Raw genomic sequence first — 115343 nt, forward strand, 5'->3', positions numbered from 1 at the left:
GAAAAAAGCTCCTATGTGAGTTTAGAAACCAATGTAAACCTATCGGAGCATCCGGTTGATATTTACGCAAGGCTATTGAGCAGTCTTAATCCTGGTAGCTGGGATGTGATTGGTTTTAATTCGGCTAAAAATACTGACGGGTTCCCTGCACATTTGTGTTTGGGGAGTTGCTCGCTTGCGACTGAGCAAGGGTACGAGGTTAATTTTAGTCACTATCAGCAACTTTGTCATGAAGTGCTGATACCAGAATATTTGTAGTTATTGGCGTTTCGCCTTTACGGAGAGTTGTATGAGCACTTTTGCTGAAAAAGCAGATTATTCATTGTATTCCAATGCGTTTGGTTACTTACGTCAGCCGCTTAACTTTAAGCCGACTGAAACGGATGCAGATGTCGTTGTTATTGGACTACCGTTTGATATGGCAACAACGGGACGCTCGGGCGGTCGTATGGGGCCTGATGCTATTCGTCGTGCATCAGTAAACCTTGCATGGGAAGAAACACGCTGGCCGTGGGATTTTTCAATCAGCGAGACTATCAATATCGTTGATGCGGGTGATTTAGTGTTTGATTGTGGTGATCAAGAAGATTTCACTACACGGCTTGAAGGGTTTGCAACCCGTATACTTGATAGTGACAAAGCATTATTAAGCTTTGGTGGCGATCATTTTGTTACTTTACCTTTATTGCGCGCGCATTATAAAAAGTACGGCAAAATGGCTTTGTTGCACTTTGATGCGCACACAGATACTTATAGCCAAGGTAGCAAGTATGATCATGGTACGATGTTTTTTCATGCGCCGAATGAAGGCTTAATTGCACCTGAAAATTCAATTCAAGTTGGTATTCGAACTGAATACAATACCGCTGACCATGCTTTTAAAGTGATTGATGCAGCCACAGCCAACGATCTAACTGCGGCGCAAATTGTAGAACAAATTAAGCAGCGTGTTGGTGATATGCCTCTTTACGTTACGTTTGATATTGATTGTCTCGATCCTGCCTATGCACCTGGTACTGGTACGCCAGTTTGTGGTGGTTTAACCAGTGACAAAGCAATGAAAATCATCCGTGGTCTTCGTGGCATGAATATCGTGGGTATGGATGTTGTCGAAGTCGCCCCAGCTTATGATTCAGCAGATATTACGGCGCTTGCTGGTGCGACCTTAGGTCTTGAGTTGCTTCATGTGTGGGCAGAAGGCAAAGGTTTAGTTAAAAAGTAAGTTTACTTACTGACCTTATTTGAAAACCAACGGTTATCGTTGGTTTTTTTATGCCTACTTTTTGCAATTAATGCTTATAAGCATAATTATCAGCAATGTCATGATCATATATCAGCAACTGTGAGTATAATGACAGTAATTAAAGAGGTATCTAAATGAATGATTTAACTGATATCCGCCGAGAATATACTCAAGGTGGATTACGCCGTAACGATTTGCCTGAAAACCCAATGGATTTGTTTACCCAATGGATTGAGCAAGCGAAACAAGCAGAGTTGACCGACCCTACTGCAATGTGTGTTGCAACAGTAGATGAACATGGGCAACCTTTTCAGCGTATCGTGTTACTCAAAAAGTTTGATGATGATGGCTTTGTTTTCTTCACTAATTTAGAAAGCCGCAAAGCGATACACCTAGCGCAAAATGCCAAGACCAGCCTACTGTTTCCATGGCATCCGCTAGAAAGACAAGTGGCGGTAACGGGTGAAGCAGAACCATTATCTATGATGGAAGTGACTAAGTACTTTATGAGTCGCCCCAAAGACAGCCAAATCGCCGCGTGGGTGTCGAAACAATCGAGTAAAATCAGTGCTCGCCAAGCACTAGAAGGCAAATTTAATGAGATGAAAAATAAATTTGCCAAGGGCGAAGTACCACTGCCTAAATTCTGGGGTGGCTACCGCATCAAACCTGAAAGTATTGAGTTTTGGCAAGGCGGAGAGCGTAGGTTACATGACCGCTTTGTTTATCAAAAGAATCCCTCGGGCTGGAATATTGATCGATTAGCGCCGTAAGTGGTGTTAATGACGTAACAAATTTAATTTGCTGAGATAATGTAATGAGTAAAACAATCTGGGTCGATGCCGATGCATGTCCCAACCCAGTTAAAGAAATGCTTTTTCGTGCTGCCGATAGAAAATCGGTGCCGTTAATTTTGGTGGCTAATCAGCTTATTAGAGTGCCTGCTTCACCTAATATTTCCGTCGTCAGAGTAAGCTCAGGTTTTGATGAAGCTGACAATTATATTGTTGAGCAATTAAAAGACGGTGACTTAGTGATTACTGGGGATATTCCGCTAGCTTCAGATGCGATTGAAAAAGGTGCGATGGTGTTTAACCCTCGTGGCGATATCTATACGGTTGATAATATAAAGCAGCGCTTAACCATGCGTGATTTTATGGAAGAGCTAAGAAGTAGTGGTGTGCATACTGCTGGGCCAAATAGCTTTTCGCAAGCAGACAAACATGCTTTTGCACAGGCACTTGATAAATGGCTAAGTCGTTTATAGTCAGTGTTATCTATGTATTTATGACTTTTAGCTGCTAATGTAGCAAGATTGAATTAACTCAACGTTTGGATAGCCTACGAGTTAATTAATTTTAATCTATAATTTAACTGTTTTTATTCACAAAAGGGATTAATGATGAAAAAATGGCTCAAAGTGTTACCCATTGCGTTACTGTCTACTTCTTTGATGTCTGCGGCGAGCTTTGCAGCCGACTGGCAAGTTAAACAGGGGCACTCAAAAGTCAGTTTTATCTCAATTAAGAAAGGCGATATTGCTGAAGTTCATGACTTTAAGAAAGTAAGTGGTAGTCTAACGCCAGAGGGTGCGTTTAATTTATCGATTGATTTGGTCAGCGTTGACACGGGTGTTGAAATTCGTGATGAACGAATGCAAACCATGTTATTTGAAGTGGCTAAATTTCCAGAACTTGGGTTATCAGCAGTCGTTAATCCTAAATTATTGGCTGATTTGAGCGTAGGTTCAACATTAGTTACACAAATTGATGGCACAATAGAGCTACACGGTAAAAGTCGTCAAATAACATTTGATGTTTTAGTCGCTAAGTTATCGGATAAAAAAATGGTGGTGAGCAGTATGGCTCCTGTCATAATTCAAGCAAATGATTTTGATCTTGTTGAAGGGGTCAATAAGCTCCGTGAAGTCGCAGGATTAAGCAGCATTAGTTTAGCTGTTCCAGTCTCTTTTGTTTTGACTCTATCCCAATAACTGACGATGTTGCTTATTTAGAAAATTAACGAGTGGCTTTTGCAGTTCAAAAGCCACGTATACAGGGGACATAATGGTCACTGATAAAGATGGTTACATTCATTTAATTCAATATTTAACTGAGCATTTAGGGCTGTTTGAAGCATCAGAAGATAACAGTATAAATAGCCAAACTATAATGGAATTATTCGAAGACCAACTATCAGCCCAAATCATTATGGTTTGTGGCCAGAATCCAAACCTATCATTTGCTCAGCGCAATAAAGTCATTCGTGAAATTGATGCTATTGTCTATGATCTTGAAGAGATTTTAGCTAGTGTTGCAAGCCATAATGCAACGCCAGATCAAAGTGTGTTTATCACAGAGTTTTCTGGTTTGATCAAAAACTTGTTTGATAAAGAAATCGAACAAATCCTTAGATAATTTCATTATAAAACTTTAACTCATCTTACTTGCAGGACTTTTGCATGTTCAAAACAATCATTAATGCTACCTTCATTTGTTGTATTTCATTTTCAAGTATGGCGGCTGAGAAAGAAGTACTAGGCCAAACTGAAATGATGTCAGTTAGTCAAAATGGAGTTGTATTTGAAGCACGAATGGATACAGGCGCAGTTAACTCGTCATTGCATGCTCTAGATATTAACGTCGAAGGTGGCAGTGCGAAAAAAATGAAAGACAACATAGGTAAAAATGTGTCTTTCACGACTTTTAATGAGAAAGGCGAGCAAGAAAAAATTACTGCTGAAATTGTCGGCGTGTCAACGGTGAGTAACTCTCAAGGCACTGAAACCCGTTATGCGGTTAAATTACCTATTACCTTTGGCGAAAGCACCCGTAAGGTCAAAGTAAATTTAAAAAATAGAACCACAATGGACTATAAATTACTGATTGGCCGCAATTGGTTAAAGAGCCGCTATGTGGTTGACGTATCTGAAAAGAAATTTATCGGGCCAACTGCTGGGATCAGTATTGTCGAGTCTGGTTTGATATTTGATACTCGTATCGATACTGGTGCAGTAGAAAACTCCTTGCATGCCGTAAATTTAAGAATTAAAGATGAAGATAAAACCAACATGGATAATAATGTTGGTAAAGATGTGACATTTACAACAATGAATGAAAAAAATGAAACGGTAGATGTCACAGCCCGTATTCATAGCACTTCTTTAATTCGTAATGCACAGGGGAGTGAGATCCGCTACATGGTGACATTAACAATCGGCGAACCCGGTGAAGAATTTAAAGTTGATGTTAACCTACGTGATCGCAGTAAGATGACGTACAAGCTACTGATTGGCCGTAACTGGCTGCAAGGCCACTATATTGTTGATGTTAATATGTAAGGCATTCCAACATTAAAAGCCGCTCATTTGAGCGGTTTTTTTGTGCCTTAATTTGACTTGTTTTCTTCATTAATACGAAAGACTTATTCGAGAGCACTGTATCGATATGTAATTGAATCTTAACAAATGTGCAACCCTTGCTGTTTATAGTCTTGGGTAGTTTTGGATTAAACCAAAATGATAAAAATACTATAAACACATAAAGATAGATTAATAAATCTAGGGGTTACACATGTTTTGCAAACTGAATAAGTTCAATTTTTCGTTATTAGCTTTATCCATATCTACTGTATCTATGGCGACTTTAGCAGCCAAAAGCTATGCGGATGATTTAATCATCTCTGAATACATTGAAGGAAGCAGCAATAATAAGGCGATTGAACTATACAATCCCACTAATGAAGCAGTCGATCTTTCAGGTTATCAACTTCAGTTCTTCTTCAATGGTAATAGTAACAGTGGCGGCGCTATCAGTTTAACTGGTGAGATTGATGTGGGTGCAACTTTTGTTATTGCAGATGATGATGCGTCTTCTGAGATACTAGCAAAAGCTCAGCAGTTATCTACAACGAGTTTTTTTAATGGTGATGATGCCATTGTACTCTTTAATCAAACAACGATTGTCGACTCACTGGGTCAAGTAGGAGTGGATCCTGGCTCTGAGTGGGGCTCAGGTGATTTGTCGACGAAAGATAATACTTTAAGACGCAATCACGATGGCATCATTGCCGACACAAATCCTGATGATGCAGTTTCTTTAGATAACTGGTTTGGATTTGCAAAAGATGATTTCAGTGATCTTGGCAGTTTTAATGGTTCCGTGACAGACCCAACTGACCCAACTGACCCAACTGACCCAACTGACCCAACTGACCCAACAGACCCAACTGAGCCAGTTGAGCTGATTTGTGGTGATTCATTTACTGCAATTCATACCATTCAAGGTAGCAGTGATATCAGTCCATTAGTAAGCGAGACGGTCATTGTAGAAGGTATTGTCACCAGTGATATGCAAGCGGGTCTAAAAGGTTTTTACTTACAAATGGCTGATAATGAGATTGATGCCGACCCGAACACTTCTGAAGGCATATTTGTTTATACAGATTCACAACCAATCGCTGTCAATATGGGCGATAGAGTCAGATTACAAGCGACAGTAAAAGAGTATAACAATCTCACAGAACTCGCTGATATTAGTGGCAGTATCGTGTGTGATACTCAGCAAGTATTACCTCAAGTATCTTTAATAAGTTTACCCGTACAAAGCACACTTTCACTTGAAGCTTACGAGGGAATGTTAATCGGTTTTGAGCAAGCTTTAGTGGTGAATACTGTCGCCAACTTAGGTCGATATGGTGAGGCAGAATTAGGTAGCGAACGTCATTATACAGGGACACAAGTTGCAAATCCTGGTGCTGATGCGTTAGCACTAGAAGCAAGTTATGACTTAGACCGCATCATCCTAGATGATGGCGCAACCATTCAAAACCCAGATGTCGTGCCTTATCCTGCGCCGCAATTATCTGCTTATAACAGTCTTCGTGCAGGTGATTCTATCTCATCTATCACTGGGGTTTTGCATTACAGCTTTAATGAATATCGAGTGATGCCAACTCACACTGTCAATGTTATTGCTAGTAACTCTCGTACAACGACACCAGAGCTTGTGGGAACCGGCGATGTCATTGTGGCAAGTTTCAACGTACTAAATTACTTTAACGGTGATGGACAGGGTAACGGGTTTCCAACATCACGGGGAGCAGATTCCCTCAGTGAGTTTGAACGTCAACAAGCTAAGATTGTAAATGCGTTAGCTGCCATGAATGCTGATGTCGTTGGTTTAATGGAAATCGAAAATGATGGCTATTCAGACCTGTCTGCTATCGCAAACTTAGTCAGTGCTTTAAATGATGCAACGGTTGCCAACCGTTATGATTATATTGCTGCAAGTGACACCACTGTCGGCACAGATGAAATAGCCGTAGGGTTAATCTACCAAGTTGACCGCGTTTTACCTGTAGGTGATGCCAAAGTGCTAAACACGAGTAACTCACCATTAGATGAACAAGACTTGCCCTTATTTGATGACAGTAAAAACCGCCCAATGGTGACTCAGTTATTTGCTGATGCTGCTACTGGGGATGAGTTTGTTGTTGCAGTAAACCACCTTAAATCTAAAGGCAGTAACTGTAATAGCGTAGGGGATCCTGATGTAGGTGATGGTCAAGGTAACTGTAACCTCACTCGTACTAGGGCTGCTCAAGCTATGATGCCTTGGCTGGCAGCGCAATATGATGTTAATGGTGAACAAGCCAAAGTACTGATTATTGGTGATTTAAATGCTTACGCCAAAGAAGACCCCGTGACTGCATTAACCGAGAATGGTTTTACTGAGTTGTTTAACCACTTTGGTATTTCGGATGCTTATTCTTATGTTTACTCAGGTAAAGCTGGTCAGTTAGACCATGCATTAGTGAATGATGCATTACTTGATAATGTGTTGAATGTGACTGATTGGCATATTAATGCTGATGAACCTTCAATTTTGGATTATAACCAAGAATATAAATCGGATACCCAGCTTGTTAATTACTATGCTGCTGATGCTTATCGCTCTTCAGATCACGACCCTATGGTTGTCGAGTTACAATTCACTCCTGCAAATCAAGTCCCTGTCGCAAGCTTTACATGGGCAATAAATGGTGCGCAGTTAGAAGTTGTTTCTACTTCTACTGATGACAATCAAGATGGGTTAACACACCAATGGCAGTTCGGTGATGAAAGCACTGCCACAGGGATGTCTGCAAGTCATGCGTTTACAAGTAATGGCGTTTACCAAGTCAGCTTAACGGTAACAGATGCAGAAGGTGAGTCAGATAGTTCGACGCAAACAGTCGAGGTGACTGATATTCCTGAAAATGCTGCTCCAACAGCCGCGATTCAATACATAAATTTGTGGTTCTTTGAAGTGTTTATTTCACGAAGTGTCGATGAAGATGGACGAATTACATCGCAATCATGGTTGTTTAATGATGGCCATCAGTCGAATCGCCGTATTGTACTTAAACGTGCAGGGCAAGCGAATGAGGTGCAGTTAACCGTGACTGATAATGAAGATGCGACAGATACAGTGTCATTGCAGTTTTAAGTATCTGAAATCTATATCAGAGTTAAAGCAAAAGACTGCTTTGATTTAGAAAAAATTTATCATGAGTAAACACAACAAAGGTGGCTTAATTGCCACCTTTTTATTACCATTCTTGCCTTAATAAATACCTAAGGCTGTGATGACAGAATTTATTGCCCCACCATGCGCTGAACAGATTTCCATCCTATATCAAGATGAGCATTTATTGTTGATCAATAAACCCAGTGGTTTACTGAGTTTATCGGGTAAGAACCCGCTTAATAAGGACTCTGTTCATTATCGTTTAGTGCAAGATTTTCCGACGGCAACACTGGTTCATCGTCTCGATTTTGGCACCTCTGGCATTATGCTGGTGGCATTAAATAAAACGATCAATGGCCAACTAACCAAGCAGTTTCAAGATAAAACCATTAATAAACGTTATCACGCAGTGCTGCATGGTCATTTATCAGATGAGTTAAAAAGCACGGGTGTGATTAACGCCGCAATTGCGAAGGATGTCGATAATTTTCCGTATATGAAAATCTGTAGCGATACAGGTAAACAAGCGCTAACAGAGTTTGAGGTGATTGAGGAGAGCTTTGTTAACGCCAATGCTAATGTTGGCGCCAGTATTAATGTCTATGCCAATATCAACGTCAATGTCGAAAAGTCCGAGCAAAAAGTGCCAGTGACGCGGGTAAAATTCACGCCGATTACCGGTCGTACACACCAATTAAGGATCCACAGTCAACATATTGGTCACCCGATTCTGGGATGCGATTTATACCGCAATGCAATATCAGAAACCCTAGCATCAAGGCTATTACTGCATGCCAGTTATTTAAGCTTCACTCATCCAGTGACAGGGATTCGATTTGAAATAGACTGCGATATTCCGTTTTAATAAGCGCCTTTTTAAGAAACGCTATTTTAAGAAACCCTATTGTAAGAAGCACCTTTTTAAAGGGACGTGCATTTTTAAAAAAGTGGAATAAGTTCAGAACGTAAAAAGCCCGCTGTTAAAAACAGCGGGCTTTTTTATTTACCAAGAATAAGGCTTCATTAGCCGTATTCGTTAAAGCACACCACGTTTCATTTGGTCACGTTCAATAGACTCAAATAACGCTTTGAAGTTACCTTCACCAAATCCTAAGTTATTCTTACGTTGAATAATTTCAATGAAAATAGGACCAAATAAGTTTTTGGTGAAAATTTGTAATAAGTAACCATCGTCATCACCATCGACTAAGATTTGGTGATGCTTAATACGGTCATGATCTTCAGTCACTTGTGGCAACTTATCGAAAATGGTGTCGTAATATTCAGGAATAATATCTAGCGTCTTAATTGCAGTGCCTTCCATTGCGTCTAATGAACCTACGATATCGCGGCTTCTAAATGCTAAATGTTGTACACCTGGGCCGTTATACTCGCCTAAGTATTCATCAATTTGGTTGTTATTGTTGCCTTTACCTTCATTGATTGGAATGCAGAAACTGCCATCTGGAGAGCGAAGCGCATAAGATACCAATGCGGTTTGTGCGCCGCTGATGTCAAAGTAGCGCACTTCAGTAAAGGCAAAAATGTCTTTATAAAAGTTAGCCCATTTTTCCATGGTGCCTTTGTAAACGTTGTTGGTTAAGTGATCGACTTCCATAAAGCCTTTCTCTTCAACAATCATTGGCTCTGCTAAGTCTTCAAAATCATTGATGTAGATATTTTGCGCTTCACCGAATACGTCGATGAAATAAATTAAGCTGTCACCGATGCCGTAAATTGCAGGGTATGCCATGTCTTTTGCTGCATCATCAGCAGGTTTTGCACCACGAGCAACGGCTTCGTTAAATGCAAACTCAGCATCTTCAACACGCCAGCCCATAGAACAAATTGCAGGTCCATGAGACTTAGCAAAATCAGCAGAGAAACCTTGCTTAGATTTGTTCAGTAAGAAATTAATATCGTTTTGTTTGTAATAAACAATATCGTTCGCTTTTGCTTTTTTAAGCATAGAAAAACCGAAGTCAATAAACACTTGATGCATAAAATCAGTGTCAGGGCTGGCAAATTCTGTAAATTCAATGCCTAAAAGACCAAGTGGGTTTGTTTCGCTCGCCATTGTGTTTTCCTTAATTTTATTTGCTTTGAGCGTCACTCTTTGGTGACGTTTAAACTGAGTACAGGTGAATCAAATTTTGTTGTTATGATTCAATCCATGAACGGTTGTAATCATCACTCATGCAGTTTTTTACATGAGCGGTTAATTTAAGTGGTGCAAAGGTATCTACCATTACCGCATATTCGTAGGTTTCTGTTTTGCCGATTGATGCTTCGGTTTTTCCTGGTTGCGGCCCATGAGGCACACCTTTTTGATGCAGGGTCATATAACCGGCTTCAATCCCTGTACGGCTCATGAAATCGCCATCAACGTAATATAGGACTTCGTCACTATCGATATTGTTGTGGTAATAAGGCGCTGGAATAGATTGAGGGTGGAAGTCATAAAGCCGTGGCACAAAGTTGCATACTACAAAGTTGTTAGCTGTGAATACGATATGGTCAGAAGGCGGTAAATGAATTTTGCCGACCTTAGGAGCATACTCGGTGATATTAAATGCCCACGGGTAAACACAACCGTCCCAGCCAACAAGATCAAATGGGTGCCACTCTAGTGTTGTCACTTGATATTTATCACCAAACTTACTCACTAGCGGAAACTCACCTTGTTCAACAACGGCTTCAGTTAATACAGGTGTTCTAAAGTCGCGCTCGCAATAAGGCGCAGACTCAAGCATCTGCCCGTATTCATTTCTAAAATGCTTAGGCACTTCAACCATTGAGAATGACTCAATGACAAACAAGCGAACGTTGGCGTAATCATCAAACTTAAGTTGATAAGTCGTACCGCGTGGGATAATTAAATAGTCCCATTGCTTAACTTCAAGTTCGCCATACTCACTGAGCAATTTACCCGAACCATTGTGAATAAAGACAATTTCGTCTGCATAAGCATTACGATAAAACTCAGCGGTATCTTCAGAGACTTTTGCGGTGTACATAGCGACATCGCTATTAAAGAATATTTTATTACGGGCACTAAAAAAGTTGCCTTCACAATCAGCTTGGCGTGAGTCCAGCTTGTAGTTTTGGATTAATGAATCCTGCCAAGTTTCACCATGGTCAACTGAGTAAGGTGCAACAGCCAGTGCTTTAGTTGGCATGTTGTGATGATATTTGTTGGAGTAAATATTAGAAAAACCGTGAGTTGAAAATAATTCCTCACGATATAACTCGCCCGATTCTTTTTCGAAAGCGATATGACGTTTAGCAGGTATCTGACCTTGCTGAACATATACAGGCATACTGACTCCTTAAGCTAATTTACTCTTTAAATGGTATTTAATTTGATACTGGCGCTGTTTTTGTTGGTGTTTTCTAGCGCAATAAAATCAAACACTTTGTGATCTAGTTATCAATTTAGTTGCTAGAATGGACAAAAAAAAGAATAATAAACCACGTAACTTAATCAATTTTTTAGATGGTATTGGTTTGTTTACAATAGTGTCACAGCAATTGGACAGAGCTTGCGAGAGGGTAAAAAATGAAAATTGATGTAGAAGCCTTTAATGTTCTGCAAGTGCTTGTTGAAGAAGGAAGTTTTTCTAAAGCGTCAGAGCGATTACACAAAGCACAGTCAGCGGTAAGCTATCAAGTTAAAAAGCTTGAGCAGCATTTAGGGGTGCAATTATTTAATCGAGATCAATACCGTGCTGAGTTAACCCCTGAAGGCAAAGTCATTTTGGCTGAAGGACAGCGATTACTGCAGCATTTATCGAATATTGAACATTTGGCCAGCCGATTTAGTGAAGGATGGGAGCCAAAGCTTGAGTTGGTCATTGATGGCGCTTTACCGATGGAGCCCATCATGACCGCGCTTAAGCGTATGTCTGAGAATAATGTTCCTACTAAAGTGCAGCTGAATATGGAGTTCTTAGGCGGGGTTCAGCATCGATTTGAGCGTGATAAAGCTGATTTAATGTTGGTCAAAGATTATGTTGCTGCGCCATATTTCTCTGCAAAACAATTACCCACAGTGACCAGCATTTTAGTGTGTTCAGCGCAGCATCCTTTAGCCACCATGTCATCGGTGAGTTTATCTGAATTGCAGCAACATGTTGAACTGACCATCGAAGATTCTGCACCGACAAAACAGCGAGATGAGTTACAATTTGGTGGCGATAAAGTGTTTTATTTATCAGGGTTTATCATGAAGAAGAATGCGTTACTAAAAGGATTAGGCTTTGGCTGGATGCCAGAATATTTGATTGCTGAAGAGCTCGACAGCACTCAGCTAGCGATTGTTGATTTTGTTGGTGGTCATCGTTTTCGTTTCACACCGCAGTTAGTGTCGACACTTGAGCGACCATTAGGCCGAGCAGGGCAGTTATTCACAGATTTAATTTTAGAAGAATTCGCTTTGTTTGATGAAAGCTAGAAAAATAGGAACGAGATATGGCTTATTGGTTAATGAAATCTGAACCTGATGAGTTCAGTATTGATGATTTACAGCAATGCAAAAATAAAACAGAAACTTGGGATGGGATCAGAAACTATCAAGCTCGTAATTTTTTACGGGATAAAGTAAAGCTCGGCGATACAGTCTTTTTTTATCATTCAAGCTGTAAAGTGCCAGGCATAGTGGGTTTAGCAACAGTATCATCAGAGCCTTATATTGACCAAAGTGCTTTTGATCAAACTTCAACCTACTTTGATGCTAAATCTTCCATTGATAATCCACGCTGGGTAGCAGTAGATTTAACCTATAAATCAAAATTTAAACGCATCATTACGCTGGCTGAATTAAAAGCAGATCCTAATCTGGCTAAAATGCTATTAGTCAGCAAGGGAGCAAGACTTAGTGTACAACCTGTCACTCAGCAAGAGTTTGATTACATATTGTCCCTTGAGTAAAGGTCTTAAAATTGCGATTCCTATTATTAATATCAGTTATAAAAGTGGATACCAAAAAGGAACTCAATTGAGTTCCTTTTTGGTAAGTGTCTAGGGCCTGTTGATCGTTTTTACTGCGTTATCGACTTTTTATGTAGAATAAGCTTTTTATGAAGAACTACACCACAAAGTCTCTGCCTTGTACAAATGACCAACAATTCGCTGCAAAAACAACCTCAAAAGTTCAACAGGCCCTATCTATACGCTTGATGCCATCCGCATTGTGTTGTTTCAGTTAGTCACTCTTTTTAGCTAGATTAGTAACTTTCTTTAGCTACAATTGTTTGGCCGATAGGCGTGAGGCTTAATAGTGCTAATTTGACATGTTGTATCGCAAACGGAATACCGATAATAGTCACAAAACAAGCCAGAGCATGGGTAAGGTGACCAATAGCTAACCAAATACCACAGAATAAGAACCAAATAACATTACCGACCATACCTAATGGGCCCGTACCAAAGTCTTCAATTCCTGATAAATGTTTGCGATTGACATTTTCTTGTCCAAAAGGCCAAAAAGCCATTTCGCCAATCACAAAGCAAGCACGTCCAAAAGGAATACCAACAATACTGATAAAACATAATAGCCCTGCTAACCACCACGCAAGTCCCATTACAAACCCGCCCATGATGAACCACGCAATATTAAATATTAATCTCAACACTGACATTGATAATCCCTTAGTTTCGAATGAATAAAATTGTTAAGTCTTTTTTAAGTCTTATGTTTAGATAGCTAGAAATGTGCCAATAATTTTTCATTGCTTATATTTTAAAGTGGGAGTTATCTTAGTTTATGTTTTATATCGATTTTATTCATTTATGCAGCTTGACCTTATCAAACAAATATATCCAACAAGGCTCATGGAATGTTATTGAATACGTTCTAGGATAAGTTCGAGATAGCGGTTCTCACTAATTTTTAGGTAAAATAGTCATTAAGGTTTTTAATCATTGAATAAGTGAATCATTATGTTTGCGCCCACGCCCGTCGAGACCATGACATTTGCGCAGCGAGAAATATTTGTTAAACGTGACGACCTGATCCATCCAGACTTTAGTGGCAACAAAGCCCGCAAGTTTCAGTATTTTCTTGAAAAAGAATATCCTGAAATCACTAAGCTGGTGGGTTATGGTTCTGCGCAAGCCAACTCTTTGCATTCGCTTGCTGTGTTGGCAAAAATGCGCGGCTGGCAGTTGGATTATTATGTTGACCATATCGCCAATTACTTACAGCAAAACCCACAAGGTAATTATTTGGCGGCACTTGAGAATGGTGCCAATATCATCGAAAAGCCTGAGCATGTCACTGAAAGCATTGATAGCTATGTGACAGAGCTTGCCAAATCAGCGTTAGACAATGAATTGTATATTCCAGAGGGCGGTCGCTGTGAGTATGCCGCTATTGGCCTTGAACAACTAGGTCAACAAATTCTCGACTGGATACATGAAAAACACTATTCAACCCTAAACCTATTTTTACCATCAGGCACTGGCACCACAGCATTATTCTTACAACGCTTCTTTAAGATAAAGCGATTTGAGCATGAAGATTTACCAGAAGTGAATGTACTGACTTGCAGCTGCGTTGGTGGTGATGATTACCTAAGGTTGCAGTTCAATCAGTTAAGCGAAAATGCGCTTCATCACCCACGTATTATCTCTAATGGCAATAAATATCACTTTGGAAAGTTAAAACGTGAGTGTTATGAGATGTGGCAGCGCGTGTGTGCAAGTGGCATTGAATTTGAGCTGCTATACGATCCTGTGGGTTTTATTATGCTTGAACATTTTTTTACGCAATCAAGTACCGTGGATAATATAGATAACACTGCGCCGCTAATGTATTTGCATCAAGGTGGCGTGTTAGGTAATCCAAGCATGTTAGCCAGGTATCAACGCAAGTATCAGGCAAAGTAACATCGGAAGTATCAGGCAAAGTAACACTCAAATAAGACTGATGAGGAAGTATGTCAGTTCAGGTTTTGTATTTATCGTTATTTATATTTTGGTGGGGTATTGTGCGTAAAACTGAAATTGACAAACTAGGTAAGTGATTCTGAGAACAGGTTAGTGGTTCGAGAGAGGGTTCTTTTCATATTGCTCAGTTCTAATAAACGTCCGGTAATGTGTGAGAGGAAATACCGAGAAGCGATGTTTATTGAGTAACTGAGCAAATGAATAACGCAAGCGTTATAGAAAGTGTTACTTGTTAGCCGTAATCAACCATTTCATAAATTTTAACGCTTCAGTGCGCTTTGAAAAAGTTGTTTTAGTTTTACCTTGGCTGTCAGTAAAAGCTATTGAGTTTTTGTTTGATGATATTGAGTTTACAGGGAAATTAACTGTAATTTCATGACCATTAATGTTGTATGACATGTGCCACACTCCTTGTTTAAAATTTCACCTAATGGTGAGTAAGTAATAACAATAAATATCCTTAAGCAGTTGTGTTGCGTAAGTTTCTTTGTGTATTGGTTTAGTTTTGTCTGCTTAAGTTAATTGTGTTCATTACACTTACAAGTAGGCTTAAATTGATTAATTGTTTTAATCGCCAACATACTTGCTTTGAATAGTTGAACATAGCCATATGACAAACTAATGACAATTATCGACAATGTTGAACTTTGCAAAATGACTTGTAGTGTGGGTTTACTGGTGCAGTTATATGACTAACAGAAGGGTAAACGAATAAATACAAGTTAACTTAATAACATAACGGATAATATGCGTATATTTTTTATATAGCAATACATTTTTTTCAAAATAGAACAGTTTCAGACTAAAAGGTGAACTAATCAGTGTTTTTTCGGGGATAAATTCACCGAAAAATGTAAAACAACAGCAATAGTTACCAAACACTATATTTGTCGATAACTATCGCTGTGCTTTTACTGTAAATGATTTGGTGTAAATAACTCACAGTGCTTAATTCATTTAAGCAAATTACTGGTTCTATCTCGCTTTAGTAAATCAACTCACCGATAGGGTTGAGCAACTTGCTAATGCCTTTGGTGAAATACAAAGGTGCATCTACAACGGTATAACATAAACAACCTTCTACTGTTTTAGGGCTGTGTTCATGTTCGCCATTAAGTAAAATGAAATCGCCTGCAGTGTAAGTGTTGTATTCATCACTGAACTCGCCAGCTAACAACAAGGTTAACTCTTCACCTTTGTGGCTGTGTTGTGGTATCTCGCCATTTTCAGCAATGTGTAGCAAACTAGCACGAGCTTGATTTTCACCAGTGTCTAAGCGTAAACGACTGACTTTGCCAATTCCTTGCCAGTGATTAACCACTTGCTGCCTGAATGCGCGGGGTAAGGTGTAATCCTGCCCTTTAACATTGGTACTGATATTTGCCGAAGCGCTTATGTTTTCTGAAGCACCTATAGTCGCTGCTGGAGCGTTATCAAGTACGCTATCGTCTGACATCATATCAGCTAGCAATGCTTCAAGATCTGCATCTAATGCCGCGTTCATTTGAGTGTTATCAGTTGATACCTGTGACATCGCAAAATTTTCATCAGACGCCGCTAATGTTAGTGCAGTGACTTTTTCAGTACATTCAGCACAAAGTTCACAGTGGGCTGAAACAGCAATTGAAAGAGATAAAGGAAGCTCGCCTTTTGCATGGAGTGTTAACAAGTCCTGATTGGGGTGATACTTAATCATAATGTTTCTCCATGAAGCCTTTTAACTTTTCTAAACCGAGTCTTAATCTTGATTTTACCGTACCAATGGGCACTTTAAGTTTGTCTGCAAGCTCTTGTTGAGTCAGCTCTTGCATATAGATCCCTTGTACCACTTGTTTTTGAAGTGGTGGCAAGTCATCAACGTGTTTGAGTAATGTCGCTGAAAGTTTAAAGTCGTTATCTGTTTCATCGCTTTCATCTGATTCGAACAAAGGCCAAATGTCATCACCATAAGCATCTTCACGGTTATTTTGCACTTTACGCAGCATATCAAAGCACTGATTTCTCATTACAGTAAACACCCAGGTACTTACGGCTGCTTTGTCTGCATTATATAGATGTGCTTTGGTCCACACACGAGTCATGGTTTCTTGAACCAAGTCCATTGCTAGACCTTGTTGACTTAACCTCTGCATACCGAATGCACGGATCTTAGGAGAAAAGTGTGCAAACAATTTTGCAAACGCAGCTTTGCTGCGATCATTAGCGACTTGCATCATAAGTTCTGCAAGGTACTGCGCTTCGTTGTCACTAGAATCGTTTGTGGTCATGGCACTATTATTTTTAGATAACATACCTTTATCATAACGATTTTGTGGCGTTTGTGATTGAAAATTTTCCATTTATTTTCACTCGCGTCTACAAATGAAGTCTTATAAATAAACTTCGAAAAATACAGATGTTCACTTTTCTTTTGAGATGATTAAAACGGTGAACATGCGACTTGAATATTGATACGCAAACCAGAATAGAAAAGATCATAAATTTATTAAATTTTGTTGAACTTGTTTTGTTATGAGCTTAATCGGGTTTTGGAGGGTGAAAAAAAGGGAGTGAGGTAATGAGTCAATGTCGTACTCATGGCATGATGAATAAACCAAGCATCATTACTTAATGATGCTTGTAATCAACTCTTGGGTCATTTCATGGTTATGGCTATTGATGCATTGATACTTTTCTTCAGCCGTAATCGGCATAATCTCTAACCAACGCTGACAAACCCAAGAAATGTTTTCAAAGTCGTCTTTGTTATAATGAGACAAGTGAGTCGGGTATTGCTCAAGAATTTGCAGCAGTGACTCACTCAGGAATTGCTGATTAGGGATTAAATCACTGCTTGGCCAATCAGGGAGTAAAGTAACATCACCGCGCTTAAGGCCATCAGTTTCAACGTCAAACTGATTGACTTTAAAACGTTGTCGACCTTCAATGCTGATCCCTAGCAAGCCATCATCTAATGTTTCAAAGTCAATGATGTGTACCCAAGTGCCAATGGGCATCAGTTCGTTGCTACTGTTGAGCATACATAAGCCAAATCCTTCACCAGACTTTAAAGATTCGGTGACCAAACGCTTGTAGCGAGGCTCAAAAATTCTTAGTTGCGTAAAGCCTTGTGGCAGTAGACAAATTGACAGTGGAAACAAGGGTAAAATCATAACTGCACCTATATGATGATTGACTCAATGTGAGAGACAAGGTTTATTGTTAAATCAGGTATGTATACGACCTTGTCCCACGTGATGATCACTATTTATTGCTCGTTTTGCTTAACCCAAATTAATTCTTGTTCTTTAATACCTAAAGTATTCATTTTTTCAACAAAGCGTTGCTTTACTTCGGCAGAAATACTGGTGCTACGGGCTAAAATCCAGGCATATTCATTATTGGGCCCAATAACGAGTGAGGCTTGGTAATTTCCTTGCTCATCAGTCGTAATGTCATGCACTTGATAAGCGCCATAGAAAGGGCCAAAAAAGGACACTTTTAAACGGGCGATATCATTCGATTCCATAAAGTAAGCTTTACCTTCAGCTTCTTTCCAACGAGATTTTTGTTCAGAAAACCCTTTATTAATGACCACAACTTTGTCGCCTTCTAAAGAGTAGGTTGCGGTAACTTGGCTTAAACCTCTTTCAAACGAATGGTCTAACCTGGCAATTTCATGCCAAGTACCAAGATAATTATCTAGATTAAAGTCATCAATAACAGCCACTTTGGTGTCAAGCATAGTGCAGGCGCTGGTAGATAAAAGTAATAAAGCAGAAGCGATTATTTTTACTGTTTTTTTGCGCATCTTATTTCCTTTATAGGGATGTTTTTTCGATGATTCAAAGCCTTGACTGCGGCTTGTTGATTTATAGCTAATGATACGGCGTTTCGTGCCGATAAGATCTTAATAAAATTATAATTGTTGTAAATTTATACTAAATAGAAATAATTTTGGAACGAGACTGTTTTATTACGATGAACTTTACAGTTTTTTTATCTAAATCAATTATAATTTAACCAAATCGATGTTGAGTTAACTGAGACACCATAATGAAGAAAGTTCTTGATACTGTAGATCAACGCACCCAATTAGTGGGCGAAAACCGGTTGGAATTACTACTGTTCAAAATAAATGCAACTCAATTATTTGCGATTAATGTTTTTAAAGTAAAAGAAGTGGTTAAGTTACCCGCGTTAAGTGCGATTCCCGGTAGCAAATCCAATATAAGTGGTGTGGCCAATATTCGCGGACTGTCGATTCCGGTGATCAATCTTAGAGGGGCGATTGGGTTTAGCCCAATGCCAGTGTCTGATGATTGTAATTTAATTATCACAGAATATAACCGCAGCGTGCAGGGTTTTTTAGTTGGTAAAGTCGAGCACATTGTTAATATGACATGGAGCGACATTATGCCGCCACCAAAGTCAGCAGGCCCTAATAATTACTTAACAGCAATTACCAAGTTGCAGGATAATGATGTCGAACGTTTGGTATCGATTATTGATGTGGAAAAGGTACTTGCCGAAATTATTGACTATGACATTACCCTTTCAGAAGGTGTGTTAGATGAACAACTTGCATCCCAAATGCCAGGCAAGAAAATACTGATTGTGGATGACTCTTCAACCGCAAGAAAGCAGGTTAGAGATACCCTAAGTCAGCTGGGCATTGAGATTATTGAAGCCTCGGATGGATTACAAGCGCTACAATTACTACAGCGCTGGGCAGATGAAGGTAAAGACGTATCAACTGAGTTATTAATGATGATAACGGATGCTGAAATGCCAGAGATGGATGGCTATAAACTCACCTCTGAGATACGCGCCGATAAACGCATGTCATCCTTATTTATCACACTAAACACATCACTTAGCGGCAGCTTTAACCATGCTATGGTCGAAAAGGTCGGTTGTGATGAGTTTATCTCTAAGTTTCAACCTGATTTATTAGTGGGTGTGGTGCAGAAACGATTAAAGACTGTATTGGAGTCGTAGACTAATTAAGTGACACGAATCTATACTCGCTGATTAAGACGCTTACATTAAGTTAGTTAATGTTAGTGTCTTTTTTACAGCGTTTAACTGAGTCAAATTATTATCTGTCTAAAACACTATCTTTTAAAAACACTAGCTGTCTGAATAATTACCTGTCTACAGAGCTTAAGGTATGTCTGAAATGACGGCCAATATCATGAGTTTAAAGCTTAGTGTTTTATAAATCTCAATGCCTAGCAATTCCTGCACTAGTTGAATATCCGCTGCCTTTTGTCATTATTGCGTTGTAAAGGTATGCCGAAAAGGTGATTTTACTTGTTTCGGTAGTTTACTGATTAGCAGCGCTTTCTTAATTGTTCCCTAAAAGATGTTTCATGAATAGGACACCGACAGAGATATCCATCATAGTGACAGATGCACCTAGTTGAGGGCGAGAACACATATTGCCACGATAAATCTTTAGTAGATTAACCATATATTTATAGAGATAAGCTTGTCACTGCACGCTTAGAAAATGATATTCAATCAGGCAACATATGATAAATGGGGGTTATGATATTTTCTTATTTTTCATAAAAATCTAAACGCTACAAATAAACGATGAAGTGAATATTATATTTAAGTGAAAAGGACTACAATCAGTGCTACGTTCACTTTATTTTAGATACTCTTATATGTTTGATATCAATACCAATATCAATACCAACTGGATGATCTTAAGTATTCTGATTGTGGCGCTGGCACTCACTATGATTGCATCTAACATTCATGCGAAAAGCAACGAAACAGAATTGTCATCAGAAGCCACAATCCCCCTGAGTGAGCAAATAAACAATGCGCTAAGCAAGGCAAAATCACTGATATCCCAAAAAGATTACCATGCTGCTGAAGTTATTATTAATCAGTTGCTTACAGATGATTTTGGCTCGCAAAACACAAGCGTGTTAGTCGATATCTATACCACAGCGGGAAAGCTTAACTATAAACAGAAAAAGTTTAATAACGCCGTTGTGCAGTTCGAAAAAGTTATCCCGTTGATTACTGGCAACGACGATGACTCAAAAAAACAATTAGCAGCCATATATCATGAAATTGCGCAGTGTTATAAGCACCTAAAAGATATCCCCGAATCTATTGCTAATTATCAAAAATCACTAGTTATTCAGCAGGGTAGAGAGGATGCTCTAGCGGTAGCCATTGCCTTAAAAAATATTGCAATGGCTGAAAATAAGCAGAGAAACTATATCAGAGCACTTGATCATGCCCGCCGAAGTTTAAACATCCTGTCTTCGATCAGTCCATCAACATCGCGTTATGCACAAGTCGCACTGGCTTCAGGTATTATTTATCGCAACATAGGCCATTACGAGAAATCTTTAGATTATATTCAACAAGCAAAGCATATTTATGAGCAAGAAAATGATTTACGCCACTTAGCTGAAGTAGACAATCAAATCGGCCTAATCTATACCAAGTTAGATCAGTTAAATAATGCAAAATCTTTTTACTCTCAAACTATTGCTTTGCCAAAAGATAAAGTGAAACCTGAAACGCGCGCAGCGGCATTTCGTGAATTAGGGGTTATTCATTATTATCAAAATGACTTAGCAAAATCGATTAATATGCTAACGACAGCACTGCAGCTCTATCAATCAATGAACAGTTATTCAAAAACAACCCGCATCCATTTTTTGCTAGGAACCAATTACCTAAAACAAGAAAAGGCCGCCATAGCGACAGGTTATTTTAAGCAATCTCTCGCATTAGCAATTGAATACAAGCAAGCTGAATTTCAAGTCCAATCCCTTAATTACTTAGGCAAAGCTGTGCTCGAAAAAGATGTCGAGAAAGCGATTTCATTTTTGGAACAAGCATTGCTACTGTCTTCTGAGGTTGATGATAAAGAAAATATATTGATGACCTACCATTGGTTAAAAGAAGCAGAAAAAATCAAAGGAAACTTAACAAAATCTCTGCTGTACTCAGAGGAAAAATATCAATTATCACAAATTATCCAAAAAGAACGAGAGGCATTTGATTTCACAAAAAACCAAGTCATTTTGGCATCTTACAAGCTAGAAACTGAATTAGATGCTTTGCGTGAAGATGCAGAGTTAAGTGCTCTTAAATTAGACCAACAACAAACTCAAATTGCGCTCATGCTTCAGTCGCAAAAAATTACTGAATTAGAGATAAAAAAGAAACGTTTTTCCATATTTTTACTCATCACGACACTATCGGTTTTTGTCATCCTGGTTTTTTATATCCTCTATCGATACAAGAATACCCGTGCAATAAACAGAGAACTCGATTACTTAGCGTCGAGAGACCCGTTAACCAACTGCTATAATCGTCGTATATTATACCAGCGCTTTAACGAAAGCTTCGAGCCGTCAAAGATGCCCATACAATACTCTGTGCTACTGGCGGATATAGACTCCTTTAAGACCATCAACGATACCTACGGTCATACCTCTGGCGACAAAGTGTTACAAGGCATCGCAAAAGTGTTGATGAATAACGCCAGTGAAGCGGATACGGTGGCGAGGTTCGGGGGCGAAGAGTTCTGTATCTTATTACCCGACTCAAGCGAGAAAGAAGCAGAACAAATTGCAGAACAAATGCGACAAGGTATTGAAAGTAGTCAATTTGAATCAATTACAGTCACTTGTAGCTTCGGTGTAGCCTCATTTAGCGTTGATGTTGAATGCAACCTAACCTTAATTGAACGTGCAGACATGGCGTTATATCAATCAAAATACCAAGGCAGAAACAGAGTCACTCGATGGGAATCCAAAAGCATGAAACACGATTAACGCTTATGTAGAGTGCTATATTAAGTCTAACTGCAAAAATAGGCCTTTCCGTTCTGATGTTATAACCTTTCATTCTCATCTGTTGCCGCATGTCAGTTATAAATGGACTTTTAGTCGCCATGAATAAACATCTTTGTCTTTACTACTAAACTGTATGCTTACACAGTGTTATTGGGGGGCCTTTTTTCAAGTAAATTATTAAACTTTATTTGCGCACTTAATTTTTTGTCATTCATTTCTAATTCATAAAATCATAAAATCATAAAATCATAAAATCAATCGTTAATGTCTGGATTATTGCGTAAGATAGATGCCCATGCGCATTTTGACAGCTGGAATATGGATGTTTTTTTGAGTAATGTAATTAAATTATTTAGTGTTGCGCACTTTCACAGGTCTGATGTGATAAATGTGCATGCTCACTATACAGTTGTTATATGCAAAGGAAGGTTTTGTGACACTCGAAGCTACTTGCTGTTGTAAGCAAATTTCTATATCCCTCTCAGGTGAGCCTGAAATGAACTCAGTTTGTAATTGTACAAACTGTAAACAACGTACTGGAAGCGCTTTTGGTATCTCTACTTATTTTAAAACTGATGCAGTATTAAAAAAATCAGGTGATACTAAAATTTATAAATTATGGCATAAAGAGCAAAATCACGAACAAAATCGTCACTTTTGCACTAAATGTGGCACAACGCTTTATTGGACTATATCAACATTGCCTCATTTAATTGGTGTTGCTGGTGGGTGTTTCGCCGAATCTGAAATTTTAGAGCCAACTCATACATTGAATAGCTCTAAAAAATGTAATTGGGTCATTTTGCCTGAGAATTGGCAAGTTCAGGGGTGAGTCGCACATAACAAGCTAATAAATAAGAACAAATTACGGTTAATTTTTGCTCCTTCGTCGAGTATTTAGACCAACTACAATTTACCCATTATTAGGCGTTAAATACATGGAGGTTTGGTGATAAACGTATATCTTTTTGATTGGGGCGACACTTTGATGGTTGATTTCCCTGGTGTTACAGGAAAAATGTGTAACTGGGAAATTGTTGAGCCTGTCACTGGAGCTAAAGAAGCTTTAGAAGTGCTATCTAAAAATGCTCAAATCTATATTGCTACAGGTGCTGCCGATTCAACTGAGTTAGAAATTCAACAGGCTTTTGAACGTGTGGGTTTGAGCCAATTCATATCAGGTTATTTTTGCAGAGCTAACTTGGGGTTACCTAAAGGAAGCCCTGAATTTCTCAATTCTATTTTGGATAAATTAAAAGTCCATTCAGAAAATGTGGCTATGGTTGGTGATAACTTTGATAAAGATATTAAACCTGCAATAGCCACTGGCATTCAACCATTCTGGTTCACTTCAAAACATATAGAGTCAGCTACAGATAATATTAAATTAATTAGAGAGTTAAGTGAGTTGTACTTATAGTAAGCTGTTTAAAACGGGACAAATAACAGTTAGTTTGTTTCGCTCTGCTTCACATTTTAGGCAACTACAATTGAGAGCTTTATGCGGGAGGCTGAGTGTTGGTTAATATCGAAGTTGCGTTGGTAAACTCATTTACAATAAATGAAAAAGGTGGAAACCCTGCAGGTGTTGTCTTGAATGCCGACCAACTATCGGATGCTAAAAAACTCAAAATTGCACAAGCAGTAGGATATTCAGAAACGGCTTTTGTTTCCAGTGATGACGAAGCTGATTGTGAAGTCTCTTTCTTTACTACAACAGGCGAAGTTGACTTTTGCGGTCACGCTACATTAGCAACTTTTTATATTCTGTACCAAAAGGGTATTCTTGCAGCAGGCTCTTATGTTCAACGCACGAAAGTTGGAATGTTACCAGTGATCATCGAGCCAAATGGTAAAGTAGTGATGGAGCTGCAATTGCCGCAAAAGTTAGATACCTTCTCATACCAAGAAATTTCAAAAGTTATTGGCATTGAAAGCAATATTTTAGAAAGCACGAAGTTACCTATTGAAGTTATTTCAACGGGACTACCTGATGTGATTATTCCTGTTCCTAACGGATATTTAGATGTAATAGAACCAGATGATGAACTAATCGCTAACTTTTGTGAAAATCATAAAGTTGTTGGTTTTCATGTTTTTGAGCTTTGTGACGCTGAAAGTAAACTTACAGCAAGCTGTCGTAATTTTGCTCCATTATTTGGTATCTCAGAAGAATCAGCTACGGGCAGTTCTAGTGGTGCTTTAGCATGTTATCTCACAGAGTATCTAGCTTTGGGATGTGACTATGTTTTTGAGCAAGGTAGATCTATGGGTTGTACTTCTATAATTACAGCATCTGTTAAATCTGATAACTCTAGTGTAATCAATGTGAAAGTGGGTGGCTTTGCGAGTATCGTCGGTAAGTTGGTAATTCCCGTATAACAGGGCATTCAAACGGGCTAATAACAGTTGGCTTTCCGTTCGTGCCTCACTTATTGTAATCAAACTGTCATTAGCCCCTTTAATGGGCGTTGTATGTTTCGGAGAAACCGTGGAAGTATCTGATATAAAGAGTCTATGTTTGAGCCTTACTGATGCAACAGTAGCAGAAAGTGGTGAGCCTTCGAACGTACTTACATATAAAGTACGGGCTCGAAACTTTGCTTACTTTAAAACAAGCGAACCAGAACGTTGGCGTTTTAGTATCCGTGTATCCCCTGAAAGGTTTTTGGAACTAACGGATCAACCAGGTGTAAAACCTGCTCGCTACATGCATCGGTTTCATTGGATTACTATTGTCAACGTTAGCGAATTTGATCCAACGTATTTAACAGAGTTAGTTGGTTGGTCTTATCGTAAGGCTTGTTCAACATTAAGTAAAAAAGCACAACGTGAGTTAAACATAAAACAAGAAAATTAACAGGACTATGCTCTTCCCCCAGTTTAGTCATCAGTTGGATAGGTTTTCTCTCGATTCATAATTTAACCAACTGTTTTTGTTTGATTAAGTGGGCGTTGTACTTCAATCAGGTTATTGGGGATATCGGAAATATTGGCAATATGGAAATAAACAAAGATTCTGATCTTATGGCCTTACATCGAGTAATCGTTGAAGCTAAATTTACTGCGAATAATATGGCCATATATTGCATGTTTAATTACAAGACTGACAAATTATAATTGGCTTTTCATTAGTGCCTTAATTATTGTAGCCAACGGCAATTTACTGCTTTAAACAGCGTTAAGTCACAAGGAGGTACAGTGGAAAGTTTAAAAAAATATCCCATCTCGCTTCATGAGATATATAAAGCTAAAAAGGTTGTTTCAGCTTATATAAATCGGTCACCTCTGATTAAGTATGATGGTTTATCCAAGCTGCTTGGTTGTGAGGTGTATGTGAAGCATGAGAATCAAAATATAACCGGCAGTTTTAAAATCAGAGGAGGCATAAACATTATGTCACACCTCAAAAAGCTAACGTGAACGGGGTTGTTACTTTCTCTACGGGTAATCATGGTTTATCTGTTGCCACTTCAGCGAAGATGTTTGGCATTCCTGCAATTGTCGTTGTGCCTGTCGGATCTAATCCTGTGAAAATTAAATTAATTAAAAATGCAGGTGCTGACGTGATTGAGTCAGGTGAAAATTTTGACGAAGCGGCTAAAGTTGTAACTGAAATTAACCAAACTAGAGGTTATTACTACGTTCATCCAGCAAACGAGCCACTTGTAGTAAATGGTGTTGGTACAGAGTTTCTCGAAATAATCGAAGATATTCCAGATATTGATGCTGTGATTTTACCTTTAGGTGGTGGTAGCGAAGTGGCATCAGCGGTTACTGTACTAAAATCAATATCTCCTCGAATCAGTATCTATGCTGTCCAAGCAGAATTATCTTCGGCAGCTTATCAATCATGGTCTAGCAAGGAAATTGTCGCAAGCTCAAATCAAACTTTTGCAGGTGGTTTTGCCACAGGTACAGCCTACGAAACTACTTTTAATATTTATCGTGATAAATTAGATGACTTTGTTCTTCTATCAGAGCAAGAAATTTTGCAAGGTATAGCCTTAGCTGCTCACCATACCAAGAATTTAGTGGAAGGCGCGGGGAGTTCAACAATTATGGCAGCATGGAAGTTAAGAAAGCAGTTAGCGGGTAAGAAGATTGTACTTCAGTTTAGCGGCTCAAATGCATCACCTGATGAGTTAGAAAAGGCTTGTGAATTATCTGGTTTTCGGGATGGAAAAGTAACTTAACATTTAAGAGTGAATCGTAACGCTTGTCGTTTTCGCTTATCTCAAAGTCTAGACAAGCGCCACGTACATCTTAATGCAGCGTTAAACAACAGCTGCAGCTAAATACCTTTGCACGTGTTGAATTTTGCCAAAGTTACTGTTCAAACTCTTCTTTCACTTGCTGTAGCAGGAGTTTTTGATGTTCTTTGGTGATGCCAATATTCATTCGGCATAACCTAATGGCATAGGCAAACTTGTCTTTGCCAACAATGGTTAATAATTCGCTTAATAGATGTTTGTTAAGCATTAGCGTATCGCAATAATGGTTTATTGCTTTAGTGAGGGAGTTAAAGGTTAAACCATCAAACTCAAACTGACCGCTGTAGCCTTGTTCGATATCCACTGCATTGAGTACTAATGGCCATCCTTCTGCGTTAATACGGCCTTTAGCTATGTTGTACATCATCCATGCACTTTCTTTAAAGCCTGAAAGAATACGACAATCAAAGCCTGACTCTTCTAGTTCTTCTTCAGTCCAGTTAATCCCGATGGCTAAATCTTTATGGTAAATCTTCATTAGCTCATCTTTTACGCCGTCGCGGCAATCCCAAATCGATGTTAGCGGATTCTTTTTCGCTAAGCGGGCACATTCACTGCAAGCGGGAACCGTCAGGGAAGGGTGCGGTGTACTCGGTTTAGCGTAAAAACTAAAAACGTCATTAGACGGTTCAGCACAAAACCAACATTGATGGCGTAAATCAAAAGGGATTTCAACTAAAGGCGGTAAATGGTTCACAGCAGACCTATTGGTAAAAGAGGTTCAATAAAAAAGCTGCTGAAATTCGTTATATTTCACGAATGTTCTAGCAGCTTTATGTAGTAGCAACTATATGCTGTCGCAACTAGATGAGCAGCGATTATTCCGCTTCTACGTCAACTAATTCTTTTGCTAGTACGATTGGGTCAACTTCAATACATTCTTGATCAGCAATCCAGTCTAATCCGACTAATACGCCGTCTTCGTTTAAATCGCCAACCCAGTATTCTAAAAATTCATTTAGGCTAATTTTAACTGCTTTGTACTCAGCCCACTCTTCAGTGCAATGGCTTGATGCTGCAGATTCTGTTGACCATAAAGGCATAACATCAGTTTCTTCGAATTCAGAAGAGTCACATACAACCCAACCTTCGCCCGTTTCATCCGCTAAGCCCCATAGGACTTGATGTTCTTTAACGTTCTCAATAAAGCTTGCAACAGCAGGGGTTTGTTCAATCATGATTAGTCTCTTTGATGAATTCAATTAACGGGTCGATTATACGGTAACTCTAAACAATACAAAACACTATTACGCGAATGTGACAATATCAATTTCAAGATGAACTGAAATTAACCAGATAAACACAAAATTTCAATATTTAGGACTTAAAGGCTCTTGTTTCCTGAATCGCTATCAGTCACGATGTGAACAGTCATTATTTGTAGAAGTATTCATTTATGGTGCGTTTTAAATTTTCTCCTGTTTTTAAGTCAGTGATTTTACTTTCGAGTTGCTTTGTTAGTCTTCAATCTATCGCAGCGCCTGACAATTTTGCTCAATGTGTTGATAACCTTAAAGTCAAAGCACGCAGTGAAGGTTTGTCTGAACAAACCATTAATACCAGCGTCGCAAACCTTAAATTTATTCCTCGGGTTATAGAGCTTGATAATCAGCAACCTGAATTTAGTCAAACTTTTGGTAATTATTTTAATAAACGCGTGACAGATTGGCGCGTTAAAGAAGGCCGACGCTTACTTGCTGAAAATCGCGAGTTGCTTAACGAGTTAACTACAAAGTACGGCGTACCTGGTCAATATATTATTTCGTTCTGGGGATTAGAAACCAACTTTGGTGGCTATAAAGGCAAAATGTCGGTGCTCAACTCTTTAGCGACATTGGCGTGCGACCCAAGACGCAGTGACTATTTCACCAATGAGTTAATGCAAGCATTAAAGCTGAAAGAAAAGTATAACTTTGATGATGCCACTATGGTGGGGTCATGGGCTGGCGCAATGGGGCACACCCAGTTTATGCCTACCAATTACGCTAAGTATGCGGTTGATGGCGACGGCGATGGCAAAGTCGATTTATGGAATAGCACTGCTGATGCGCTAACTTCAGCGGCTAATTTTTTACAACAACTTGGCTGGAAAGCCAATGAACGTTGGGGACGTGAAGTTAGCTTACCTGAAAACTACGACTATCAATATTTAGGCCGTAAACATCCTCAACCGTTAACTCAGTGGGCTGAGGTTAATATTACTCAAACTAGCGGTAAAGCGTTATCAACACCTGATATGACAGCATCTTTGTATGTGCCATCTGGTCACACTGGGCCTGCATTTTTAGGTTACGACAATTTTGATGTCATTATGCGCTGGAATCGTTCAGAGTTTTACGCCATTGCTGTCGGCCATTTAGCTGACCGAATTAATGGCGCTGCGCCGCTTGCAATCAGTGCGCCTGAGCATGGCATGTTTAATCGCAGTGACATTAAAGTCATGCAAGCAAAGCTTAATGAATTAGGCTTTGATGTCGGTAAACCTGACGGCGTGTTAGGGCGTAACTCCATTGCAGGTGTACAAGCATTTCAGCGCAGTAAAAACTTGATCGCCGACGGTTTCCCTGATGAAAAAACCTTTGAAGCACTCGGTATGACGTTGAGTCAATAAGCTTTAAAGTGAGTGATGACTTCATAGTAGGGATAAGAGAGTGTCATTTCCTTTTGCTCATCACTCAGTATTAGCAGAACGTAATTAGGTTCTGCTTTTTGCTGGCAGCTTGGTAATCGATTTGTTAAGCTGCGGCAATGATAGAAATCGAAGTAAATTAAGGACATTCGATGACAGCTCAAGATAATATGGTTGTACGTTTCAACTACACACTTCGCGATGAGAAAGGCGAAGTGATTGAAACTAACGAAGGCGGATCGCCAATTGCTTACTTACATGGCCATGACAACATGATGCCAGGTATTGAAGATGCAATAACAGGTAAAGAAGCTGGGGCTAAATTCAGTGTAACGCCTCCTGCAGCAGACACTTATGGCGAACGTATGGAAGCGGCTGAGCAGCGCGTTTCGGTAAAACATTTGCAAGGTGCTAAAGTCTGGAAAGCAGGCATGCCAGCTATTGTAAATACCGAACAAGGTCAACGCCAAGTGACAGTGGTTAAAGTTGGTAAGTTCATGGCAACTATCGATACTAACCATCCTTTATCAGGCCGTGAACTGACTTTTGATATTGAAGTGGTTGATGTTCGTGAAGCAACTGATGAAGAAATCGCACACGGCCATTCACATGGTGAAGGCGGTCATCAGCACTAATATTGATTAACATCAATATTAGTGTGAATAGTTTAGTGCTATAAGCTTTGTATAATCCCAAGTGAACCCCACTTGGGATTTTTGTTTTCAGTTTGGCTAAATCGGAAATGTATTAATGATTATTGAATTTTCACAAGGCAAGTTAGTCGTGACACCATTTGAAGTGCAATGCCGCCTTAACGTGAACAGTATTGTCTTAACTGCAATGGTGGATGATATGAAGTGTATTGCAGATAGATTATTACTGATTGCAGATGCTGGTGCGGTTCGCTGGAGTTTGCAGTTGGATAATAATCAACAGTTTTATGAAGTGATTGAAATTCTGGGTATCGCACCAGAGTAAAGTCTCTGTTGGTGCGATATCCATGCTCAATCATTTATTGTTCACAAGCCACAAGCCACAAGCCACAAGCCACAAGCCACAACCGATAACTCATACTAATGAGTAAATGAATTCCCCTAGACTCGAGTTTCTAAAGTTCTGAGCGATTGTGTGGACGCATGTAATCGATAATCGGCCCTTCTGGTACTACTTGAGTTGGATTAATGTGCTGATGGCTAAAGTAATAATGCTGTTTTATGTGCTCAAAATTCACGGTGTCGGCAATCCATGGTTGTTGATATAAGTCTCGTAAATATCCCGACAGGTTTGGATAAGATTCAATCGTACGTAAGTTGGTTTTAAAATGTCCCACATAGACGCAGTCAAAACGGATAAGCGTTGTAAATAATCGCCAATCAGCTTCAGTGATTTGATTACCCAGTAAATACCTTTTGTTAGCCAATATAGCCTCTAAGGTATCAAGTGTGTCAAATAATGGCATTACAGCTTCTTCATAGGCTTTTTGAGTGGTAGCAAAGCCTGAGCGGTAAACCCCGTTATTGATGTTGGGGTAAATAAGCTCGTTTAAAGAATCTATTTCTGATTGAAGTTCTAACGGATAGTAGTCTTCTGTATTACCAGTTACTTTATTAAACACTGAGTTAAACATTCTAATGATTTCTGAAGACTCATTACTCACAATGGTATTTTGCTGCTTATCCCATAAAACAGGCACAGTCACTCGGCCGCTATAATCGGGCTTTGCTTGCAGATATATCTGATACATAAAGTCTTTATTAAACAGTTCATCAACTTGAGCACCATCAATAGCATGAGCATCTGTTGATTGATTAGGGCCTTTAAATTCCCAACCGTTTGCAAGCATATGTGGCTCAACCACAGTGACACCAATATGCGCGGTTAATTGTTTTAGCTGCCTAAATATCAAGGTTCGATGAGCCCAGGGGCAGGCTAATGATACATATAAATGATAGCGGCCAGACTCTGCTTTAAAGCCAGCACTTCCAGATAATCCGGCGCTGCCATCAGGCGTGATCCAGTTGCGAAGCTGCGCATCTTCTCGTTGAAATTTACCGCCATTTTCTTTGGTGGCATACCATTGGTCGACCCATTGTCCGTTTTGTAACAATCCCATTCCCACACCTATGACTTCAGAATAAAAATTAAGTGTAGATTACTAATTTATCGAAAATAAGCGGATTAAATTGTCATTAATTTTCTATTTTTTCGATGTTTTATGGCGTGTAAAACTGGGTCTATATCAAATCGGCTGAAAGTCAAACTGTGATCTCGGCCTTGTTGAGCAGTAATTTTATGGGGTGTTTTACTAAAAAGATAATCAGGCAAAGCACTGTTTTGCACAAAGTCATTTTAAATTAACAGATTATCACCCTTATCTTTTTATTGATTCCATTTTCGATATAACGAAGAAGTAGCGTAAAAACCATTGTTTATAAATGGTTTGTAATCAGTAGTGTAACTTATTGTTGTTATTGGGTTAAATATCACAAACTGTAATTAAAGTGACATAAAAACAGTCCAGTGTTTGCTACGATTCGGCGCAGAGCTGGGTAGCTCGTAAATATAAAAATATATTGATTAGGGGTTAGATCATGAAAAACACGTTATACAAAGGACTCGTTGCAACAGCAGTACTTGCAGCCTTATCAGGTTGTAGCAGTGACGATGATAAAGACCAAACAGCATGTGAAGCTGCGGGTGATGCTTGTACTAGCTTTACCGTTATTCATACCAATGATAACCACGGTCGCTTTTGGGAAAACAGCGACGGTGAGTATGGCATGGCTGCACGTAAAACGGTTATTGACCAAATCCGCGCAGAAGTTGAAGGTCGTGGCGACGAAACAATTCTTTTATCAGGCGGTGATATCAACACGGGTGTACCAGAATCTGATATGCAAGAAGCGATTCCTGACTTTGTTGGCATGAACTTACTTGGCTATGACGCAATGGCTGTCGGTAACCATGAGTTTGATAACCCATTAAGCACGCTAGATATGCAATCTACATTGGCTAACTTCCCAATGCTTGCTGCAAACATCTACGACAAAAATGCTGAAGAACGTTATTTTGAGCCATACCGTGTATTCGAAATTAACGGTCTTAAAGTGGCGATCATTGGTTTCACTACAGTAGATACTCCTAAAATCGTTAACCCTGAAAACGTTGAAAACTTAGAGTTTACGGATCCTCAAGTTGAGCTACCAAAAGTATTAGCTGAAATCGAAGCTAACGAAGAAGTGGATATGGTATTTGCTGTCACGCATATGGGTCACTATGCTGATGGCAACCACGGCACTGAAGCACCTGGCGATGTGATGTTGGCTCGCTCAGTTGAAGAAGGTCAATTACACGCGATTATTGGTGGTCATTCACAAAACCCGGTGTGCATGGAAGGCGATGATTACGCAGATTTTGCCCCAGGTGAAGAATGTAAACCAGATCAACAAAACGGCACTTATATCATGCAAGCCCACGAATGGGGCAAGTATGTTGGCCGTGCTGACTTTGAATATATGGATGGTGAGTTGACACTTGCGAACTACTCGCTAATTCCTATCAATTTAAAAGAAAAAGATGACAACGGTGATTTAGTTTTCATTACTGAAGAAATTGAAAAGAATCAAACCGTGTATGACATGCTTAAGCCTTACCAAGAACGTGGCCAAGAGCTACTTGATGTGGTTATCTCGTACACAGATGGCAAGTTAGAAGGTGACCGTGAGGTTGTTCGTGTTGAGCAAACTAACCTAGGTAATTTATTAACAACGGCATATTCTGAGTTTGTTACTAATAACTTCAACGTGACGGCTGATTTCGGTGTGATGAACTCAGGTGGTGTGCGTGCATCTATTGCTGAAGGTGATATCTCTTACCGTGACGTGTTAACTGTACAACCTTTCGGAAACTTCGTTGCTTACGTCACAATGACAGGGGCTGAAGTTGAAGACTATCTTGCTAATATTGCAGTTAAAACTGGTGGTGGTTACCCACAACTAAATGATGTTGCAATGGATGTTAATTGTGATGCAGGCACTGTTGATATTGCTAGCTTAGGTGGCCGTTCGTTTGATGTTGCTGAAAACTACACTTTCTCAGTGATCCACTTTAGCGCTGCTGGTGGCGATGATTACCCAGTCATCAATACACATGAAAACTACATTGATACTCAGTTAACTGATGCTGCTGTATTCCGTGAGTATTTCGTAGCGAATCCAGAAATCTCAGCTGAAGATTACGCGCCTGTAGAAGGGCAATTAAACTTCTACCGTAATGGTTCAGAAGTTAAGAGTTGTGCTCAATAATTCAATTTGAGTAACACTGTTAATCAAAAAAGGTAGCTTAGGCTACCTTTTTTATTATCTGAAAGGACAGAATTCTATTGATAGGTTAACGAGTTAAACTCTTTCAGTTAAGATAGCGGCAATAAATAATAAAGGATTAGATTATGCCGTCTGCAAGCACAGCACTTGAACGTATTACTATTGAACCGACCACAGCTGCAACCGCATGTGTTATCTGGCTTCATGGCCTTGGTGACTCTGGAGCAGGCTTTGCCCCTGTAGTGCCATTATTAGGCTTGCCACAAAATCACAGTATTCGTTTTGTATTTCCTCACGCGCCAGAACAAGCGGTGACCATTAATGGTGGCTATATCATGCGTTCTTGGTATGACATTAAAAGCATGGACTTACATGATCGTGCTGACATTAATGGCGTACTCGCATCAGAAATAGCCGTAAAAGCGCTGATTAATGAGCAAATAGAAGCAGGTATTGCCGCTGAAAATATTATTCTGGCAGGGTTTAGTCAAGGCGGTGTCATGAGCTTATTTAGTGGCTTACGTTTTGAGCACAAACTTGCTGGCATTATGGCGTTATCGTGTTATTTACCTGCCGGCGAAAGCTTACCTGATGATTTACACTCAGCAAATGCACAAACAGAATTATTGCAACATCATGGTGAGCAAGATGAAGTCGTGCCACTATTTGCCGGAAAAATGGCTTTTGATGCACTCACTAAAGCGGGCTATACATCGACTTGGAAAACCTATCCAATGCCTCATAGTGTTATTCCTGAACAGTTAACTGAAATTGGTGCGTGGATTTCGTCTAAATTGATGCGCTAATTGTTTTGTAAATAGCATAATAACTCGAGCTTAGACGATATATGCTCGGTTAAATAACCATCATAAAATAAAAGGCTTAGGGTGAAAGTTTAATAAACTTACACCCTAAGCCTTTTTTGTTTATACATTATCACTATCATTAAAAAACTCTTGTTTTTTAATGAGGACAATTGCTGCAAAATTATTGAATAAACTCTTGTTCTATAAGGTTTTGAATTCAAAAAAATGACATATAATGCTGGTATTTTGTTAAGATGGTCACTCATTTTTGTGACACAGTTTTATTGCGTATTGATTGAATTTGTCTACGCCCTGTTAAAAACGGATAGAATAATGATAAGAAAAATTCCGCACACAAAACGATTAACACAGAGCCTTAGTTTAGTTGTCGCTTGTGTCAGTTTGTTCAGTTTAAGTGGCTGCGAGCAACGCCCAACCTGTGAAGATAATAATTGCACAAAGTTTACCGTATTACATACCAATGATAACCACGGCCGTTTTTGGCAAAATAAAGCGGGTGAAGCTGGTATGGCTGCGCGCTTTACTGTGATTGATAATATCCGTAAACAAGTGGCTGCAGAAGGGGGCCATACATTGGTGCTTTCTGGCGGTGATATCAATACAGGCGTACCAGAGTCAGATTTACAAAAAGCAGTACCAGACTTTATTGGTATGAATATGATTGGTTATGATGCGATGGCAGTCGGTAACCACGAATTTGATAACCCATTGTCTGTTTTGGATGAGCAAGCTGAACTAGCAAACTTCCCAATGCTTGCCGCGAATATTTATCGTAAAGACACCAATGAGCGTTATTTTGAGCCTTATAAAGTGTTTAACCTCGGTAACATCAATATTGCTGTTGTGGGGTTAACCACCGACGATACGCCAAAATTAACGAATCCGCTTCATACCGAATCTTTAATCTTTACTAACCCGATTGAAGAAATGCAAAAGTTATTACCGCAGATTAATGCTGATGACAGTATCGATTTAGTGTTTGCGGCAACACATATGGGCCATTATCAAAATGGTGAATTTGGCAGTAATGCCCCTGGTGATGTCACTATGGCAAGAGCCCTAAACGAGGGTGATCTTGATGCTATTATTGGCGGCCATTCACAAAACCCCGTGTGTATGAGTGGGCGTAAAAGTGAGTATGATACGCGTTTTATGCCTGGGGATTCGTGTCGTCCTGACAAGCAAAATGGAACTTACATTATGCAAGCTCATGAGTGGGGGCGATATGTAGGTCGTGCAGACTTTGAGTACGTGAATGACAAGTTGTATTTAGTCGATTATCAATTAATCCCAATTAACTTAAAGCGTATGGCATTTGGTAAAAAACTAGCGTGGCCAGTTGCTGAGCCTATCGAGCGTAATGCAGATGTTGAAGCGGCGCTTAAGCCTTATCAAGATAAAGGCAGCGCAGAGCTTGATGTCATAATTGGTAAAGTGGATGGCTTACTGCAAGGCGATCGTAAAGTGGTTCGCGCGCAGCAAACCAATTTAGGGCGCTTAATTGCGAAAGTACACAGTGAAAAAGTGCGTGCTGATTTTGGCATTATGAACTCAGGTGGCGTTAGAGCATCAATTCAAGCCGGAGATGTGGCATACCGTGATGTATTAACCGTTCAGCCATTTTCAAATACGATTGGTTTTGCTGAAATGTCTGGTGAGAAGTTAGTTAAGTATTTATCTAAAGTGGCGACTAATACTCGGACCAGTGGCGCTTACGCGCAGTTTTATGGCATTGATATGACGGTGATGTGCCGCGATCAGCAGGTTGAAATACACACAATTAATAATCAGCCTTTTGACATTAATGAAAACTATACTTTCTCAATACCAAGCTTTAGCGCAGCAGGTGGTGATAACTATCCCAAGATTAATATTCTAGAAGCGGGCTATGTTGATGCGATTGAACTGTATGACTACATTAAACAGCATGAGCAGATAAATATTGCTGATTATGCGCCAAATGGAGAGCTTAAATTCAAGCAATCTAAGAGTAGTTTAGGCTGTAGTATCTATTAATTTTCAAGCTTAGTTTGAATAAATTAGTGTAGAAAACTGAAAGGCAATCGCAAGGTTGCCTTTTTTGTTGCCATTTTTATAAAATTTATTTTTAACATAAGCCACTGTATTTGTTGTGTTATAAAAAATAAATTCAAAATAAATAAAAATAATTTCCGATATTTACTTGAAAACAAAAATATCGTTCTCATATCTAGTTATAAGTTAGGCACGCTCAATAGAGGTACTAACTTCCATTACGCCGTAAGGGTAATGACAAACGCCAATAATGGCATATTTATTTTCACATATTGCTTTAGACAAGGGTATGAACATGCGCAAATTTAACTTAACTCCAGATTTAACTCCTCTTTACCGCAGTGCAATCGGTTTCGATCGTTTAGCTAAAATGGCTGAGCACGCTGCAGTGCAAAATGGTAACACTGGTTACCCTCCATACAACATCGAATTACTGGGTGAGAATCGTTACAGCATTACTATGGCTGTTGCAGGTTTCACCATGGACGAACTTGATATCACCAGCGAAGGCGACAAGTTATTAGTCAAAGGCAGCAAAGTTGCAGCCGTAAACGATGAGCGTAAATACTTACACCAAGGTATTGCTGAACGTGGATTTGAACGTACTTTCCAATTAGCTGATCACGTTAATGTCGTGGGAGCAGGCTTAGAAAATGGCCTTTTAAATATTGAATTAGTGCGTGAAATTCCTGAAGCATTGAAAGCGCGTAAGATTAAAATTAACGGCGCTAACGTAAACAATACCATCGAAAGCTAACCTTTCGACGCTATCTCTTACTCATTGCAACGAGAGGTTGATGATGAGAGATAGCAAACCTTGTAAGACATTGTTTCATCCGTGCTATTTAATTCCCCTATGCACTCATCATGCATTTTAAATAGCACAAGTTTCACATCTTCCCTGATTATTTTGCCCAACGAGAATCTATTTCCTTGTTGGGCTTTTTAGTTTTCAAATCAACATAATTACAGGTTTAATCTTGAATGAGTGCTTTATCTAAGATGACAGAGCCTACGCCATCAATGCCTAGCGCATCTTCTGGGTTGTAAATTGGACAACTCGTCATAGATAAACAACCGCAACCAATACATCCGTTTAGTGAGTCTCTGAGCTCAGTTAAATAATGAATACGCTGAGTGAGTTTATCGTGCCATGCTTGTGATAACTTAGCCCAATCTTCTTTGTTTGGCGTGCGATTATTGGGTAAGTGACTAAGGGCATGCTTGATTTCCTGTAAACTGATCCCCATTTTTTGTGCTGCTTTAATCACAGATATTCGCCGAATGACATCCCTGCGATATCGCCGTTGATTCCCTTGATTACGTAAACTGCTAATTAATCCTTTAGTTTCGTAAAAGTGCAAACTAGACACCTTAATGCCGCAACGTTTGGCGACTTGACCTACGGTTAGATCCGCTTCATTTAACATGCTTCTCCTTAGCAGTTACTACTCATCTCGTTTAAGCCTCATACATGTGAATCTTAAATATCAAAAATAAATGACAAAAAATGACTATTTAGCGCTTTACCTCAACTTAGGTTGAGGTTCTATAGTGGCTTCATCTTATATAACCCATCACTAAATTGAAACCAAAGAGTGGTTGGCGGCTCAAGGGTAAAATGGATAAGGAGATTGAATATGAGTAAACCAATATCAGTGAATCGGCCTTTAATGGATAAGAGAAGCGCTGTTTTGATCCAAGCGAACACAGCTGGCTTGGGCATTGAGTTATTGAACAAAAAAGAGGTTCAAACCCAAATAGCTATTAGAAATGTCTTTGAAAAAACGCAGCAACTATTTAGTCAAACAATGGCAAACAAATAACTCTGAGATTTTCATATTTTTAAAAGTGCCAGATAAAAAGTAATCAATTAAAAGTAATCAATTAACAGGAAGTCATTATGCGCTTAGAACATTTGAATTTAGTCGTAAACGATTTAGAAACAACACTTAAATTTTATCAAGCGGCATTTCCTCATTGGAAAGTCAGAGGTGGTGGAGAAGGGGAATGGCATGGGGTGCAGCGAAAATGGATTCATTTTGGCGATGACTATAACTACCTTTCTTTCAATGATAATGGCAAAGGAAAAATCCGCCCAGTTGAAGGCTATGATTTAGGACTTGCTCATTTCGCCTATGTGGTGACAGATTTAACAAGCTTAAATCAAAGGCTGATTGCAGCAGGTTTTGAAATCGCGATTATTGGCAGCAAAGACGCGAACTACAACAGCGTGTATTACATCGATCCTAATGGTCATGAAGTAGAGTTTGTTGAGTATTTAACGGATATCCCGAGTGAGCGTAATTTCTATTTATAGATCACTGTCTAATTGGAATAAATACTATGAGATTAAATCAAGTCACACTCCCTGTTAATGATATGGCTAAAGCCTGTGAGTTTTACCTAACCTTGGGGTTTACACAAATTGTAAGCACAGCAGCCAAAGGTAATCATTATGCACGATTTGCTTGTCCTGAAGGTGAGGCGACATTCTCTTTGTCTTTTTTGGGTGAAGAGTCTTTGCAAGGATCTGATTCTGTACAGAAGAGAGACAATAGCAGCGTGATCTACTTTGAGCACCAAGATTTAGATGTGTGGGTTGAAGCGTTAATACAACAAGGAATTATATTTGAACAGTTACCTGTTGATGAGCCTTATCTTTGGCGTGAAGCGGTGTTATTTGATCCGTCAGGGAATAAAATCAAACTGTATTGGGCGGGAGAAAACCGCTTAAATCCGCCATGGCGAGTGAATATAAAGCAGTGAACTTGTGCTAAGCGAAATAAAATATAATAGAAAATTAAATCTAAATCTAAAACTAAAACTAAAACCAAATCTAAAACAAAAAGCCTGCATCATTAATTTGAAATGCAGGCTTTAGAATTTAGATTACTGTTTCCATGGGTTCACACTGCCGCTACCATTTGGGACTGATGCAGGTTTTGACTCGGATGAACCTTGTGAACGGCGATCATCAGAAGTGCGCTGTGTACTTTTAGCGCCATAAGGTGAACTCGCTGCTTCTTCTTGGTTGAATTTTTTAGCTTTATTTTTGTTGTAGTGGTTATTCTTTGGTTTGTCAGATTTACCACGTGACATCTTAGGCTTATCTTGATCTGTTTTAGGCTTTGGCGCTTTTGGATTTTTAGGCACAAAATCTAAAATGGAAATAGGCACTTCTTTTCTTGGCGCAAAACCTTCAACCTCTTTGCGTTCAATAATATGGCTTAAACGACGCTCAATTGCGCACAGGTTTTTAAAGTCATCTTTTGACACCAATGAGACAGCAGTACCTTGTGCGCCAGCACGGCCTGTACGACCAATACGATGAACATAATCGTCAGCAGGAAATGGTAAGTCATAGTTAATGACTAATGGTAAGTCATCAATATCAATACCACGGGCAGCGACACCAGTAGCAATTAAGTAAGTGATTTTACCTGCTTTAAAGTCCGCTAATATCTGCTCGCGTATCGGCTGACTTCGACCACTATGGAAAGACTCTGCGATGATGCCTCGTTTCTCTAATTGGGTAACAAGTTTCGCTGCACCATGCTTGGTTTCAATAAAGATTAGCGCTTGTTTCCAATCATTTTCTTGGATTAAATGACTTAATAAAGCGGATTTTTTATCTTTATCAACGGTGACTAACCATTGAACAATTTTAGGCTTAGCGTCAGCATCCGTTTCAACAGAAATCTGCACCGGCGTTTTCATTGCTGTTTTAGCTAATGCGCGAACTTGATTTGATAAAGTGGCCGAAAACAACATGTTCTGACGTTCGTCAGGTAACAACTCAATAATGCGATTAATGTCTTCAATAAAGCCCATGTCGAGCATGCGATCGGCTTCATCGAGCACTAACACTTCTAGCTCGTCAAAGTGGACTGCACGTTGGGTGTACAAATCGAGTAAACGACCGGGTGTGGCAACGAGTATATCAATGCCTTCAATGAGGCGCTGTTTCTGCGGTTTGCTATCAACGCCGCCGTACATCACCATTGAATTGATGGTTAAATGCTTACTGTATTGCTGAATATTTTGCTCTACTTGTACTACTAGTTCGCGAGTTGGAGCAAGTACCAGCGCTTTAACTCGTTTACCACGTACTTTACGAGGCTCTTTGAAACGTTCAAGTATTGGCAAGACAAAGCTAGCTGTTTTACCGGTACCTGTTTGCGCTGCAGCAATGATATTTTTACCCGACAAGGCCACTGGAATTGCTTTTTGTTGAATTGGAGTCGGCGCGCTGTAGCCTAACTCATTAAGAGCAAGTGTGATGGGTTCGCTTAATCCAAGCTTGGAAAATGGCATGTGTTATCTCAGGTAAAATGTCAGTAGTGTCTGCAATGTTAGTTGATAACATTGCGACTTTGAAAAGCAGAGTATTATAGCAGAGTGGATAAAGTATAGGATAGCTGAGTTTGTGGCTAAGGATTAAAAAGGGAGCAAATGCTCCCTTTACGGTTCATGATTTAACGCTATTAAAGCGATACACTGTAAATGTTAATTTTTACAAGGTTTATGCTTTCATGGCCTTATCACCACGGGCAAGACCTACAACACCCGAACGTGATACCTCAATCACTTTAGTGACCTCAGCTAATGCACTGATAAATGCATCGATTTTATCGCTAGTGCCCGCCATTTGAATGGTATAAAGGCTTGAAGTGACATCGACAATTTGGCCACGGAAAATATCAGCAGTGCGCTTTACTTCTTCCCGTAGTTCGCCTTGAGCTTTAACTTTAACTAATGCCAGCTCACGTTCAATGTGTGCATTCTCAGTGATATTGGACACTTTTAATATATCAATGAGCTTGTGCAGTTGCTTTTCGATTTGCTCATGAACATTGGCTTCAGCATTAACGGTAATATTTAGACGCGATAATGTGGTGTCCTCTGTTGGCGCTACGGTTAAACTTTCGATGTTATAACCGCGTTGAGAGAATAAACCTACAACACGAGATAACGCGCCCGGTTGGTTTTCAAGTAATACAGAAATAATACGACGCATTAGCTTCTCTCCGTTTTGCTTAACCACATATCTTTCATTGACTCACCACGAATAAGCATTGGGTAAACGTGCTCAGTTTCATCAACACTGATATCAACAAAGACTAATTTGTCTTTCATTGCTAATGCTTCTGCAAGCTTAGACTCAAGTTCATTAGGATCGCTAATCGTCATGCCAACATGGCCATAGGCTTCTGCAATCTTGGCAAAGTTCGGTACTGAGTCCATATAAGAATGAGAGTGACGACCTGAATAAATCATGTCTTGCCACTGCTTTACCATACCTAAGAATCGGTTATTCAAGTTGATGATTTTTACTGGGGTATCATATTGCAGTGCCGTTGATAGCTCTTGAATGTTCATTTGAATTGAACCATCACCAGTTACACAAACAACGGTTTCATCTGGCATTGCCATTTTAACACCCATGGCTGCAGGTAAACCAAAGCCCATGGTGCCTAAGCCACCAGAGTTTATCCAGCGACGTGGTTTATCAAATGGATAATACAGTGCAGCAAACATTTGGTGCTGGCCAACATCAGATGTGACGTAAGCATCACCGTCGGTCAATTTATGCAGTACTTCGATCACTTGCTGCGGCTTAATACGATCGGTGGTTTTATCGTACGCCAAGCTATCACGTTCACGCCATTGATTGATATCAGTCCACCATGCATCGAGTGCTTCGCTGTCATTGGTTTTTTGAGTCTCATCAAGTAGCTTGAGCATGCTGTCTAAAATGTTTTCAGCAGAGCCAACAATTGGGATATCTACTCTGACTGTTTTTGATATCGAAGATGGATCAATATCAATATGTAAGATGGTTGCGTTAGGGCAGTACTTCTCGACATTATTCGTTGTCCGGTCATCAAAACGCACACCGATACCAAAAATAAGGTCACTGTTATGCATTGCCATGTTGGCTTCATAACGGCCGTGCATGCCAAGCATACCTAAGAATTGCGGATGACTGCCAGGGAATGCACCTAAACCCATTAATGTGTTAATCACAGGAATATTTAAGCGTTCTGCCAGTTGCAGGATTTGCTGGTCGCACTCAGAGATAATCGCGCCACCACCTACATATAAAACAGGTTTTTTAGCCGCTAACAATGCATGTAAACCACGACGGATTTGGCCCTTATGGCCTGATGTCGTTGGATTGTAAGAACGCATGTTGACTGATTCTGGATAAACGTAGTCGTGAAGAAGCTCTGGGTTTAAGCAGTCTTTTGGTAAATCGACAACCACAGGTCCTGGGCGGCCAGTTGCAGCAATAAAGAAGGCTTTTTTGATAATTTCAGGGATTTCACGGGGATCTTTCACTAAAAAGCTGTGTTTTACAATCGGGCGAGAAATACCAATCATGTCACATTCTTGGAATGCATCATTACCAATAAGGTTACTGGGTACTTGGCCTGACAAGACCACCATTGGGATAGAGTCCATGTATGCAGTAGCAATACCTGTAATCGCATTAGTTGCACCAGGACCTGAAGTGACTAGTACTACGCCAACATCACCGGTTGCGCGCGCATAGCCATCAGCCATATGGACAGCAGCTTGTTCATGTCTTACAAGAATATGTTCTACACCTGCAATTTTATGAAGAGCATCGTAGATATCAAGAACTGAGCCACCAGGGTAGCCGAATATGTGTTTTACGCCTTCGTCTATTAACGAGCGCACTATCATGCTTGCGCCGGATAATTTTTCCATTGCTAAATCCTCTTAAGTTACCGTTGTGGGTAAACAGTATCTTGTTACAACGACGGTAATCGTTCTAAAAGTAGGTTCGAATGGTAATTCGAACTCGTTTATCTTTGCAGTCGATAACCGCCTTAGATAATTGTCTTGTTTTCATTTGATATTGAGATAACACCAAGTGAAACAAGATGATTTCATCATAATTAATTTTGAACTTGATACAAGAGTGATTTTGAAATTAACTAAGAAACTTGAGTGTATTTCATGAATATTGATTAATAATGACTAATAAGTCAGAAAAACACATTAAATTAAGTGTTATTTGCAGTTTATTGAATATAACTTTTGTTATAGAGCGTACAAATAGAACATTTTAGGACGCACATATTGGCTAAAAGAACTGGAATAGGAATTGATCAATTTAATAATGAAAATGGGGTCGTGGCATTATTGAATAGAGTGATACATAGCATCACTCTTATTCATAAAATTCTAATGTGCTGGTTGAGTTCGCTGAAATAGCAAACAGACCATGACTAACATAACTGAAATCAGCATCATTGCAGAAAAAGGCACTGCAGTACCTGTGTAAAATACTGCTAGTAAAGGTCCTGCAAGAGAGCCAAACCCAAAGCGCAATGTACCAATCACGGCAGTCGCAGTTCCAGTTTCCTTTTTAAATTTCATTAATACAATCGCATCAGCATTGACTGACATAATCCCTAAACAGCCCATTAATGGAATGAGCATTGCCACTGTGTAATGGTAACTTAGGTCAATAATATTAACGATCAACAACCCAGTGGCTGAAAGCGTTGCAAACACCGTGGCCACAAACAACATTCGGCTAGAACCATAGCGACCGACAATCCTTGAATTAACAATATTAGCGAGCATTAACGCGCCAACATTAGTGCTAAACAAAATCGCGAATAGTGATTTATCTAACCCGAACACTTCCATATATATGAAAGGAGAGGCTGTTAAGTAACAGAAAAAAGCAAACGATGTGAGCACGCCACAAGTGATATTAACCTTGACGCCCTGACGAGTTAACACGGTTTTATAGGACTTAAGAAAAGACTGAGTACTGCGACTGTCTTTCGCCTTATCGCTTGGCATCTTAAGTTTAAACAACACCAGCATTAACAATACAATCGCGTAGCAGCTTTGGCTTATAAAGATCAGCGGCCATTCACCAAACTCTAAAATTAAACTGCCAAGTGTTGGTGCTAATAAAGGGGCAAGCATCATGATTAAACTGACATAAGACATGCCTTTAGCCGTGTTATCACCATAAACCTCTTTGATATAACCAGGAACAACCACAGTTGCAGCGGCGCCAATAAACGCTTGAATAAACCTCAAGGCTAAAAATGTTTCAATGCTGCTACTAAAAGAGATAAATAAACTAATTAGCGTAAAACCACTGAGGCCGAAAATGACTAAAGGCCTACGACCAAAACGATCCGCAAGTGGGCCGAATGTCAGCATGCCAAGCGCATACCCAGCTAAATAAATACTTAAAGACTGTTGTACGGTGGTGACGTGGGCATCATAGCTTATTGCAATAGCTGACATCGCTGGTAAATACATATCAATAGCTAATGGCGTGATAGCAACAATGGCCGCAAGCATTGGAATTAACATGGCAAGATGCGGAGAATTTTGTGCAGTATTATTTGAATGAGTGTTTGAAGACGGGCTCACACATACCTCAGTAATAAAAAAGAGTGAAGGCAAAAGAAGAGGAACGAAGAAAATTCCATAAAGGATTTTAACATGATTAGTGTTTGCTAATGGGAATTATTTAATAAGAACTTGTATTAAAATCTTTACTGGATCAACCAAATAGGATGTAACAATAGCTTAACAAGAGTGTCGCGTGATTGTCATTGAACTTGGGTAGCTTACCTTAAATTTTAATAACAAGTACGTAACAGGAAAGTGATGATGAAAACCAATATTTTACCCATAGCCGCTATTGTTTCTATGATGCTATTAACTGGCTGCGATGGTGACGACGGCTCTGATGGCAGCAAAGGTAGTGATGGTATTAATGGACTAACTTCGTTACTCACGACAAGTTCGTTAGCTTCTGGTCATGCTATTTGTCCTTTTGGTGGAAAGCAAATCGATACCGGCATTGATACAAATGGAAATGGCATTTTAGACAGTGACGAAATCATTTCTGCCCAAAGTCAGATTATCTGTGATGCTCAGCAAGGTGTTTTATCTTTAGGACTTATAGGTCGTTACGAGTCTGGCGTGTTTGGGAAAAGTGCTGCTGAAATTGTTGATTATCACGTAGCAAGTCATCTAGCGTTTGTGGTCAATGCTCAAAGTGGCATGGTCGATGCTATTAGCCTTGAGAGTGTTGAGACTCAAGCTGTTGATGCAGCAGAGGCCTCTACATTAAGTAACTTAGAAAAAGTATACAGTTTAGATGTTGCTACAGATGCCGAATTAACTGGTCTAGGTAGCGTTAATAGCATCAGTATTTATGGCGACCTTTTAGCTGCTGCCGTTGAAAGAGCTGATGATGCAGGCAATGCGACGCAAGGGAACGGTGTTATCGCCTTCTATCAATTATCTGATGTTGATGCGCCAAGCTTTATTAAAACTGTCAACGTAGGTGCATTACCCGATAACGTGGTGTTTACCCATGACGGTACCAAAGTGATTATAGCCAATGAAGGTGAGCCTAACGATGCTTACACGGTAGATCCCGAAGGCAGCATTTCAATTATCGAAGTGGTTGATAATATTCCTGTCGATACTGCTACCTTGATTACCTTTAACGAGTTTGATGCAGGCAATGCACGCCATGATGAATTAAGCGACCTGATTAAACTTAATGGCCCTGGTGCTTCAGTTTCTGAAGATCTAGAGCCTGAATATATTGCAGTCTCTAAAGATAACCAATATGCCTATGTCAGCCTACAAGAAAACAATGCTATTGCAGTGATTAACTTGGCTGATAATACGGTTGAAGCGATTAATGCACTTGGTCTTAAAGATTACGGGAAAGCGGGTAACGAAATCGATGCCAGTGATAAAGATGATGCTATCAACATCATGGCATACGAAGGTGTTTACGGCATGTATCAGCCAGATACGATAGCAAGTTACCAATGGCGTGATCAGGACTTTATTGTTACAGCCAATGAAGGTGACGCACGTGATTATGACGGTTTTTCAGAAGAAGAGCGGGCAGAAGACTTACTGCTAGACCCAAACCATCCACAAATTTTAGCCGCACAAGATAAGACTCAGCTAGGACGTTTAAAAATTACCACTAGCATGGGCGATGATGATGGCGACGGTGATATGGATAAAATCGTCTCATATGGCGCACGTTCATTTTCGATATGGACCCATGATGGCCAACAAGTTTTTGACAGTGCTAGCCAGTTCGAGCGCATTACAGCGGCGATCTTAGGTGATAACTTCAATAACCATAACGAAGAAAGCAAAGGCGATAGCCGTAGTGATGATAAAGGGCCAGAACCTGAAGCGTTAGCTATTGGAGAAATTGGTGATAAAAAATATGCTTTCATCGGATTAGAGCGCACGGGTGGTTTTATGGTTTACGATATTACTAACCCATTTGATGTTAGCTTTATTGATTATGTGATAAATCGAGATTTTGATATTGATTTTGAAATCGATGGTGATGATATTTCAGGTCAACCTGAGCTTGCTGGTGACTTAGGGCCTGAAGGCATGAAGTTTATCGGTGCTGATATGAATCTGACAGGCAAACCATTGTTAGTTATTGGCAATGAAGTGAGTGGCACGACAAGTGTTTATCAACTGGATTTTAATCAATAAAAGCACACTGTTGTATTAATACTCAACGGCAGCTCTCGCTGTGCAAAGCCAATACTGAAAAGTATTGGCTTTTTATTTGGTTAGCGAAAGCACCTGATGAATATTCCTGATATGGCTAACTAATACTCAGTGAACAACAGTGGCTAATACAGTTATCGTTTTATTGTATAAAAAGGAGATTTTATTCTGCTTAAGATCATGTATTCTGTATTTATGTGAGCAAGTTAACGACTGGGCGGGAGAGATAATGGCAGAAGTAAACAGTGACGCTTGCTTAATTGGTGAGCATGTCATTTTAGAACCGTTGACACTTGAGCATGTGACTGCGTTAAGTCTAGCTGCAACTGATGGGAGTTTGTGGGAATTGTGGTTTACCACTGTGCCTCACCCAGATGATATGAAGGCTTATGTGGAAAAGGCTTTAGTGCAAGAGAGTCATGGTGAAGCTTTAGCATTTGTGGTCAGAGAAAAGACTTCAGGTGAAGTCATTGGTTGTACTCGTATCTGTAATTGGGATCAACCCAATCGTCGCTTAGAAATTGGTTACACTTGGTATGCCAAAAGAGCACAGCGTACAGCGGTGAATACAGAGACTAAATTACTGATACTCACTTATGCATTTCAAACCTTGGATGTGATGGCCGTGGAGTTTAGAACCCATTGGCATAACCAAGCATCTAGACAAGCCATTATGCGCTTGGGTGCGAAACAAGATGGTGTACTGAGAAACCATAAATTATTGAAAGACGGCACAGTACGAGACACTGTGGTCTATTCGATCATCGATAGTGAATGGGCCACGGTAAAAAAACATTTAAAACATCGCCTAGATTATTATCAACAGCAAAATGCCAATGCCATTTTGCATACAGAGATAAATTACTAACCATAAATCTGAGTCAATTTAACGTTGATTGTGGTTTAAGTCGTAATCAGTTAAGTATCAGGAATAAAGGATATTTCATGTTAAACAAAGGATTTCAATTAGCTGCAGCAGTGGCTTTACTTACTGCAGCAAGCAGTAGCTATGCACAAGATAAAGCTGAAGAAGCTTTCAGTAACGAGTTAGTGCAATGCGCTGCGTATTACGAAATCGCATCTGGTGTGATCATGGGGATGGATGCACCACAGATGCAAGCCGTTGGCGGCAGACTTAAAGATTCAGGTCTTGAAGCTGAAAAGATTGCTGGACAATATATGCCTGCCGAGAAAGTAGAAGCGGCAGTTGCGACTGCAAAAGAGCAACAAATTGCCAGCCTTGGCGGCTCAAGTGGTTTAGGACCATTAATGGGTCAGTACAAAGATTTATGTAAGAAAGTGGTACTGGATCCAAAGTCTCGCCTTGAATATTGGGCGATGGTAACCATGTAATTTAGCTGTAGAGTTAATAGATGATGCGCTCAGCATCATCTATTGTTTAACAGATTTCTTAGTCACTATCTTCAAGATGCTGACTTATGTTTTAAAGCCTAAAACATATTAAATTTCTACATTGTACTTTTCTGCAATACGTTTCAATCTTCCTGAATCGCGAATTTCATTAAACCACTTTTGCACATGACTTGCCGAAACCACAGAATTCGGTTTGAGCAAGATGCTATGAGAGTACGCTTGATCCAATCTCTCTGAGATCAGTAATTGCGAGCGTGCATCAGGGTGAGTTTGCAAATAATGCATAAGGTATGAATGGGTGACAGGGGCAATATCGGCGCGACCTTTGAGAACACTTTCTATTGATGCTTTATTGGTATTAACAAACTGAATATCAAAATTGAGTGCTAACTCTTGGCTGTCGGTGTTCCAGTCTGCAAATTGATAATGATAGCCACTCACAAGACTTAATGATTTATCTTTAAAAGATGAAAAATATTCTTGGTTTTTATCATTATCTCTAAGGGTGATAAACACTTCACCGTCGACAATATCAAGTGGGATAAAGGTGGTATCAAAGTTTTGCCAACCCCAAATAGGGCTTTCAAAAATCATCATATCGAAACGACCAATGTCATATGCTTGGTAGCGATTTTCAATGCTGGTATTAACAAATTGGAAGTCGACTTCTGATTGAAGTTCATTGAACGCTGCGATTAAATCAATGGTAAACCCTTGAAACATGCCGGCCTCAGAGATATTCACATAAGGGGCAAACAAGTAACCGCCCACGTTAACGACAGGTTTAGCCTGAACAGGGTTTATTAGTATTATAAGTGCTGCAATGGCAGATAAAATCTTGTTCATATTCTCAAAGGTATATACGTCTGATGTAAAAATGACACCAGACAAAAAAATGACTTATCTCACAAATGTAACACTTTTGTTTTACGAATAAAATACCCACAAGCGCTATAAGGACACCTAAAATTTGTACAATTTAATGGCAAATTTATCAATAATAAAAAGAGAAAATTAACTTAAGAATGAGTATTGCGAATGAAAGCAAAAAGCGAGGTGATAAAGGTTAATAACAACAAGCGCTTATATGCCACATATCGTAAAGGGTGGGTGTTATGGCATAAAGTGAAATATATAATGCCATCAATTTTTATCCTAGTTTAAGTAAACTAAATTGATGATAAAAAATGATGACATTTACATTTTAAGGTGGAAGAGCACTCAAAAGTCGCTTATTTCTGCAGCCATTTCCCGGATGAATTTTGAATGAAATGATTTTTATCCGCCGCCGAAATCGCTTTTTTAGCCGCTCTATTGGCAACATCAGTGGTTGAGAGTTTATTTTTTTTAGCTATTTTTTGATAATGTTGTTTACGTTTTGCGTTAACGTCTAACATTAACTGTTTTGCAGCTTTATCATTGACGACTAGGCCTAAATAGCCATTGGTTTGCTCACCAACTAAGCCTTGGCTTTTTGCTTGCTGTAGGGTTAACGCATAAGCATTTGCTGACAATAAAAGCCCTGTTAATAAGGCTATGATGGGTAACTTCATAATGTGATTTCCTTATTAATTAAAATAACTCGTCATCTTCTAAAAGTATGTCGAGCTCTTTATCAATTCTAATAATGATTTCATGCTCGATTTTGACATTGAGGTTTATCTCAATGGGCTTGTCGGGAGGGGCTATTTTGACTGTTGGCGAGCAAGCGCTTATTAACAGACTGCTCGCGCATAAAAGCCAAAGTGTATTAATCGAATGCGTTTTCACTGAGTTGTCCTTTTACTTCACGGATCGTTCGATATCATTTTGCAGTTGGTTGCCAATCTGCGTACTTTTATATAATTGAAATAAGTTCTCTTCATGAGAGTAGTTTAAATGTATTGGCCTTTCAATATCTTGGCTTTGACCTTTCACTTGCACTTTGAGTGAAGCATCCCCATTTTCTGCCATGTCAAAACTACTACTTAGCTGGCTGTACTCTAAATGTTCTAGTGTTTGTACAACAAAATCTAAGTGTGGTTGAGTTGTTCTAATTTGCTCAAGGGCCGGGTTATTTGACACTTGAATTAAGCCTCCCGGTTTCCTTGCTGCCAAGTGTCCACCTGCAATAGTGACTTTACCATCGACTAAGCTTGCTGGTAAAACACCGTCAAAAATACCATTGGCGTAGACACCAACCTGGGGCTGTGCAGCGAGTAACGCTTCTAAGCTAATGCCATTTAAGACAAAGTAACCTTCAGATTTATCGTGTAATTTTAGATAAAACTCAGGCACTAAAAACTCTCCATCTAATAAGTCGCCACTGGCTGTTAAATTAACATCAGTATCGCTAAGCCCGCTAATTTCCTGTAACCAATTTTTGGCGGGTATTTCATCATTTTTTCCCAGTGAAATATTGGTTTTTAGTTGAATGTTTTCAAGATTAATACCGACGTAAGCATCAGCAATATTGAGTTCTGCTTGTTGGCACAACAGACGGCTTTGGCTGTAGGTCGTAGGTTGAATTGGTGTGCTATGAACTTGCTGCCAATTGAATTGACAATTAGCCGTTAAATTCGCGTTGTTAAAATAGTTTTCGTTATATTGTGCATCAAGCTGCGAGACTTGCTGTTCAAATTTCATTTCAAACAAAGACACGCCTTGGCTTTCATTAAGTGCAAAACCAGCCTTAAGCTTGTTATAGCCTGAAATGGATAAGTTTTCGGGGAGCATTTGAGTTTGCTCTAAGGTATTAACAACGGATGCTAACTCTGTATCGACCAGCCATTGACCTGCTAAAGAAACTGGCATGTTTTGCTGTGGTAACCGCAGCAAGTGATAGCTGGATAAAATTAGTTCATCGAGCTGCCATTGTTCTGAACCTGTTAACAGCTGATGCTGCAGGTTTAAGTGTTGGCTAAGCGATATATCATCAAGTCGCAGTACTTTGTAACGGCGTAATTTTGTTTTGCTTGGAATGAGCTTATCAATTTGAACATCTTGTAACGACCAATTAAGTTGAGTTTGATTTGATTGGGCGAGTAATGTTTCAAGGGTAGACATTTTTGAAGTAGCGCTACCATGGCGATGGTCAGTTTCGTTGATGTTCGAAGAACCCAATAACAAAGCGATATTTTGCGTTGCGTTGATCTCAAATTGGCCTAACTCAACTTCAAAAGTCTCGTTTAGCACTTGTTTGATGTCATTTGTTTTAAATGAAAAACGGTCAAAGCCCAATGCAAAATTGCCAATATTGAGTGTAGATTTTCTAGTAGCTTGGTTTATATCTGTGCTTTGGTTTATATCAGTACTGGTCTCAATAGGCGCTTGAATGTGTTCAATACTTGAAGGTTGCGTAAGCTGCCAATGCAGGCTTTCAAAAGACAATGTCTTTTGTGGCATATAAACATTGAGCTTTTCTGTGTGAATTCCTGACTGAGGCAATAGGGTGACTTTTATTGATTGATTATCAGCTCTGGCGTTTGCAGTAAATTTTATTCTGCTTCCATCAAGTGTAATACGTTTGTCAGAACCGCTAGATTCAGTAGACGTTAATGCTAAGCCCTCACTCAATTCGATTAGTTCAATAGGGTGATGCTGATTCAGACTGAAATCTAGTCTTGAGTTCAGTGTCATTCTATTAAGGGTGGATGAGTTATCGTTTGATGCTGAAGAATTCGCAATTGAGAGGCTGTCCACAGTGAAATCATTGATATCTAATGCTGTTGTGACAGTGTCATGCTTCACAAGTAAGCTGGCACTTGTTGGCAAAACGTTGATTACAGATGTGTCATCCAGTGGCATTTCAATGGTTAATGGTTTCTTTAAAGATATAGACCAATCAACAGGTTCAGTCATATTACTTAGCAATTGGTTAGCGTGAGCTGTGAACGGGGTATCAACGAATTCTGTGCGACTCAACAATGCATTGATATCGGCTAATTGCAGTTGAGTCGTGCGTTGCTGCCAAGTTAAAGGTTGCAGTTCAAAGGTCGTCATAGCGGGCGCTGTATCTGACATTGGCAGATAGTTTATCGAAAAATCGATAGGCGAATCTGAGCTGAATTTAATCCCTGAAAGTAATCGACTGCTAATGAGGGGAAGTGCGTCGCCATTTGATGCTGTTACAGGAATAATCTGGTGCTGACTGCCGATTGAACCGTGAATCAAATCAAGTTGTGTATCACTTTGCCAAAGGCCGTTAACATCAATTGCTAATGCATCAATACTAGTGACGAAGTCATCTAATCCAGTTACAAAATCTGATTGCGAAACGGCTGAGTTATTGCCTAAAGCCTCATCAGATGCCATGAGTGTTAACGCACGATTAAACTCAGTCACACTACTAAGTAAGGTATTAAAGTCAGTTTGATGGCTAAGCGTCCACTGTGTTTGAGCGAGTGCCAGTTCAAACGCCAATACCTGCTGTTCCATCAAATTGACTGTTCCAGACAGTACTTGATGTGTATCCGTTTTCTGCAGTGCATCGGTAGATTTTTTTGCTGATTCCACATGGGTTAACTGCAATTTACTCGTTCGTAGAACTGGGGAAGGAACCTTTTTTTGTAACGACTTAGGTAAATATACACTGATATTGTCGAGTGTTATTTGTGGAATTTGGTTAATGCTCAGACCTATATTATCCGAGTTTTCACCTTGTTCTTGTCGTTTAAAAAAACTGTCCCCTAATGTGACTTGAATATCACGAATGTGCAGCGCATTGATATCTTCAACAGCTAAGGACATATTTTTTAGGGTATGGTAACCATCTTTTAGATCTAACTTGATATCACGAAACTCAATAAAGCTATCTTGATAACGTAATTGCAGCCATGGGAAATATAAGTGATTAAGATCGGTGAGCTTAAATTGGGTTAATTCAGTCAGTTTAACGTCAACATCAATCACTTCGATATTATAGGGCTCAGTTAATGAGTTGATTAAATTTAGTGCAATGGGCCTGAAGTTTTGTTGAAGCAGGACTAAACCTAATGCGATTATAAAAAAGCACAATAAAAATAATCGCTTAACAGTAAAAATTCGAACTGCCATTAGGGTAATGAGTCTTTTAAGGTTTTGATATATTTGAATCAGGAAAGGATAGCATAGCTTAGGTGTAATGGCTCAGTTGTCATTTAGTTAACAGTCAAACAGTCAAACAGTCATTCGAGCATTCAACTAATCATTCAATCATTCATTAAACTAATCAATCAACTAATCATTCAATAATGCTTAAACTAACGAACGTAGATTGAGTTTATTAATTCAATCTACGTTCAGTTTACTAACTGAGCTTACAGATTTAGTTTCGTTGAGCTTAGGCACTAATCCTAGAGTGTTATTGTAAGCCTGCTTATGCCCAGCGGATGTGTGTCGTGAGTTTGTGGCTTTCACCTGGTGCTAATGACACTTCGTCTTCAAGCACATTGGCTGCTTCATGACATACCATTGTGAGGTAGTCGTTATTGATAAAGCGGGAGAGTCGCTCGGATTTATCTATCCAAGGGTTCCAAAGCACAGCTGATTGACTGTTTTCACGACTGACTTCAATAGTGCCATTTGGAGTATGGAGCAACTGAGTACTCGCTAAATCGGTATAGACTCTATCCGTTTCACGAGTAAAGCTAACTTCATCTGAATCTTGGCTATATGGTCCTTTACCAAATTCGATGTATTTCGCGCCGCTAAAACCTGTAGCCGTTAATTGATGGATATCTTCAATGGGGAAGTAAGTATGTAAAGCTTGAGTTAGGTTTACAGGGTAATCGGCATTATTTTTATTAACGATACTCACTGACAGTGTTTCACCTAGAGTGAATAACACACTGACTTCAGTATCATGGGGCCAGAACTGTTTGTTGGCTTCGGTAATTTTAAGAGTGAACGTCAAATCAACCAGTTGATCACGCATTTTGACCGATGCTAAAGACCAAATGCTGGTTCTAGCAAAACCATGCTGTGGAAACCCTTCGGTTGGACTGGCTCCGAACCAAGGCCAACATACTGGAATGCCTCCGCGGATCCCATTACCCGGTTGATAGTCATCAGCATTTGATACCCAGAGTAATGGTGCTTTATCTTTTGGTTGGAAATAATCTATTTGTGCGCCTTGAAGAAAAATACTTGCTTGGCACAAGTCAGTATTAACTTCGACATAATCTAAACCGTTTGGGTGTTTTTTAGTGGTAACCGAACCCATAATGCGTTTTCCTTATGTGTGATAACAGAAAAATTTATTCGCTATTAGCTTACAAATTTTTCATCAATATTTTAAGAGGTTAACTCTTTGTTATTACGGTTTTAGTGTTTGAAAAACGACATAAACAAGGGTTATTTATGTCGACCAAAGTGCAGTAAGCGGTTATTGGCTGGCATTTCAACGTCATTGATTAAAGTAAAGGATTGTTGTGCAGCCAAAGCGGTTATCCATTCAATGTCTCTGATCCCGCTCTGAGGGTTATTTTGTTTTAACCATTCATCAAATGACGCATTACTTTCACTACTATATTGGCCTTGATAATTAAAAGGTCCATAAATCACTAGCTGTGCTTTAGGTAAAAGAGCGTTGCCGACACCTTGGAAGAAGGCTTCAACCATAGATTTACTCATGATGTGTAAGGTATTGGCACTAAATACACCATCGAGTTGGGCAGAGATCATTTTTACAGGCCAATCAAGCATGACATCTAAACCAAAGGCTGGTAATAAATTATGAGTTCCGACTAATTCGATGCGGGCATTTAAATGAGTTAAGTAGCTGTTTTGATCACTCGCTTGCCAAGTTAATTGTGGCAGGTTGGCTGCAAAGTGCACACTATGTTGGCCTGTACCACTGCCAATTTCTAATACTTGTTGGTTGTGTTGAAAAATGCGTTGTAGCTCAACAAGTATCGGCCCTTTGTTATTCTCACAGGCTTGTGAAAAGGGTAACTGAGAAACATGGTTTAAGATAAGTCTACCTTTTCCATTTCAAGTTGCTGTAGTGCGATAACGGCTTGGGTGCGGTTTCTTACGCCTAGTTTACGAAATATGGCCGTCGCATGGGCTTTAATTGTCGCTTCGGACACACCAAAGTCATAGGCGATTTGCTTGTTAAGTAAACCTTCAGCAAACATCTGTAATACGCGATACTGTTGTGGCGTTAAGTCTGATAATTTGTTGGCCATCTGACTTGTAGGATCATCATCGACTTCAAGGATTTCTGTCCCTTCTGGTAACCAGATGTCACCATAAAGCACAGCATCGAGCGCTTGTTTTAAGGTGTCCATAGAGGCTGATTTAGGAATGAAACCAGAGCTACCGTAATGAATCGCACGGCTAATAGTCTGAATATCTTCATGGGCAGAAATAACCACCACTGGAATATCTGGGTAATGGCCTCGCAGGTGAATCAAAGTCGAGTAACCGTGAGAACCCGGCATTTGAAGATCGAGAAGAATCAAATCAAGATCTGTGGCTTTATCATCAAGAATAGTTTGCAGCGCTTCAGCACTGTCAGCTTCAAACCAATTCGTACCTTGAAAAGCATTATTCAATGCTTGTCTTAGTGCATTACGAAATAAGGGATGGTCATCAGCAATAATTATATTTAAATTTTGTAGCTTCATGGCTTTTTAGTTGTCTTGGTTGCACGTGAAGGTAATTTTAATGTAACAGATAACTTGGTTATCGATCCACGCTAAAGTGCAAGAGTATAACGAAAACAGTTAAATAATATTACGGCTTAGACTTTTGTCTAATAATAAACTTTGAGGTGAAAGTATTGTTCGCTAGAGCAGAAAATACAGGAGTCATGATATGACTCCTGATGTTTAACGATAAATCTAATTAATGGCAAGTGTAGAAGTATGTTTATAGACTTAAGATTTAATTTCAATATTGTCGTTCAACAGCTCGATGATATCGATGTTGATTCAGTTCAAAGCGATTAAAGTTGTTTGTTGTATTCGACTCTGAATTCACCTTTACCAAAACGGGTATTTTCATCCCAGTTGGCAAATAAACGTAGGTTTTGTGTCGGAGTAAATTGATAGCTTACCGCAAACTCATGGGTTAATACGCTATCATCGCCTGAAAAACCACTCGATTTAAAGGCTTCAGAACCTGAAATTGCACCCAAGAACATTGGGTTATAGTTCAGCCATATTTTGTCGTTAATTTCTATTTTAGAATACATACCAACAACATAAAAACTGCCATGCATGTCGTAACGGTCGGTAACTCCAGAACCAGTACTACCATCAAATGGCTCACCAACAGCAATACCAGCACCCGCTAATGGGTAGAGGTTAACTGGCCCCATTTTTGGTAAAGCTTGAATAAAGCTATAAGATGCGCTGCCTTGGTTAGAAGCGAAATCCCATTGAGCATCAAATTGAGAACCACGGCCATTAGTCAGATCAACACCAAAGTTTCTAAAACGCATAGAGTCAATGGAGTTAGTATCTGATGAACCATTCCAACCGGTTAATTCGCCAGCAAACCCTTTCACTTCAATGATATTCATGCCCATAGTTTCTGGGTTGTTTGTATCATAGGTTTGACCAAGTTTTAAATTAAGTCCAGCATCAGTAATGCCACCGCCAACTTGGGTGTATACCGCTAATGGATCTGACATATCTTGTACTTCTTTCTCGATGACTTCTTCGGCATAAGCACTTGAAGTCATAATACTAATGCTGAGTCCAATGAGTAACTTGTTCATTAATGGCGCCTATTCTAGTAAATAATTTAATTATTCCTATGATATAGTCCGCCATAGTTGAACTGAATTGAGCAAAGGTTATTTCGTGTATAACCCTTGGTTCATTATGCTTATTTGCTAATGTAAATTGATATGGTCAGTTAGAGGAGTTCTTTAGCAATGTCTGCTGACTGCCAAACTGGAATAGGGTTTCTGTCTTCATCGACGGCGACAAAAGTAAATACGCCTCGAATAGCATGTTCTCGTAAATCTTGGTACATATCCTCAACGAATATATTCACTTCAACTTTTAATGAAGTATTACCCACATGAATCACTCGCGCGACCAATTCAGCTAAACTGCCAGCGGGAATGGCTTTTTTAAAATCTATTCGATCTGAACTGACCGTCACTAACGCTTTTCGGCAAAAGCGTGTCGCGGCAATAAATGCGGTCTCATCCATCCATGCTAATGCATCACCACCAAATAATGTGTTGTGATGATTGGTATTTGAAGGAAATATCGCTTTGATGACCTTTGCTTCAGATTGCTCAATTCGAGCAGTGATATCTTCTGGAAATGATGGGTTATCTTGTGGTGATACGTTACTTGTAAAGGGCATTCAACTACCTAATTTTATTTTTAGTACTTCTAGTTGGATGGCGGATTATACGGATAACGTCACAAAATAGGTAGTGAAACTCAGCACGCCCTAGTCATCACTTAAGGTTAAATGGGTAAACTTTGCATTTTCAGTAAGTACCTTGATGTGTTTTATATTGTGGATTTCGACGGTGACAGGCTGTTGATTCTTGCTTAATTGGCCTTTAATGACCTCTACTTTTTCAATTGATTTACAGGCCGAATCGGACTTTTCCCCGCTAAATCCAGTATCAAAAAACACCCCTCCGATAATAGCGTTATCTTTCATGGTCAACTCTACGCGATATCGGTAAAGGCAGATTATTTCGATGTAATCGTGTAAGTCACATTTAAGCATAAACACTCCGAAAGAATTGTCTGGTCGTTGAATTTCAGTAAAGCTAAATTTAGATGAATATTTAGATTAATATCAGGGGGAGGGAGTGATGAAAATCAATAGTATTAAAATCAACTACAATAAAACAAAGTGCGGCATAATTTTTTAAGCTAGTACCTTAACAACTAGTACCTTAATAAAACTGAGCTGGTTTGTTGTTCCTGGTGATCAATGGTCAGAATGTATAATCGATTAAACTCAGTTGCTTCCACAATTTCATCTTCTGCAATGCCACCTAATAAACTGACCAGTTCAGGAGTGGTATTACTATGGCCAACAATGAGTATCCGCTGGTGGTGATTGGCTTTTATTGCTGTTGCAAAGTCAGACAATTTGCGTGGGTTATAGCTAGTAATCGTTAATGACTGAACTGATGCTGTTGGCTTTGCGGTATCTTGGGTACGATTATAATCTGTGCTGTAAATGGCATCTAAAGGCACTGATTGAAGCAAATTTGATAAGTTTTGCGCGCGTATTTTGCCTTCAGCTGTGAGGAAAGGGTCATTGCCCGATTCTTTTTCAGCATGTCGAACAAGAAATATCGTTTTGGTTTTAACGTCTGTTAGCTGTTCTGAATTAGTTTTTTTTGTATTGGATATCTCGGCTGCAATTAAACCACTGCTAAACATCAAAATAGCTAAAATAGTGATCAGGCCAAATGTCATCAATAGCCCTGTAAAGTATCTTCGGTTTAATTGTTTTCTATAGTGACTGTCCATCTTGTCCTCCTATGGTTAGGGTTAACTTAATCAGCAAGGTAGTATTCAATCGTTGATACCACTCTAACGCGTTTGATATGTGGATTATTCTTATCGCGATTGCTGATGCTAAATTGACCCTGACTTGCGCGTTTAATTTTTCCTAGTTGGCTATCAGAGTCTTTGGCAAATTTGTCGGCCACTAAACGTGCATTGCGGGTCGACTGTTCTATCATTTGCGGTTTAACTTCATTTAAACGTGTGAAAATATATTCAATTTGTGCGTCGTAATTGTTTTGTGAAAAAACGATACCTTTTTTACCTAGTTGGGTTAACTCTGGCATTGCACTTCGTACTTTTTCAATGTCAGTTGAGTACACTGTTATGGTCTGCAATGCGGTGTAGCGGTATTCTACTGTTTGGTTGCCACCATATTGCTGCGCTAGTTTATCCGTAATAGTAGGCGCGGATTGAGTGACTTCATCAGTTGTGATTTCGTTACTGATTAGAAATTGATTAATCAATGCTGTCTGACTATCAATTTGCTCATAAAGCGCCTCTAGACCATTGCTAGCAGCAGTAAATTGAATTGGCCAGATAACGACATCAGCTGGGTATTCATTTTGAGCAAGCCCCTTAACAGTGACACTTCTATCCAATAACTTGTATTCAATAATCGCCTGTTTCAGTAATAATCCCATCACTGATAAACCGACAACTAATAACACACCTAAAATAGCGGCACTGGATTTGTTTGTATTGTTCAAGAGGCGCTCCTTTAATTGGATATTATTTGAATACTATTTTGAATATTATTGCCGAATTGACGATCAAATCATTTAAAAATGAATTCAAAATTAACTGGTTTGTAACAAACATTAGCTAAAGACCATAACGGTAAGTTGACGTGCTCGTCAACTTTTGAGTTAAATTGATTGTTTTGCAGACAAGTGGCAAGGAGGAATTGGTTACAAGCGCCAAGGGAGTCGTCAGTATTTAAACACTTAAATAAAAAAGGAGGCTATAGCCTCCTTTAATCGGTAGTTCAAATTAACCAAAGGTATAATCTAATTGGACCGTTGATTCTGCTTTAACAGGTTTACCATCAACAAACTTTGGGGCATAACGCCATTCTTTCAGCACTTTGATACTTTCAGTTTCAAAAGCTTTACCACCTTTAGATGTTAATATTTCTGGATTGATGACAAAACCTTGTTCATCAACGGTAAAGCTAAGCTGTACCATGCCCTCAGTGCGACGTTTAGCTTTAGATTGCGGAAATTTAGGATTTACACGGTAAATAGGGGTTTGCTGCTGATCAGGGCTCCAAGGCTTCATGCTGCCGATGGCAATGCAATGTTCAGTGGCTTGCTCTGGCTCATCACGTTGGCTATAAAGTGACACTAGTTTAGCGTGTGAGGCTAACTCATAAGGATGAGAATATTCGAGGCGTTCATATTGATTGATAACTTCTAATAATTCAGCTTCGGCTTTGTCATATTTTTTATCTGCAAAATATACTGCAGCACTGTCGTATCTCGCGTTTACTAATACGGCAGCATCGTTGGGAAGGTTCTCACTGTAAATTTGTTTCGCTTTTAAAATATACCGGCGCACAGAGGGCTTGTCGTATTTAGAATTAATCAATTTGGTAAAACTGGCTGACAAGGTATGTGCATAAAGAATTGACTTGTCGCTGTCTTGCGCTATGTCACGAGCCTCAGATAACAGAGATTTAGCCAGTTTTATATCTTTAGTTTTGTCTGCATAGGTGAGTAAAGGGTCAATAATTTCAATACTTTCATCGCCATAGTGGGATTTGTACAAATCAAGTGTCAAATCAAAATAGGGTTGCGACTCACTATCTTGCTTATTTTCTGCTAGTGCAATGGCAAGGTTAAAGCTTAAGTTTGCCGTATCTATACTGTCTTTGCCGTATAGTTTTTTACCCAGGTCAAATGCTTGTTGTGCTGATAATACCGTTTGTTGTTTATCACCAGCAGTCACTGCTTGATTATAGGCTTGGTAAGCTTGGGTGAAATCCTGAGAAGAGGCAAAGGTGTATGTCGAGAAACATAAGCATCCTGCTAATAGGCTGATACAGGCTAATTGAGAGCCAGACTTAATCATAACAAATCCTTTTGATATTTCATTTTGTAGTGTAATTTTCAAAGCTTAATCACATCAGCTTTAGATAACAACATAATTTACTTAGTCATTTATGTGACCATTTATTTTGGCATTCTGTAATTTATTGCAATTTCGAAGAAGTTAACAATAATTATTGATACTGGAACAAGCGTGACAGTTAAACGCGTTGTACTTCAAGGAAGAATTATGTCAGTGGTGGGAAACCTATTCTCTGAGTCAATAACCCTCAATGATTCGTTATCTTATTGGCGAAGAATTATATTCAATCGAATATTTGGTTTATTAGCTATTATTTGCATCCCCGTATACTTCACAAGTGTGTACTTGTGTATTCAATCTGATCTTTTATTAATGGCGGTTTTTGACACCATAGTGTATGCCATTTTACTGTTTATTATTTGGGATAATAAACTCAGTGACAGAAGACGATTTTTAATTGGTTGCGGTTTATCTTACTGTATAGGTGTAGGTTTTTTAATCGCTATTGGCCCAAGCGGAGCAGGCTTCTTTTGGCTGTTTATGTTCCCGCCGTTGACCTGTATTTTACTTGGTAGTCAGGCCAGTAAGTTTGCCCAAATATTTAATTTTATTTCTCTGATACTTTTGGGTGCGGCATTTTATCTTGATTGGCATATATGGCCAGATATTGAAGGTTACAGCGTGGTTATTTGGTTGGTAGTGGTGATTAATTTTGTTGCTACCAATGCGATTGTGACAATGTCTACGGCGTTTTTACTGGATAAATTATCTAACTCTTTAGAAAGTACATTAACGTCAAGAAGAGCGACAGTGATTGGCTTAGCTAAGTTGGCAGAATACCGAGACAATGAAACAGGTGCGCATTTATTGAGAATGCAGCAATATGCTTCTATGTTGGCGAAACAAAGATACAGTGAGCGTGATGCCCCTGACGAGTTAACACTCTCATTTATTGAGGAAATAACCCTATCATCGGTACTTCATGATATTGGTAAAGTCGGCATTGCGGATGCTATTTTACTTAAACCTGGAAGATTAACACCTGAAGAGTTCGAACAAATTAAAGCGCACCCAGTAATAGGCTCGTCTGTTCTTGAAAGTATTACTCGCTACGCGCCAGATTGTAATTTTATCAAGATGGGCAGTGATATAGCTGGAGGACATCATGAAAAATGGGATGGTAGTGGTTACCCCAAAGGGCTTGCAGGCGATGATATTCCGCTGTCTGCTCGTATTGTGGCGCTAGTTGACGTGTATGATGCGTTAACGTCCCCACGATGCTATAAAAAACCGTTTAGTCATCAAGATGCTGTTGGGTTAATTCTTGAAGGAAAAGGGAAGCACTTTGATCCGACGTTGGTTGAGAGCTTTATGACAATTAATCATTTATTTAAAAAATTATCACTCATCTCAATTGAAGAAGGACAGTCATCTGCTCTTTTGGTTTGAATGAATGGTAGGTCATGGTTAACGAGTAATACAAAAAGAAAAGCCAATCATCACTGATTGGCTTTTTTGACATTACGTAATCGAAAAATTACTTGTTAAGTAGTGCTTTACGGTCTTTTGACGCTTGCGCTAAGTCACGTAATAATTTTTCAGAATCTTCCCAATGCAAACATGCATCAGTAATGCTTTGGCCGTAGGTTAAAGGCTGATCTTCAACAACTTTTTGATTGCCTTCAATCATAAAGCTTTCAGCCATGATACCAGCAACTGCAGTACTACCACTGCGCATTTGTTCCATGATGCTATCAGCAACATTTAACTGATTCTTATGTTTCTTCTCGCTATTACCATGGCTAAAATCAACGACGATACGTTGAGTGACACCAACAGTTTCTAGCTGTGAACGGACGATTTCTACATCTTCCGCTGAGTAGTTTGGTTTTTTACCGCCACGTAAAATGATATGACCATAAGGGTTACCATGAGTGCGGTAAACAGCCATTGCACCATCTTTATCTGGTGAGTAGAAAATATGTGGAACTTGCGCTGCACGAACTGCATCAACAGCAATGTTGATGTTGCCATCTGTGCCGTTTTTAAAGCCAACAGGGCACGATAATGCTGAGGCCATTTCACGGTGAATTTGGCTTTCAGTGGTACGTGCACCGATTGCGCCCCAAGTGATGAGATCGGCAATGTACTGACCATTGACCATATCTAAAAACTCAGTGGCAATTGGTAATTTAAGTTCAGTGATTTGTTGTAATAAATGACGCGCCATTCTTAAGCCTTTATTTGGGCTAAAGCTACCGTCTAAGTCAGGATCTGAAATTAAGCCTTTCCAGCCTACGATAGTGCGTGGTTTTTCAAAGTAAACACGCATAACGATACACAAATCGTCTTTAAGTTCGTGATGAAGTGCTGCTAAACGTTGAGCATAATCTAAAGCCGCTTCAGTATCGTGAATTGAACAAGGGCCGATGATAACCAGTAATCGTTGATCTTCGCCTGCAATAATGGCTTCAACTTCACGACGTTGCTCAACTAAGTAGTCAGCAGCATCTTGGGTTAATGGATATTCAGATGCGAGTTGCGCAGGTGAAATTACCTTACATAAAAGGGAGGTACGTAGTTCGTCAGTTTTAATTGTCATTCATTTTACCGAGCATGTTTGCGATGAATTAACATCATATTGCTCGGGATTATAACTAATTAGTTAGCGTTAGACACGTTGAAATCGACTTAGATAGAGAACAAAAGCGGTCAAATAGGAATAAGTTAGCCGAAAATGTTGTGTGTTTAACATTCTCGGCATATATAGGCAGACTTTTTATCAATGACTGCCTAGTTGTAGCAGAGTTAAAACATATGTCGTTTCAAGCCTGTAATATCAAGAATTCTTGCCGATATCTCTTCTACTGAATGGTAGGTTGTATTGACGAACGGAATGCGCTCTTTCTTATATAGCATTTCTACTTCTTTCACTTCGATACGACATTGTCTTAACGATGAGTATCGGCTGTTCTCCATACGTCCTTGGCGGATCTCATGTAAGCGATTGGGATCAATCGTTAAGCCAAATAATTTAGACTTATTTCGTTTTAATGCTTCTGGCAACTTTAAGTTATCCATATCGTCTTCTACAAAAGGGTAGTTGGCCGCTTTGATGCCAAACTGCATAGAAAGATACAAACTCGATGGTGTTTTTCCGCAACGGGAAACACCGAGTAAAATAATGTCGGCTTTATCCATGTGTTTCATGGTTTGACCATCATCATTATCTAAAGTGAAATTAATCGCATCAATACGGTTGTCATAAGCTTCGTTAGCGGTGCTCTTGCCGTGAGTTCGGTTAATAACTGGCGCTGCTTTTATACCTAGTTGTTGTTCTAGTGGCGAAACAAAGGTGTTCAAAAAATCATAATCTAGCCCTTCGCTTGAGAAAATAATATCGCGAATGTCGGAATTTACTATCGAATGGAACACAACGGGTCTTAAGCTTGTTGTAATAAAACTATCATTGATTTGTTGTTTCACCTTTTCAGCTTTGGCTACACTGTCAATAAATGGAATGGTAAGTGCTTCAAATTCAACTGGAAATTGCGACAGTACTGCGTGGCCAAATACTTCTGCGGTGATCGCGGTCCCATCTGATATGTAGAATACTTTTGGTGTCATTTCAGCCTCTTGTAGTAATAAAATTACAAATAAAATTATACATTTACGGTTGTTGTGGTGGAGTGTAGAATGCCTCTGCCCTCGTGTGAAGGGGCCATTGAAATAAACTTGTGGAGAGATAACTGTGCAGCAATACATACTCTGGTATCAAGAACTAGGAATGGGTGATGTAAACAAAGTTGGCGGTAAGAATGCGTCACTTGGTGAGATGATCAGTAACCTAGCAAACGCAGGTGTTCAAGTCCCAGGTGGATTTGCTACAACTTCTTATGCGTTTAATGAGTTTCTAGAGCAAAGTGGTGTTAACCAGAAAATTTTCGATATTCTAGCAACATTGGATGTTGATGACGTTAATGAATTAGCGAAAGTTGGTGCACAGATTAGACAGTGGGTTATCGATACCCCATTTCAACCGGAACTAGAAGATGCGATTCGTGAAGCTTACGAGCAACTTTCTAGTGAGACGCAAGAAGCCTCATTTGCAGTGCGTTCATCAGCAACTGCTGAAGATATGCCAGATGCATCTTTTGCAGGCCAACAAGAAACATTCCTAAACGTTAAAGGCTTTGATGCTGTATTACTTGCTATTAAGCATGTTTACGCTTCGCTCTTTAACGATCGTGCAATTTCATACCGTGTTCACCAAGGTTATGAGCACCAAGGTGTGGCATTATCTGCTGGCGTTCAACGCATGGTTCGTTCAGATAAAGCGTCTTCTGGTGTTATGTTCACTATGGACACTGAGTCAGGTAACAACGACGTTGTTTTCATCACTTCATCATTTGGTCTAGGTGAAATGGTAGTACAAGGTGCGGTTAACCCTGATGAATTTTATGTTCACAAACCAATTTTAGCGCAAGGGCATCAAGCCGTTGTGCGCCGTAATATCGGCAGCAAGTTGATTCAAATGGTTTACTCTGACGATGCTTCACATGGTAAGCAAGTGAAGATCGAAGATATCCCTGCAGAACAACGCAGCATTTTCTCAATCAATGACGAAGAAGTCATGGAATTGGCTAAACAAGCCGTCATTATTGAGCAACATTATGGCCGTCCAATGGACATCGAATGGGCAAAAGATGGCAATGACGGTAAGTTATATATCGTTCAAGCCCGTCCAGAAACGGTTCGTAGCCGTGAAGATGTACAATTAATCGAACGTTACCACTTAAAAACTCAAGGTGATGTCGTTTGTGAAGGTCGTGCCATTGGTCATAAAATCGGTACCGGTGTTGCTAAAGTATTAGCCTCTATCGAAGATATGGATCAAATTGAACCTGGTGATGTACTCGTTACTGACATGACGGATCCTGATTGGGAACCAATCATGAAGCGCGCAAGCGCTATTGTTACAAACCGTGGCGGCCGTACTTGTCACGCAGCAATTATTGCTCGCGAACTTGGTGTTCCAGCCGTTGTTGGTTGTGGTGACGTAACTGACCGCATTCAAAATGGTCAAGTTGTGACGGTTTCATGTGCTGAAGGTGATACAGGTTTCATTTACGATGGTAAGCAAGACTTTGAAGTCATCACTAATCGTGTTGATTCATTACCTGAACTACCAATGAAAATCATGATGAACGTCGGTAACCCTGATCGTGCATTTGATTTTGCTCGTCTTCCTAACGAAGGTGTTGGTCTTGCGCGTCTTGAGTTCATTATCAACCGCATGATTGGTATTCATCCTAAAGCATTGCTTGATTTCAACTCTCAACCTGCTGAGCTACAACAAGAAATCAACGAGATGATTGCAGGTTATGAATCTCCAGTTGAATACTATGTTGCTCGTCTGGTTGAAGGTATCGCAACGATTGGTAGTGCGTTCTATCCTAAGAAAGTTATCGTACGTATGTCAGACTTTAAGTCTAACGAATACGCTAACCTTGTTGGTGGTGACCGTTACGAGCCTGAAGAAGAAAACCCAATGTTGGGCTTCCGTGGTGCAAGTCGTTATATCTCTGAATCATTCCGTGATTGTTTCGCGCTAGAATGTGAAGCGATTAAACGTGTCCGTAACGATATGGGTCTGAAGAACGTTGAAATCATGATTCCATTCGTGCGTACGGTTGATGAAGCTGCGCAAGTGATTGAATTGCTAAAAGAGCAAGGTCTTGAGCGTGGTAAAGATGGTTTACGCGTCATCATGATGTGTGAATTACCTTCGAACGCATTATTAGCTGATCAGTTCTTGGAGCACTTTGATGGTTTCTCTATCGGCTCTAACGATTTAACTCAGTTAACGTTAGGTCTAGATCGCGACTCTGGCATCATCAGTCACTTGTTCGATGAGCGTAATGATGCAGTTAAAGCATTACTTTCATTAGCAATCAAAGCGGCTAAAGCAAAGGGCGCTTACGTAGGGATTTGTGGCCAAGGCCCATCAGACCATGCAGACTTCGCTCAATGGTTAGTTGAGCAAGGCATCGATACCGTATCACTTAACCCTGATACAGTAATCGACACTTGGTTATACCTTGCTGAAGAACATGCGTAATTGCTAAGTATATTTATGCGTTAGTAGGTTAAAACCTAAGAAAAGCCGCTATTTAGCGGCTTTTTTCATTTTTATTGTGGCATGATTGAACGCTTTGCAACATAACTGACTGAGTTCATGGAAGGTAAGGTCAATGAATAAAGAACTGATCCCATATGATCAGCAATACCGTCATCAATGTATTGAAGCTTTTGAGAGTAATATTGGTCTTTATTTTGCGAAAGATGAACTCAGAGAATTTATTAAGTTTCTTGATCATGACGTATTTGAAATCGAATACTATACCCATGTCACCTCAAGATGCTTTGTCAGGCATAAGCTCGAATAACAATGCAAGGCGTAAGCTGAGGTAATTGTTATTCACTTTTCAAAGGTTACAACGTAGCAATGGTTTTCGAAGCAACGGTTTTCGAGCTTGCGCCCCGTAGGGCAAGTCAAATAGCACCAATCTGCGTTGTTATAAAATATCGATGTAGAATAACTATACTTCAATTTTATGCCTAGCATCTTGGCACTATTTGCCTTGCTGACTTTGCATCTTGAAGTATCATGGGGATATATCGTGATACACAATAATGAAGTGATCGGCTGCGGTGGATTTTGTCTTAAAGATAATATGGTGAGATTAGTTGATGGAATGATCACTAAAACACATCATAAAACGGGTGCAGGAGCGTTTCTTTTAGCCTCACGTCTTGAAAAGATTAAATTCAAATATCCAAAGCTGAAAGTCGGTATTAACACTTCTCAGCATACAGCAGGCTTTTTTGAAAGGTATGGCTTTGTTATGACTAAAAAAGTGAAAAATTTTTACGCATTGGGAATAGATAAAGTTTCGATGGAATATGTGCCTAGCTAGTTACCTCACTATTACTAACACTAAGACTATCACTTATCTCAGATAAAACACGCTGAAAAGTAATCTTGAAAATTTAACAGCCTCTAATAAGTTCGTTTAAAAGGAATTAACGATGACATTAGCTAAAATTATTAGCTGTAAGGTAACACCATCGCAAATCAACCCGTTCAGTCACTGTCAAAGCCAATGGGGGCTAACCGCAACTTGTAACGGTTTTTTAGGACAATTTGGTGGATGGGTTAATCCTAATGAAACCTCAGAATATCAGCGGGCAATCATTATTGCACTATGGCAGTCTCAGGCACATTTAACCGCTTTTATGCAATCAGTTCACGATGACATTATTGAACATAATCTTCAGGGAGATACATACCTTCACTGTCAGGTTAAGCGCCAGCAACATGTAATGTCTATTAATAGTAATCAGCTAATTATTCCTAAAGTTAACTTGATCCGCGTTGCCTACTGCAATGGAGTCATAGACAAGCAAAAGTTTATTCGAGATCAACAGCAAATTTGGAATCCTGGTATGCATGAGCAGGCCGGCTTTTTAGGTGGTGATGTGTGGCAAGAAGAGGCGCGTCATAAGAATACTGATTCTGGCAAAAATGAAGGCATTAATGCATCTACAGAAACAAACTATGTGGTCGTCACTTATTGGGCTTCTGAACAGGCACATTTAGCATACTTGAATAATACCTTTCCACGCTTAAAGTCACAGGTAAACCCACTTGATTATATAAAGCACATTAGCGGTGACACTATTTTAGTTGAGCGTAAATGGGATGTACTCAGCAGCATAATCTGAGCTGATTAATGAGTAGCAATGTCGACAGATTGATAAGCATCAATGATGTGCTGCACATTGGCGTTAGGATCTAACTGAATACGTTGATAATGACTGAGTATTTTTTGTAAATATTGCTGACTAACATTAATGTTTTCAGCGGTGTTAGCTTGCCAAATTTGTGTTCCTACAGCAGATACTGGCTGTAGTTGTCCGCTTTGTTGGACTTTATCTTCTCGGTCTACACCTTGCTGCAGGTTTGAGGCGTGAATGATTTCATAGAAACGTTGGTTTTCTTGTATAAGAGCTTCATTTTTCAAACTACAATTTATTGAAATAAGTGCCTGTCTTAATTTAAATTGGTGATGAACAGGACACAATAGAAAATCAATATTTAGCTTAGGGTAGTTGTGATGAATCGATTGAATAAATTCACTGATTAAATCACCGCCAACACCCGCAATAATGACTAAATGCTTACCACAATATTTGTCTAAAGGAAGCTTTGCTACATCTATACAGTGAGTAAACCAGTTGGATTGGACTGTGGGCTTAAGCTTTGAGCTTGAATTAAGTCGGACTAATTTTTGCTCTAGTTCATTCATTAACTCAACAACGATATCAACAAAGTGTATATTTGGCGCAGCTTGGCGCATTAATAAGGCCCCACCTAGAAATCCATGATCGCAACAACAATCCCAAATATGATCGTACCCAGATAAGACCATATCATCTAATTGCTGCAATCTTTTACTGAGTTTCATGGGGTGTATATCCGAGTGTAAGTGGGAGTGTTTATTAAAAAGCGCCGCATTGTAATGGTTTTCAATCTGTGGGTATATGAATTAGTCGTAATAGTGTGAATAATCTGCACCATATACCTGCACCATATACCTGCACTATTTAACCTGTAATGGATGCTTTTGAGCTCAAGTTTCAAATCTGCAGATTAAATTGAGATTTACCTGTATTAGATTTGAAAAATAGGGTTAATCATCATATTCAAGAAATATGAATCTTACATAATCAACTAATGGCTATTTTTTTAAGTTTTTAACTGTTCATTTAGCTAATGAAGCAATGGCTTACGTGTATTGTTTTTATTAATGATTAAGTCGTTACTGTATTGAATGTTTCTAATGAAAATTTTTAACTCAACTACTTAGCGGCTCTATTTTTGTTTATAATGATCACAAAATTACTATAAACAGAAGTCGAATATGCTGCCGTTGCTATCTCACCATCAAACTTTAGAGCCTATTTATTTACGTTTTCTAGATGCCCTTGAAGCATCGTCTTTTGCCGGTGAAATAGATAAGCGTTACAGCGCCAGACTGATTCAAGCCACAGATAATTCTGTTTACCAGTTTTTACCACAAGCAGTCATTTATCCCCTTAATCAGACAGATGTCGAATTAGTACTCAATTTGGCGTCAGACCCTCAATATAAGCAAGTGACTTTTAGTGCTCGTGGTGGCGGAACGGGCACTAACGGCCAGTCGTTAACTCATGGGTTGATCCTTGATGTTTCAAGACACATGAATCAAGTGATTGAAGTCAATGCAGAAGAAGGCTGGGTTAAAGTGCAAGCGGGTGTGGTAAAAGATGCGCTTAATGATGCCCTAAGACCACATGGTTTCTTTTTTAGTCCCGATTTATCAACTTCAAACCGCGCCACCGTTGGCGGTATGATTAATACTGACGCATCTGGTGCGGGCTCTTTAGTTTATGGTAAAACCTCAGATCATGTATTAGGGCTCACCAGTGTGTTAGTTGATGGTAGCGTATTAACTACAGCTCCAATTGAGGCAGATGCTGCCTTAACTCAAGAAGTTGAACCTAATCCATTTGCTCAAAATATCATTCGCCATATCGCTAAGCGTTGTCATGAAAAGCGTGAATTAATCATTAAGCAATTTCCTGCCTTAAACCGCTTTTTAACCGGTTACGATTTGCGTCATGTGTGGAATGATGATTTAACCCAATTTGATTTATCACGCATATTAGCAGGCTCAGAAGGTACCTTAGCCGTACTAACTGAAGCTAAATTGAATATCACGCCGCTACCTAATACGCGGATGATGTTGAATATCAAATATGATTCGTTTGAATCAGCGCTGCGTCATGCACCATCGTTAGTTGCCGCAAGTGCGACAGTGGTAGAAACCATCGATTCTAAAGTGTTAAATCTTGCCCGAGAAGACATCATTTGGCATTCAGTGTCACACCTGATTGAAGCTGTGCCTAATAAAGTGATTGAAGGACTCAACATGGTTGAGTTTGCTGGTGATGAAGATGATGTTAAGCAACGTATTGGTAAGCTGGAGGTCGTTTTAGCAAGGCAATTAGCCAATGAAGAGGCGGGTGTTGTTGGCTATCAAATCACTTCAGATAAACCGAGTATCAATAAAATTTACGCTATGCGTAAAAAAGCGGTAGGGCTATTGGGTGCAACAAAGGGACGCCGTAAACCATTAGCGTTTGCTGAAGATACCGCTGTTCCGCCTGAAAACCTCGCAGATTTTATTATGGAGTTTCGCGACTTATTAGATGGGCATGATCTCAAATATGGCATGTTTGGCCATGTGGACGCGGGGGTTTTACATGTGCGTCCAGCGCTGGATATGTGCGATGAGGCTGACGAAAAATTATTAAAAACCATATCTGATCAAGTGGCCGAGCTGACGCTTAAATATGGTGGTTTGATGTGGGGCGAGCACGGTAAAGGCGTGCGCGGCGAATATGGTCCTGCGGTATTTGGCGACGAGCTTTATGGTGAGCTTGAAGACATCAAAGGTTTATTCGACCCTGAAAATAGATTAAACCCAGGCAAGTTGGTGGCACCTAAAAACAGTGGCCCAATGATGTTTAACGTAGATAGTGTTAAACGCGGTAAATTTGATCGTCAAATCCCTATTGAAACCAGAGATGCATTTCCTGATGTGATGAACTGTAATGGTAACGGTCTGTGTTTTAACTACAGCAGTTATTCATTTATGTGTCCGTCTTTTAAAGCGACTGGCGATCGTATTCACTCACCCAAAGGCCGTAGTGGCTTAATGCGTGAATGGCTACGATTATTAGAAGCTGAAGGCGTTGATCTTGATGCTCTTGCAAAATCAAAACCATTAAGCATCATGCAACGGGCGCAAAATAGCCTTAACAGCACCCGAGATTATGACTATTCCCATGAAGTGATGGAATCTTTAAAAGGTTGCTTAGCCTGCAAAGCCTGTTCTGGTCAGTGCCCTGTTAAGGTCGATGTACCCAAGTTTAGAGCGCAGTTTTTCAATATTTATTACAAGCGCTATATGCGACCAGCGAAAGATTACCTTGTCGCGGGTATCGAAGATATGTTGCCAATGATGGCAGCGATGCCAAAGGTCACCAATTTAGCTTCGCAGAATAAACTGAGCCAATGGGTTATCAAAAAATCAATTGGTTATGTTGATGCACCCGCTTTGTCAGTGCCAACATTAAAACAACGTTTAGATGGCCATGAAAGCCGTGGTTATGATTTAGAAGCGCTACAAGGGATCCCAGGATCTGAACGGGAAAAGTATGTCTTAGTGGTGCAAGATCCTTTCAATAGTTTCTATGATGCAGAGTTAGTATTCCGCTTTATTCAATTGATTAAAGAAATGGGCCTTAAACCCGTATTATTGCCGTTTAAGCCTAATGGTAAACCGACTCATATTAAGGGATTTTTAGATAAATTTGCTAAAACTGCGCAGTCTAGCGCAGACTTTTTAAATCAAGTTCATGGCTTAAATATGCCGATGGTGGGGTTAGATCCCGCGTTAGTCTTGTGTTACCGCGACGAATACAAAGAAGTATTAGGTGACAAGCGTGGTAACTTTGAAGTCCTATTGGCCAATGAATGGCTAACAGATGCCATTAAAGGCTTACCACAACTTGCACAAACAGAGCAGAAATTCAGTTGGTTCAGTCATTGCACAGAATCAACTGCTAAACCAGCCACGCCATCAGAATGGAAAAAGGTGTTTAGTCACTTTGGTGCCAATTTTGATGTGATTAACGTCGGTTGTTGCGGTATGGCGGGCACTTATGGTCACGAACAAGATAACCTTGGCCGCTCTAGCAAGCTCTTTGCTATGTCATGGCAGCCGACATTAGATGGCATTGACGATAAAACCCAAGTATTAGTGTCTGGTTATTCTTGTCGCAGCCAAGTTAAACGTTTTGCAGGCTTTAAACCTAAGCACCCCATTGAAGCTTTACTACAGTTACTAAAGGCAGCTAACGAAGCTCAATAACGAAGCTAATAACGAAGCTAATAATGAAAGTCGAATAAGCTTTAGACATGACTGGTGCGAGTTACTTTTTAATCCTTCGCGCCAGTTATTGTTGCCGCTAAATAACGACATACAGTGGTATCAAAAGGGAGTTGATAGATGACAAAAACCGCCTCGAAAAATGCTATCAGTGTTTCGGCACAGCTAAAACAACTCAGCTTAACCCAATCAAAAACTCAAACGCATTTACACTCCAAATCAAATACTGATGAATCTGCACCGCTATGCAGTGAAACGCCCGTGTTTGATATTAATAGTGAAGGTGAGTGGTTTTACCTTGATAGCCCATTACCAGCCAAATTTGCTAAGTTATTTGCTAGTGTCCTTAATTGTATTAATGGCGAATACTTTCTGATAACGCCAGTAGAAAAAGTCAAAGTCACGGTTAAACGACACGCAATTGTGTTAGTTGATTACCAGCTAGACGATAAAGATGGATTAACATTCATTAGTAGTATTGGTACTGAGCATGCTATAGCTAATATATCTGAAGTGGCGTTGTTAGAAGATGCCATTGAAATAAATATAGAAAGGGGCGTTAAAGCGGGATTAGGCCGTGCTTGTTACTACCGATATATTAATCAATTTGTAACAGACTGACTAAAATTACGGTCTTATACGTACTAGATCCTGTATTGAATGATAACCTGTTTATATGATAGTAATCTAAAGTACAACTCAACAGTCGTATTCTTAGCTTGATTCGTTATAAGACCAGTAGCTAAGGGTTGATGAGCATGTAGGAGCGGTTTATGAAACGTTATGAAAGTCTTTATTATCAAGTATCTCACCTTAATATCATGCTGCAAAATGAGCTTGATCAGCGCCTTAAGCGTTATGACCTGGACATTAAACTCTGGCCAGTTCTATTTTCTTTATGGCAAGAAGAGGGCATCAGTCAAACAGAGTTATCTAAGCTTTGTGATGTCGCCAACTACACTATGACTCGTCTGTTAGATCAGCTTCAGGTCCAAGGCTACATTACCCGTCATCAGGAGTCTGATAATCGCCGTGCTTTTCAAATATTTTTAACCGATGCAGGAAAGGCGTTAGAGCAAGACCTAATTCACGAAGCTGAGTGGGTTAATCAAAAGTGCCTTGCACGGTTAGATGAGCAAGAACAACAAACCTTGTTACAGCTTCTAAACAAGATTAATCAATAGTAATTAGTGTTTAACTCTCAACTAGTCGTGAAATACATTTTTATCTTAGAAAGACAGTAAATGCATAAAAATAAAGGCCGATAATGATTTCATTAACGGCCTTTATTCGTTTTACAGAAAGCTAACTCTGCCTTGAGTTACAGTGACCAATATAATTGATACTAGCTGATATCTTATGCTTCTAAGTCTTCATGTTTATGTACTAGATTAAAATCTGCCAGTACTGCATAAGCACTCGGGATGATAAACAGCACTAATAATGTTGAAGTGAAAATACCAAACACAATTGAGATGACAATGGGCTTAACTACTTGCGCCTGTAATGAGGTTTCCATTAACAATGGTAATAAGCCTGCTGCGGTGGTTAAAGACGTCAGGAATACCGCTCTGAAACGATCGCGACTGGCTTTAACGACTGCTTCTTGAATGTTATCGCCTATGTCTACGTGATGGCGAATGTATTGCACCAACAAAATAGAGTCGTTAACCACAATCCCCGCAAGAGAGACAAAGCCTAATATTGATGGCATCGACAGGCTATGGCCTGTGAGCAAATGGCCCCAGAATACGCCGATTAATGCTAAAGGAATGGCTAGCATGACAACGAATGGCTCTAAATAACTTCTAAACTGAAAGCTTAAAATCGCAAATAAGCCAAATAGACCAATGATGAAGCCTTGCATAAACGAAGCGCCAGTTTTAGCCGTTTCTTTTGCAGCGCCTTCATAATCTACTTTGATCCCTGGGTATTTTTCACGAAGCTCATTAGCAAATTCAGTTCTCACTTTACCTACAATTTCACTGCCATTGGCTTTAGTATTGTCGATATCTGCCATCACAGTCACTGTGCGTTGACTTTCAATACGTTGAATACGCACGTATGAACGCTCGTAATCAAGGGTTGCTACCGCGCTGAGCGGCAGTTGGTTGCCATCGCCCAACATAATTGGGAAATTAGCCAATGCTTGCAAATCACCCGCTTGTTGTTTATTGAGGCGTACCTGAATCTCAATATTTTCTGGGCCAGCTTGTACATCGTCGGCGGTTTGACCAAAGTAGGCGGCGCGCAATTGCGATGCAATCATTTCGCCATCTACGCCGTAGTTTTCTGCGCCATCTCTAAGCTTAACTAAGACTTCTTCTTTACCCGGCCTCATGTCATCTAAAATGCCATTAACACCCGAGAACTGACTTAAATAGGACTGTAAATCAACCGAGGCCATCTTTAAGGTTTCAAGGTCATCATGTTGTAAGCGTACTTCCACATCGCGCCCAGCAGGCCCCATTGAAGGTTGTTTAAATACTAACGAAATCGGCGTGGCAATATCACCACTTTCGATACGCCAATCTTCGATGAAATTGTCAATTAAGGTTTCACGGGTTTCGGCTGATAATAAATCTAATCTCACGGTTGCAACATGCGGTCCTGATTCTCCGGCATCAGCATTCATATTGTATTGCTCGGTGATATAGCGAATGAGATCCGCGTCTTCTTGATTTTTCTCTGTGTATTTGGCACCGACTTTATTCGCACTGGCGACGAGTTTTTCAACCACTAGCTTGGTTTGATCTAGTGTTGAGCCCGGCGGCAAAATAATCCGCGCTTCAGCGATATCTCCGTCAAGCTCTGGAAACCCAACAAACTTAACCGCGCCACCTGCGACTAAAGCCACAGAGATAAACAGTAAGCCTAAAGTCGCGCCAAGACTGGCGTAGCGCCATTTCACCACAAAGGTTACGGCATCCACTAGGGTGTTATTACGAAAGTATTCGAATTTTTCTAAGAATACTTTTTTAAATTTAAGAGGCGGCTTCTCTTTCTTTTGTGATTTAAGAGAATGACTTAAGTGATTTGGAAGAATTAAAAATGCTTCGATAAGGCTGACACTCAGCACCATAATCAATACAAGTGGCACCACGGATAATACATCGCCCATTTGCCCATCGAGCCACAATAAACTGCCGAAAATAAATACCGTGGTTAAAAAGGATGAAAATACACCTGGAGCGACTTTTTTGACTCCTTGGGTGACCGCTTCATTAACGGGCAAACCTTTTTCGACATGGGCTGCAACAGACTCTGCAATCACAATGGCGTCATCCATCATGATACCAATGGCCATCAATAAACCAACAAGGCTCATGATGTTAATGGATACCCCAAATACCCACATTAAGAATAGGCCACCCATAAAGGCGACGGGTAAACCTGCAGAGACCCAGAATGAATAGCGCAACGAGAAAAATAGCCACATTGAGAAGAACACCAAAATGATCCCCTGCCAGCCATTTTTAAGCAGCATAGACAGCCTGTCTTGCAACAGTGATGACATATCATTGGTTAAGGTCAATGTTACGCCATCCGGGGCGACGAGTTGCTCTTGGGCGACAAACTCAGTGACTCTGGCTTTAATTCTAAGCGCATCATCAGCTTTGTTCTTTTGTATTTTAAGTACCGCAGCGGCTTTACCATTAAAAATGGTGTGTTCTTCTTCAAGTTCAAATAAGTCTTCTATCTTGGCTATGTCACGTAATCTGACGACGCCGCCTTCAGGGTTTGAAGAGACAATGATTTTGCCCAAATTTTCAGGCGTGATGCGGCGTTCATCAAAACGAATCAATAGGTTTTTATCTGATAACTCCACGCTACCGGCAGGCATTTGTACATTTTGGCGTCCGACTTTGTCTGCTACTTCAGCGACCGTGAGCCCCAAACGTCTAATATCTGCTTCATTAAGCTCAACCCGTATTTGGTGGTCAGAAAAGCCAGATACTGTGACTAAATTAACTCCCGCATCAATTTTCAGCCGTCTTTTTAAATCTTCTGCGTATGATTTTAAATGCGGTAAACTGGCATCAGCAGCAATGGCGATATCGACCACAGGTTCAGCCCAATCAAGCTCTTTAACTGTAGGTGGATCGATTTGCGATGGAAAATCTTTTATGGCGTTAATTTCGGTTTGAATATCCACTAAACTGCGCCCCATATCAGCAGAGCCTGTTAACTTAACCGTTAACGAAGCAAAACCTTCTTGGGCATCACATTTCGTTTCTTCAATATCGCTTAAACCATCAATGGCATCTTCCATGCGTAAACACAGGCTTTCTTCCACTTCAGCTGGCGATGCGCCGGGGTAAACTACACTGGCGATAATGTAGGGCGGGCTAAATTCAGGGAAGGTCTCGCGTTTAATTTTACCGATGCTGCTTAAGCCAACAACAAAAAATGCCAACATCATCAAGTTAGCGATGGTGGGGTGGCGAGTGAAAAAGTTAATCACTGATTGTTCTCCCCATTATCTTTTTCGTCACTCATTTGTGTGTCACTTGTCTTGGAACCTGCAATTTTAAGACTCATACCTGCAATGGCAGGAATTAAGTCGTTGGTCACGACTTGGTCGCTATTTTTTAACGCAGGCTCACCAGTTTGACTGGCTATGGCAACGCCATTTTTAGTCCGATACACCACATCAACCGATTTGATTTGCAGTTTGCCTTCGTTATCCATCAGATAAATTTTATCGCCGTGCAGTGCTTTTTCAGGGATCACAAACTGATTTGATGAGTAACCATTGATGTAGGCTGTTACAAACATGCCATTAGTTAACGGTGGACGCTTAACTAAGTTCATGTCGTTAAAGTCTTGTTCAACCTCAAGATAAAAACCGATAGTAGCCTGATCAGGGTTAATCGTGTCTGCTATACGGGTTAACTTGGCTTGCCATTGATGATGATTTTTGCCCATGTTGATTTCAACATGGCTGTTAAAGTTTACTCGCTCAATTGACGGTAATGATGCGCTGTCTCTTGGAATATCAGAGATGCTGGTAATTAAGGTTTCAGCATCTTGCAATGATAACTCAGCTTTGATTTCAACCGCGCCTAACTGATGCGCTTCAAATAGCACTGCACCACTTGATACTGCTTGAGCTCGTTCGATATTCACTTCGGCGATACGAGCATCAAATGGCAAGGTAAACTGGGTATTATCCAATTGTCGCTGGGCATCATTTAATAAGGCCTGATTGACTTTAACTTGAGCCTGCGTGACTTTGCGATCATCTGGCAGCAAACTTAAGCTGCTGTTCAAATCTTGAACTAGATTTCGCTGGGCTAATAATGCTTGTTTCTGGGTTTCTAATTCAGATTTTGAAATCAAGTTTTTGGTGTTAAGGGCTTTTTTACGTTGGTATTCTTGATCCACTAAGGTCAATTTTTGCTGTTCAATTTCTAGACTAGTTTTTAAATTGATTTCTTGTTGATTAAGCTGAACTAATTGCGCCTGAGCGCCGTTATAGTTTGCTTCTGCTTGGGCGAGCTTTAATTCATATTCGAGTGGGTCGATGACCAGCACTAAGGTGTCCGCTTTAATTAATCGACCAGTTTCTAATTCTGGGTGACGATAAATGATTTTGCCACCGACTTCAGCGATGCCTTGCCAGCTGTGTTTAGGGGCGACTCGGCCGTAGGCTTTGATCACAGGCATACTTAGCTGTTTATCTAGGCTTATCACTTCCACTAACCGTGACTTATCGTGACCTGCTTCTAGTTCAGGCGATGAACGCAGCGCAATGGCGGCAAATAAAATCATAAAACCGGCTGCTATTCCGGGAAATACGTAACGTCTTTTTAAGCTAGTCATGTTTAGCGGTCCTGGCTTGGTTGAAATTCATCGGCAATGAGCCCATGACGTAAAAGCCTTGCATTGTGTTTAGCAAGCTTTTGTAAAAATTCGGGGCTGCTTTCAATACCTATTGCTTGTTTAAACAATTCAGGCATTAAAAAAGGAAAAACCAACAAACTGACAAAGCTCATTTTGGCGCACATAATGTCAACTTCGGGTCTGAGAATATCCGCCTGTTTGAGTTGATCAAATACTGTCATTCGCGTTGCTGGAAACAGATCCAATAAATTGGCCTGCAACTCTCGATTACTGTCTGTAGGCGATAGGTTCGCGGTGCGATAAATAAGTTTCGGGAAATCCGGATTTTGACTCATTATTGAATAATATGTCGTGAGAATTTCTTCAGGGGAGCTTGCGGCATATTGCTTGTTTGTTTGCACAATTTTGTCGAACATTGGTGCAAGGGTCTCTTTAACCATTTCACTGAATAACCCCATTTTAGACTGAAAGTAGTAGCGAATAAGGCTTGCATCAACACCTGCTTGTTGAGCAATGGCGCGAACTGACACTTTTTCATAATCGCTTTCTACAAATAGCACTCTTGCGGCATCAATTAAGGCGCTGCGTTTGTCCATTTGGGTTAATGGTCTTCCTGCTGACTTTTTAATCGTGGCCATGGTAATGCTGAGGTAATGTGTAATTCTTCAAGTGTAGAATATAGTAAGCTAATGTGGTTATATCGCTAAGCTAATTAATTCTTCAATATTCAACAATTGATGAATAAATTACGATTTTAGGCACTGGATCACAATTTAATCGGGCAGGTTAAGCGTGGTTTGGCGAGAATAGAAAAGGCTAGCACGATGCTAGCCTTTGTATTCGCTTATACTTATTCAAACCAAAAACCTAGGTTGATAAAGTATAAGCTGGTGGGACTCAGTGATTAACTTGAATTACAAAGCGGTGGTTAAAATTTCACGGCTTACTGCTAAATCGATATCGCCATGTTCACCTAATTTTGTCATGCCATGCTTTTCAAGAGCAGACACTAAGATATCAACTTGCTCCGCACCCACATCAATATCACTTAAACGTGTTGGTACCTGCATCAACTTAAAGAAGTTTTCAGTGGCGATAATCGCTTGATCAATTTTCTGCTCATCGCTACCGGTTGTGATACCAAATACACGCTCAGCATATTGAACTAATTTGGCATGTTTTTGCTCGCGACGAACTTTCATAACCGCTGGCAGTACAATTGATAAAGTACGTGCATGGTCAATACCGTGGCTGGCTGTTAATTCATGTCCAATCATATGGGTTGACCAATCTTGTGGGACACCCGCACCAATTAAACCGTTCAATGCCATGGTTGCTGACCACATGATGTTGGCTCTAACTGCTAAATCTTCTTTAGTCTCAGCTGCTAGTGCTTTTGGACCTTCTTCAATTAATGTCTGCAGTAAACCTTCGCTGAAGCGGTCTTGAACTTTACCATTAACGTCGAAGGTTAAGTATTGTTCCATAATATGGATATAAGCATCTACAACACCATTACCAATTTGACGATCCGATAAAGACAAAGTCACAGAAGGGTCTAATACTGCAAATAATGGACGCACTAATGGGCTACCAAATGGTAATTTGTTACCGTCACGAGTAATCACAGAGCCACCATTGGACTCAGAACCTGTTGCAGGAAGGGTTAAAACTGCTCCTATAGGTAATGCCTGTTCAACTTTGGCGCCTTTTGCGACAATATCCCAAGGATCTTGACCATCAAATTTAGCTGCCGCAGCAATAAATTTAACCCCATCAACAACTGAACCACCACCTACTGCAAGAATGTAGTCGATGTTTTCAGCTTCAATGACAGCTTGCGCTTTCATTAACGTATCGTATTGAGGATTTGGTTCTACACCAGAAAATTCAAACCAAGTGTGGTCTTTTAGTGCCAGCTTAACCTGATCATAAACACCATTTGATTTAATTGAACCACCGCCATAAACCATAAGTACTTTTGCATCAGCTGGGATTTCTTGGCTAATAGCACTGATTTGATTTTCACCAAATAAGATTTTTGTATTGTTTTGAAATGAAAAATTAAGCATGAGAATGTCCTAGTATCAATAATAATCTTTATTAAGCGTTTATGTGTGATGCTAACTTTTGTGCAGTTATTGATGAACTTGCAGGGTTCTGACCAGTAATCACTAAACCATCTTGAACTGAAAACGCATGCCAGTCAGCGACTTTTTGGTAATCTGCGTCACGTTTTTGTAATTCATCTTCAAGCAAGAAAGGCACCACACTTGTTAATTGCACGGCATCTTCTTCTGTGTTGCTGAATCCTGTGACAGCTTTACCTGCAACTAACATAGTGCCATCGCTGTTTTTAGCATTTAACAGTGCTGCAGTTGCGTGACATACCGCTGCTACCGGTTTGTTTTGGCTAATGAACTGCTCAATTAACTCAATTGATGTTTTGTTGTCGGTTAAATCCCATAATGGACCGTGACCACCAGGGTAAAATACACCATCGAAATCATCAACGTTAACTGTCTCTAACATCTGTGTGTTTGCTAATAGAGCTTGTGCTTCTTTGTCATTATCAAAACGGCGAGTGTCATCAGTTTGAAAATCTTCTAGCTCACTACTTGGGTCAATGGGTGGTTGGCCACCTGCTGGTGAAGCTAGAGTAATATTAAAACCAGCATCTTTAAAAACAAAGTAAGGCGCTGCAAACTCCTCAATCCAAAAACCAGTCTTTTTACCTGTGTCGCCTAAAGCATCATGAGAAGTTAATACCATTAATACGTTTTTAGTTACTTGAGTCATGGGAAGTCCTTGTTTAACTGTTCTGGCAAAGCATTGGGTTTTGCACGTGCCGTAATATTGAAGCCATTATATAAACGAGATTAATATCTGACAATGCAGAGTAATTTGACTTCATTGTTTAAATTATTGATACAATGAATTGATTAAGTTAACGTTAAGCTCATAATAGGGTTATTTGCGATAGGAGGAATTTGACGGTGAATGTTTCTTTTGAACAGCTCAAAAGTATGGTGGTGTTTTCACAAGTAGTGGAACAAGGGAGTTTAAGTGGCGCCGCTAAACATATCGGACTGTCTCGTGCTGTAGTGAGTTACCACCTCAAAAAACTAGAAGCGCACCTGCAAGTTAAGTTACTCAATCGTTCAACAAGAAGTATTAGTTTGACCGAAGAAGGGCAAGCCTATTATCAATCCTGTAAGGTTATTGCAGAACAAGCTTATTCGGCGAATAAGCAAATTGAAAATATGAAAAGCGAACCAATGGGTTTGATAAGAATGACTTGTCCGGTTAATGCTGGGCTTGAGAACATTGTGCCTGCACTGAATGAATTTAAACGTATGTACCCAAAGATTGAACTGGATGTCATGTTAACAGATGATATCGTGAATATTATTAATCAAGGTATCGATATCGCAATTCGTGGTGCACCTCTGGTGGATTCGACATTACAGGCAACTAAATTGTCTGTACTGCAAACGTGTTTATGTGGCTCGCCTGAATATTTTAATAAACACGGTAGGCCTAAATCACCCAGTGACTTAAGTGTTCACGATTGGGTTATTTATAAACCGTTAAAAAAAGTGCTTGAGCTTAAAAAAGGTAGCCGCTCTTTTAGCATCGAAATGAAGGGCAGTATTAGCACCAATAATGCATCAGCACGAACCGCGTTTGTTGAAGGGGGCCATGGTATTGGCCGGATCCCAACTTATGATGCTTTACCCAAAATCAAACAGGGAACCTTAGAGTCAGTATTAGATGATTATCAATTCAGTGATATTAATATTTATGCGGTGTTTCCGCCTGGCGCTGCAGATTCTAAAAAGATAAGACTTTTATTAGACTTTTTAAAAGCATATTTTGACAAAAAAAGTGTGCGTATGGAATTGAACCATTAATTGTTCCTGATTATTCAGGCGTTTAATCAAACATGTAAATCGACTAAAAATTATACTTGCTAGATAGTAGGTTTGTACCCTGCCTGATGTCTTGAAACTTTGGTATTTATGCTTTTTTTATTTGAAACATTATTTTAGGTAGGGTAATCAACAGACCATACCATCCGGTAAAGAAAACCCAACCAGCAAACAAGTTTATAACCTTGCCATGTGTTGTTTCGTAATGAAAAGAATAGACATCTAGGTTAGTCATTATTGATAACCAAAAAGTCGATGAAAGCACAATCATTAAGACACTCAATGCAAATAATGAAATGGCAGTAACAGCGTTCACATTCCTTTTCTGTTTTGTTTTTATACTGTTTTGGCAGTGACAAATTTTCAATAGTTCGACTCGTTCCATTTCGCAATGTACGCACAAAATTTTTCTTTTGCCAACTTGACTCATCGATGAAGCTTCCAGTTTATCATTAATGTTATTATTAGTTTATTAACTATAAAGAATAAAACGTTAAGGTTCTGTGTATTAAATCAAAGAAAGTAAGTTGATTTTAAATATTGTCACAGTTAATTATTCTTTTTAGAAATAAAGTGGCTGATTTTAAATGATTATTTATTTTTAAATAAAAATAATTCAATTGTTTTTGAAATTTTTATTGTTTATCGAAGGTCTAATTATTCGTGTGGTATGAAATGAAGTGTTTTACGGAATACATGAGATTAAATTGGAGCTTAACATGAATACTAAACTTACATTATCGGCAGCACTCGGATTATTATTGACAAGTTTTGCTGCGCAATCTTCTAGCATAACCTTCCATGACGACCTTGATGTTGATAGTGTCAATGGTGTTGTGATTGAGTTTGAACGTGAAGTCGACTTAGGCACTGGCGAACAGTTAATCGAAGTTAGCTACAGCGACTTGTTCCAAGATAACGCTGATGACTCTGGGCATTGGGTTAAGTCACAGCCCTTGTACTTAAAGTTAGATGTGTCAGGGAATGAAAAATATCACCTAGAATTACCAGAATTATATTCAGCTGATGATGCTAAAGATTTTTTACAAAACCCAGTTTTATCATTAACGATAGATGGTCAACAGCATCAAGATATTACTTTATTAAGTCAGTCTCAATTATTTACACTGTTACTTTTAAACAAATAGCTTATGATTTTAGTTGCTATTCAATGTAGATGATTTAAATACTGATGTAGACTTATATTTATTATGCTGGCCTTGAACGTTTATTAGTGATTTTTTTGCAGCTTATTTATATTTTATTATTACTCCATGTTATTTTATATGAAATGGCACTTATTGTGATTAATATCATTGGGCAAACAATGTTTTAAGATGTCGTTATAAAGATGTCGTTATAAAGATGTCGTTATAAAGTGGACGTTATAAAGTGGACGTTATAAAAATGTCGTTATGAAAGGTGACATTTAAAAGATGACATTTGAAAAGTGAGATCAAGTAAATGCTTCACCCTAAATAAAACGCTATTTAATATAGTTAAATGGCGTTTTTGTTTGCCGATAGACAAGATGTGCTCAACAGGCGCTGTGGTTGCACTAAGTTCATTTGCTAATGAGGGAAAACCTCTATAATTGAGTGTTGTAACTTGCGTTCCCCTGTTAGGATCCTTATCATCGCGATCCCAAATTTAAAAAGGCAGCATCATGGCAATCAGAATCAAGCTTAGACCCAAGCGTGAAAAATCACTCGAACGTAAACATCCTTGGGTATTTGCTAGTGGTATACATAACATTAAAGGTAAGCCGCAAGCAGGTGAAACGGTTGATGTTGTTGCACATGATGGTCATTGGTTAGGCCGTGGTGCATGGTCGCCAGAATCGCAAATTCAAGTACGAGTTTGGACATTTGATAAAGAAGAGCAAATCGATAAAGACTTCTTTACTCGACGCATTCAGCGTGCACAAGCGGGTCGAGAAGCGCTTATTGCCGAACAAGGGCTAACGGGTTATCGACTGATTGCTGCAGAATCTGATGGACTGCCAGGCATCACCATCGATAAGTATGCCAATGTATTAGTGTGTCAATTATTAAGCACTGGTGCTGACTTCTGGCGTGACACCTTAGTTGAGGTCTTAGCTGAGTTATACCCTGATTGTGCTATTTATGAGCGCTCAGATGTGGACTCTCGTAAGAAAGAAGGGCTGAAGCCTGTCACTGGTTTGCTTCATGGCGAGTTGCCTGAAATGCCTGTAGTGATAGAAGAAAATGGTATCAAGATTTCAGTGGATGTGACTAAAGGCCATAAAACAGGTTTTTATTTAGATCAACGTGACAATCGTGCAATTGCAGCGCGTTTTGTTAAAGGCAAGTCGGTATTAAACTGTTTTTGTTATACAGGCACATTTGGCTTATACGCAGCCAAAGGCGGCGCGGCCAGCATCGAAAATGTCGATGTATCAAAATTAGCGTTAGATACTGCCCGTTTAAACATGGAAATTAATGGGTTTAGTGATGAGCATGTTAATTACCATGAAGCTGATGTGTTCAAGCTATTACGACAGTATCGTGATGAAGGTAAAACATTTGATGTTATCGTTCTAGACCCACCTAAGTTTGCCGATAACAAGGCGCAGTTAAATGGCGCGTGCCGTGGTTATAAAGATATTAATATGATTGCAATGCAACTGCTTAATCCTGGTGGAACCTTACTGACCTTCTCTTGTTCAGGGTTAATGGCTGCCGATTTATTCCAAAAGGTTGTTGCTGATGCTGCGCTGGATGCGAAACGTGATGTGCAGTTTATTGATCGTTTAAGCCAAGCTAGCGATCATCCCATTGGCAGTGCATTTCCAGAAGGGTTTTACCTTAAGGGCCTTGTTGCTCGGGTGTTCTAAGGTTTAAGCGGTTTCTTAATGAGTCGTGTTTTACTCATTAACGCGTTAAGGCTACCAATTGGTAGCCTTTTTTTGTTTCGAGAGTTTCTAGAGTTTCGCCATTATAGAAAATGTAAAATGATGTTGTTTTGGATAAAAACTCGCAAATTAACGCAGTTTGCATAATGATTATATTAATCGAGCTAACAGCTGAGCGAGTAGGTAATGAAAATGAAGGCTTTAATGATAAAACTAGTGGCAGTAGCCAGTTTTTCAATGTTGATGACTAGCGTGCAAGCACACGAAACGTTTGAACTAACCACATCAAATGATGGTACGTATATTCAGTCATTTGAGTTTAGTAATGGCCAAAGTTTAGTGATTGCAGAGGGGCGAATTGAACCTCGCTCAATTGGCTCGATTACCATTAAATTGTTTAAAGATTTATATGTAGGTGACTTTACCCAAGGGATTGTTATACCAAGAGATGGCACCATTCTTAACGTTGGAGTCATGGAGGATACTGATCAAGTACAAAAAGTGAAAATAACCACTGTGACTGCAGGCAGTGGTAATTATCAGTCTTCGCAATTGATTTGTGTCGAGAATAACAAACTATTTGAATGTGAATAAAAACAGGCTGCAAGAGCAGCCTGTTATTTAAAACATATTAAATGAAATCGCTAAGTTAACTGATCCAATAAAGCCCTAGGCTACTCATACATGCGAGCATCATCGTGGCTTCAAAAAACGTTTTGCTACTCAATAAGCTCTGTTTTCCTTGCTTCAAGCTTGCGATCAACTGATTTTGCTTATAAAGCCGACAGGTAAGTTGTTCTGTTTGAGGGTCAATAAGTAATTGTAATCGACAGGGTTTACCGCTTTTAAGTTCAATTTTATGGGTACTACGTTGTCCAAAGTTAACCTTAGTCGACACGATTTTGTCATTAACTAAAACACGTTCTAATCCGATCCAGTCACTAGCCAGCAATTCAATCTTTTCCTGATTTAATTGATATTTGAAACTCGTCATAAACATCTCCTTGGCTTGTGAACCTACCTTAAGGTAAGCAGACAAATGTGACGTTTTCCAGCGAGAAAAATGAAGTTTTTTTGAATCGATCGGTATGTGTTTGTTGAGATTAAAGATTTTATTTTAATTATTTTTAATTGACAAAACTTACTTTTGAACTAGTAGACAAAGTATCTAACTTTTGATGGCGACACTATATTTAACTTCTTAAAATCATAGGCTTAAGTTTAATTCTCGGCCTTATTGCTATCCACTTTTACCAAGCCGCAATAGTGTCCAAGCAAGTCTCGCCAGCTGACGATCCCAACTAACTCATCATCTTGTAGAACAGGGAAACAGGTAATGCCTTTACTAAGCATTAATTGCGATGCACTTTGGATATCTAATGACGGGGTAATAGTAATTGGCCCATGGGCCATCACCTGATGAACGCGTTTATTGAGGGTCTCAATGTCTCTGGTGAGCTCTGCTGCTGTGCCTAAATTAGGGCTGAGAGCATTGAGCAAATCAGTACGGGCTAAAATGCCTGAAATGGTTTTGTTTTCATCAAGCACCACTAAATGATGAAAAGGCACATTATCAAATATTTCTTTTGCTGTGCTAATGCGGTCATCCATTTCAATGGTGACCACTCTCGGGCTCATTATTTGCTCAATTGTGACCATGATGATCCTCCTTTTCAATTAATCTATTTATATCAGACAATTGTAAAGTGAACAAATCATCACAGCCTTTATTTGCGGTATTCAAACCATATAAAAAGTCGCTGCTAGTCGATATTTTTAGTCTTTAAGTGATAATCGATGTAGCGCTGACGTTTTTTAGGCTTAAGAGCATGAACATCCACCAAAACCAGTCCGTCAATACAATTGCCGAAGTCAGTATCAATACCAAAATCGAGAAACTTCACACCATCATCTTGGCAAAGTTCACCATATTGCTTATAAAGCGGAGGCACTGCAGCGCCCATGTTTGCCAAGGTGTGCTTTAACACCTTAAAACAGCTTGAGTAATCATTATCCTGATATAAACCGTTCAACTGGTGTAGACGTTCATCTGTGAACTGATAGGGGCTATTAGATTGTGCCAGTTCGTTTGGCATTGAAAAGTGTTGTTGGTAAAAATGCACCATCATTTCTTTGGCTTGCTCAGGTAATTGGTCGCTAATCGACACAGGGCCAAATAAATATCTAAATTGCGGGTTTTTAGCTAAATATGCGCCAATCCCTAACCATAAATAATCAAGACTCCGTTTACCCCAATATTTAGGTTGTACAAAACTTCTACCTAGCTCAAGTCCGCTTTCAAAATATGGCTCAAACTCATCTGAATACTTAAATAATGACTGGCTATATAGCTTTTCTGGGCCTTGTTCTTGATGGACTTTCTTAGCACTGGCGAATCGGTATGAGCCGACAATTTCCAATGCATCTTTATCCCACAACACTAGGTGCTGATAGTAAGGATCGTATTGATCGTTATCGCGGCGATTACCGCTGCCTTCGCCGACCGCGCGAAAAGCGATTTCACGTAATCTGCCAATTTCACGCATGATTGGACTGCAATGATGGTGCTGATATAAAAATATCTGTTTGTTGTCGTTAGTCTCACCCAGTAACTCACACTGCTGCAGCGCTTGTTGCAACTCACTTCGCGACTCAGGATGAGCGATTGCGTTTTGTGTAGCAAAAAGCGGGCTGCGGTTTTTACCAATCCGATAAAGATGATTCTTAAGCAACTGTACTTTGGTTTTACGGGAAAAGTCATTGCTGGTTATGGCTTCTTTGGGGATCAATTGCCCAATACGAACAGGCATAGTGCGCTTGGCTTGTTTAAACATCTCTTTGACTAGCATTAAGCTCGCAAGGGGTTTGTAAATCATCGATGCGCCGTAAAACGCTGCTGAGTTTTTAGCATCAACGAATATGGGTAACAAAGGTGCATTGCAAGTGTTAGCCATTTTTAAAAAGCCTGAATGCCACTTTAAGTCAGTCACGCCAGAAGGTCGTAACCGTGATACTTCTCCAGATGGAAAAATCAGAACTGCACCTTCACTTTTGAGATGAAGGTGTATATTTTCAAGATGTTGCCTTGGGGTTCCACCAGACATGTTATTAACAGGCAACAATAAGGAATGCATGGGTTCTAATGCCATTAATAACTCGTTTGCTACCACTTTAATATCGGGTCTGACTTTACTAATGAGTTTTATTAATGCCAGTGCGTCGAGTGAACCAATAGGGTGGTTGGCGTAGATCACCACTCGACCTTCAATGGGAATGTTTTCGATTTCATTACTTGGCACTGAATAATTAAAGTCAAAACACTCCAGAACGTGCTCAACAAAATCAACGCCTTTTAAATATGCAAATTCAGCGGCTATATCATTGCACTGCTTTTCATTAAGTAAGTAACGCAGCATGGCCTTAGTGGGGGTCGCAAGCCATGGGGTTTGGTTCAGTTTGGGTAAGTTTTGCTGAACTACGTTCTCTACGGAAAAAATCATTTTGATGACCTTTGTTGTTATCAATGCGCAAAAGCGGTTTTACTTAACTCACATTTATTTCGCTAACAGTATTGGCTAAGCGACTTTCTGCTTAAATTCACTGCTTGGCTGCACGTTAAGTTGGAATTGTTTAATGACTTTGGTGGTGGATGCTTCGTCACTCCAACGTAATAGTTGTAATTGACCGCTGAAGGTTTCTGCTATTAAGGTGCAGTTTTCAACCCAGTCACCGTCGTTGGCGTAAATAATGTCTTCGTGAAGTGACAATTCAGGTTGATGAATATGACCGCAAACAACCGCTTGTACCTGTTGAGTTTTGGCATAACGTAAAACGGCATCTCGGTACATTTCTATCGCATGTTGTGCTTTGTTGACCCGTAGTTTGACGTAACTTGCTAGTGACCAGTATGGAAAGCCACAAGCGTGTCTGATTTGATGTAATTTACGGTTAAGGAACAGTAATACGTCGTATAAATGGTCCCCTAATTTGGCATACGCACGGCTAACACAAACTTCAGAGTCAAACTGGTCGCCATGAAGCATTAAGATTTTTTCGCCTGTGATGCATTCATGGATATATTCATTTGCCATGGTTATTCCCCACAAATGAAAGTCGGTATAAGACTTAAAGGCTTCATCGTGGTTACCAGGGATATATTTTATCTGGGTGCCATCTTTGGCCAGTTGCAGTAATTTTTGTAAGACGAGGTTATGGGTTTTCGGCCAATAAACTTTCCGCTTCAGTGCCCAAATATCAATAACGTCGCCGACTAAGTAAATTTGCGCTGCTTTTGTTTGAGTCAGTAAATTCAGCAGAAATTCAGCCTTACAATCAACACTGCCTAAATGAATATCTGATAACCAAAGGGCATTGAACTGTTGTTTTATGTTTTCAGGAGGAAGCGATCGACCATTGGCAGTTATCGCTTCAGAGAATGGATTAAAGTTTGCTTTGTTATCAACATGACTTTGAGACATTGACGCTTCCCTGAATATGGATTTCAAGGCTAGCTTATGGGACGTTTTTGAATAACAGATGACGATAGTATGTCAAATCGGTGACAAACTTTATAAAACAACAGGTTGGCAATAGGTGATGAATTAAGCGTTTTAAATGATTTGCAGTGAATAGAAATCTGCTAACACTTTATTAATAGACATAAAAAAGGGAGTCACTGTTTAGTGACTCCCTTTCATTTCTAACTCGTTTCGAATAAGCAGATTATTTTGCTGCGTTAATGATGGCGCGAGCCATGTCATCTGCAACATCACCTGTTGTACGGTTATCTTTTTCAGCTTCATCAAAAATTTTGATTAAGGTGGTGTAGATTTCTTCTACTTTTGCGCTTGATTTAGCCGCATCATAATCACTTTCGAAAGAGACATTAATAATACCGCCAGCATTAATCACGTAATCTGGAGCGTATAAAATGCCTTTATCTTTCAGGATTTCACCATGACGGACTTCGGCTAGTTGGTTGTTCGCGCAACCAGCAACAATCGTTGCTTTCAACTGTGGGATAGTCGTGTCATTAATCGTAGCGCCAAGTGCACAAGGTGCATATACATCAACATCTTGGCTATAGATATCTTGTGGAGCAACGACTGTCGCACCAAATTCTGTCGCCACTTTATCTAAAGATGCTTGGTGAATATCGGTAACGATAAGTTCAGCGCCTTCTTCATGTAAATGCTTACATAAGTAGTAACCAACGTGACCCACGCCTTGAACTGAAATCTTAAGACCTTTAAGACTATCAATACCGCGTTGATGCTTAACGGCTGCTTTGATGCCTAAGTAAGTTCCTAAAGCTGTGAAAGGAGAAGGATCGCCACTTTTACCTTCAAGACCTGCCATGTAAGGCGTTTCTTGATGTGCAATCATGATATCTGCAGTTGAAACACCCACATCTTCAGCTGAAAAGTACTTGCCGCCAAGTGTATGAATGCAACGGCCAAATGCACGGAATAGCGCTTCACGATCTGTTGTTTTAGGATCGGCAATAATCACTGACTTACCGCCACCCATAGTTAAACCTGCAAGGGCATTTTTGTATGTCATGCCGCGCGAGAGGCGTAATACATCGTTTACTGCTTCATCATCTGAATCGTAGTTCCACATACGACAACCACCTACGGCAGGGCCGAGGTTAGTGTTATGAATTGCAATGATTGCTTTTAAGCCACTTTCTTCATCGTGACAAAAAACGACTTGTTCGTGGTTATCAAACGATACATGATTAAATAAAGCCACTGGTGATCTCCGCTGTGCGATAAAATAGTCGTTAGAGTTATACGGGATAACGACTGCTTGTTATTATTTATTGCAGAACGATAGCATTTAGCGATACTCTCAACAAAGATAGATTCATATAATTTTGTGATCTACGTGGCAATTTAGCTTGCCACTTTACGTAAACGTAAACTTTTTATGCGTTTCGTTACATTTGTCACCTTTTTATAGGTGTTGATGTTATTTTTATGATGACAAATATAACAATAAAATAGGAAGAAAGAATGACCGAATCAGTGGCTGAGCCTAAAGTAGAACAACCCGATCCAGAAGTGCAAAGACAACAATGGGTCCAAGCGCAATTTCAAAAAGCCAATCGTTTCCTTGCTGAGAAAGGGGTCATCCCGTCTAAAGTACTTGCTGATGAAAGCCGTTACCTTGTGCCTTACCTCGCTATTTGGAAAATGGAGTCTAAGCAACCGACTAAACAAACGTTCTGGGTTATGTCTGGTGACTTACCTTCAGATTATGTCGACGTGAAAGTAGCGGGTACTGCACGTGAAGCAATTCGTCATTTTTCAATGATGTGGCAGTTAAAAGCTGAGAACCTGCATAAGTCAGGCGCGACACGTGATGAAACCCAACTAAAATTTGCTAATTTATTGGTATCTCGTGCAGAGAGCCTTTACAAAATGCAAAATGATGAAAAGTTGTGGGAAGGTCAAGCCTAGCTTTGACAACAAACTTTTAAGTTAACAAATGAATGTTAGCGAATAATAAAGGCACCTTAAGGTGCCTTTATTATGTCTAACGGATTTATCTTCATATAGATGTATGCACCTATGAATGAATTAAAGCGTTATTTACTGTTCAAATGACGCTGCATTAAATTCTGGTTAACTTCAGCCATAGAAAGTTGCTGATCTTCTAACAAAACAATCAAGTGATACATCAAATCAGAGGCTTCATTAATCAACTCTTCTTTATCATGAGTTGCTGCAGCTAAGGCTGTTTCTAAGCCTTCTTCACCGACTTTTTGCGCAATTCGTTTAGTACCTCGTTCAAATAAAGAAGCGGTGTAACTTGAATCTGCACTTTGTCCTTTGCGAGAAATGATCACATTGGTTAAGTTATCGATAAACGAATGTGCGTTGCCGTCAGGCCAGCAACTTTCAGTGCCAGTGTGACAAGTTGGACCATTTGGAATGACTTGTACCAGCAAGCTGTCATTATCACAATCTTTATCAATAGCCACTAGATCTAACGTGTTCCCAGAGGTTTCACCTTTAGTCCATAAACGTTGTTTTGAACGACTATAAAAGGTGACTTTTCCTGTGGCTAAGGTATGTTCTAAAGCGGCCTTATCCATATAACCCAACATGAGCACCTTGCCAGTCAGGTGATTCTGAACAACGGCAGGGAGCATGTTGTCTTGTTTATCCCAAGCCAGTTCTGAAGTGTCAAATTTTACTGTTGAAGATTGTGTCATTATTCTTTTCTCTTGTTAATTAGCACATCTGTCTTATTTAGCTGCGTTTAAATGACTATATTTAATTATAGACGTATCGCAATATTCTCATTGGCTAAGTATTTTTTTAACTCATTGATATCAATTATGCCTTTGTGAAATACACTAGCGGCAAGTGCTGCATCAACATTGGCTTGTTCAAACACTTCTTTAAAGTGCGCCATGGTTCCTGCGCCGCCAGAAGCAATTAATGGCACATCACATATCGCTCTGACAATGCTGAGCTGTTTAATATCATAACCACCACGAACGCCATCTTGGTTCATCACATTGAGTACGATTTCACCGCAACCTCGCTTTTGCACTTCTTCAACCCAATCTTGAGTAAACCATTGCGTATCTTTGGTCGCAGCCTCGTCACCGGTAAATTGTTTGACCTTATAACTGTCTGACTCGGCGTCATAAAATGAATCAATGCCTATCACGATACATTGACGGCCGAACTCATCTTGTAAGCGAGAAATCAAGCTAGGGTCGCTAAGTGCAGGGGAGTTAATTGAAATTTTATCCGCCCCATAAGCCAACATTTGTCTTGCTTGCTCGATAGTTTTAATCCCGCCAGCAACACAAAATGGTATATCAATTTGTGCTGCAACACGGCTCACCCAAGATTTATCAATGACTCTGTCGTGGGCACTGGCAGTGATATCGTAAAATACTAATTCATCGGCGCCTTCGAGCGCGTATCTTGCGGCTAATGGCTCAATGTCACCAATGATTTCATGGTTACGAAACTGCACACCTTTAACAACTTGACCGTCACGGACATCAAGACAAGGGACTAAACGTTTGGCCAACATGCAATTGCCTCCGCAACAGTAAAGTTCTCAATTAATAAGGCTTTGCCAATAATGATACCGTTAGCTTTGCTGTTTCTTACCGCTGCAACATCATCAAGTGTGGCAATGCCACCAGATGCCTGCCAATTTATTTCAGGATATGTACTTGCAAGCTCTTGATATAAATCAGTGTTTGCCCCTTGAAGCGTACCATCACGGCTAATATCGGTGACTAAAGCATGTTTCAGTCCAACGGTATCGAATTCGCTCACAAGGGATTCAAGTGACTTGCCGCCTCCAGTTTGCCAACCAGAAACTGCGACAATTTTTTCACCTTGCTCATTAATGTTCACATCTAATGCTAAACAAATCGCATCGCTACCGTATTTCACAAACCAGCTTTTAACCAGTTCAGGTTCTTTAACCGCAAGCGATCCGATAACGACACGCTTAACGCCAATATCGAGTAATTCTTTAACTTGCTGCTCACTGCGGATCCCACCACCGACTTGAATGTCAGTGTTAAGTCCTGCTGCTAATTCTGAAATCAGTTTGATTTGACGTTTTTCAGGATCTTTAGCACCGGTTAAGTCGACAATATGAAGTAACTTTGCACCTTGAGCTTCATATGATTGCAGCTGTGCTAAAGGACTTAAATCAAAGGTCGTTTTTTGTTGATAATCACCTTGGTATAAACGTACAACTTGGCCATCGATCAAATCAATTGCTGGAATAATCATGCTTGGCTCCCCATGTTCAGGAAATTCTGTAATATTTTTGAGCCGATAGCGGCACTTTTCTCTGGATGAAATTGCACCCCGAAGAAGTTATCTTTACCGATGGCAGCACTAAATGATTCACCGTATTGTGATGTGGCAATCGTGTATTCACTGATTGGTGCTTTAAAACTATGGACAAAGTACACATAGCTACCATCTTCAATACCATCAAAAAGAGGGTGGTCTGAGACTGAGATTTGATTCCACCCCATATGAGGTAATGGCAAACCTTGACTGTCTAAGTCATTTATTTGTGTAGGAATCAAGCCTAAACACTCGATATCACTATCCGTTCGCCCGCCATGTTCATTGGATTTCTCTGCTAGCATCTGCATGCCTAAACACACGCCCATCACAGGTTGAGTTAGGCTATTAATAATTGTGACTAAGTCACGGCTAACTAACGCATCCATCGCAGCACCTGCGGTACCAACACCTGGTAAAACTACACGTGCGGCAGATTTAATCACTTGATGATCGGCAGATACAATGACATTGGCTTGTAAACGCTCGAAGGCGAATCTTACAGAGCTTAAATTTGCACAGCCTGTATCAAGAATCACAGTCGTGTTTGCTTGATTCACAGCACTCACATTATTCACCCTACTTAAACCATTGTCTGTTGTCGTTGAGTTTGTCATTTGTACAACCTTAAAGAACACCTTTACTTGAAGGTAAAATATCACCCTCGACTTTAACCGCTTGACGCAGTGTTCTACCTAACACTTTAAACAAGGCTTCAACCTTGTGGTGATCGTTATCACCTTCAGTACTGATGTGCAGGGTACAACGAAGACCATCTGCGAATGAACGGAAAAAGTGTGGCACCATTTCAGTGGCCATTTCACCTACCATTTCTCGGTCAAATTGTGCATTGAACTTGATGAGTGGGCGACCAGAGATATCCATTAGACATTCACCGTTTGCTTCATCCATAGGTAAGCTAAAACCAAAGCGCGCAATGCCACGTTTATCGCCTAATGCTTGACGTAGTGCATCACCAATAGCGAGTGCGGTATCTTCAACACTGTGGTGATCATCAATTTCTAAATCACCATCAACACTCACGTCCATTTTGAAATTACCGTGGGTTTGGATTTGATCAAGCATATGGTCAAAAAAGCCAATGCCAGTATCAATTTTGCCTTTGCTGGTGTCGTCTAGGTTAATGTTAACTTTGATATCAGTTTCTTTGGTCGTACGTACCACTTCACTGGTGCGCCCTTTATTCAGCAGGGCATCGGTAATGGCTAACCAATCTAAGCTTTCACGTTGATATTGAAAGCTGGCAATGCCCATTGCATTAGCCAGTTCAACATCGGTATGGCGATCGCCAATGACTGCTGAAGTGGTAAAATCGACTTTACCTTGGGTTAAGTACTCTTTAACTAAGCCAAGTTTAGGTTTACGGCAACTGCAATTTTCATGGTCAAAATGTGGACAAATGACCACGTCATCAAATTTAATCCCTTGGCTTTCGAATATTTGCATCATCATATTATGTGGTGCATCAAAGTCAGCTTGTGGGAAAGAGTCTGTGCCTAAACCATCTTGGTTTGAGACCATGACTAGACGAAAGCCCGCATTTTGTAATTTTAACAATGACGGAATTACTTGCGGTTCAAAGACAAGTTTTTCTAATTTATCTAATTGCTTATCAATTGCCGGTTCTTCGACTAATGTGCCATCTCTATCAATAAACAATATTTTCTGCTTCATGGGACTTCCTTAAATTTTTTGTCATTCTGTATGGTTATCAGTGACGTTCTCACGAGGTTAAACACTAAGGGTTAGTGCTGTTTACTGCTGTATACAGCACTATCTTATGCCTTAATTTATGCCTTAATTTATGCCCTAACTTGAGCCCTGATAACGCTATTATTTGTTTTTACTAAAGATGGCAATGAGCCTATCGGTATCTGATTCTTGGCTGAAACTAAAACGAATTCGATTTTTTAAGCGTACATCTTTATATGCTCTTGCGACTATCCCAGCCTGTTGCAGCGATTGGCTGACTGCATCTGTGTTAGTAAATTCTGCTAACACAAAGTTGCCATTAGCGGGTAGTACTTTGGCACCGTAAGCTTCAAGCGCTTGGCTTAAGCGTTTACCTTGCTCAGCTAATAGACTCACTTGCTGACGCATTAATGCAACCCCCTGGGCTGATAACGCTTTTTCTGCCACTTCAGATACAGGTAGTGGCACAGGGTAAGGGGCGATGACGCACATGATTAAATCGATAATGTCAGTGTTTGCCATTAAAAATCCACAACGCGCACCTGCAAGTGCAAAGGCTTTAGATAGGGTTCTTAGCACCACAAGGTTTGGGTATTTCTCGATTAAATCCGCGACTGAATACTCAGCTGAAAATTCAATGTACGCTTCATCGATAACCACAATAGCATTAGGCATAGCGGCAATAGCCTGTTCAATGTCTTGTTTGCTAATGATGGTACCCGTAGGGTTATTCGGATTACAAATAAAGACAACTTTGGCACCCGCAGTTTGCTCTGCAAAACCATTAGGTAGTTGATATTCATCAGTTAACGATAAATTAATAACATCAACATTCACGGTTTTGGCACTGATGGCATACATACCATAAGTGGGCCCGAAACAGGCAATACTGTCTTTTGCTGGGGTGCAAAAAGCTCGAATAAGAAGTTCAATGCCTTCATCTGCGCCACGAGTTGAAACAATTGACTTTGCTGCCACGCCCGAATATTCACTGTATGCTTTTATCAAACTTTCAGGCTGGCATTCAGGGTAACGATTAAGTTTATTGAGTTCACTATTATTAAAAGGTGATTCATTAGCATTAATCCATACATCACCACGACCACCAATACGTCTTGCGCTTTCATAAGGCGTAAGATCAAGTAACTCAGGTCTAGCGAGCCTTTGTGCGAGTGTTAATTCGCTGTTTTGCTTTATGGAATTAGCCATTATCTTCTTCTTTATTTAACCAGTGGTGATGTATGCGTTTATAACGAAGCCAGTCTAATGGCTACGGCATTTTTATGTGCATCAAGTAATTCGTTTTCAGCTAATACCATGACTGTTTCCCCTAAGCTTTGTAAGCCTTGTGGGGTGAGCTCTTGTACCGTAAAACGGCGCGAGAAATCAGCGAGCGATAAACTTGAAACACTGCGGCTGTAGCCATATGTCGGTAATACATGGTTTGTGCCACTGGCATAATCACCAACAGACTCAGGTGTATATGCCCCTAAAAACACACTACCGGCAGCACGTATATTGGCTAAAATGGCTCTTGGGTTTTCAGTCTGAATAATTAAATGTTCAGGGCCGTATAGGTTTGAAACCATCGCAGCTTCAGTCATGTCTTTCACTAAAATAGTGCGGCTACAACTTAAGGCTTCTGCTGCAATATCTTGGCGAGAAAGTTCAGCAAGCTGTTTTTCTAGTTCAACATTGACCGCATCGGCGATATTGGCTGATTCAGTTACAAACATGACTTGCGAGTCTGGGCCGTGTTCTGCCTGAGACAATAAATCGGCTGCGATAAATGCAGGGTTTGATTTATTATCTGCAATGACGAGTACTTCTGATGGCCCTGCTGGCATATCAATGGCGACACTGCAGCGACCATCTTGCGATACTAATCGTTTAGCTTCGGTAACAAAGCGGTTTCCTGGTCCGAAAATTTTATCGACTGCAGGAACTGATTCAGTACCAAAAGCCAGCGCGGCAATCGCTTGAGCACCGCCCACTTGATAGATCTCAGTAATACCACACACTTTAGCTGCGTAAACAATCGCATCATTGATGGGTGGTGGGCTTACTAGCACTCTTTGCTCACAACCTGCAATTCTTGCGGGTAGTGCTAGCATCATGACGGTAGAAATCAATGGAGCACTGCCACCAGGAATATATAAACCCACTTTTTCAATCGCTTCAGAGCGAAGTTCGCAGCGAATACCCGGCTGAGTTTCCACATCAATAGCTTTGAAAGCCTGTGCTTGGTGAAATGTCTCGATATTGCTAACCGCATTTGCAACTGCTTGTTTAACGTCATCACTGACTCTTTCACAAGCTTGTTCAATCTCAAGTGCCGATAAACCCAAAGATGAAACATTAATACCATCAAAACGTTGGCTATACTGCTTAAGTGCTTCATCTCCATCTGCAACGACGGTATTGATGATGTCACGTACAGACTGTTCAACACTGTTGTCACCAATCAAAGGCGAGCGAAGTAACGCTTGCTGCTGTGCTTGTTGGCTTAATTGATCCCAATTAAGTATTTGCATTGATTGTTTGATTTGCATTTACCGCTCCGCTACTGCTATTTCGTTAACGCTAGTATTTTTATCTGCTGATGAGTTATTAAAACTAGCCAGCCATTTTTTCAATTGGCATCACTAGAATTGAGCTGGCACCGAGTGCCGTTAACTCTTCCATTGTGTCCCAGAATAAATCTTCTGTGCTGACTGCGTGAATTGCGACGCGATCAGTATCGTCGTTAAGTGGTAAAACCGTTGGGTTTTCAGCACCTGGCAGTAGGGCTACAATTTGATCTAATGTTTCTCTAGGTGCGTGCAATAAGATGTACTTACTTTCGCGGGCACGAACTACGCCGTTCATGCGAGATAAGATTTTATCGATTAATGCTTGTTTACCGGGCTCTTGCTCTTCAGCTGACTGGATAATACAAGCCATTGATTGGTAGATAACGTCAGTTTCGTACAATCCATTGGCTTCAAGGGTTGCACCTGTTGAAACTAAATCGCAAATCCCATCAGACAGACCCGCACGCGGTGCGACTTCAACAGAGCCTTTTAACATACAGTCACTGTAGTTAATGCCTTTTTCCTGCATATAGCGGCGAAGCAGGTTAGGGTATGAAGTCGCAATGCGAAGTCCTTCAAGTGAGCTGGCATTTTCATAGCTAAACTCATTTGGTACGGCTAATGATAAGCGACAAGCACCAAAGTCTAATTCACGCAGCTTTACACACTCAGCTGGCTTGCCTAAAGTTTGGCGTTCAATTTGTTCTTCTTCGAGAACATTCTCGCCAATAATACCTAAATCAACGACACCATCCATGACTAAACCTGGAATGTCATCATCACGTACACGTAGTAAATCGATTGGCATATTGTCAGCGTGAACGATGAGTCGTTGCTCATTCACATTGAATTTAACGCCACAACTTTTCAGTAATTTTTGTGACTCTTTTGATAGTCGACCAGATTTTTGAATCGCAATACGCAGTCTGTTATTTTCGCTCATGGTGTAACCCCTAATAAATTTAATATAAAACAATAATTTAAGCCTAAAAACTAAAAAACCCCTGAAATTTCTTTCAGGGGTTTGTGTATTTTTTTACAACCGCCTGAAGGAAATAGTCCTCCGGCAGTGAGCATCCGAAGGCTACCGCAAATGGTGATGATGATGGTTTGTATCGATTCGGATGAACATAATAAATTCTCTTTAAATTAGCTTGTGTAATTTCATTACAAACAATCTAACCCCTTTTAAATTTGTTTGCAATACAGAATAAAGACTTATTGTGATTTTTTTCAAAATAAAAAATATAACTTATATCAGTATGATTTTTAGACTTATTTTTGTTCTGTTTGTATATACAAGTAAGCGAAAAACTGCTGATATAACGACAGCTTTGATTGTGAAAATTTTACAATGGAAATGAAAGTAAGAAAGTTAATTTCGAACTTAGTCTTACTCGTCAATTCAACTTAATATTTAATGTTACCTAGTATTTGAATTGTTAAGCGTGCTAATTACATAGATAATATGAAAGATAAAAGCCGTTAGTCTGATAACCCGATAAAAAGTGGTACCAATGAGTTCATCTTTAAGAGTTAATTGTGAGCAGTAGATTACAAAAAGAAGTCGAATTAGCTTTTTCATCTGAAGGCGCTTTAGCGAAAAGTATTCATCAATACCGACCAAGACAGAGCCAGTTTGATATGGCAATGGCGGTGAGTGATGCCGTCGCTAATAAGCACAATCTCATTTTAGAAGCGGGTACAGGTGTTGGTAAAACTTATGCTTATCTGATCCCTGCATTATTGAGTGGCAAACAAGTTATCATCAGTACCGGCAGTAAAAACCTTCAAGAGCAATTATTTTTTAAAGATTTACCCTTATTGCTGAAAATGTTTTCTGTCGCGCCAAAAACTGCTTTATTAAAGGGTCGCAGTAACTATTTATGTCAGCTAAGGCTTGAGAAAAACCTGCAGAACATCAGCAAAATGTCTCCTCAAGTGGTAGATGAACTCATTAAGATCAACCAATGGGCCAGTATGACCAAAGATGGTGATATTGGAAACCTGACTGCCGTTGCTGAAAACTCTGCCACTATTGGCACGGTGACTAGCACTAAAGAAAGCTGTACTGGTAAAAAGTGCGCTTATTACGATGCTTGCTTTAGTCGTAAAGCAAAAATTAAAGCCCAGGATGCAAAAGTGGTGGTGGTCAATCATCATTTGTTTTTTGCTGATCGCTTATTAAAAGACACAGGCTTTGCTGAATTATTACCTGAAGCGGACGTGGTGGTGTTCGATGAAGCGCATTTAGTGCCAGATATTTGCATTAATTATTTTGGCCAACAAATTGCCACGCGAGATATAGACCGTCTATTAAATCAGGTGATTGATGTTTATCGCACCGAACTGCGGGACACCATTCAATTAGAGCAATTAAGTCAGCGAAGCTTAGTGAAATTATCCCATTGGCAAAACGAGTTACTGGAAGCTGAAGTGACCGATTGGCGCCAAGTCATATCGAACAAATCACTTGCGACTCAATCATGGGACTTATTAACCGAGCTGACGACAATTTTGAAGGTCACCACTGAGCATGTCGGGCGTAGCGAGACATTAGATTCAATCGTCACTCAACTTGCTACTTTGATAGGCAATTTGCAGAGCTATTTTGAATGCCATGATCAAAACGCCGCGTACAGTGTTGAACCTAGTGGCCGCTTCACCATGTTGAGAGTTGCGCCAATTAATATTGCCAAACAATGTCAGCAGTTATTTGATAAAAACACCCAATGGATTTTTACCTCAGCGACATTGCAAGTAAATCGTCAGCTTAAACATTTTGCAGACGAATTAGGTTTAGGAAAAGCAAAACAAATTATTCTAGATAGCCCATTTGATTACCCAAATCAGGCGTTATTTTGTGTGCCAAGACATCTGGCTAAATCAGGCCAATCTGCGGCTAATGTCAATCAACTCGTTGATGTTTGCACTCAAGCGATTAATGCAGCGCAAGGCCGTACCTTTATTTTATTTACCAGCCATCACATGCTACAACAAGTGGCAATAGCGCTGCAGCGTAAGGTCAATTATCCTTTATTAGTCCAAGGCCAAGCCAGTAAGCAAAGCTTATTGAATAAATTCCGTCAGCTCGGCAATGGGGTTTTACTGGGTACTAGCAGTTTTTGGGAAGGCATTGATGTTAGGGGGCGTTTATTAAGTTGCGTGATCATTGATAAACTGCCATTTGTATCACCTGACGATACCTTATACCGTGCAAGAGCCGCCAATGCAGAGCGCAGTAATAAAGATCCATTTCAGACTATTTCATTACCTCAAGCAGTGATCAGTTTGAAGCAAGGAGTAGGGCGTTTGATAAGGGATGAAAAAGATCGCGGCGTATTAATTTTGTGTGATAACCGTATAGTGAACCGTCCATATGGTGAGGCTTTTATTAACTCTTTGCCGCCAATGAGCCGTACTCGAGATTTAGATACTGCGTTAAGCTTTTTAAAACGTATCCCATAAGTTATTATATCGTCCATTATTTAAAGATATATTCTAGGGCCTGTTGTTCTTTGCTGGTTAAGTTTAGTTCGAAATAAAAGCGTTGTAATCGAGGCGGATGAGTTGATGCCTAGTCATCTAAGCATCTTTTATTGACAAAGATGCATCCAACAAAGAGTAAAACGCTTTTAATCGAACCCCTTGGGCAGCGTTTGTTGGCCATTTTTACTACGTTATCGACTTTTTATGTAGAATAACTACACTACAAAGTCTCTGCCTTGTATAAATGGCCAACAACTCGCTGCAAAAACAACCATGAAAGATCAACAAGCCCTAGGGTTAACAAGGCTTACATGACTCAAATTGATTCAGATTTAACAATACTTGCATTAGATACTTGTACAGAATCTTGTTCTGCGGCTTTAATTAAACAGCAGCAACGATTTAGCCGCTCAGCGAATGCACCAAGAGAGCATAGTCAGCGTTTATTGCCAATGGTTGATGAAGTATTAAAAGAAGCCGAGATCAAAATTGCAGATGTAAACATGATTGCATATGGCCGTGGACCTGGGAGCTTTACTGGGATCCGTATCTGCACAAGCATGACGCAAGGTTTAGCCCTAGGACATGATATTCCTGTTATTGGCATATCGACGTTAGCGACAATGGCACAAATGGCCATTGACTCAGCTGATGCAAAACAAGTTTTTGTCGCTATTGACGCTAGAATGAATGAAATCTACTGGGGTCAGTTTATTGCAGTCGACGGCATTGCAACTTTGGTTGACGAAGAGTATGTGACCAACCCAGATAAAGTCACGCTTACGTTAGATCCTAAGCAACAAATTATGCTTTGCGGCACAGGCTTTGATGCTTACCCAGATTTGTTAGCTGAAGTTGATTCAATCATCATGACAGATATTAAACTTCCTGATGCTGCAGCTATGCTTAAGTTAGCTAAGGTTGGTTTTGAGCAAGGTTTATCTACGACAGTTGATGATTTAGCACCAGTTTACCTTCGGGATACTGTGACTTGGAAAAAGCTTCCTGGCAGAGAATAACCTAGGTTATCATCACATTTTGAATCTGTGCACGTGAGTTAATTAACCAAAGGAGGACAATTTATGCAACCAGCTATGCAATCATCAATGCAATCATCAATGTATTCGGCCGTTCAGCCATTGTCTTCCTATAACCCTTTCTCAATCAGTAATGGTTCGGCGCCTCAGGCTATTAAGCCAAACGCTTCAGCTCAAGTAGATGCTGTTAGTGATATATCAGCCATTAAAGCGCAATCAAAAACCAACGCTGCAGTTAATAACGTTAATCAAAATGATGGCCAACTTGTTCCGGATAATGAGCAAGTGCTTTATTTTGATGAGTCAGCGATAAAATCTGTTGTTGATGCCAAAGTACAATATGATCAACAAACATCAAGTCATGCTCATCAGCATCATTCTCAAGGCAGTGAAGGTGCAATAAAAGAATACTTGCTCAATCAGCACGCTGCTCAACGGGATCAAATTCAACAAATGGTGGGCATTGATTTATATGCATGAACCTAAGCCGAAAAGCTTATCTGCTATTCCGTCCAAAGGGTTATTTTTTCTAGAACTTTTTGTGGCATTTCTTGTTACCAAATTGCCTTTTATTAGCATCCCATTTAAATGGTTTGAAAGTTACTTTCATGAAATTTCTCATGGAATAGCCGCTATTATTACCGGTGGTATGGTTAATCAAATCCAGTTATTTCCAAACGGTGCGGGCTTGTGTTTCACCCAAGGTGGCTTTGCGCCATTAATCACCTTCAGTGGCTATTTTGGCGCTGCGCTTTGGGGATATCTTATATTTTTATTAGCCACATGGCGCGCCGGAATCCGCTTTACTTTAGGTTTACTAGGCTTAACAGTCGTGGCATCTATTGTGTTTTGGGCGCGAGATATACTCACCATTGGTATTCTCATTTCTCTGGCAATGTTTTTATTACTGCCGCTGAAATTCGACCATAGTGCCTGGTTGAATAGTTTATTGCGTATGCTCGGTCTTATGATTGTGCTCAATGCCATGACAAGCCCTACGGTATTATTTGGGCTATCTACTCAAGGTGATGCAGCTAAGCTTTCTCAGCTTACTTGGTTGCCTTCTTGGCTCTGGGTCATCATGTGGTTGGTGTTTAGTTGTTTTATGTTATGGATGTGCTGGCGAAGAGTTGACGACAAAAAGCCAGAAACAGTTTAGAGTGATCAACTTAGCAACATTTGCCGTATCAGTTGCTGATTTTAAAAGACAATTTCTTCAGGGAGAAGACAATGAAACGTACGTTACTATTAACCACTGCGCTGGGATTAAGTACACTAGGTTTAGCCACAGTCAGTAGTAGTGTCATTGCACATGACCATGCAAGCAGCGAAAAAGTCCAAGCTGTCAAAATTAACCCACAACTTGCAGCAGCCGTTGCGAGTGAATTTCGTAGCGAAAAAAATGCTGCACGTGATGAACATCGTAATCCAGCTGAAACTCTCGCGTTTTTAGGTATTCAAGCAGATGATACCGTTATTGAACTATGGCCAGGCGGTGGTTGGTATACTGAAATTTTAGCGCCTTACTTAGCTGAAAAGGGCAAGTACATTGGTGGTATTTTTGAGACTAACCCGAAAGAAGATACTAAACGTACGCAGTACTATGCTAAATCGGGCAAAAAATTTGAAACTTGGATAAGTGACAATAAAGAAGCGGTAGGTAATGCTTCTACCGTGACTTTCCAGCCTCCTGCATCAGTTGATTTAGGTATCGATAATAGTGCTGATTATGTACTGACTTTCCGAAATCTTCATAATTGGGCTGGTCAAAAACAGCTAGAAAACGCGTTCACTGCATCTTATAAAGTACTTAAAGATGGCGGAATATTTGGCGTTGTTGAACATCGCGCAAACCCAGGAATGTCGTTTGACAGTGGTTACATGGATCAAGCTGAAATGATTGCATTAGCTGAAAAAGTGGGCTTCACTTTGGTTACTGCATCTGAAATCAATGCGAATCCAAAAGACACTAAGGACTATGCGAAAGGCGTATGGACATTACCTCCACGTTTAGCCCTAGAAGATCAAGATAAGCAAAAGTATCTTGATATCGGCGAAAGCGATCGTATGACACTTAAATTTGTCAAAAAAGCTAAGTAATCATTTAAGTTAAGTAATCGTTTAACTAAAATACGTATTTGTATTTAGCAAGATAAGAAGTCTGAAATGAATGAGTCAATTGCAAAATCGCAGCAGTATGAGGATGTCGATTTTCAATTGGCTCATATTCGTTTAGCCGCCAAACGTTATGGCGATAAAAATAAACCGATATTACTTGCGCTACATGGTTGGCTAGATAATGCTGACAGTTTTGTGCCATTGGTCAACGCATTTCAGCAGCTTAACCTATTCAATGACTTTCAATTGATTGCGATAGATTGGCCGGGTCATGGCTTTTCACAGCATCGTCCGGGGCATTATCCACTGCATTGGATAGATTACCTTTATGATTTAGATGAGTTGATGACAAAGCTAACTAGAGATCAACCAGTCACAATCATTGGTCATTCACTCGGCGGTATTGTTGCTGCAGCTTATAATGCTGCTTTTCCAAACAAAGTCACTCAACTAGTGTTAATTGAAGCTCTGGCGCCTTTATTTGAGTCTGTTAAACATTCAAAAGAGCGACTCACTCGCAGTTTTAAACAGCACCATCGATATAATCAAGCAGTGCTGCAACAATCTAAGCAACAACAATCTAAGCAAGCCCAAGAACCCAATAGGCAATTATCCATTGAACGTGCAGTCAATGCCCGTCATCAATTAACTGGTATGGACAAACAGTGGTGCGAGTTAATTATTAAGCGTAATCTTGAAATTAAAAATCAGTGTTATTGTTGGAAAAGTGATCCGCGTTTAAAGCTTGATTCACCTTATAGATTAACCTTTGAACAGGTTGACGCTTTAATGAGCGTCAGTGACACACCATGCCTATTAATATTAGCCGAACAGGGCTTTAAACAGTTAAAATTAGCTTTGCCTCAAGCAACATTGTGGTTTAACGATTTAACTGATGTGCAAATAGAAGGGGATCACCATTTGCATATGGGCAGCGCGGACCAAGTTGCTAACACGATTAGAACATTTATTCTAAATTAAGCCTTTAGCAGTGCAAAATCACTAGGCTTTTTTTTTCATTTATGTGATTATGGTCTAAATTTAAACGGTCGTATGATTTTTTGTATGGCTGAGAATAATAATTAACAATAACGTTTTTACTGTCGCTAGTATCAATAAAAATAATTTACGCTAGCTTAAGATGCAGTGTTTTTGACACCGTGATTATTGAAGCCATTGCTTCATAGCATGTGTCAGGATAAATAGGAGAAACTTGTGGACCAGCCTTGGATAAATAATCTACCAGAAAACGTACCGGCGGAAATTGATACTAACCAATTTACTTCTTTAGTCGATATGTTTGAATCTGCAGTATCAAAGTATGCTGACCAACCTGCATTTATTAATATGGGGGCGACATTAACTTACCGTAAGTTAGAAGAAAGAAGTCGTGCATTTGCAGCCTATTTACAAAATGAATTAAAGCTTGAAAAAGGTGACAGAGTCGCCTTAATGATGCCTAATTTATTGCAATATCCGATTGCATTATTTGGCGTATTACGTGCTGGTATGGTTGTGGTTAACGTTAACCCGCTTTATACCCCACGTGAACTAAAACACCAATTAGTCGACTCTGGTGCCAAAGCCATTGTTGTCGTATCTAATTTTGCACGTACGTTAGAAGAAGTGGTTGCTGAAACGCCTGTAGAGTCAGTGATCATTACCGGTCTTGGAGATCAACTAAGCGCACCCAAACGTACATTAGTTAATTTCATTGTTAAATACATCAAGAAGATGGTGCCAAAGTATGATTTGCCTCATGCACTTTCTTTTAGGCAGTCATTAACTAAAGGTCGCCGCCTGCAGTATATTAAACCTGAAATTAACGCTGAAGATTTGTCATTCTTGCAATACACAGGTGGTACAACTGGTGTATCTAAAGGGGCAATGCTTACCCATGGCAATGTGTTAAGTAACGTTTTACAAGCTAATGGCGCATATTCACCAGCGCTTAAAGACGGCACAGAATTTGTTGTTACTGCATTACCGCTTTATCATATTTTCGCATTAACGGTTAACTGCTTATTGTTCCTTCATAAAGGCAGTAAAAACTTATTAATCACTAACCCTCGTGATTTACCCGCTTTTGTGGGCGAACTTAAAAAGTATCCTTTTACTGCGTTAACTGGGGTAAACACCTTGTTTAATGCCTTAGTCAATGATGAAGATTTTAAGAGTCTAGATTTTAGTCGTCTAAAATTGTCAATTGGCGGTGGTATGGCGGTGCAAAAAGCGGTTGCTGATAAATGGCAGAACATTACTCAAACCCGCTTACTTGAAGGTTATGGCTTAACTGAAGCTTCACCATTGGTTACGTGTTGCCCATATAACCTTGATGGTTACAATGGATCTATTGGTTTCCCTGCACCTTCAACGGACATTCAAATCCGTGATGATGAAGGCAAGGTGTTAGCACAAGGTGAGACCGGTGAATTGTTTGCTAAAGGTCCTCAGGTGATGAAAGGCTATTGGCAGCGCCCTGAAGAAACAGCTAAAGTCATTGATAAGAATGGCTGGTTAGCGACAGGGGATATCGGTTACATGGATGAAAAGGGCTTTTTCTTCATTGTTGACCGTAAAAAAGACATGATCCTCGTTTCAGGGTTCAATGTATTCCCTAATGAAGTTGAAGATGTCGTTGCATTGCACCCAAAAGTGATTGAAGTTGCTGCTGTTGGCGTACCAAATGATGCCAGTGGTGAACTAGTTAAAATATTTGTTGTTGCTAAAGATAGCAGTTTAACTGATGCCGATATTATTAAGCATTGTCGTCATCATTTAACAGGATATAAGGTACCAAAGCTGGTAGAATTCAGAGATGAGTTACCAAAATCCAATGTAGGTAAGATTTTACGACGAGAACTTCGAGACGAAGTTAAATCAGCGTAAAGTAGAGCCGGCAATAGCCGGCTTTTTATTGCATCTCATTTATGCTTACATTGGCGCTAAGTTAATACTGGAGAGAATTTTGTTATCGTTTGAATACATTAGCGACCAAGCAAGCCTTGCGCAATTAGTCGCTCAATACCAGCAAAGTGAGTTACTGGTATTAGATACCGAGTTTGTCAGAACAAGAACCTATTACGCTAAGTTAGGTTTAATTCAAGCATATGACGGTAAAACGTTGGCTTTAATTGATCCAGTTGCTTTACCTGATTTAAGTTGTTTTTGGCAGTTATTATCCGATCCGAAAATCACCAAACTAGTCCATTCGTGCAGTGAAGATTTAGAAGTGTTTGCCCGTTATGGTCAATGCCAGCCATCGCCGTTATTTGACAGCCAAATTGCAGCCAGTTTATGCGGTTTAGGTCATGGTGTTGGTTACGCAAAATTAGTGCAGCTGTTTTTAGATATTGAAATTGACAAAGGCGAGTCGCGTACTGACTGGATGAAACGTCCGCTTACAGATGCGCAGCTTCAATATGCAGCCAATGATGTTTATTACTTATATAAACTTTACCCAGAACTGTTAGCTAAAGTCACTGAAGCTAAAAGAATGGATTGGTTACTTGAGGAAGGTGAGCGCATGACTGACGGGCGCTTAACGCCGCCTAATGAAGAGCTTGCTTATTTAAAAATTAAAAACGCATTTCAGTTATTCCCAAAGCAGTTGGCATACTTGAAAGTGTTAGCGACATGGCGATTACAAAAAGCGTTAAAGAAAGACTCAGCGCTTGGCTTTATCATTAAAGATCATGCGTTGATTGCGCTCGCTAAAAAACAGCCTAAAACGGTAACTGAGCTGAATCAGTTAAATGATTTAACGGATCATGAGAAACGTTTTCATGGCAAAGAGTTAATCAAAATACTGCAAACAGCAGACTTAGAAAACTTACCTGAAGCCGTTGACGTTATTGCACTTAAGAATGGTTACAAAGCATCATTTAAAGAAGTTAAGGTGATTTTAGCGGCCATTGCTGAAGAAAAAGAAGTAGCAATTGAGTTTATTGGATCAAAACGTTTGATACATGAATTCTTGCTATGGCTTCATCATAAGAAACAAACGCCAACGCCTTTGTTATTGTCGGGCTGGCGCGGCAAGCTTGTAAATGAAGCGCTTGATAATATCAAATTTGGATAAAATTTCCTGTAATTGACTGTGTCAATTGCTTTAAATCGAGTCAATAAAAAAGCCTAGATAATCCAATGTTATCTAGGCTTTTTTTATGCATATAAATCAGATACTGACTTACTCATACGACTAGCTCATTCGAGCGTTACATCATACGACCATCAATATATGCCTAAGGTTACTTACCGTCAGGTAGGGTAACATTGAGCTCTAATACTGAGAGTTTGTCATCATTTTGGTCAAGTTGCACTGACACTTGATCTTCAGATATTTGTACATACTTACGAATGACTTCAATGATTTCTTGCTTCATTTTAGGGAAGTAATCAGGCGCATCACGCTCGCCGCGTTGATGGGCGACAATTATCTGCAAACGCTCTTTTGCTGTAACAGCAGTATTCGGTTTTTTATTGCTTCTGAAATAATCGAGTATTGACATAATTAGCTACCAAAAATCCTTTTCAAGAATCCCTTTTTCTCTTCAGTAAGGAACCTAAACGGCACTTCCTCACCAAGTAAACGTTGTACTGTATCAGCGTAAGCTAAACCTGCGTCGCTTTCGTCATCGTTAATGACAGGAATGCCTGAGTTAGAGGCTTTGAGTACAGCTTGCGACTCAGGAATAACCCCCAATAATTTGATGGCTAAAATTTCAGACACATCCTCAACACTGAGCATCTCACCTGTTTTAACTCTAGCAGGAGAATAGCGAGTTAGTAATAAAAACTCTTGAATTGGTTCAAGATTTTGTTCAGCGCGGCGAGAACGGCTCTGTAACATACCTAAGATACGATCTGAATCTCGTACAGAACTCACTTCTGGGTTTGTGGTTACGATAGCGATATCTGCAAAATAAAGTGCCATCATTGCACCTTGTTCAATACCCGCTGGTGAGTCACAAACAATGTAATCGAAATCTTTGCTTAATTCGTCAAGTACACCGCCAACGCCTTCTTTGGTTAATGCATCTTTGTCACGGGTCTGGGAAGCAGGAAGAATAAACAGTTTGTCGCAACGTTTATCTTTGATGAGTGCTTGATTTAGATTCGCTTCACCATTAATGACATTGACAAAATCATAAACAACACGGCGTTCACAACCCATAATTAAATCAAGGTTACGTAAACCGATATCAAAATCGATTACGACGGTTTTTTTGCCTTTTAATGCTAAGCCGGTTGCAATCGCAGCGCTTGACGTTGTTTTACCAACGCCGCCTTTACCTGATGTGACAACAATTATTTGTGCCATTTGTTATTATATCCTTTTAAGTTGCCAACTATTGAGGCAATGATTCAACCATGAGTGTATCGCTAGTTAAGCGGATGCAACCTCGCTGATCGCTACAATGCTGCTGCAAATGTTCTGCTAGCCAATATTGCCCAGCAATTGAAACTAATTCTGCATCGAGTGAGTTTGCAATGATAATACTGTTTCTATCACCAGCAGCTCCAGCCATAGCTTTACCGCGTAAAGCGCCATATATATGAATGCTACCATCTGCAATGACTTCAGCACCATTACCGACAGCACCAAAAATGATTAAATCGGCATTTTTTGCATATATTTGCTGCCCAGAACGCACATTTTGTTTAATGATTTTGGTTTCTTTTGTCGGAGCTGGCATGTTTTTGGCTTGTTTGCCTGATTTTACGATGGCTAAGCCTAATGTTTTAGCCTGCTGACTAATGCTTTCATTAGCAGATGTTACACCAACTATGATCAGTTGGTTATCAGTAAGAAGTTGTTTTAATGCAGCGAGATCAACATCATGACTTTCAATTGCGCTTAAATTTAAGATTAAAGGCGCACCAATGAAAAACTGGGGTGCTTGAGATAACTTAGTATCTAAATCAGCAGCAATGGCGTTAAAATCATGTGTATTAATATGAAGTACTGAAAGAGTAAAAGATGTGGCTTTCAACTCAAGACTTTGTGTGGCCATCCAGGCGTTAATCTCCAAAAATGTCAGTATGAGAACTGAATTGCAATAATTTATTAATTGTCCATGTTATAGTGTGCGTAGTTGACTATCAAGCAAGAAACAGAGGAATTTAATCCCAAAATGATATGTGCCGTATATAAAAGTAGCCGAAAACTTGATACCTACTTATTTGTTGAGAAACGTGATGTTTTTGATGCTGTTCCAGAACCTTTAATGAAAATGTTTGGCACGCCTAAGTTGGTCATGTTGGTTCCATTGTCTAAAAGAGAAGAACTTGCGATGGCTGATATCGAAAAAGTCAGATCTGAATTAGCTGACAAAGGTTTTTATCTTCAGTTACCACCACCGGTGACAAATTTATTGGATGAGCACCGTAAAAGTTTAGGGCTCAGTGATTAAAGTCGCTTATATTATAAGTGATGATTTATTTTGGAATATTGGTTTGTTTTGAATTCCAGTTTGTATAAGATAATATCTTGATTTTATGTGGTTATGTATTGGGTATTTCGACGTTAACACAAATGTGTTAACGTTAAGTTAATAAGAACAAAAACAGCAATAATGAGTTAATTTAGGACAATTTATGATTGGGAAGATCATTTCATCTGTAATAGTAACTTTTTTTACTATTAATTTGGCATATGCTCAACAGAGCGTCAGTTTTGATGATTACTTAGCTACATTAAAAGATAAAGCCTTGCTTGCTGGTGTATCACAGACCACCATTAATGAACATTTTTCAAAAATTAAAGTGTTTAAGCGCGCTACTGCAAATGGTTCTAACAGAACAATAAACCTTGAAAGTTACATTCCTCAAAATGCACCAGAAATTACTGTCAGCACAGCCCGTGCAATGTTTAAAGAGCAACATGAATCGCTAATTGCTTTAGGTGACCGTTATGGCATTCAACCGCGTTTTTTAGTTGCCTTATGGGGGATGACCTCGGAATTTGGTGAGCAAAAAGGCAATTTCCCAATTCTATCTGTAACAGCATCTAATGCATATTCAGGCAACAAAGAGCAATTTTTTGTTGATGAGTTTATTGCAGCGTTAAAAATTCTGGATAGTACCCAAATACAATATGAACAACTTATCGGTTCATCAACAGGTGCCATGGGGCATATGCAATTGATGCCTTCGCAGTATTTACAATACGCTCAAGATGGTAATGGCGATGGATTAAAAGATATTTGGAATAACCAGTTTGATGCTTTTGCAACTGCAGCTGCGATGTTAAAAGATGCTGGCTGGAAAAATGATGAGACTTGGGGCCGACAGGTGAGCTCAATAAATCCAATAGACAGTTATATGGTTGGCACTGAATATAATGAGACATTCACTGAATGGCAAAAATTAGGTGTTAGACGTTATAACGGTAATGACTTACCTAAACGTGATGATATGCAAGTATCATTATTAATGCCTGATGGTGACAAAGGTCGTCAATATTTGGTTTATAATAATTTCCGCTTATTACAAGCATGGTCAGTTAAAGAACATTTTTTACTCACTGTGACTTACCTTTCAGAACGAATTAAAAATCCTCCAATCAATTAATGGTACAATGTCGGCAATGTAACGCTAATGCTGTATTGAACTATGTCATTTTGGATTGAAAAAAAACTGCACGAATTAACCACCGTACAATGGGAATCATTGTGCGATGGTTGCGGCAAGTGCTGCTTAAACAAATTAATTGATGATGAAACTGAAGAGTTGTATTACACCGATGCCGCTTGTCATTTATTAGATGATGAATCATGTAATTGTCGTCGTTATCCTGAACGTTTTAAATACGTACCAGCATGTACAGCCATTACGGTTGATAATGTCGCTGAATTGACTTGGTTACCTGATTCTTGTGCTTATAAACGCCTCAATGAAGGCCGAACGTTACCAAGTTGGCATCCGCTTATTACGGGCTCTAAAGACGCTATGCATGCGGCGGGGATATCAGTAAAAGGCAAAACCATTAATGAAAAACGTGTCCGTGATGTTTTTGACCATATTGTACTTTGGCCTTTAAAAGACATTGATTAGTTTGCATCGAAAATCGTTATAATACCCAACAAAAAGCACTCAATGATTAGTGCTTTTTTGTTGGGTATATAGAGTGCGAGCTCAGTTAGTACAATAACAAATACTATTCACTATCTTGTCTTAAGCGGTTTGATTGCAGGGATAAGCATCACTGCTAGTACAATGAGATAAATAACAAATGTTACCACCATCCACTGCGCCATACTGACTGACAAAAATGTCCACGGATCATCACTACACATACCCGTAGGTGAGAATACCGAAGGAAGCCATTCATCAAGAGGCATCCAAGCTGGAAATTCAGGAAAGAATGAGCAGGTAGAAAAAGGCGAAGGATCAACTTGTAACTCATTTAATTCAAGGGATAACTTAAGTCCCCATGCAGCGCTTACACCCCAGCCAATTAATCCAATAAAACGCGTTAACCATAACTTAGGTGCTAATGCGCCAAATACGCCAGCAATAATTAACCCAAGTACAGCGACTCGAACATAAATACACATCACACAAGGATCGAGTTCCATGATGTATTGAAAGAATAGGGCAGCAGCTTCAAGCCCAATGGCTGAAAGCAATAAAATAATCCATGCAGCGCGCGAACGCGTAAAATGTTGTAAACCAGTCAAATCAATCTCCTGTCGATTTATGACGATAAAAAAACACCCTCGAATGAGGGTGTTTTCTAAAGCAACGTTAAATCATATCAGTATTAATGTCCAACAGAGCTGCCAAGAACTTCTTTTGCAGAGTGATGGATAATAATTTGATTATCGTAGAAGTACTGGGTTGATTCCGTTAAGAACCCAGATTCAATCATAACAATACCAACGATAGACAATACGATTGTGTATGGTAACGCCATCCATACCATACGACCGTATGACAGTCTTACTAACGGTGCTAGAGCAGATGTTAATAAGAACAAGAATGCAGCCTGGCCGTTTGGCGTTGCAACAGATGGTAGGTTAGTACCTGTGTTAATGGCAACCGCAAGTAAATCAAACTGATCACGAGTAATTTGGCCATTAATCAGCGCAGCTTTTACTTCGTTAATATAGACCGTGCCAACGAATACGTTATCACTCACCATAGACAGTAAGCCGTTTGCGATATAGAAGATCACTAACTGTGCATTACCTTCAAAGCTCAGTGCCCATTGAATCACAGGCGCAAACAAATGTTGGTCAATAATGACGCCGACAACAGCAAAGAATACAGCTAGTAAGGCGGTAAACGGTAGAGCTTCTTCGAAGGCTTTACCTAGCTGATGTTCATCAGTAACCCCATTAAAAGCAGTGGTTAGAATGATGACAGATAAACCAATTAAACCAACTGATGCTAAATGGAATGCAAGACCGATAACTAACCAAACGCCGACAAGTGCTTGAACCAGCAGTTTCATCTTGTCTGCTTTGGTACGGTTTTTATCTTCGTAATCGGAGTAATCGCTTAAAATTTTATGCACGGCATCAGGTAGCTGGGCACCGTAACTGAACCATTTAAACTTTTCGACGATAAAACATGTGGTGATACCGGCAAAAAATACAGGGATTGTCACAGGCGACATACGAATAAAGAATTCACTAAACTGCCAGTGTGCTTGCGCTGCAATGATCAAGTTTTGTGGCTCACCGACCATCGTACACACACCGCCTAATGCAGTACCAACACCGGCATGCATTAATAAGTTACGTAAGAAACCACGAAA

The 115343-nt window shown here is 39.7% G+C and carries 112 protein-coding genes (2 of these 112 cut by a window edge); 57 read left to right on the forward strand and 55 right to left on the reverse strand.

Translation table 11 applies throughout. The annotated features are described in order from the left end of the window. The 9 genes from L2737_RS10920 to L2737_RS10960 form a co-directional block, all read left to right on the forward strand. Nucleotides 1-258: the final stretch of an adenosylmethionine decarboxylase gene (locus L2737_RS10920; protein WP_102527964.1), read on the forward strand. Its footprint begins 672 nt before the window's first position; the window shows 258 of its 930 coding nt (coding positions 673-930); the start codon falls outside the window, past its left edge; the stop codon is at nt 256-258. Between the two features lie 31 nt (nt 259-289). Then, complete coding sequence (gene speB, locus L2737_RS10925; protein ID WP_102527963.1) at nt 290-1222, forward strand: agmatinase; 933 nt, start codon at nt 290-292, stop codon at nt 1220-1222. A 155-nt stretch (nt 1223-1377) separates the two neighbouring features. Beyond that, a complete protein-coding gene (gene pdxH / locus L2737_RS10930; RefSeq protein WP_102527962.1) occupies nt 1378-2016 on the forward strand; it encodes a pyridoxamine 5'-phosphate oxidase in 639 nt (212 codons plus the stop codon). A gap of 44 nt (nt 2017-2060) precedes the next feature. Continuing rightward, the gene (locus L2737_RS10935) at nt 2061-2510 is read left to right on the forward strand and encodes a YaiI/YqxD family protein (RefSeq protein ID WP_102527961.1); all 450 of its coding nucleotides are present in this window, start codon (nt 2061-2063) and stop codon (nt 2508-2510) included. 135 nt (nt 2511-2645) lie between these two features. Continuing rightward, on the forward strand, nt 2646-3236 hold the full coding sequence (locus tag L2737_RS10940; RefSeq protein ID WP_198589560.1) for a YceI family protein: 591 nt from the start codon (nt 2646-2648) through the stop codon (nt 3234-3236). Between the two features lie 73 nt (nt 3237-3309). Further along, nucleotides 3310-3660: a DUF3802 family protein gene (locus L2737_RS10945; protein WP_229369038.1), complete on the forward strand. Its 351-nt coding sequence runs from the start codon at nt 3310-3312 to the stop codon at nt 3658-3660. Nucleotides 3661-3704: 44 nt separating this feature from the next. Then, nucleotides 3705-4583 carry a putative ATP-dependent zinc protease gene (locus L2737_RS10950; protein WP_102527958.1) on the forward strand — a complete coding sequence of 293 codons (879 nt, stop codon included), beginning with the start codon at nt 3705-3707 and terminating at the stop codon, nt 4581-4583. Nucleotides 4584-4815: 232 nt separating this feature from the next. Further along, the gene (locus tag L2737_RS10955) at nt 4816-7731 is read left to right on the forward strand and encodes an ExeM/NucH family extracellular endonuclease (RefSeq protein ID WP_248955723.1); all 2916 of its coding nucleotides are present in this window, start codon (nt 4816-4818) and stop codon (nt 7729-7731) included. Between the two features lie 139 nt (nt 7732-7870). Continuing rightward, complete coding sequence (locus tag L2737_RS10960) at nt 7871-8617, forward strand: RluA family pseudouridine synthase (protein WP_248955724.1); 747 nt, start codon at nt 7871-7873, stop codon at nt 8615-8617. Between the two features lie 171 nt (nt 8618-8788). Here L2737_RS10960 and hppD read toward each other — a convergent pair whose 3' ends face one another. Together hppD and L2737_RS10970 are read right to left on the reverse strand one after the other, a co-directional pair. Then, nucleotides 8789-9829: a 4-hydroxyphenylpyruvate dioxygenase gene (gene hppD, locus L2737_RS10965; RefSeq protein WP_102527955.1), complete on the reverse strand. Its 1041-nt coding sequence runs from the start codon at nt 9827-9829 to the stop codon at nt 8789-8791. Between the two features lie 82 nt (nt 9830-9911). Next, a complete protein-coding gene (locus tag L2737_RS10970; RefSeq protein ID WP_248955725.1) occupies nt 9912-11072 on the reverse strand; it encodes a homogentisate 1,2-dioxygenase in 1161 nt (386 codons plus the stop codon). A gap of 239 nt (nt 11073-11311) precedes the next feature. On the opposite strand from L2737_RS10970, the gene L2737_RS10975 reads away from it, so the two are divergent. Further along, the gene (locus L2737_RS10975) at nt 11312-12205 is read left to right on the forward strand and encodes a LysR family transcriptional regulator (RefSeq protein ID WP_248955726.1); all 894 of its coding nucleotides are present in this window, start codon (nt 11312-11314) and stop codon (nt 12203-12205) included. Between the two features lie 17 nt (nt 12206-12222). Then, nucleotides 12223-12681 carry an EVE domain-containing protein gene (locus L2737_RS10980; protein ID WP_248955727.1) on the forward strand — a complete coding sequence of 153 codons (459 nt, stop codon included), beginning with the start codon at nt 12223-12225 and terminating at the stop codon, nt 12679-12681. 296 nt (nt 12682-12977) lie between these two features. On the opposite strand, the gene L2737_RS10985 is transcribed toward L2737_RS10980, so the two are convergent. Continuing rightward, nucleotides 12978-13391, reverse strand: a complete 414-nt coding sequence (locus tag L2737_RS10985) for a YccF domain-containing protein (RefSeq protein WP_229369031.1) — start codon at nt 13389-13391, stop codon at nt 12978-12980. Between the two features lie 301 nt (nt 13392-13692). Here L2737_RS10985 and L2737_RS10990 point away from each other — a divergent pair, with 301 nt between their 5' ends. Continuing rightward, nucleotides 13693-14640 carry a 1-aminocyclopropane-1-carboxylate deaminase/D-cysteine desulfhydrase gene (locus L2737_RS10990; RefSeq protein WP_248955728.1) on the forward strand — a complete coding sequence of 316 codons (948 nt, stop codon included), beginning with the start codon at nt 13693-13695 and terminating at the stop codon, nt 14638-14640. Between the two features lie 285 nt (nt 14641-14925). On the opposite strand, the gene L2737_RS10995 is transcribed toward L2737_RS10990, so the two are convergent. The 5 genes from L2737_RS10995 to L2737_RS11015 form a co-directional block, all read right to left on the reverse strand. Then, nucleotides 14926-15099 (reverse strand): hypothetical protein, encoded by a 174-nt coding sequence (locus L2737_RS10995; protein WP_102527949.1) that lies wholly within the window; start codon nt 15097-15099, stop codon nt 14926-14928. Nucleotides 15100-15685: 586 nt separating this feature from the next. Beyond that, nucleotides 15686-16396 (reverse strand): ChrR family anti-sigma-E factor, encoded by a 711-nt coding sequence (locus L2737_RS11000; protein WP_102527948.1) that lies wholly within the window; start codon nt 16394-16396, stop codon nt 15686-15688. Then, nucleotides 16389-17039 carry a sigma-70 family RNA polymerase sigma factor gene (locus L2737_RS11005; protein ID WP_102527947.1) on the reverse strand — a complete coding sequence of 217 codons (651 nt, stop codon included), beginning with the start codon at nt 17037-17039 and terminating at the stop codon, nt 16389-16391. The genes L2737_RS11000 and L2737_RS11005 overlap by 8 nt, the downstream gene beginning before the upstream one ends. A 264-nt stretch (nt 17040-17303) precedes the next feature. Further along, the gene (locus tag L2737_RS11010; RefSeq protein ID WP_229369028.1) at nt 17304-17852 is read right to left on the reverse strand and encodes an LON peptidase substrate-binding domain-containing protein; all 549 of its coding nucleotides are present in this window, start codon (nt 17850-17852) and stop codon (nt 17304-17306) included. A 95-nt stretch (nt 17853-17947) separates the two neighbouring features. After that, nucleotides 17948-18490, reverse strand: coding sequence for a lipocalin family protein (locus tag L2737_RS11015; protein ID WP_248955729.1), 543 nt, complete (start codon nt 18488-18490; stop codon nt 17948-17950). Nucleotides 18491-18735: 245 nt separating this feature from the next. Here L2737_RS11015 and L2737_RS11020 point away from each other — a divergent pair, with 245 nt between their 5' ends. The 8 genes from L2737_RS11020 (at nt 18736) to L2737_RS11050 (ending at nt 26713) form a co-directional block, all read left to right on the forward strand. Beyond that, entirely contained in the window at nt 18736-19680 is a 945-nt protein-coding gene (locus L2737_RS11020; RefSeq protein ID WP_102527944.1) for a chemotaxis protein CheV, read from the forward strand. A gap of 641 nt (nt 19681-20321) precedes the next feature. Next, a complete protein-coding gene (locus L2737_RS11025) occupies nt 20322-22496 on the forward strand; it encodes a diguanylate cyclase (protein WP_248955730.1) in 2175 nt (724 codons plus the stop codon). 454 nt (nt 22497-22950) lie between these two features. Next, nucleotides 22951-23349, forward strand: a complete 399-nt coding sequence (locus tag L2737_RS11030; protein ID WP_248955731.1) for a GFA family protein — start codon at nt 22951-22953, stop codon at nt 23347-23349. 117 nt (nt 23350-23466) lie between these two features. Beyond that, entirely contained in the window at nt 23467-23937 is a 471-nt protein-coding gene (locus L2737_RS11035) for an HAD family hydrolase (RefSeq protein ID WP_248955732.1), read from the forward strand. 95 nt (nt 23938-24032) lie between these two features. Continuing rightward, complete coding sequence (locus tag L2737_RS11040) at nt 24033-24899, forward strand: PhzF family phenazine biosynthesis protein (RefSeq protein WP_248955733.1); 867 nt, start codon at nt 24033-24035, stop codon at nt 24897-24899. A 109-nt stretch (nt 24900-25008) separates the two neighbouring features. Next, nucleotides 25009-25377 carry an MmcQ/YjbR family DNA-binding protein gene (locus tag L2737_RS11045; protein ID WP_248955734.1) on the forward strand — a complete coding sequence of 123 codons (369 nt, stop codon included), beginning with the start codon at nt 25009-25011 and terminating at the stop codon, nt 25375-25377. A gap of 341 nt (nt 25378-25718) precedes the next feature. Then, complete coding sequence (locus tag L2737_RS22505; RefSeq protein ID WP_428848386.1) at nt 25719-25940, forward strand: pyridoxal-phosphate dependent enzyme; 222 nt, start codon at nt 25719-25721, stop codon at nt 25938-25940. Further along, a complete protein-coding gene (locus L2737_RS11050) occupies nt 25937-26713 on the forward strand; it encodes a threonine ammonia-lyase (RefSeq protein WP_346349193.1) in 777 nt (258 codons plus the stop codon). Before L2737_RS22505 ends, L2737_RS11050 begins: the two co-directional genes overlap by 4 nt. Nucleotides 26714-26846: 133 nt before the next feature. Here L2737_RS11050 and L2737_RS11055 read toward each other — a convergent pair whose 3' ends face one another. Continuing rightward, nucleotides 26847-27488, reverse strand: a complete 642-nt coding sequence (locus L2737_RS11055; protein ID WP_248955735.1) for a hypothetical protein — start codon at nt 27486-27488, stop codon at nt 26847-26849. A 121-nt stretch (nt 27489-27609) separates the two neighbouring features. Further along, a complete protein-coding gene (locus L2737_RS11060; protein ID WP_102527938.1) occupies nt 27610-27969 on the reverse strand; it encodes a DUF2750 domain-containing protein in 360 nt (119 codons plus the stop codon). Between the two features lie 218 nt (nt 27970-28187). Here L2737_RS11060 and L2737_RS11065 point away from each other — a divergent pair, with 218 nt between their 5' ends. The 3 genes from L2737_RS11065 to L2737_RS11075 all read left to right on the forward strand — a co-directional run bounded on the left by L2737_RS11065 (nt 28188) and on the right by L2737_RS11075 (nt 30398). Next, entirely contained in the window at nt 28188-29402 is a 1215-nt protein-coding gene (locus tag L2737_RS11065) for a lytic murein transglycosylase (protein WP_248955736.1), read from the forward strand. A gap of 170 nt (nt 29403-29572) precedes the next feature. Continuing rightward, nucleotides 29573-30055: an FKBP-type peptidyl-prolyl cis-trans isomerase gene (locus tag L2737_RS11070; protein ID WP_248955737.1), complete on the forward strand. Its 483-nt coding sequence runs from the start codon at nt 29573-29575 to the stop codon at nt 30053-30055. A 115-nt stretch (nt 30056-30170) separates the two neighbouring features. Then, nucleotides 30171-30398 carry a DUF3389 family protein gene (locus L2737_RS11075; RefSeq protein ID WP_102527935.1) on the forward strand — a complete coding sequence of 76 codons (228 nt, stop codon included), beginning with the start codon at nt 30171-30173 and terminating at the stop codon, nt 30396-30398. 130 nt (nt 30399-30528) lie between these two features. Here the strand turns inward: L2737_RS11075 and L2737_RS11080 are convergent, their stop codons facing one another. Then, entirely contained in the window at nt 30529-31533 is a 1005-nt protein-coding gene (locus tag L2737_RS11080; protein ID WP_248955738.1) for a glutathione S-transferase family protein, read from the reverse strand. A 478-nt stretch (nt 31534-32011) separates the two neighbouring features. Between L2737_RS11080 and ushA (L2737_RS11085) the strand changes: the two genes are divergently transcribed. From ushA (L2737_RS11085) to L2737_RS11100, 4 genes are all read left to right on the forward strand, one after another. Beyond that, a complete protein-coding gene (gene ushA, locus L2737_RS11085) occupies nt 32012-33724 on the forward strand; it encodes a bifunctional UDP-sugar hydrolase/5'-nucleotidase UshA (RefSeq protein ID WP_102527933.1) in 1713 nt (570 codons plus the stop codon). Between the two features lie 143 nt (nt 33725-33867). Beyond that, nucleotides 33868-34548 (forward strand): alpha/beta hydrolase, encoded by a 681-nt coding sequence (locus L2737_RS11090; protein ID WP_248955739.1) that lies wholly within the window; start codon nt 33868-33870, stop codon nt 34546-34548. Between the two features lie 333 nt (nt 34549-34881). Continuing rightward, nucleotides 34882-36585 carry a bifunctional UDP-sugar hydrolase/5'-nucleotidase UshA gene (gene ushA / locus L2737_RS11095; protein WP_248955740.1) on the forward strand — a complete coding sequence of 568 codons (1704 nt, stop codon included), beginning with the start codon at nt 34882-34884 and terminating at the stop codon, nt 36583-36585. Between the two features lie 313 nt (nt 36586-36898). Next, nucleotides 36899-37360: an Hsp20 family protein gene (locus L2737_RS11100; RefSeq protein WP_102527971.1), complete on the forward strand. Its 462-nt coding sequence runs from the start codon at nt 36899-36901 to the stop codon at nt 37358-37360. A 217-nt stretch (nt 37361-37577) separates the two neighbouring features. On the opposite strand, the gene soxR is transcribed toward L2737_RS11100, so the two are convergent. After that, nucleotides 37578-38033, reverse strand: a complete 456-nt coding sequence (soxR, locus tag L2737_RS11105) for a redox-sensitive transcriptional activator SoxR (protein ID WP_283108322.1) — start codon at nt 38031-38033, stop codon at nt 37578-37580. A 210-nt stretch (nt 38034-38243) separates the two neighbouring features. Between soxR and L2737_RS11110 the strand changes: the two genes are divergently transcribed. The 3 genes from L2737_RS11110 to L2737_RS11120 all read left to right on the forward strand — a co-directional run bounded on the left by L2737_RS11110 (nt 38244) and on the right by L2737_RS11120 (nt 39372). Further along, complete coding sequence (locus L2737_RS11110) at nt 38244-38429, forward strand: hypothetical protein (protein WP_248955741.1); 186 nt, start codon at nt 38244-38246, stop codon at nt 38427-38429. Nucleotides 38430-38503: 74 nt separating this feature from the next. Then, on the forward strand, nt 38504-38923 hold the full coding sequence (locus L2737_RS11115; RefSeq protein WP_248955862.1) for a VOC family protein: 420 nt from the start codon (nt 38504-38506) through the stop codon (nt 38921-38923). Between the two features lie 26 nt (nt 38924-38949). Continuing rightward, the gene (locus L2737_RS11120; protein ID WP_248955742.1) at nt 38950-39372 is read left to right on the forward strand and encodes a VOC family protein; all 423 of its coding nucleotides are present in this window, start codon (nt 38950-38952) and stop codon (nt 39370-39372) included. Between the two features lie 123 nt (nt 39373-39495). Here the strand turns inward: L2737_RS11120 and L2737_RS11125 are convergent, their stop codons facing one another. From L2737_RS11125 to L2737_RS11140, 4 genes are all read right to left on the reverse strand, one after another. Next, nucleotides 39496-40920 (reverse strand): DEAD/DEAH box helicase, encoded by a 1425-nt coding sequence (locus L2737_RS11125; RefSeq protein WP_248955743.1) that lies wholly within the window; start codon nt 40918-40920, stop codon nt 39496-39498. A 208-nt stretch (nt 40921-41128) separates the two neighbouring features. Beyond that, nucleotides 41129-41623, reverse strand: a complete 495-nt coding sequence (gene ilvN, locus L2737_RS11130; protein ID WP_102528176.1) for an acetolactate synthase small subunit — start codon at nt 41621-41623, stop codon at nt 41129-41131. Continuing rightward, complete coding sequence (locus tag L2737_RS11135; RefSeq protein ID WP_102528175.1) at nt 41623-43341, reverse strand: acetolactate synthase 3 large subunit; 1719 nt, start codon at nt 43339-43341, stop codon at nt 41623-41625. The genes ilvN and L2737_RS11135 overlap by 1 nt, the downstream gene beginning before the upstream one ends. Nucleotides 43342-43821: 480 nt before the next feature. Further along, entirely contained in the window at nt 43822-44979 is a 1158-nt protein-coding gene (locus L2737_RS11140) for a multidrug effflux MFS transporter (RefSeq protein ID WP_248955863.1), read from the reverse strand. 303 nt (nt 44980-45282) lie between these two features. Between L2737_RS11140 and L2737_RS11145 the strand changes: the two genes are divergently transcribed. The 3 genes from L2737_RS11145 (at nt 45283) to L2737_RS11155 (ending at nt 48534) form a co-directional block, all read left to right on the forward strand. Continuing rightward, complete coding sequence (locus L2737_RS11145) at nt 45283-47163, forward strand: choice-of-anchor I family protein (RefSeq protein WP_248955864.1); 1881 nt, start codon at nt 45283-45285, stop codon at nt 47161-47163. Between the two features lie 247 nt (nt 47164-47410). Further along, entirely contained in the window at nt 47411-48049 is a 639-nt protein-coding gene (locus tag L2737_RS11150) for a GNAT family N-acetyltransferase (RefSeq protein ID WP_102528173.1), read from the forward strand. A 77-nt stretch (nt 48050-48126) separates the two neighbouring features. Further along, entirely contained in the window at nt 48127-48534 is a 408-nt protein-coding gene (locus L2737_RS11155; RefSeq protein WP_248955744.1) for a hypothetical protein, read from the forward strand. A 108-nt stretch (nt 48535-48642) separates the two neighbouring features. On the opposite strand, the gene L2737_RS11160 is transcribed toward L2737_RS11155, so the two are convergent. From L2737_RS11160 to L2737_RS11220, 13 genes are all read right to left on the reverse strand, one after another. Further along, the gene (locus L2737_RS11160; protein WP_102528171.1) at nt 48643-49401 is read right to left on the reverse strand and encodes a substrate-binding periplasmic protein; all 759 of its coding nucleotides are present in this window, start codon (nt 49399-49401) and stop codon (nt 48643-48645) included. A 386-nt stretch (nt 49402-49787) separates the two neighbouring features. After that, nucleotides 49788-50108, reverse strand: coding sequence for a YdbL family probable chaperone protein (locus tag L2737_RS11165; RefSeq protein ID WP_248955745.1), 321 nt, complete (start codon nt 50106-50108; stop codon nt 49788-49790). Between the two features lie 19 nt (nt 50109-50127). Further along, nucleotides 50128-50310: a YnbE family lipoprotein gene (locus tag L2737_RS11170; RefSeq protein ID WP_248955865.1), complete on the reverse strand. Its 183-nt coding sequence runs from the start codon at nt 50308-50310 to the stop codon at nt 50128-50130. Between the two features lie 27 nt (nt 50311-50337). Beyond that, a complete protein-coding gene (locus tag L2737_RS11175) occupies nt 50338-53589 on the reverse strand; it encodes an intermembrane phospholipid transport YdbH family protein (RefSeq protein ID WP_248955746.1) in 3252 nt (1083 codons plus the stop codon). A gap of 301 nt (nt 53590-53890) precedes the next feature. Further along, nucleotides 53891-54736 (reverse strand): D-hexose-6-phosphate mutarotase, encoded by an 846-nt coding sequence (locus tag L2737_RS11180; protein ID WP_248955747.1) that lies wholly within the window; start codon nt 54734-54736, stop codon nt 53891-53893. Between the two features lie 131 nt (nt 54737-54867). Next, on the reverse strand, nt 54868-55488 hold the full coding sequence (locus L2737_RS11185; RefSeq protein WP_102528167.1) for a DUF938 domain-containing protein: 621 nt from the start codon (nt 55486-55488) through the stop codon (nt 54868-54870). Next, the gene (locus L2737_RS11190; RefSeq protein ID WP_102528166.1) at nt 55482-56144 is read right to left on the reverse strand and encodes a response regulator transcription factor; all 663 of its coding nucleotides are present in this window, start codon (nt 56142-56144) and stop codon (nt 55482-55484) included. Before L2737_RS11190 ends, L2737_RS11185 begins: the two co-directional genes overlap by 7 nt. Before the next feature lie 320 nt (nt 56145-56464). Then, the gene (locus L2737_RS11195; protein WP_248955748.1) at nt 56465-57241 is read right to left on the reverse strand and encodes a hypothetical protein; all 777 of its coding nucleotides are present in this window, start codon (nt 57239-57241) and stop codon (nt 56465-56467) included. 140 nt (nt 57242-57381) lie between these two features. Further along, complete coding sequence (locus L2737_RS11200; protein WP_248955749.1) at nt 57382-57843, reverse strand: acyl-CoA thioesterase; 462 nt, start codon at nt 57841-57843, stop codon at nt 57382-57384. A 90-nt stretch (nt 57844-57933) separates the two neighbouring features. After that, nucleotides 57934-58221, reverse strand: a complete 288-nt coding sequence (locus tag L2737_RS11205) for a Rho-binding antiterminator (protein ID WP_229369007.1) — start codon at nt 58219-58221, stop codon at nt 57934-57936. Between the two features lie 164 nt (nt 58222-58385). Beyond that, complete coding sequence (locus tag L2737_RS11210; protein WP_248955750.1) at nt 58386-58979, reverse strand: SixA phosphatase family protein; 594 nt, start codon at nt 58977-58979, stop codon at nt 58386-58388. A gap of 26 nt (nt 58980-59005) precedes the next feature. Further along, a complete protein-coding gene (locus L2737_RS11215; RefSeq protein WP_248955751.1) occupies nt 59006-59725 on the reverse strand; it encodes an SIMPL domain-containing protein in 720 nt (239 codons plus the stop codon). Nucleotides 59726-60008: 283 nt separating this feature from the next. Next, nucleotides 60009-61088, reverse strand: coding sequence for a TonB family protein (locus tag L2737_RS11220; protein ID WP_248955752.1), 1080 nt, complete (start codon nt 61086-61088; stop codon nt 60009-60011). Between the two features lie 207 nt (nt 61089-61295). On the opposite strand from L2737_RS11220, the gene L2737_RS11225 reads away from it, so the two are divergent. Further along, entirely contained in the window at nt 61296-62537 is a 1242-nt protein-coding gene (locus tag L2737_RS11225; RefSeq protein WP_283108336.1) for an HD-GYP domain-containing protein, read from the forward strand. 88 nt (nt 62538-62625) lie between these two features. On the opposite strand, the gene L2737_RS11230 is transcribed toward L2737_RS11225, so the two are convergent. Beyond that, complete coding sequence (locus tag L2737_RS11230; RefSeq protein ID WP_102528159.1) at nt 62626-63690, reverse strand: 3-deoxy-7-phosphoheptulonate synthase; 1065 nt, start codon at nt 63688-63690, stop codon at nt 62626-62628. 206 nt (nt 63691-63896) lie between these two features. Further along, complete coding sequence (gene ppsR / locus L2737_RS11235; protein ID WP_102528158.1) at nt 63897-64715, reverse strand: posphoenolpyruvate synthetase regulatory kinase/phosphorylase PpsR; 819 nt, start codon at nt 64713-64715, stop codon at nt 63897-63899. Between the two features lie 124 nt (nt 64716-64839). Here ppsR and ppsA point away from each other — a divergent pair, with 124 nt between their 5' ends. From ppsA to L2737_RS11255, 4 genes are all read left to right on the forward strand, one after another. Then, nucleotides 64840-67209 (forward strand): phosphoenolpyruvate synthase, encoded by a 2370-nt coding sequence (ppsA, locus tag L2737_RS11240; RefSeq protein ID WP_229369003.1) that lies wholly within the window; start codon nt 64840-64842, stop codon nt 67207-67209. A 133-nt stretch (nt 67210-67342) separates the two neighbouring features. Next, nucleotides 67343-67537 (forward strand): hypothetical protein, encoded by a 195-nt coding sequence (locus L2737_RS11245; RefSeq protein ID WP_248955754.1) that lies wholly within the window; start codon nt 67343-67345, stop codon nt 67535-67537. 234 nt (nt 67538-67771) lie between these two features. Beyond that, nucleotides 67772-68068, forward strand: coding sequence for a GNAT family N-acetyltransferase (locus L2737_RS11250; protein ID WP_248955755.1), 297 nt, complete (start codon nt 67772-67774; stop codon nt 68066-68068). A gap of 112 nt (nt 68069-68180) precedes the next feature. After that, on the forward strand, nt 68181-68876 hold the full coding sequence (locus L2737_RS11255; protein ID WP_248955756.1) for a DUF4937 domain-containing protein: 696 nt from the start codon (nt 68181-68183) through the stop codon (nt 68874-68876). A 5-nt stretch (nt 68877-68881) separates the two neighbouring features. Here the strand turns inward: L2737_RS11255 and L2737_RS11260 are convergent, their stop codons facing one another. After that, nucleotides 68882-69619 (reverse strand): tRNA (adenine(22)-N(1))-methyltransferase, encoded by a 738-nt coding sequence (locus tag L2737_RS11260; protein ID WP_248955757.1) that lies wholly within the window; start codon nt 69617-69619, stop codon nt 68882-68884. A gap of 456 nt (nt 69620-70075) precedes the next feature. Between L2737_RS11260 and ydiJ the strand changes: the two genes are divergently transcribed. The 3 genes from ydiJ to L2737_RS11275 all read left to right on the forward strand — a co-directional run bounded on the left by ydiJ (nt 70076) and on the right by L2737_RS11275 (nt 74334). After that, the gene (gene ydiJ, locus L2737_RS11265) at nt 70076-73132 is read left to right on the forward strand and encodes a D-2-hydroxyglutarate dehydrogenase YdiJ (protein ID WP_248955758.1); all 3057 of its coding nucleotides are present in this window, start codon (nt 70076-70078) and stop codon (nt 73130-73132) included. Between the two features lie 138 nt (nt 73133-73270). After that, nucleotides 73271-73771, forward strand: coding sequence for a DUF1285 domain-containing protein (locus L2737_RS11270; protein ID WP_248955759.1), 501 nt, complete (start codon nt 73271-73273; stop codon nt 73769-73771). A 152-nt stretch (nt 73772-73923) separates the two neighbouring features. After that, nucleotides 73924-74334 carry a MarR family winged helix-turn-helix transcriptional regulator gene (locus L2737_RS11275; RefSeq protein WP_229369644.1) on the forward strand — a complete coding sequence of 137 codons (411 nt, stop codon included), beginning with the start codon at nt 73924-73926 and terminating at the stop codon, nt 74332-74334. A 173-nt stretch (nt 74335-74507) separates the two neighbouring features. Here L2737_RS11275 and L2737_RS11280 read toward each other — a convergent pair whose 3' ends face one another. From L2737_RS11280 to L2737_RS11300, 5 genes are all read right to left on the reverse strand, one after another. Beyond that, nucleotides 74508-77615 (reverse strand): efflux RND transporter permease subunit, encoded by a 3108-nt coding sequence (locus tag L2737_RS11280; RefSeq protein ID WP_248955760.1) that lies wholly within the window; start codon nt 77613-77615, stop codon nt 74508-74510. After that, nucleotides 77612-78976: an efflux RND transporter periplasmic adaptor subunit gene (locus L2737_RS11285; protein ID WP_248955761.1), complete on the reverse strand. Its 1365-nt coding sequence runs from the start codon at nt 78974-78976 to the stop codon at nt 77612-77614. Before L2737_RS11285 ends, L2737_RS11280 begins: the two co-directional genes overlap by 4 nt. Nucleotides 78977-78978: 2 nt before the next feature. Continuing rightward, entirely contained in the window at nt 78979-79635 is a 657-nt protein-coding gene (locus tag L2737_RS11290) for a TetR/AcrR family transcriptional regulator (protein WP_248955762.1), read from the reverse strand. A 276-nt stretch (nt 79636-79911) separates the two neighbouring features. Then, nucleotides 79912-81069, reverse strand: coding sequence for an iron-containing alcohol dehydrogenase (locus L2737_RS11295; protein WP_248955763.1), 1158 nt, complete (start codon nt 81067-81069; stop codon nt 79912-79914). 31 nt (nt 81070-81100) lie between these two features. Next, entirely contained in the window at nt 81101-81796 is a 696-nt protein-coding gene (locus L2737_RS11300; protein ID WP_248955764.1) for a type 1 glutamine amidotransferase domain-containing protein, read from the reverse strand. A 197-nt stretch (nt 81797-81993) separates the two neighbouring features. On the opposite strand from L2737_RS11300, the gene L2737_RS11305 reads away from it, so the two are divergent. From L2737_RS11305 to L2737_RS11320, 4 genes are all read left to right on the forward strand, one after another. Next, on the forward strand, nt 81994-82911 hold the full coding sequence (locus L2737_RS11305) for a LysR family transcriptional regulator (protein WP_102528147.1): 918 nt from the start codon (nt 81994-81996) through the stop codon (nt 82909-82911). 737 nt (nt 82912-83648) lie between these two features. Beyond that, nucleotides 83649-84077: a DUF2057 family protein gene (locus L2737_RS11310; RefSeq protein ID WP_102526180.1), complete on the forward strand. Its 429-nt coding sequence runs from the start codon at nt 83649-83651 to the stop codon at nt 84075-84077. Nucleotides 84078-84595: 518 nt separating this feature from the next. After that, nucleotides 84596-85786 (forward strand): class I SAM-dependent rRNA methyltransferase, encoded by a 1191-nt coding sequence (locus L2737_RS11315; RefSeq protein WP_248955765.1) that lies wholly within the window; start codon nt 84596-84598, stop codon nt 85784-85786. A gap of 210 nt (nt 85787-85996) precedes the next feature. Further along, a complete protein-coding gene (locus L2737_RS11320) occupies nt 85997-86398 on the forward strand; it encodes a PliI family lysozyme inhibitor of I-type lysozyme (RefSeq protein WP_248955766.1) in 402 nt (133 codons plus the stop codon). Between the two features lie 55 nt (nt 86399-86453). Here the strand turns inward: L2737_RS11320 and L2737_RS11325 are convergent, their stop codons facing one another. From L2737_RS11325 to L2737_RS11345, 5 genes are all read right to left on the reverse strand, one after another. Beyond that, a complete protein-coding gene (locus L2737_RS11325) occupies nt 86454-86798 on the reverse strand; it encodes a hypothetical protein (protein ID WP_102526268.1) in 345 nt (114 codons plus the stop codon). Between the two features lie 227 nt (nt 86799-87025). After that, nucleotides 87026-87463 (reverse strand): CBS domain-containing protein, encoded by a 438-nt coding sequence (locus tag L2737_RS11330; protein WP_248955767.1) that lies wholly within the window; start codon nt 87461-87463, stop codon nt 87026-87028. A gap of 104 nt (nt 87464-87567) precedes the next feature. Beyond that, nucleotides 87568-89304, reverse strand: a complete 1737-nt coding sequence (gene olsF / locus L2737_RS11335) for a bifunctional ornithine lipid synthase OlsF (RefSeq protein WP_248955768.1) — start codon at nt 89302-89304, stop codon at nt 87568-87570. A gap of 75 nt (nt 89305-89379) precedes the next feature. Further along, entirely contained in the window at nt 89380-90282 is a 903-nt protein-coding gene (locus L2737_RS11340) for a UDP-2,3-diacylglucosamine diphosphatase (RefSeq protein ID WP_248955769.1), read from the reverse strand. 244 nt (nt 90283-90526) lie between these two features. Then, nucleotides 90527-91558, reverse strand: a complete 1032-nt coding sequence (locus L2737_RS11345) for a Glu/Leu/Phe/Val dehydrogenase dimerization domain-containing protein (RefSeq protein ID WP_248955770.1) — start codon at nt 91556-91558, stop codon at nt 90527-90529. Between the two features lie 263 nt (nt 91559-91821). On the opposite strand from L2737_RS11345, the gene L2737_RS11350 reads away from it, so the two are divergent. Beyond that, nucleotides 91822-92268, forward strand: coding sequence for a DUF4826 family protein (locus tag L2737_RS11350; protein ID WP_102526263.1), 447 nt, complete (start codon nt 91822-91824; stop codon nt 92266-92268). Between the two features lie 128 nt (nt 92269-92396). Here the strand turns inward: L2737_RS11350 and hisIE are convergent, their stop codons facing one another. From hisIE to hisG, 8 genes are all read right to left on the reverse strand, one after another. Then, nucleotides 92397-93026: a bifunctional phosphoribosyl-AMP cyclohydrolase/phosphoribosyl-ATP diphosphatase HisIE gene (gene hisIE / locus L2737_RS11355; RefSeq protein ID WP_248955771.1), complete on the reverse strand. Its 630-nt coding sequence runs from the start codon at nt 93024-93026 to the stop codon at nt 92397-92399. A 65-nt stretch (nt 93027-93091) separates the two neighbouring features. Beyond that, nucleotides 93092-93865: an imidazole glycerol phosphate synthase subunit HisF gene (hisF, locus tag L2737_RS11360; RefSeq protein ID WP_248955772.1), complete on the reverse strand. Its 774-nt coding sequence runs from the start codon at nt 93863-93865 to the stop codon at nt 93092-93094. Beyond that, complete coding sequence (hisA, locus tag L2737_RS11365; RefSeq protein ID WP_248955773.1) at nt 93847-94584, reverse strand: 1-(5-phosphoribosyl)-5-[(5-phosphoribosylamino)methylideneamino]imidazole-4-carboxamide isomerase; 738 nt, start codon at nt 94582-94584, stop codon at nt 93847-93849. The genes hisF and hisA overlap by 19 nt, the downstream gene beginning before the upstream one ends. Further along, complete coding sequence (hisH, locus tag L2737_RS11370; protein WP_102526259.1) at nt 94581-95264, reverse strand: imidazole glycerol phosphate synthase subunit HisH; 684 nt, start codon at nt 95262-95264, stop codon at nt 94581-94583. Before hisH ends, hisA begins: the two co-directional genes overlap by 4 nt. Nucleotides 95265-95274: 10 nt before the next feature. Beyond that, entirely contained in the window at nt 95275-96342 is a 1068-nt protein-coding gene (hisB, locus tag L2737_RS11375) for a bifunctional histidinol-phosphatase/imidazoleglycerol-phosphate dehydratase HisB (protein ID WP_229369611.1), read from the reverse strand. A 159-nt stretch (nt 96343-96501) separates the two neighbouring features. After that, nucleotides 96502-97569: a histidinol-phosphate transaminase gene (hisC, locus tag L2737_RS11380; protein WP_248955774.1), complete on the reverse strand. Its 1068-nt coding sequence runs from the start codon at nt 97567-97569 to the stop codon at nt 96502-96504. Nucleotides 97570-97607: 38 nt separating this feature from the next. Then, nucleotides 97608-98894 carry a histidinol dehydrogenase gene (hisD, locus tag L2737_RS11385; RefSeq protein WP_248955866.1) on the reverse strand — a complete coding sequence of 429 codons (1287 nt, stop codon included), beginning with the start codon at nt 98892-98894 and terminating at the stop codon, nt 97608-97610. A gap of 82 nt (nt 98895-98976) precedes the next feature. Further along, nucleotides 98977-99876 (reverse strand): ATP phosphoribosyltransferase, encoded by a 900-nt coding sequence (hisG, locus tag L2737_RS11390; RefSeq protein WP_102526256.1) that lies wholly within the window; start codon nt 99874-99876, stop codon nt 98977-98979. A gap of 599 nt (nt 99877-100475) precedes the next feature. On the opposite strand from hisG, the gene yoaA reads away from it, so the two are divergent. The 8 genes from yoaA (at nt 100476) to rnd (ending at nt 109658) form a co-directional block, all read left to right on the forward strand. After that, nucleotides 100476-102401: a DNA repair helicase YoaA gene (gene yoaA, locus L2737_RS11395; protein WP_248955775.1), complete on the forward strand. Its 1926-nt coding sequence runs from the start codon at nt 100476-100478 to the stop codon at nt 102399-102401. 332 nt (nt 102402-102733) lie between these two features. Beyond that, nucleotides 102734-103441 carry a tRNA (adenosine(37)-N6)-threonylcarbamoyltransferase complex dimerization subunit type 1 TsaB gene (gene tsaB, locus L2737_RS11405; protein ID WP_248955867.1) on the forward strand — a complete coding sequence of 236 codons (708 nt, stop codon included), beginning with the start codon at nt 102734-102736 and terminating at the stop codon, nt 103439-103441. A gap of 63 nt (nt 103442-103504) precedes the next feature. Continuing rightward, nucleotides 103505-103939: a hypothetical protein gene (locus tag L2737_RS11410; RefSeq protein ID WP_248955776.1), complete on the forward strand. Its 435-nt coding sequence runs from the start codon at nt 103505-103507 to the stop codon at nt 103937-103939. Next, entirely contained in the window at nt 103932-104618 is a 687-nt protein-coding gene (locus L2737_RS11415; protein ID WP_248955777.1) for a M50 family metallopeptidase, read from the forward strand. Before L2737_RS11410 ends, L2737_RS11415 begins: the two co-directional genes overlap by 8 nt. A 71-nt stretch (nt 104619-104689) precedes the next feature. Beyond that, nucleotides 104690-105559, forward strand: a complete 870-nt coding sequence (locus L2737_RS11420) for a class I SAM-dependent methyltransferase (RefSeq protein ID WP_248955778.1) — start codon at nt 104690-104692, stop codon at nt 105557-105559. 66 nt (nt 105560-105625) lie between these two features. Further along, entirely contained in the window at nt 105626-106558 is a 933-nt protein-coding gene (locus tag L2737_RS11425) for an alpha/beta fold hydrolase (protein WP_248955779.1), read from the forward strand. A gap of 234 nt (nt 106559-106792) precedes the next feature. Beyond that, a complete protein-coding gene (fadD, locus tag L2737_RS11430) occupies nt 106793-108466 on the forward strand; it encodes a long-chain-fatty-acid--CoA ligase FadD (RefSeq protein WP_102526249.1) in 1674 nt (557 codons plus the stop codon). Between the two features lie 79 nt (nt 108467-108545). Beyond that, nucleotides 108546-109658 carry a ribonuclease D gene (rnd, locus tag L2737_RS11435; protein ID WP_248955780.1) on the forward strand — a complete coding sequence of 371 codons (1113 nt, stop codon included), beginning with the start codon at nt 108546-108548 and terminating at the stop codon, nt 109656-109658. Between the two features lie 169 nt (nt 109659-109827). Here rnd and minE read toward each other — a convergent pair whose 3' ends face one another. Genes minE through minC form a run of 3 tightly spaced genes read right to left on the reverse strand, consistent with a single transcriptional unit; the run spans nt 109828 to nt 111594 of the window. Next, nucleotides 109828-110088, reverse strand: coding sequence for a cell division topological specificity factor MinE (gene minE, locus L2737_RS11440; RefSeq protein WP_102526247.1), 261 nt, complete (start codon nt 110086-110088; stop codon nt 109828-109830). A 2-nt stretch (nt 110089-110090) separates the two neighbouring features. Continuing rightward, nucleotides 110091-110900 (reverse strand): septum site-determining protein MinD, encoded by an 810-nt coding sequence (minD, locus tag L2737_RS11445; protein WP_102526246.1) that lies wholly within the window; start codon nt 110898-110900, stop codon nt 110091-110093. 28 nt (nt 110901-110928) lie between these two features. Further along, nucleotides 110929-111594: a septum site-determining protein MinC gene (gene minC, locus L2737_RS11450; RefSeq protein WP_102526245.1), complete on the reverse strand. Its 666-nt coding sequence runs from the start codon at nt 111592-111594 to the stop codon at nt 110929-110931. 120 nt (nt 111595-111714) lie between these two features. Here minC and L2737_RS11455 point away from each other — a divergent pair, with 120 nt between their 5' ends. The 3 genes from L2737_RS11455 to L2737_RS11465 all read left to right on the forward strand — a co-directional run bounded on the left by L2737_RS11455 (nt 111715) and on the right by L2737_RS11465 (nt 113635). Further along, the gene (locus L2737_RS11455) at nt 111715-111993 is read left to right on the forward strand and encodes a YcgL domain-containing protein (RefSeq protein ID WP_102526244.1); all 279 of its coding nucleotides are present in this window, start codon (nt 111715-111717) and stop codon (nt 111991-111993) included. A gap of 184 nt (nt 111994-112177) precedes the next feature. Then, entirely contained in the window at nt 112178-113152 is a 975-nt protein-coding gene (locus tag L2737_RS11460) for a lytic murein transglycosylase (RefSeq protein WP_248955781.1), read from the forward strand. 42 nt (nt 113153-113194) lie between these two features. After that, a complete protein-coding gene (locus L2737_RS11465) occupies nt 113195-113635 on the forward strand; it encodes a YcgN family cysteine cluster protein (protein WP_102526242.1) in 441 nt (146 codons plus the stop codon). A 110-nt stretch (nt 113636-113745) separates the two neighbouring features. Here the strand turns inward: L2737_RS11465 and dsbB are convergent, their stop codons facing one another. Together dsbB and nhaB are read right to left on the reverse strand one after the other, a co-directional pair. Then, a complete protein-coding gene (gene dsbB / locus L2737_RS11470; RefSeq protein WP_248955782.1) occupies nt 113746-114261 on the reverse strand; it encodes a disulfide bond formation protein DsbB in 516 nt (171 codons plus the stop codon). Nucleotides 114262-114344: 83 nt separating this feature from the next. Beyond that, a protein-coding gene (nhaB, locus tag L2737_RS11475; protein ID WP_248955783.1) for a sodium/proton antiporter NhaB crosses the window boundary here: on the reverse strand, nt 114345-115343 show its 3' portion. 588 nt of this gene lie beyond the right edge of the window; only the last 999 of its 1587 coding nucleotides appear in the window; the start codon falls outside the window, past its right edge; the stop codon is at nt 114345-114347.

It is taken from the genome of Shewanella electrodiphila (assembly GCF_023283985.1).
Classification (GTDB): domain Bacteria; phylum Pseudomonadota; class Gammaproteobacteria; order Enterobacterales; family Shewanellaceae; genus Shewanella; species Shewanella electrodiphila.

What these genes read in the sequence shown, in the direction of transcription:
- speB (WP_102527963.1), top strand. Translation starts at nt 290, where the DNA reads ATGAGCACTTTTGCTGAAAAAGCAGATTATTCATTGTATTCCAATGCG.
- pdxH (WP_102527962.1), top strand. Translation starts at nt 1,378, where the DNA reads ATGAATGATTTAACTGATATCCGCCGAGAATATACTCAAGGTGGATTA.
- L2737_RS10935 (WP_102527961.1), top strand. Translation starts at nt 2,061, where the DNA reads ATGAGTAAAACAATCTGGGTCGATGCCGATGCATGTCCCAACCCAGTT.
- L2737_RS10940 (WP_198589560.1), top strand. Translation starts at nt 2,646, where the DNA reads ATGAAAAAATGGCTCAAAGTGTTACCCATTGCGTTACTGTCTACTTCT.
- L2737_RS10945 (WP_229369038.1), top strand. Translation starts at nt 3,310, where the DNA reads ATGGTCACTGATAAAGATGGTTACATTCATTTAATTCAATATTTAACT.
- L2737_RS10950 (WP_102527958.1), top strand. Translation starts at nt 3,705, where the DNA reads ATGTTCAAAACAATCATTAATGCTACCTTCATTTGTTGTATTTCATTT.
- L2737_RS10955 (WP_248955723.1), top strand. Translation starts at nt 4,816, where the DNA reads ATGTTTTGCAAACTGAATAAGTTCAATTTTTCGTTATTAGCTTTATCC.
- L2737_RS10960 (WP_248955724.1), top strand. Translation starts at nt 7,871, where the DNA reads ATGACAGAATTTATTGCCCCACCATGCGCTGAACAGATTTCCATCCTA.
- hppD (WP_102527955.1), bottom strand. Translation starts at nt 9,829, where the DNA reads ATGGCGAGCGAAACAAACCCACTTGGTCTTTTAGGCATTGAATTTACA.
- L2737_RS10970 (WP_248955725.1), bottom strand. Translation starts at nt 11,072, where the DNA reads ATGCCTGTATATGTTCAGCAAGGTCAGATACCTGCTAAACGTCATATC.
- L2737_RS10975 (WP_248955726.1), top strand. Translation starts at nt 11,312, where the DNA reads ATGAAAATTGATGTAGAAGCCTTTAATGTTCTGCAAGTGCTTGTTGAA.
- L2737_RS10980 (WP_248955727.1), top strand. Translation starts at nt 12,223, where the DNA reads ATGGCTTATTGGTTAATGAAATCTGAACCTGATGAGTTCAGTATTGAT.
- L2737_RS10985 (WP_229369031.1), bottom strand. Translation starts at nt 13,391, where the DNA reads ATGTCAGTGTTGAGATTAATATTTAATATTGCGTGGTTCATCATGGGC.
- L2737_RS10990 (WP_248955728.1), top strand. Translation starts at nt 13,693, where the DNA reads ATGTTTGCGCCCACGCCCGTCGAGACCATGACATTTGCGCAGCGAGAA.
- L2737_RS10995 (WP_102527949.1), bottom strand. Translation starts at nt 15,099, where the DNA reads ATGTCATACAACATTAATGGTCATGAAATTACAGTTAATTTCCCTGTA.
- L2737_RS11000 (WP_102527948.1), bottom strand. Translation starts at nt 16,396, where the DNA reads ATGATTAAGTATCACCCCAATCAGGACTTGTTAACACTCCATGCAAAA.
- L2737_RS11005 (WP_102527947.1), bottom strand. Translation starts at nt 17,039, where the DNA reads ATGGAAAATTTTCAATCACAAACGCCACAAAATCGTTATGATAAAGGT.
- L2737_RS11010 (WP_229369028.1), bottom strand. Translation starts at nt 17,852, where the DNA reads ATGATTTTACCCTTGTTTCCACTGTCAATTTGTCTACTGCCACAAGGC.
- L2737_RS11015 (WP_248955729.1), bottom strand. Translation starts at nt 18,490, where the DNA reads ATGCGCAAAAAAACAGTAAAAATAATCGCTTCTGCTTTATTACTTTTA.
- L2737_RS11020 (WP_102527944.1), top strand. Translation starts at nt 18,736, where the DNA reads ATGAAGAAAGTTCTTGATACTGTAGATCAACGCACCCAATTAGTGGGC.
- L2737_RS11060 (WP_102527938.1), bottom strand. Translation starts at nt 27,969, where the DNA reads ATGATTGAACAAACCCCTGCTGTTGCAAGCTTTATTGAGAACGTTAAA.
- L2737_RS11065 (WP_248955736.1), top strand. Translation starts at nt 28,188, where the DNA reads ATGGTGCGTTTTAAATTTTCTCCTGTTTTTAAGTCAGTGATTTTACTT.
- L2737_RS11070 (WP_248955737.1), top strand. Translation starts at nt 29,573, where the DNA reads ATGACAGCTCAAGATAATATGGTTGTACGTTTCAACTACACACTTCGC.
- L2737_RS11075 (WP_102527935.1), top strand. Translation starts at nt 30,171, where the DNA reads ATGATTATTGAATTTTCACAAGGCAAGTTAGTCGTGACACCATTTGAA.
- L2737_RS11080 (WP_248955738.1), bottom strand. Translation starts at nt 31,533, where the DNA reads ATGGGATTGTTACAAAACGGACAATGGGTCGACCAATGGTATGCCACC.
- ushA (WP_102527933.1), top strand. Translation starts at nt 32,012, where the DNA reads ATGAAAAACACGTTATACAAAGGACTCGTTGCAACAGCAGTACTTGCA.
- L2737_RS11090 (WP_248955739.1), top strand. Translation starts at nt 33,868, where the DNA reads ATGCCGTCTGCAAGCACAGCACTTGAACGTATTACTATTGAACCGACC.
- ushA (WP_248955740.1), top strand. Translation starts at nt 34,882, where the DNA reads ATGATAAGAAAAATTCCGCACACAAAACGATTAACACAGAGCCTTAGT.
- L2737_RS11100 (WP_102527971.1), top strand. Translation starts at nt 36,899, where the DNA reads ATGCGCAAATTTAACTTAACTCCAGATTTAACTCCTCTTTACCGCAGT.
- soxR (WP_283108322.1), bottom strand. Translation starts at nt 38,033, where the DNA reads ATGTTAAATGAAGCGGATCTAACCGTAGGTCAAGTCGCCAAACGTTGC.
- L2737_RS11110 (WP_248955741.1), top strand. Translation starts at nt 38,244, where the DNA reads ATGAGTAAACCAATATCAGTGAATCGGCCTTTAATGGATAAGAGAAGC.
- L2737_RS11120 (WP_248955742.1), top strand. Translation starts at nt 38,950, where the DNA reads ATGAGATTAAATCAAGTCACACTCCCTGTTAATGATATGGCTAAAGCC.
- L2737_RS11125 (WP_248955743.1), bottom strand. Translation starts at nt 40,920, where the DNA reads ATGCCATTTTCCAAGCTTGGATTAAGCGAACCCATCACACTTGCTCTT.
- ilvN (WP_102528176.1), bottom strand. Translation starts at nt 41,623, where the DNA reads ATGCGTCGTATTATTTCTGTATTACTTGAAAACCAACCGGGCGCGTTA.
- L2737_RS11135 (WP_102528175.1), bottom strand. Translation starts at nt 43,341, where the DNA reads ATGGAAAAATTATCCGGCGCAAGCATGATAGTGCGCTCGTTAATAGAC.
- L2737_RS11140 (WP_248955863.1), bottom strand. Translation starts at nt 44,979, where the DNA reads ATGTTAATTCCAATGCTTGCGGCCATTGTTGCTATCACGCCATTAGCT.
- L2737_RS11145 (WP_248955864.1), top strand. Translation starts at nt 45,283, where the DNA reads ATGAAAACCAATATTTTACCCATAGCCGCTATTGTTTCTATGATGCTA.
- L2737_RS11150 (WP_102528173.1), top strand. Translation starts at nt 47,411, where the DNA reads ATGGCAGAAGTAAACAGTGACGCTTGCTTAATTGGTGAGCATGTCATT.
- L2737_RS11155 (WP_248955744.1), top strand. Translation starts at nt 48,127, where the DNA reads ATGTTAAACAAAGGATTTCAATTAGCTGCAGCAGTGGCTTTACTTACT.
- L2737_RS11160 (WP_102528171.1), bottom strand. Translation starts at nt 49,401, where the DNA reads ATGAACAAGATTTTATCTGCCATTGCAGCACTTATAATACTAATAAAC.
- L2737_RS11165 (WP_248955745.1), bottom strand. Translation starts at nt 50,108, where the DNA reads ATGAAGTTACCCATCATAGCCTTATTAACAGGGCTTTTATTGTCAGCA.
- L2737_RS11175 (WP_248955746.1), bottom strand. Translation starts at nt 53,589, where the DNA reads ATGGCAGTTCGAATTTTTACTGTTAAGCGATTATTTTTATTGTGCTTT.
- L2737_RS11180 (WP_248955747.1), bottom strand. Translation starts at nt 54,736, where the DNA reads ATGGGTTCGGTTACCACTAAAAAACACCCAAACGGTTTAGATTATGTC.
- L2737_RS11190 (WP_102528166.1), bottom strand. Translation starts at nt 56,144, where the DNA reads ATGAAGCTACAAAATTTAAATATAATTATTGCTGATGACCATCCCTTA.
- L2737_RS11195 (WP_248955748.1), bottom strand. Translation starts at nt 57,241, where the DNA reads ATGAACAAGTTACTCATTGGACTCAGCATTAGTATTATGACTTCAAGT.
- L2737_RS11200 (WP_248955749.1), bottom strand. Translation starts at nt 57,843, where the DNA reads ATGCCCTTTACAAGTAACGTATCACCACAAGATAACCCATCATTTCCA.
- L2737_RS11205 (WP_229369007.1), bottom strand. Translation starts at nt 58,221, where the DNA reads ATGCTTAAATGTGACTTACACGATTACATCGAAATAATCTGCCTTTAC.
- L2737_RS11210 (WP_248955750.1), bottom strand. Translation starts at nt 58,979, where the DNA reads ATGGACAGTCACTATAGAAAACAATTAAACCGAAGATACTTTACAGGG.
- L2737_RS11220 (WP_248955752.1), bottom strand. Translation starts at nt 61,088, where the DNA reads ATGATTAAGTCTGGCTCTCAATTAGCCTGTATCAGCCTATTAGCAGGA.
- L2737_RS11225 (WP_283108336.1), top strand. Translation starts at nt 61,296, where the DNA reads ATGTCAGTGGTGGGAAACCTATTCTCTGAGTCAATAACCCTCAATGAT.
- L2737_RS11230 (WP_102528159.1), bottom strand. Translation starts at nt 63,690, where the DNA reads ATGACAATTAAAACTGACGAACTACGTACCTCCCTTTTATGTAAGGTA.
- ppsR (WP_102528158.1), bottom strand. Translation starts at nt 64,715, where the DNA reads ATGACACCAAAAGTATTCTACATATCAGATGGGACCGCGATCACCGCA.
- L2737_RS11245 (WP_248955754.1), top strand. Translation starts at nt 67,343, where the DNA reads ATGAATAAAGAACTGATCCCATATGATCAGCAATACCGTCATCAATGT.
- L2737_RS11255 (WP_248955756.1), top strand. Translation starts at nt 68,181, where the DNA reads ATGACATTAGCTAAAATTATTAGCTGTAAGGTAACACCATCGCAAATC.
- L2737_RS11260 (WP_248955757.1), bottom strand. Translation starts at nt 69,619, where the DNA reads ATGAAACTCAGTAAAAGATTGCAGCAATTAGATGATATGGTCTTATCT.
- ydiJ (WP_248955758.1), top strand. Translation starts at nt 70,076, where the DNA reads ATGCTGCCGTTGCTATCTCACCATCAAACTTTAGAGCCTATTTATTTA.
- L2737_RS11270 (WP_248955759.1), top strand. Translation starts at nt 73,271, where the DNA reads ATGACAAAAACCGCCTCGAAAAATGCTATCAGTGTTTCGGCACAGCTA.
- L2737_RS11275 (WP_229369644.1), top strand. Translation starts at nt 73,924, where the DNA reads ATGAAACGTTATGAAAGTCTTTATTATCAAGTATCTCACCTTAATATC.
- L2737_RS11285 (WP_248955761.1), bottom strand. Translation starts at nt 78,976, where the DNA reads ATGACTAGCTTAAAAAGACGTTACGTATTTCCCGGAATAGCAGCCGGT.
- L2737_RS11290 (WP_248955762.1), bottom strand. Translation starts at nt 79,635, where the DNA reads ATGGCCACGATTAAAAAGTCAGCAGGAAGACCATTAACCCAAATGGAC.
- L2737_RS11295 (WP_248955763.1), bottom strand. Translation starts at nt 81,069, where the DNA reads ATGCTTAATTTTTCATTTCAAAACAATACAAAAATCTTATTTGGTGAA.
- L2737_RS11300 (WP_248955764.1), bottom strand. Translation starts at nt 81,796, where the DNA reads ATGACTCAAGTAACTAAAAACGTATTAATGGTATTAACTTCTCATGAT.
- L2737_RS11310 (WP_102526180.1), top strand. Translation starts at nt 83,649, where the DNA reads ATGAATACTAAACTTACATTATCGGCAGCACTCGGATTATTATTGACA.
- L2737_RS11315 (WP_248955765.1), top strand. Translation starts at nt 84,596, where the DNA reads ATGGCAATCAGAATCAAGCTTAGACCCAAGCGTGAAAAATCACTCGAA.
- L2737_RS11320 (WP_248955766.1), top strand. Translation starts at nt 85,997, where the DNA reads ATGAAGGCTTTAATGATAAAACTAGTGGCAGTAGCCAGTTTTTCAATG.
- L2737_RS11325 (WP_102526268.1), bottom strand. Translation starts at nt 86,798, where the DNA reads ATGACGAGTTTCAAATATCAATTAAATCAGGAAAAGATTGAATTGCTG.
- L2737_RS11330 (WP_248955767.1), bottom strand. Translation starts at nt 87,463, where the DNA reads ATGGTCACAATTGAGCAAATAATGAGCCCGAGAGTGGTCACCATTGAA.
- olsF (WP_248955768.1), bottom strand. Translation starts at nt 89,304, where the DNA reads ATGATTTTTTCCGTAGAGAACGTAGTTCAGCAAAACTTACCCAAACTG.
- L2737_RS11340 (WP_248955769.1), bottom strand. Translation starts at nt 90,282, where the DNA reads ATGTCTCAAAGTCATGTTGATAACAAAGCAAACTTTAATCCATTCTCT.
- L2737_RS11350 (WP_102526263.1), top strand. Translation starts at nt 91,822, where the DNA reads ATGACCGAATCAGTGGCTGAGCCTAAAGTAGAACAACCCGATCCAGAA.
- hisIE (WP_248955771.1), bottom strand. Translation starts at nt 93,026, where the DNA reads ATGACACAATCTTCAACAGTAAAATTTGACACTTCAGAACTGGCTTGG.
- hisF (WP_248955772.1), bottom strand. Translation starts at nt 93,865, where the DNA reads ATGTTGGCCAAACGTTTAGTCCCTTGTCTTGATGTCCGTGACGGTCAA.
- hisA (WP_248955773.1), bottom strand. Translation starts at nt 94,584, where the DNA reads ATGATTATTCCAGCAATTGATTTGATCGATGGCCAAGTTGTACGTTTA.
- hisH (WP_102526259.1), bottom strand. Translation starts at nt 95,264, where the DNA reads ATGACAAACTCAACGACAACAGACAATGGTTTAAGTAGGGTGAATAAT.
- hisB (WP_229369611.1), bottom strand. Translation starts at nt 96,342, where the DNA reads ATGAAGCAGAAAATATTGTTTATTGATAGAGATGGCACATTAGTCGAA.
- hisC (WP_248955774.1), bottom strand. Translation starts at nt 97,569, where the DNA reads ATGGCTAATTCCATAAAGCAAAACAGCGAATTAACACTCGCACAAAGG.
- hisD (WP_248955866.1), bottom strand. Translation starts at nt 98,894, where the DNA reads ATGCAAATACTTAATTGGGATCAATTAAGCCAACAAGCACAGCAGCAA.
- hisG (WP_102526256.1), bottom strand. Translation starts at nt 99,876, where the DNA reads ATGAGCGAAAATAACAGACTGCGTATTGCGATTCAAAAATCTGGTCGA.
- tsaB (WP_248955867.1), top strand. Translation starts at nt 102,734, where the DNA reads ATGACTCAAATTGATTCAGATTTAACAATACTTGCATTAGATACTTGT.
- L2737_RS11410 (WP_248955776.1), top strand. Translation starts at nt 103,505, where the DNA reads ATGCAACCAGCTATGCAATCATCAATGCAATCATCAATGTATTCGGCC.
- L2737_RS11415 (WP_248955777.1), top strand. Translation starts at nt 103,932, where the DNA reads ATGCATGAACCTAAGCCGAAAAGCTTATCTGCTATTCCGTCCAAAGGG.
- L2737_RS11420 (WP_248955778.1), top strand. Translation starts at nt 104,690, where the DNA reads ATGAAACGTACGTTACTATTAACCACTGCGCTGGGATTAAGTACACTA.
- L2737_RS11425 (WP_248955779.1), top strand. Translation starts at nt 105,626, where the DNA reads ATGAATGAGTCAATTGCAAAATCGCAGCAGTATGAGGATGTCGATTTT.
- minE (WP_102526247.1), bottom strand. Translation starts at nt 110,088, where the DNA reads ATGTCAATACTCGATTATTTCAGAAGCAATAAAAAACCGAATACTGCT.
- minD (WP_102526246.1), bottom strand. Translation starts at nt 110,900, where the DNA reads ATGGCACAAATAATTGTTGTCACATCAGGTAAAGGCGGCGTTGGTAAA.
- minC (WP_102526245.1), bottom strand. Translation starts at nt 111,594, where the DNA reads ATGGCCACACAAAGTCTTGAGTTGAAAGCCACATCTTTTACTCTTTCA.
- L2737_RS11455 (WP_102526244.1), top strand. Translation starts at nt 111,715, where the DNA reads ATGATATGTGCCGTATATAAAAGTAGCCGAAAACTTGATACCTACTTA.
- L2737_RS11460 (WP_248955781.1), top strand. Translation starts at nt 112,178, where the DNA reads ATGATTGGGAAGATCATTTCATCTGTAATAGTAACTTTTTTTACTATT.
- L2737_RS11465 (WP_102526242.1), top strand. Translation starts at nt 113,195, where the DNA reads ATGTCATTTTGGATTGAAAAAAAACTGCACGAATTAACCACCGTACAA.